We start from the raw sequence: 115,343 nt of genomic DNA, 5'->3' as shown, positions 1-115,343 counted from the left end.
GATTTGGGATAGACATTCCTGCCTGCGACCAGGCCACCGCATATGTTGAATGCGTATGGCACACTCCGCCGATTGAGGGGAAATTTTTATAGAGCAAAGTATGCGTTTTCGTATCCGAAGAAGGCCTCATATTTCCTTCAACCAAAACATTATCGAGGTCAACGATTACAATATCTTCAACCTTTAACCTTCGATAAGGCACACCGCTTGGTTTGATAGCAATGACACCCGCAGAACGGTCCACTCCACTTACATTTCCAAAAGTGACAATAGCCAGCTCTTCCTTTGGAATTTCCATGTTGGCTTCGTAAACCTGTTCCTTCAAATATTTATATAACATTTTATTAAGCTAAATTCTGGATAAACTGACTATTGTCTTATAAATTTCGGTCAATATACTTCCGACACAAATTGTATTTTACTGTGTCACTTATAATATGCTTCGCTCCATCTCAATTCATTTTTCAATTGGCGTAAGGTTGTATTTTTATCAATCACAACCAGCTCCACGCCTGCCATTTCCGCAAACATTTCTATTTGTTCCGTACTCAGATTCTGGCTGAAAACCGTGTGGTGGGCTCCGCCGGCGTAAATCCAGGCTGCACAACCGGTTTTCATGTCCGGTGCAGGTTTCCAGAGCGCGCGGGCTACCGGAAGTTTCGGCAATTCTTCATCGATCGCCACAGCTTCAACCTCATTCACCAGCAAACGAAAACGATTACCAAGGTCGATAAGCGAAACGTTGATTGCCGGACCAGCAGGCGCGTTGAAAACCAGACGTACGGGATCTTCTTTTCCTCCTATTCCCAAAGGATGAATTTCGCATGACGGCTTTCCCTCAGCAATGGTGGGACAAATTTCCAGCATGTGTGATCCCAAAACAAGATTTCTATCCGGGTTAAAATGATAAGTATAATCTTCCATAAAAGAATTTCCGCCGGGCAACCCGCTTCCCATCACTTTAAGTGCACGAACCATTGCAGCAGTTTTCCAGTCGCCCTCACCAGCGTACCCATAACCGGCTGCCATCATACGCTGAGAACCAATTCCCGGCAACTGTTTCATACCATACAAATCCTCGAATGTATTGTTATACCCTTTGAAATTCCCATCTTCCAGAAAATATTTCAATCCCAGTTCTATCCTTGCAGCATCTTGCAATGCTGTGTGTTTTTCATTTCCTTTGTGCAGAGATGAGACCAATTGATATTGATCTTCATATGCAACGATCAGTCTATCAACCTCTTCATCAGAAATATGGTTAATTATTTTCACCAGATCACCGACGGCATAAGTATTAACAGAAAACCCAAATGTCATCTCAGCGGCAACTTTATCCCCATCTGTCACTGCCACCTGTCGCATATTATCCCCAAATCGGGCAAATTTCGCCCCATTTAAATCTTGCCTGGCAGTTGCCACACGTGACCACGATGCAATACCTGCTATGACATCTTTTTGCTGCCAGTGACCAACAATTACCTTCCGGTTAATCCTCATTCTGGTCATGATATAACCGAATTCCCGGTCGCCGTGAGCAGACTGGTTAAGGTTCATAAAATCCATGTCAATATCGCTCCATGGGATATCACGGTTAAACTGGGTATGCAGATGAAGCAGCGGTTTTTGCAGAATCTGTAATCCCCGTATCCACATTTTAGCTGGTGAAAAGGTATGCATCCAGGCAATAATACCAACGCAACTCGCTGAAACATTAGCATCCTGGCAAATACGGTATATTTCGTCCGGAGATTTTACTACGGGTTTAAAAATTACACGAACAGGTATTTCAGAATTTTTATCAAAAAAATCACTTATAATTTTGGAGTGTTCATCAACCTGGCGAAGCGTTTCTTCTCCATATAAATGCTGACTACCGGTAACAAACCATATTTCAAATTGCTTTAAATCCAACATTGAGGCTGATTGTCTAAAAAATATTTTGGATAATAATTATTGTTATTAAACGATCTTTAAATCTTCAAATTTATTCTCTCTGGCACCAAATTCCACGAAACTTCCTGCCCTCAGATAGCGCTGGTACAGTTTTTCGTACAATTGCGCGATTTCTGGACGGGGGTAATATTCAGCGTCAAATCCTGAATTCATTGCTTGCTGGGCCTCTGAAAGTGTCTCATAAATTCCGGAAGCCACAGCAGCAAACATAGCTGCTCCAAGGGCACAGGCTTGTTCAGAAGATGCAACCTTGATGGGCATATTCATGACATCAGCCAGTGTTTGCATCACAAAACCGGATTTTTTCGCCACTCCGCCAATTGCAATAACTTCACGGATCTGCACACCTTCCCTAATAAAACGTTCTGCTATACTTTTAGAACCGTAAGCAGTAGCCTCAACAAGTGCTTTAAAAATTTTCGCAGCGTCACTGGCAAGATTAAGTCCGAAAATTGCTCCTTTCAAAGTATGATTTGCATCAGGAGTACGCCGCCCATTATGCCAGTCTATGGCCACAATATCATTTTCAGTAACTGGTAAAAGTGCAGCCTGTGCCGACAAATGTGGAAGTAGTTTTTCTGAAAGTTCCTTCCCTGCATTTTCTCCCAAAATCTCGGCTACCGGCGTTGTGATCAGCTTGGCAAACCAGGCATAAATATCTCCAAAACCCGATTGCCCTGCCTCCATTCCCAACATTCCGGGCACAATCGAACCATCAACCTGACCGCAGATTCCCTGTATCAATAAATGGCCGATCTCTTCATTTGGTGCAACCAGCATATCACAAGTAGAAGTACCAATCACTTTGCAAAGTGTATAAGGTTCGATCAACGCTCCTACTGCACCCATATGACAATCGAATGCTCCAACGCCGATAATTACATCCGCCGGAATACCCAGTTTTTCGGCCCATTGTGCAGAAATGGTTCCCATCGCTTTGTCAGAAGTTTCTGTCTGTGAGAAAAGGCGGTCACGAATTCCTGTCAAAAGCGGATCAAGTTTGACAAAAAATTCCTCCGAAGGCAATCCGTCAAATTCATGATGCCATAACGCCTTATGCCCTGCCGCACAACGGGATCTGTGTATAGTCAAAGGATTTGTATTTCCTGTCAGTTCTGCCGAAATCCAGTCGCAATGTTCCACCCACGAGAATGCTGCTTCGCGCACCTTTTCATCCACTCGAAGTGTTCTCAGTATTTTGGACCAGAACCATTCAGAAGAATAAATTCCGCCCACATATTTTGTATAGTCGGTATCCCAATGATGCGCCAGATGGTTTATTTCCTCGGCCTCCGCGTTTGCCGTATGATCTTTCCAAAGAATAAACATTCCGTTCGGGTTTTCCGCGAATTCAGGAAGAAGCGCCAGCGGCGTTCCATTTTTATCCACAGCCACAGGTGTTGAACCGGTTGTATCAATAGAGATTCCGGTAATATTTTCGCGGATTTCAGGTCCTGCATTATTCAAAGCACCCGTCACGCAAGATTCCAAGCCTTCCAGATAATCCAGCGGGTGCTGTCTGAAACGGGAAACGGCCGGATCACAATATTTTCCTTCTTTCCACCTTTTGTATTCATGTACAGCAGTGCCAGCTGTTTCTCCTGTATGCGCATTTACGACCAGCGCCCGAACCGAATCGGTACCATAATCAATGCCTATCACGTACTTGTTCTTCATATGCGACACTGCTTAAATACTTAAAAGTTTAGGAAAATAAAAGTTTTGTAAAAACGGACGATAATCTCAGTTCCACGCACCGACAAGAGGTAAATCATTTATTAATTATCATTAATCGGTTTGTAAATGTAATATATTTTATTTATAGTGTATATATGACACAATTAAAAATATTATAATTATTTACTTGTAATCTTGAAATCTAAGAATGACTAAATTTTAACCGGTTTCATGGAATCGGGCATAAAATTCCAGAAAGCATGAAATTTCTCTTTGTATCGGATTGTATCCAGTTTATACAATGTCGCCTTTTTCGTTGTTGAATTATTATTTTTAAAACCCGTATCAATCAATAAACCGGTAGAAAGCAATTTTCGGCTAAAATTTCGCCTGTCGAGCGGTGTGTTGTAAATGGCTTCATACAATTTCTGCAACTGCGGAATTGTGAAAAGTTCAGGTAAAAGCTCGAAACCGATTGGATGCAATGCCGCTTTGTATCGCAGATGTTCAATGGCACGACTGACCATTTCATTATGGTCAAAAATTAAACCGGGGCGCTGGTCAAGGCTTATCCAGGATGCATTGTGATTTTTTACGGCTTCGGAGTCATGTTCTTCAATTTGTATCAAAGCAAAAAAAACAACTGAAACTGTTCGTTCAGCCGGATCGCGGTTTACTTTTCCAAATGTTTCAAGCTGCTCGACATAAATATTTTTCAGCCCCGTTAGGTCATAAATAATTCTCCCCGCCCCTACTTCCAGATCCTCATCTTCTCTCAAAAAACCGCCCATCAGCGACCATTTCCCCATTTCGGGTTCCAGATTTCGCTTCACCAGAAGTAATTTTATATCTTTTCCGTCAAAACCAAAAATGATACAATCAATAGCAAGCAAAATGCGCGAAGTGACGGGATACCTGTACATAAAAATTAAGCGTAATACTTCTTACTGATAGGGTGGGCAAAATACAACTATTCACTTGGTTAGTACTAAATTGTACAAAAATTTTAACATTATTAACTTATTGTTATTAAAAAACGAAAAAACATAGAGATTACTTAATTTTCAAGTGAAGTGCATGAGCAAATTTAGACTGATTTTTGTTAAAAATTTCTTACCTTAATCTTAAAAGGATTGAGGCATTGAAACCTATGAGCCAGTTGTATCTTACCTATTCCGATGAAAATATTCTTGAACTGATTGGTCAGGACGACGAACTTGCGTTTGGCGAGCTTTATGAACGTTATTTCAAGGTTTTGTTTAACTATGTATTTTCCAAGGTAGGAGATCAATTTTCAGCGCAGGAAATCGTTCAGGAACTGTTTGTAAATATCTGGCAGCAGCGTCAGAAAAACCAGATTCAGACTTGCCGGCCATTTTTATTTGCCGTCGCAAAAAAATCTGTGATAAATTTTTACAGAAAAGAATTCACCCGGAAACATCATTACAATCAATGGGAAATCCAGGCTTCAACTATTTCGGAGCTGACGGATCAGACAATACTTACGGCCGACCTGCAAAGCAAATATGAAAGGGCGCTGGAAATGTTGCCTGCAAAATGCCGGGAGGTTTTCATCCGCAGCCGTCAGGGACTTTCCAATCGCGAAATTGCCGCAGAATTGATCATTTCTGAAAAAACAGTAGAACAGCATATTACAAAAGCTCTCCGCATTTTAAGACAACATTTGAAGGAACATCTGGCCTACCTGATTATTTTTTATCAATTATTTTTGTAATCCGGATAAGGGTAATTTCTTTCGGACACGACTTTTATTCCAAATTAACATTTATTCAATTTCCGTTCAGACAGAACGTCCTTCCCATTTATGAAGTTTATTATCCCAGCTTTCCTTTCCGCATTTCTTTTTGTTAATCAGGTTAATGCTCAGAGTCCGGTTCGTTATAGTACGGCACAAGCGCATTCTCATAATGACTACGAACAAAATATTCCGTTCCTACGCGCATATTACCAACAATTCGGCTCAATAGAAGCTGACATTTTCCTGAAAAACGACAGCATTTTTGTAGCGCATGACCAAAAATATATCACATCAAAAAATACATTTCAAGCACTTTACCTGAAACCGATCCTCGATCAGATTGAAAAGAATAAAGGGAGCATATATCCTGATAAAAACCTGGGTTTGCAGTTATTGATCGATTTAAAAACGCCAGGAAAAGAAACCATTCCGGCACTTGTAAAAATATTAAAGCCGTATGAAAATATCTTTTATCCAAAAGGGCCAGTCAAAATTGTACTAAGCGGTGATGTTCCTCCGCCTCAGGAATTTAACCAATATCCGGATTATCTGTTTTTTGATGGAAGGCCGGATATTCAGTATACCAAAGCACAGCTCGAAAAAGTTGGTCTGATCAGTCAGGATTTTACAAAGTATACCAAATGGAACGGAAAAGGAATTTTAGTAAAAAGTGAGAAAAATGCCATTGATGCTGTAATCAAAAAAGTACATGATCAGGGCAAAAAAGTGCGTTTCTGGGCTACTCCTGATAATGTCAATGCCTGGAAAATGCTGATGAATATGGGACTTGATTATTTGAATACTGATAAAGTAGAGGAATTGGGCCCTTATCTGAGAAAACGTGTGGATGCGGAATATACCGCTGAAAAAGTCCAGTCACTTTACAAACCAACTTATCGCAATAATGACAAGGAATCCAAAGTCAAAAATATAATTTTATTAATAGGCGACGGCATGGGACTTGCGCAGATTTATTCTGGTGTTACAGCCAATCGCGGAGAACTTAACCTTACCAGATTTTTAAACATTGGTTTTTCCAAAACCAATGCTGCGGATAGTTATATCACTGATTCCGCTGCCGGCGCAACAGCTATGGCTACTGGTAAAAAAGCCAGAAACAGAGCTATTGGTGTTGATACCAACAATATTCCACTTCCCAACTTACCTGATAAAATCAAACCATTTGGTATCAAAACAGGTCTGATATCAGCAGGAAATATTGTAGATGCTACACCCGCCGCATTTTACGCACACCGGACTGACAGAGCGATGGAAGCTCAGATTGCACATGATTATTTGAAATCTCCCGTTGATATTTTAATCGGTGGCGGCGCTCCGCTTTTTGAAAAAGAAAAGGTCGCAGATTCACTTAAATTACAGGGAATCCAGTTTTCAAATCAGTGGAAAGATTTAAATACACTGAAAACGCCGTTTGTACTTCTGGATGATTCTAAAACAGTATCGATATTGAACGGACGTGGAAATTTCCTGACAGAAGCATTTAAAAGAACGCAGGAATCTCTGGCAAAAAATGAAAAAGGATTTTTCATTATGGCCGAAGGCGCGCAGATTGATTACGGCGGACATGCCAATAAAGTACCTTATGATGTTACTGAAATGCTGGATTTTGATCAGCTGATTGGAGAAGCATTGCGTTTTGCAGATAGTAATGGTGAAACACTTGTTATCGTTACCGCTGATCACGAAACCGGCGGTTTAACTTTACTGGATGGCGATCTGAAAAAAGGATATGTTGATGGTAATTTTAGTACCAATGATCATACTTCGGTAATGGTTCCGGTTTTCGCCTATGGCCCCCACTCTATGGATTTCAGAGGGGTTTATGAGAATACGGAGATTTATGAAAAGATATTGGGGATATTTAAAAAGTATGGGAAGAAGTAGTCAATTTTTTTTTAAAATTATTCAAATTCAGCATATTCCAGTTTTGGCACTTTAACATTTTCTAAAATAATAGTAACTTGAAGTGTTTAAACCATAACATCATGCAACACACATTTAAAATAAACACTGAAAATCTCAATGAAGACTTTATCAAAACGCTCCAAAGTGTCTTTGGTAAACAGGAAATCATAATTTTGGCTAACGATCAAAAATCGCAAAAACCAACAAATCAAAAAGAAATTTACAGAAAGTCTCTTGAAATAAGAGAAAGGTTTAAAAATATGAATGTTGACCCGAATCTGGATCTTTCTTCTTTGGCTGACGATATCAATTTGTGATTTATTTTGATGCCGATGTTCTGATTCACTTTCTGATTCCTTAAGATATATTGAAACATGAACTGGCCAATAATCTGTATCATATAGCTACTGAAAAGAATCAGTTTTTCGTTTCACTTTTATGTCTCCAGGAAACTGCTTTTGTTCTGCATAAGTTAGGGAAAAAGGCAGATGATATAGAAGCAATGCTATATAATTTCTTATCATTTCAGTTTGTACCTTATCAAGTTTCAGATTTGATTCGCGCCATTGATCTGGCAAAATTGATTGGATTCAATAATACGAATGATTGTATTCATCTTTCAATCGCCGAAACTCACTGCACTGAAATTTATACTTTTAATAAGTCAGATTTCAAGCGTCTCCAAAATTTGACCAAGTTGAAAATCACGTTATTATAGTTATCAATAAACAAATGGCCAGCTTTTGCAGGCCGGCTATTTGTTTATTGATAAAACACGTTACTTCAACTTATATACCACCCCATCTTTCATCACAAAAGTCACATTCATCATCACTGCCGGATCTTTTAGCGGATCTGAGTCTACGGCAATGATGTCAGCAAGTTTTCCTGCCTCCACCGAACCGATCTGATCTTTCATACTTAGTATCTCGGAATTCGTGCGTGTAGCAGCAAGCAACGCTTCTGCCATCGGCATTCCTGCTTCTGTCATGTAAACAAATTCTTTGGCGTTTTTTCCATGAACATAAACACCTGCGTCTGTTCCAAAACCTATTTTCACGCCAGCCTTATACGCTTTTGCAAAAGATTCCTGAATCATTTTTCCCGTTTCAAGTGCTTTTGGGACAACAAGCGGATGATAATACCCAGGAATTTTGGCAGAGTCCGAAGCAGTCTTTCCGGCAATAATCGTCGGAACCAGATATGCGCCTTTTTCCTTGAAAAGTTTGATACATTCATCATCCAGGAATGAACCGTGCTCGATCGTTGTAACGCCGGCACGAAGTGCGCGTTTCATACCTTCGGCTCCATGGGCATGCGCTGCCACTTTCAGTCCGTAATCATTCGCAGTTTCAATTAAAGCTTTTAATTCATCAGGTTGAAATTGTGGCCCCTTTCCATTTTTAGCGATACTTAACACACCGCCTGTTGCTGTGATTTTGATCCAGTCAACGCCATCTTTATAACGTTGGCGAATGGCCTGACGTGCTTCATCCGGACTGTTAATAACGCCATCCAGCGCAGCAGGAGGCAATTGTAATTCCGGTTTGATACCATTTGAAGGATCGCCGTGACCACCTGTGGTTGCAATCGTTTTTCCGGATGTCAGTATTCTCGGACCTACAACAACACCTCTGTTGATCGCATTACGCAAAGCAATATTGGCACCGCTTCCACCTAAATCTCTAACGGTTGTAAAACCTGCCATCAAAGTGGTTACTCCATTTTTCTGCGCATCAAATGCAACGTCAGCCATGTTTTGCTGAATTCTTTTTTGAAACTGATCCTTGCTCGTTTCACCTTCCAGATGGACGTGCATATCAATCAGCCCGGGCAAAACAGTTTTACTTTTCAGGTCAATCACTTTATCGGCTGAAAGTGCTGCCGAATATCCATTTTCAACGGAAATAATTTTATTTTTTTCAACAATAACGGTAACAGAAGGTCTCAACGAGCCATTGGTACCATCAAACAAATTGCCGCAATAAATCACAGTGCGCTGGGCAAAAACACTGCTGACCGAAAAAACTGCAAGAAAAGTTAGGTAGATAAATTTCATAATAAGATGTTTTTGAGAAGTAATTGAGGTATTCCATTACTTGTAAATAACTGAAAGTAAGGTTTATAAACATACCGATTGGCAGGCTTTAATCAAAATTTAAAATGACCTCAAAAGTTTTTAAAAATATTTTCAAACCGACTAAGGGTAAGGCTGTTTTCATACGACTTGGTTTTAAATTGATAACTAAAACCCTGTATGAATCAACCTGTACCGTCTGCTTTCCTGTTGGAGAAATACCTTAATGATCAATGCACTGCTCAGGAAAAAGAAGTGGTAGAAAAATGGTATGCGTCAATAAATGGCAAAACGGATTATCTGGATTCGCTGTCTGAAAGTGAACAAATCCGTTTGCAGAAAGAAACCTTTGACTACATCAAAACGCAGATAGAAAAGAAGGAAACCAGGACAAAGACTTTCTCTCCTGCTTTCATCTGGTTAAGCGGAATTGCGGCTTCATTATTGATCGGATTAGGATTTTATTTTCTTAATCAGCGTTCAGAAAATATTTCTCCGATTGCGGCTTCAAATATCCAGAAAGAAGTCATTTCGGATACAATTTATTTTCAGAACAATGAGCCGCGGATGGTTATGCACAAACTTCCGGATGGAAGTTCAGTATGGATGCATGCAGATGCCGCAATTTCCTACCCAAAAAAATTCCAGAATGATAAAAGAACCGTAACGTTTAGCGGTGAAGGTTTTTTTGATATCGCCCATGACAAAACCCGGCCATTCCTGATTCAGAGCGGCGAGGTAAAAATTAAAGTATTAGGTACGCGCTTCAACGTAAAGGCACGCGAAAAACAGAAAATGCTTGAAGTATCGGTTGTTTCCGGTAGCGTTTCAGTAACCGCGCCAGGCGAAAAAAACACACAGGAAGTAATTCTGAAGCCTCAGCAAAAAGCATTTTTCGAGCCAAAGTCAAAACGACTAACATTTTTTGAAATACCAAGTCAGACTAAAAAAGAAATATTTGAACCGGTCACGATTGTATTTGAAGAAACACGGCTCACCTCTGTCATTCAGCAATTGGAGCAGCGTTTTGAGACACACATTCTTCTTGTAAATCCGGCCATGTATAACTGCAAATTAACCGCAGACTTTGAACAACAATCATTACCGGTAATCCTGGAAATGCTTTGTACTTCTCTGGAAGCGAGTTATTCAATGTCGGAGAATACCATTTTGATTGACGGAAATGCTTGTAAATAAAATAAATAACCCGCTTACTTAACCCAAACCACCGACCTCATGAAAAAAGACTTTACTATTCCGCCCTGACTTTGCAAGCATAAAAAAGGCCGGATGTGTACCACCACACCCGGCCCTAAATTGCTTATTTCCCCAATGATTTCTCATATCACGTACCACCGTGAGAAGGGAAATGAAATGTCCAATAGTTCCAACAATCAGACAATCAAAATTATGCAAAAATCAGTACGTAACAAGCCGATCAACTGGCAAAAACTTATGCGCATCGGATTGCTTCAATGGATCATGGCCGCTTTACTTGCCAGCTCCGGCTACGCAAGGGAAAGTTCGGCGCAGTCTATCCTGAGTAAGGATATGACGCTGCGGTTAGACAACGTTACGCTTAAAGAGGCGTTGGGACAAATTCAGAAAAAAACGGACGTAAAATTTGTTTATAGCAGCCGCGTTTCTCTGCAAAGTAAGATCAAACTTAACGTAGAACATCAAAAACTTTCGAATGTTCTGGATCAGCTGCTGACTCCGCGCGGAATAAGCTATAAGGTTATTAATGAGCAAATTGTGTTGGCAAGTACGCAGAACCGGTCTACATTTCAATTACCTGAAATAGAGGCAAAAATACGGAATTTAACTGCACCGGCTGAAATCACAATCAAAGGAAAAGTACTTTCTGCTGATAACAATGAACCCCTTCCGGGCGTTAGTGTCGTGATAAAAGGAACACAGCGTGGTACTTCAACAGATGCAGTTGGCGCGTATGAAATTGCAGTTCCAAACGGTGATGCTTCACTTATTTTCAGTTTTGTGGGTTATCAGAGTCAGGAAGTTGTGGTGGGAAGTAAATCATCCATCAATATTTCTCTTTCTGTTGATACCAAATCCTTGGATGAGCTTGTAGTCATTGGTTACGGTACGGCAAAGAAAAGTGATTTATCAGCGGCAGTATCTTCTGTGCCGGATATGGCTCAGATCAAAAACCGTCCGGTACTGGATGTGGGTAACATGATTCAGGGTAAAGTTCCAGGTGTAACAGCCGTAAGTAATGGCGGTCACCCGGATCAAACGCCAAGCATCACGATTCGCGGTACCGGATCACGCAGTGGGGAAAGCGTTTTGTACGTTGTTGATGGTGTACCAAATGCACCTTACAACCCTTCTGATATTGAATCAATTACCATTCTGAAAGATGCTGCATCAGCGGCTATTTACGGTGCATTTTCCGGTTCTGCCGGTGTTATTCTGATCACGACCAGACAGGCAACTGCTGGTAAACCTAGTATTGAATATTCAGGATTTCGCGGAATTAAACAGGCCTGGAAACTGCCAAATTCTTTAACAGCCGATAAAGAAGCTTACGTTTCAAACCTTGCTTTTACAAACGCCGGTCTGGCGCCACTTGATGGATGGGATGCTACAAAAAATCCTTACGCACAGGTTACACGTACCAACTGGATTGACGAAATTTTCAGAACCGGAATTGTTCAGAGACATAATATCAGCATCAATGCAGGTACCGATAAATTCTCTACGCTTTTCCAGGGTCGTTACGAAAAAAATGAGGGAACACTTTTAAATACTTACAGCCAGAATATTTCTCTTCGTTTCAATTCTGTATATAAATTCACAGATAATCTGAAATTCCGTCAGGAAGTTTTCTGGAATAACAGCGATAGTCGTGGAACTGAAACCAGCAGCGGATATAGCGGAACAATTCTTTCGGCTATGTATATGCCACGTTCTGCAACGGTTTATTATGATGATGGTTCATTTGGTGGCGTAGGTCCGAGAGATTCACAATATCTTGGTATTCATGGAGATGCGATCAATCCGGTTGCTACTTTGTTAAAAAACAAACCTTACAATAAAGGCAACGATCTTCAATCCGTTTCTGAATTTTCTTATTCCAATATCATTCCCGGATTATCATTTCTGACAAGATTTTCATACCGTCAGCATGGTTCTCTTTACAAAAATTTCACTCCGAAAAGAACCGAGCCGGGTAAGCCTAATAACCAAAATACTCTGACTTATTCGACAGATAAGTCCTACAACTGGATATGGGAAAATACTGCTAACTATGCCAGAGTTTTTGGTAAACATAACATCGGAGCAATGCTTTCCACTACCTCTCAGGAAAGCGGAGCAAAAGGTTTCAGTGCTACGGCCAGAGATCTTAGCGATGAGGAAGACTGGGCGCAATTTTTCATTAACGCCAGTACTTTCACTTCCGACAGACCTACGGATTACGACTGGAAAGACCGTAACGTTTCTTATGTTGGACGACTTTCTTACAGCTGGGCTGACCGTTATTTCCTGACAGGAAGTTACCGTTACGATATAGCCGGACGTTTGGCGGAAGGTTACCGTGGAAAAGGTTTTCCTGCTGCAACGGCCGCATGGAAAATAAGCTCGGAACCTTTCTTTAATGTACCTGCTGTTGATCTTTTGAAAATCAGAGCGAGCTGGGGACGTATTGGAAATATCGGATCTGTTGGCCGTTACTATGGCTACTCTACCCTGACTTCGGATTATACATATCAGGTTGGCGATGGCGGAGTTTATTCGAGAGCCCTGTATGTTTCTGCACTAAAAAACCCGAAACTTTCATGGGAAACTTCGCAGCAAACAGATATCGGCATTGACGTTTCTTTGTTGAAACAAAAATTAACACTTTCTGCTGACTATTTTGACAAGTTAACATACAACCTGATCAAACAGCAGGATACCGACTGGACCAACACTTACGGTTATGGTGCTCCTTATATAAACCAGGGAAAGATCAGCAATAAAGGTTTTGAATTTGTTGCTTCATGGAAAGACAAGGCAGGCGAACTTGGATATGAGATCAGCGGTAATGTTGCAACACTAAAAAACAGAGTGAAATATATTGACGAAAATCCAAATTCAGTTTGGGTGCATTCTGATGCATGGAGAGGTACGATTTCGCCATATCGCTCAACTGTGGGACAACCTTATTATTCCTACTGGTTGGTAAAAACAGATGGAATTTTCCAGTCGGATGAAGCGGCGAACAGCTATACCTTAAACGGAACAAAAATTCAGCCAAACGCAAAAGCAGGAGATTTGAAATTTGTTGATTTGAACGGCGACGGAAAAATTGATGACAGCGACAGATCTTACATGGGCAGCGCATTTCCAAAAATCACTTACGGTTTTACAACAAATCTTAACTGGAAATCATTTGACCTGAGCATGTTCTGGCAAGGTGTTGGAGGTGTCAAACTTTTCAACGCCTTCAAAGAATCTACATTGAACGCATCAGAACAAGGTTACAACCGTTGGGATAAAATCCTGGATGCATGGTCGCCCACTAATACGGGTTCAAACATTCCAAAGATCAATGCAAGTGATGCTAATAAAAACTTCCAGACTGCTTCTGACTGGTATCTTGAAAGCGGAAATTATGTTCGTTTGAAAAGTTTGGTTATCGGTTACACCGTACCAAAATTTGTTAAAGGTGCCAATCTTCGTATTTATTTAAGCGGCGACAATTTGCTGACATTCACAAAATATTCAGGTATGGATCCGGAAGTTGGAGGTATCGGTCTGGATGGCGGACAATTCCCGGTTTCCCGTGTGTACTCAGCAGGTTTAAAGCTTAAATTCTAACATTCCGAAAATCATGAAACTATATATAAAACATTCAATTTTATCAGGTATGGCAATTATGCTAAGCCTGACTGCATGTGATGAAAGTTGGGTAGATACCAAGCCAAACGGAGAGTCAACTACTGCTTATTTCTGGGATAGCGAGGACGATGTGATCAAAGGTGTGGCTTCCATGTATGTGGCCATGCGTGATGAAGCTACCTGGGGCCGCGACCTTTTCTGGGTTCAAAATGCGAGTGACGATTTGATCGTTGGAAGATCAAAAGCCGATGGAGAAAACATCAAAAACTTTATTCCATCTGGTAATGAAGGCTATTTGACAGGCGGTTGGAATGATTTGTATTCGATGATGAATAAAGCAAACCAAACGATTGAAGGTGTGCAAAAAGCTACGAATGTAAGTGATGCTATCAGAAACCGTTCTCTTGGTGAAGCCTATTTCATACGTGCTTTTTCTCATTTCTGGCTTGCTTATTTGTGGGGACACAAAGATCAGGGCGTTCCTTACGATGGAATTGAAAATGCAGAATTCGGTTACAGAATTCCGCCTCAGCTTCCTTCTGTAACCGATAACTACGCTCAAATTATCAGCGATTTACAAAAGGCAGCCGATCTTCTTCCTTTGTTCCAGACTTACGGAGCGGCCGATCAGGGAAGAGCACATAAGGCTGCGGCATGGGGTTATATGGTTAAAACATATGCTTACTGGGCGCAATACGACAATACCAAATGGGCAGCAATTCCTGAAATTGCAGATAAAATTAAAAATGAAGGCGGTCGCGCACTTATGACCGGACAAGGCAGCAGTCTTGCCAATTACAAATCGGTTTTTAAGGCAGCCAATAACTGGGGAACGGAATACATCTGGTCTGTAACTTCGGGTGTTCAGGGTGGCTCTGAATTTCCAGGTGTAATTTTGGAAAACAAAGGCTGGGGAATTTATAACGGCTGGGGTTATTTCCAGCCAACTGCTGAGCTCTATGATGAATATGAAGCAAACGACCCGCGCCGTGAAGCAACGATTTTGAAGTTTGGTGACAAATTCACTTTCTTCGGTGTTGAGCGTTCTTATTTTTCAACCAATAGTTTATCAGGCTTCCAGATCAATAAGTATATGGATCCTTACAGCAATGGGACAAACCAGGATCCGGGAACAAATACGCAGATCAACCAGAATGGCGACTACCCTACTACAACGTTGAATTTGCCTTTGATGCGTTATGCAGAAATTTTACTTTTCAAAGCAGAAGCACTCATTCAACAAGGTAAAAACACTGAGGCTGCCGCGCCATTGAACGAAGTGCGTGCCCGTGTGGGACTTGCTCCAATTACTGCCCCGACACTTGCTAACCTGAAACATGAACGCCGCGTAGAATTGGGTTGTGAATGGACGGACCGTCTGGCGGATTTAAAACGTTGGGGTGATTATGATAAAATCAACGCACCGCTTCACGGCCGCATTCATGCAAACAAAACGGACCCTGCTTCCACTTATACAGTTCAGCAGGTTTGGCCGGCAAGAAAATTTACCGCTGCAAAATTAGCATGGCCGATCAGTCCAAATGAAATTGCAAGAAGTAACGGCGCTTACAAACAAACACCCGGCTGGTAATATTTCAGTTTAAAAATAAAAGTATGCAGGGCGCTGGATGTAAATCCGGCGCCCTGTTTTCTTTTGAGACATACAGAAATAACACAACTCATAGATTCAATAAAATTTTTATTTTTAAAACTAATTATAGTCTTAATTGTAATAAAAAACGATTTAGCATGGATTATTATGCCATCGTGACCTCAATCCTGTTTCTTAATAAAATCATAACATTATAAATGCGATAATAACTTTGGTGTAAAATACCTTTGAACTGTAAATGTCAGGGACGTCAGGAAGAATTGAGTTCCAGCTTAACTTTTTCTCCGTTTGACAAGTTCTTAACATTCCAAAAAGAGAACAAAACATAGTGCACAAATTCCTTCCGTCTAATAATTCAACAAGAAAACTAATTAGTTTTATTCAAAGAAAAATTAATACTTTTAGCGACTGTTTTCTTCCGGATTATTCAAGAAAAGAGATTGAGCACGATTACTTTTGTCTAACAGAATATGGATTCTTTATATACCAAACCTGACTCAGCACAAGACAAAAGTGAAAACAGAATTGCTTTTGAAATGCTGTTCAACAGAAATTATTCCAACCTTGTCTACTTTTCCTTTAACATCGTTAAAGATAAAGGCGAGGCAGAAGATATAGCTCAGGACGCATTTGTAACATACTGGAACCGGAAAGAAGAAGTTGCCGAAGATGACAATGCAATCAAAAGTTTTCTTTACACCACCGTTAAAAATGCCAGTCTAAATTTGTTGAGGCATCAAAAAGTTGTCGAAAAATTCACACTGAATCTTCCTGAGCTTGTTGACGATAAAAACATAATCAACTCCATTATTCAGTCTGAGGTATACTCGAAAATTCATCATGCCATTGAATCCCTTCCGCCGGCATGTCAGCAAATTGCAAGAATGAGTTATCTGGATGATAAGAAGAATAATGAAATCGCGGAAGAACTGGGGATATCTGTCAATACTGTAAAGACACAAAAACAACGGGCGATGCAGCTTTTGCGTCCACAATTTACAGCTGAAATTTTTAGTGTTCTCCTGCTGATCTTTTTAAATTAATCCAGTCAAAATTTTCTTCCAACATTTTTTCAACTCCGGAACAACAGATAATCCTGTTACTTTCTGGGAGTTACGAATTAATTTAATCTAAATTTTTCTTCAAATAAAAATATTTTTCAAAAACCTTTCACCCCAAATTTATTTCTGCGTGTCTTACTAATAAAGAACATAAGCCCGGAATGAAAGCACCTTTTGAAATCGCAGATTTAATTTTCAAATATCTTAATGGAAACCTTTCCAAAGAGGAAAATAAGGTATTACAGGATTGGCTAAACGAAGATATCGCGAATCAGATTTTACTTAATGAATTGCAGAATAAAGACAAAATGGAAGAAGGTCTGCAATTTTTTGAATCGATTGATCAAAATGCTGCCTGGGAAAATATCAACCAGCAAATTGACAGTCCAGTCATTCATCGTTCATTCTGGTCGTATAAAAAGTTCTTCAAATATGCGGCGGCTATTTTGATCACCGGTATTGTTGGTTATGCTTTTTTACACAAAAAGGGAAATCAAACTGCGACTATTGCCAAAACCAAAAAACCTCAAATTTTAAAAAATGACGTGCTTCCCGGAGGAAATAAGGCCACGCTCACCTTGGGCGATGGCAGTGTGATCACACTGGAAGACATGGAAAATGGCACTTTCAAGAAGGAGAATGGCGTAAAAATCAGCAAAAAAGAGGGTCAGCTGGTTTACGAAATCCTTCCAACAGAAAATAGCAGCATCGTCACATACAACACAATAAATACCCCGACGGGTGGCCAATACGAGATTTCGCTCCCCGATGGCAGCAAAGTATGGCTCAACTCAAAATCTTCCTTACACTTCCCAACGGCATTTTCGGGCAAAGAGCGGAAGGTTGAATTAACCGGCGAAGGATATTTTGAAGTCAGCAAAAATAAAGAAAAGCCATTCGTAGTAGAAGCCGGAAAAACGCATGTTGAAGTTTTGGGAACGCACTTTAATATCATGGCTTACGACAATGAAGCCGTTTCCAAAACCACATTGCTGGAAGGCTCGGTAAAAGTAGGAAACGGAGAAAATAAAAAACTGCTGAATCCTGGTCAACAGGCGGTGATTGGATCACAGATTCGTGTACGGACGGCTGATACGGACGAAGCAGTAGCGTGGAAAGAAGGTTATTTCCAGTTTGATAACGAAGATCTGACAACCATTATGCGACAGTTGAAAAGATGGTATGACGTGGACGTCGTGAATGAACAACAGATTCCTAACAAACATTTTACCGCGATGATATCACGAAACACCACCTTGTCAAAAGTGTTGAAAATGCTTGAAATGTCGGGAGAATTAAAATTTGAGATAGAAGACAAAAAAGTAACAATAAGGGAAAAATAATCAGAAGATATAGTAATGCTGGAAAACCGATAGCCGGCCAGGGCTACCGGTCAGAAAGGATTATTAAACAAGTGTACAGTGCGAACCATAAACTTTCAAAATCCAAACATCGTAAAACTATGAAATTAAAGCTACTCTTCAAAAGTAGTAGACGTATCGGCCTTATTCCATCCAAAATCCTGTTCATGATGAAATTAAGCGCTTTCCTACTAGCCGTTGCCTGTATGCAGGTGAGTGCGGCCGCCGTTTCTCAAAAAATCTCAGTTTCCGTAGAAAACGCTCCGCTGGAAAATGTGATCAAAATTATCCAGAAAAGAAGTGGTTATCAGTTCATTTTTAATAACGAACTGTTGAAAAAAGCCAAACCTGTTACAATGAATATTTCGGGCGGTTCGCTTGAACAGGTTTTAGAACAATGTTTCAATAATCAGCCGCTGACTTACAGTTTGATGGAGCGGACTATTGTGGTAAAACCAAAAATTCCAGAGGTAAAAACCCAGATCATTCCGGTTCCGGCGCCCCTAATCGACATCAGCGGAAAAGTTTCTGATGAAAAAGGCGGTGGATTGCCCGGCGTTAGTATCATCGTAAAAGGTACACAACGCGGAACGACCACAGACGGTGAAGGACAATTTAAACTGGATCTGACTGAAAGCGATAAGGACGGAGTTCTGATTTTCAGTTTTGTCGGCTACGTCACAAAAGAACTGCCAATTGGAACAAGAACAACTTTCAATATTTCTCTTGATGCCGATACCAAAGCATTGGAAGAACTGGTTGTTGTAGGTTATGGAACGCAGAAAAAAATGAACCTTACTGGCGCCGTTGACCAGGTTACAAGCAAAGTTCTTGAAAACCGTTCACTTCCAAATCTTGCGCAAGGTTTACAAGGTGTTATCCCAAACCTTAACCTGACCATGGGGGACGGAAAACCGACGCAATCGCCTGCTTACAACATTCGTGGAGCAACTTCGATCGGCCAGGGTGGAAATGCGCTGGTTTTGATTGATGGTGTTGAAGGTGATCCAAGCCGTATCAATCCAAATGATGTTGCCAGCGTTTCCGTTTTGAAAGATGCGGCATCAGCTGCGATTTATGGTGCGAGAGGAGCTTTTGGTGTGGTTTTGATTACCACAAAAACGCCGCAGAAAGATAAAACTACGGTTAGCTATTCGCTTAACCATTCCATCAAAAGTCCAATTGCTGTTCCGGATTTCGTGACTGACGGGTACACTTTTGCCAAAATGTTTAACGAAGGATGGAGCGCATGGAATGACTATTCCCAAACCCCTCAGAACGTCAACAAAACAGTTAAATTCTCTCCGGCATATCTGGCAGAATTTGAAAAACGTTCGAAAGATCCGAGTCTTCCAAAAACGGTTGTTGATCCTGTTACCGGTGAATATGTGTACTATGAAAACATGGACTGGTATAAAGAATTATACAAAAAAACGACCACTGCAACAGAACATAACTTATCCGTTTCCGGAGGCAGCGGCAAGGCAGATTTTCTTGTAACAGGTCGTTATTTCGGTCAGGATGGACTTTTTAAGTACAATTCTGATGATTACAAAATCATGAGTTTACGTGTAAAAGGATCTGTTCAGCTTTATCCATGGCTGAACGTAGCCAACAACGCAGATTTTTCTTCCATGAAATATCACAATCCGCTCAACGTAGGTGAAGGTGGTTCGATATGGAGAAATATTTCAGATGAAGGGCACACCATGGCTCCAATGTTTAACCCGGACGGAACGTTAACCTACTCCGCAGCATACACGGTTGGTGATTTTTATTATGGCAAAAACGGAATTAACACCGACAAGCGTGTTTTCAGAAACACGACCAGTTTTTCCTCTCAGTTCTTCCACGACATTTTAAGAATCAAAGGAAATTTCACTTACCAGAATACAGACAATAACGATTATCGTACGCGGGTTCCGGTTCCTTACAGCCGCAAACCGGGCGTGATTGAATATGTGGGAACAAATTATAACGATCTTCAAAACCTGCTTCGCAATACGCAGTATACCGCTACCAACATCTACGGTGAATTTGAACCGAAAGTTGGTGCAAATCATTATTTCAAAGTATTGGCAGGTTTCAACCAGGAGACGTCACTTTACAAAGAACTTCAGGTCGTTCGTAACGGATTGATTTATGAAGGTGCAAATGACATCAATCTTGCGCTTGGACAAACCATTACAACCGGTGGCGGATATGACAAATGGGCTATTGCCGGTGGTTTTTACCGTGTCAATTATTCATTCAAAGAAAGATATCTGGTAGAATTTAACGGTCGTTATGACGGATCTTCTAAATTCCCGACCAACCAGCGTTTTGCATTTTTCCCATCGGTTTCTGCGGGATGGAGAATTTCTAATGAGCCATTCTGGAAAGTGTCTCCAAAGGTAATTTCCGAGTTGAAATTGAGAGGTTCGTACGGTTCGCTTGGTAATGGAAATATCAATTCTTACAGCTTCCAGGAAAAATTCGCGATCAAGCAGTCAGGAAGAATCCTGAATGGCGTTCGTCCGCAGCAAACCGGGCAGCCAACAGTATTGCCAAACGGATTGACATGGGAAACTTCAAGTACCGCTGATTTCGGTGTGGATGTTTCGATGCTTGCCAATCGTTTGACATTAAATGCGGACGCTTATCAAAGAAAAACAACAGGCATGTTTACAACAGGTATGACTTTGCCAGCCGTTTTTGGTACTGATGTTCCAAAAGGAAATTATGCTGATTTGACAACAAAAGGCTGGGAAGCGGCAATCACATGGCGGGATCAGTTTACAGTTGGATCAAAACCCCTAAACTATTCGATCCGCCTTACAGTGGCAGATTACACAGCAAAAATTGATAAGTATAACAACCCTGACAAAAAGCTGTCCGATTATTACGAAGGCCAGAAACTGGGTGAAATCTGGGGATTTGTGAATGATGGTTATTTCAAATCTGCTGATGACGTTACCAATTCTGCCAAACAAATTTTGTACAAAGCATCCACAACGGGAAAATTGCTTCCGGGTGATATCAAGTTTAAAGATCTGAACGGTGACGGCGTGATTGACATTGGCGATAACACAGTTGCCAAACCGGGTGACAGAAAAATCATTGGAAATTCTCTTCCGCGTTACACCTACGGCGTAACACTTGGTGCTGACTGGAACAATTTCTTCATCTCGGCATTTTTCCAGGGCGTTGCAAAGCAAGACTGGTTTCCAGGACCGGAAGCAGCGATTTTCTGGGGACAATATAACCGTCCGTACAATAAAGTACCGGAATGGCAATTGGGCAATATCTGGTCTGAGGAAAATCCGGATGCTTACCTGCCACGCTACCGCGGATATGTTGCACAAGGTTCAGGCGAGCTTTCTCAAAATCAGACAAAATATTTGCAAAATGTGGCTTACGTCCGTCTGAAAAACTTGCAGATCGGATACAATCTTCCGCATACTTTGACAAATAAATTGAAAATGGCAAGTGCACGTGTATACCTGTCGGGCGACAATGTTTTCACTTATTCTCCAATGTATAAGATCACAAAGGATATCGATGTGGAAAATATCGGAAGATCAGATGCTGTTTTGAATCCGACAGACGATCCATCAAAACCTAATAATGGTAACAGTGGTAATGCAAACAATTACCCGATACTAAAAGGCTTCACCATGGGATTGTCGGTGACTTTCTAATCTATGAAATCTTATTTTTTAGAAGAAAAAATAAATCAAATACTCATGAAATTTAAATTTATAGGACTGTTATTTCTGATCGGCCTTTTGGCTGGCGGATGTCAGGAACTTGATCAGGTTCCGCAGTCTACTGCCGATAACAATGCCGTTTTTAACAGCGAAAAAGGACTTGATCTGTATGCAAATTCCTTTTATGATATTCTGCCGACTGGTAATGATATCATCCGTTCCGACGAAATGAGTGATTTTGGAGCGCGTTCCTCTGTCCCTGATTTCTTGCGTGACGGTGCTTTTGGCCCTCGCCAAAGTTCAGGCTGGGATTGGAAACCACTTCGGAATATCAATTATTTCATCGAAAATAATAACCGTGCAACAGTTCCCGCTGATACCCGGAAACATTACACGGCGCTTGCCCGTCTTTTCAGAGCGATATTTTATTTTGAAAAAGTAAAACGCTTTGGCGATGTGCCCTGGATCAATAAAGCTGCAACAGTCGACGATCCAACTCTTTTCAACGGACGTGATCCGCGTACGATGGTAATGGATTCAGTTTTGGCAGATTTAAATTATGCCTGCGAAAATATTCGCACTACTACCGATAATACCAGAAGTTTGATCACCAAGTCAGTTGCTTATGGCTACAAATCAAGAATCTGTCTTTTTGAAGGTACTTTCAGAAAATACCAGACGACTTACAACTTGCAGTCGAGCGTAGAAAAATGGTTAAACGAATCTATTTCCGCTTCTGAAAAAGTGATTAAAGAAGGCGGCTTCTCTTTGAATGAAACCGGTGGAAATGAGAAATCTTATCGTCAGGTTTTCATTAACAATACGCCGGTAACCAATGAAGTGATGCTTTCCTATGTTTGCGATCCTGCGCTGAGTGTGTATAACGATGCCAACTGGTGGTGGACAAGTTCAACTTATGGAGCAAGATTAAGTTTCACACGCACTTTTGTGAATACATACCTGAATATAGACGGAACGCCTTTTACTGACAAAGCTGGTCACGAAACTATGACTTTTGCGCAGGAAGTTAAAGGCCGAGATAAAAGATTGCAGCAAACGATTCGTATGGGAAACTACAAAAGAATTAATGGCGGAAAAGAAGAAGCTGCGCCTCCTGTTTTCTCTTATACTTACACCGGTTACCAGCCAATTAAATGGACTTTGGATGATACATATTATGATGGCGGAACAAGAAATATCAATTCCATTTCCACGATGCGTTATGCTGAAATTTTGCTGAATTATGCGGAAGCAAAAGCGGAATTGAATAAATTGACTGATGCGGATTGGGCATTAACTGTGGGCGCAATTCGTAAAAGAGCAGGTATCACTGGCGGACTTTCTGCTGTACCAGCCGTAGTTGATCCCTACCTGCAAGCGAATTATTTCCCTGGCATTTCGGATCCGGCCATTCTTGAGATCCGTCGCGAAAGAGGAACTGAGTTGTGTCTTGAAGGTTTCCGTTTTTATGATATCGTTCGCTGGAAACGCGGTTCGTTGATGGAGCAAAAATGGAATGGATTTTACGTTCCGGCTTTGAACACGCCGATGGATCTTAATGAAGATGGTGTGATGGATGTGGCTTTTGTAAAAGGAACGCCTGCATCTCCGGTTGCCGGGGTGACTTATATCAATGTGGCTGAAACAATCAGCGCAGGTCCAAATCCACAGCGTCTTTCCAACGATACTTCGGGAGAAATTACCTGGCTGACTACCGTACCACGCAAATGGGAAGAAAAACATTACCTCTACCCTATTCCTGAAACAGACAGATTGTTCAATCCTAAACTGGGACAAAATCCGGGATGGTAATTGGCCGTCGGCTTTCGGCGGTCGGCTATCAGATCCGGGTTGATATAGATTCTATCCCTTTCCTGAACTGACGGCCGATAGCCGAAAGCCGAAGTAAATTTGGCGGTCGGCTGTCAGATTTTGGATTGAGATAGATTCTATCCCTTTCCAGAAACTGACGGCCGATAGCCGAAAGCCGAAGTAAATTTGGCGGTCGGCTATCAGATTTTGGATTGAGATAGATTCTATCCCTTTCCTGAACTGACGGCCGATAGCCGAAAGCCGAAGTAAAAATTAACCTCCATAGAGTAAGGAGCTGGTTGTTTTTTCTCTTTACGCTATGTTTATTTCAACTAAATTCTATTTCCAATTCTTAATTCTTTTCAAATGAAAAAATCACTTGTGATCCTGACAGCCGTTTTGTTGCTGTCGACAGCAGGTTTTGCACAAAAAACTTCCACGATTAATATTGCTTCATATAACCTTCGTTATGACAATAAAGGCGACGGCATTAACGCCTGGCCGAACCGCAAGGAAATGGTAAAAGGATTGGTTCGTTTTCATGAATTTGACATTTTTGGAACGCAGGAAGTACTGATCAATCAGCTTCGCGATGTAGCCGAACTGACCGAATTTGCATTTCTTGGAAAAGGTCGTGATGATGGAAAAGAAGGTGGGGAACATTCTGCTATTTTCTACAAAAAAGACCGTTTCAAAGTTTTAAAAAATGGTGATTTCTGGCTTAGCGAAACACCAGACGTACCTGGAAAAGGCTGGGATGCTACCTGCTGCAACCGGATTTGTTCATGGGCTAAATTCCAGGATTTGAACACGAAAAAAGAATTCTATTTTTTCAACGTTCACTTTGATCATCAGGGCGTAGAGGCGCGCCGCCAGTCAGGCAATTTGATGGTAAAAAAGATGAAGGAAATCGCAGGAAATTCGCCGACTATTCTAACGGGCGACTTCAACTCAACGCCTGAAACTGAACAGATCAAAACGATACAAACGCTTTTGAGCGATTCTCACGAAATAACAGAACAACCAAAATACGGTCCGGAAGGAACATTTAACAGCTTCAAATTTGATGCACCTATGCAGAATCGTATCGATTATATTTTTGTAAGCAAACCAATCAAAGTTTTGAAATACGGTGTTTTGACTGATGCAAAAGACCAACGTTATCCATCTGATCACCAGCCGGTAGTAATTAAAGCGGTTATCAATTAATCAGCTAATTTTTCAAAAGATAAAACTGCTATTGTTTTCCTTTTCAGGAAACGGTAGCAGTTTTTTACTTTATCAACATTACATCTCCTACCTTAACAACTTGTAAATCAGTTAAATTTTCAAAATAATTTATTTTAATTTTCTGTTATCAAAATTCAATAACACCTTCAATTCCTTAATCTTAAATCAACAGGGGTTCATTGATTTTAGCCGAATTTTGCAGCATTCTCATTGACGGGCAGCCATGTTCCCGGGAATACTGAATGGATATGAACGCGAGGTATACTAACTTTTCAGACTCAGATCTTCTTGAAATTATTCGTACGGATGCTGACCGGAAAGCGTTTGAGGAATTTTACACCCGCTACTTTTCGCAGTTGTTCAACTATGTGTATTCAAGGGTTAACGACCGCTTCACGTCTCAGGAAATTGTGCAGGAATTGTTTGTCAGTATCTGGCAAAAACGCTCGGTTTTAGTCATTCAGGATTGCAAATCTTATTTATTTTCTGCGGCAAAAAAACTGATCATTACGCATTACCGGGCCGAAATGTCGCGGCAAAACCGGAATACTATTTGGGAATCAACAAGGGAAAGTTCTGCCGAAACTACCTATCAGGACACGCTCGCCATCGACCTGCAACATCGATATCATGAAGCACTGCATTTGCTTCCTGAAAAATGCCGGCAAGTTTTTACCATGAGCCGTCAGGGACTTTCCAACCGTGATGTTGCGCTTGAACTTAACATTTCAGAAAAAACGGTAGAACAGCATATTACCAAAGCACTGCGGATTTTGAAAGAATATCTGAAAGAGCATTTGGCCTACACACTTATCCTGATCAATTTATTTCAATAATTTTTTCCTGCCACTAAGGGGTACCCATTGTTGACTGCGACTTAAAGATATCAACGTCTTTACGCAATGGATAACAAGCCGGAAATATCACCCCAACTACTTGAAAAATACCTTCAGGGATTATGCTCTGAACATGAAAAACACATTGTTGAAAATTGGTACGCCGGTCTGGAAACGCCAGGCCAGTATCTGGAATCCGTTCCTGATTCTGAAAAAACTGAGCTGCTGGAAAACACGCTTAAAAATATAAATCAGCAGATTGATCGGGAGGAAAACGAGACTGAGATCAGGAAATTTCCGTGGTCAAGGGTTATCGGTATTGCAGCTTCGGTTTTGTTCGTTTTGGGCTTTTTCTATTATCAATTTGCTCCAAAAAAATCCGCTGATTCGATTTCCGCTATTGAAAATTTCGAAGAAAGTAAGGATTTGGTCGAATTCAGAAATTATGAATCCAGGATCGTTCAGCATCAGCTTCCAGACGGAAGTACGGTCTGGATGCATAAAAATGCAACAATTACTTATCCAAAAGTATTTGCTCAAAATAACCGGACGGTTCAATTCAAAGGCGAAGGCTTTTTCAATGTTCAAAAAAACAAGAAAAAACCGTTTTCGATTATCACCGGTGAAATGGTTGTCAAAGTACTGGGTACAAGCTTCAACGTGAAAGCAGTTTCAGAAGGAAAACATTTTGAAATATCCGTAGTTACCGGTCGCGTTGAAGTTTCTGCACCTGATATTGAAGCAAAAACACAGCAGGTTATTTTAAAGCCAAACCAGCAGGCTTTGTTTGAACTCGAATCAAAAAAACTGTCATTTCAGGAAATGGCCGGTTTACAGAAAAAGGAAATTTACCAGCCTGTCAGCATAACGTTTACGGATACACCGTTACGTGATGCGATTCGCCAGCTAGAAAAGAAATTCAATGTTTCTATTAAGCTTTCTGATCCGGGTATAGCAAAGTGCAGGATCAGCGCAGATTTTGAGCAGCAACCTCTTCCGGCCATTATGGATATGCTGTGTAAAACGCTGGAAGCCAATTATATCATCAATGAAAATACCATTACCATTCAGGGAGAACCATGTGAATAACCAATCCTTTCAACTTAACCAAACCGATCAAAAATCATGAACTAACAAATTTTCCGGCACAAAAAAACCGGAAGTGTTCCACCACTCCCGGCCAATGATTTCCTGCCTGCACCGTTCCACCGGCGCAGAACAGATTATTTCTAACAGAGCTTAAACTATTAGACAATCAAAATTATGCAAAAATTGGTACCAAACAAGCCATATAACTGGCGACTTTTTATGCGAATAAGTCTGCTTCAATGGATTCTTATGGCTTTTCTTGCCAGCGTCAGTTACGCAAAAGAAAGCACAGCGCAGTCTATCCTGAACAAGGATATCACCATCCGCTTATCAAATGTGCCGATTCAGTCGGTTTTGGAACAAATTCAGAAAGATATCAAGATCAAATTTGTTTACAGCAGCAAGGTTTCGCTGAGTGAGCATGTAAGCGTTAACGCAAGTAAAGCCAAACTTGATCAGGTACTTAACCAGATTTTTTTACCGCATGGCATTGAATATTCGGTAATGAACCAGCAAATTATTCTTTCCAAAAATCGTGTAAAAAAACAGGAACCTGCATTTTCACCTTTGGAAGAAAAAGTTTTAAACGCGCCGCTTACCAAAGAAATCAGAGTTAAAGGAAAAGTAATTTCCGAGGACGGAAAAGATGTTTTGCCTGGTGTAAGTGTGGTATTAAAAGGCAGCTCAGCCGGAACAACTACGGACAGCGACGGATTTTTTGAGCTTACAGTTCCAAATCTTGAATCAATCCTGGTTTTCAGCTTTGTCGGGTACGTGCCCCAGGAAACAAGAGTTGGCAACCGCACATTTATTGATGTGACTTTAAGCGCGGATACCAAAGCATTAAACGAATTGGTCGTGGTTGGTTATGGTGTTCAGAAAAAAGTAAACCTGACCGGCGCAGTGAGTCAGATCCAGTCAAAAGATCTTGAAAACCGGCCTTTAAATAATATGTCCCAGATTCTTCAGGGCATGATTCCTAACCTGAATGTTACTTTTTCAACCGGTCGTCCAGGACAAGGAGGAAACCTGAATGTTCGTGGTGAAACTTCTATTAATGGCGGCGGTCCGCTGGTTTTAATCGATGGTATTCCGGGAGATATGAACAGGATAAATCCCGGTGATGTGGAATCGGTTTCTGTCTTGAAAGATGCTGCTGCTTCGGCCATTTATGGTGCGCGGGGTGCTTTTGGTGTGATTCTGATAACAACCAAAACCGCAAAAAATGGAAAGACCAGCATTTCTTACAGCAACAATTTCGGCTGGTCAACGCCAACAGTAAGTACGGATTTTCTTACCAATGGTTATGATTATGTCAAAATGAATGACGAAGCTTTCAAAAGAGCTACGGGAAATACTTACACCCGTTATTCTGATGAAGATTATAAGGAACTGGAAGCCCGCCGTTTTGACAAAACCGAAAATCCTGCCCGTCCGTGGATTGTAGTGAAAAACGTGAACGGCAAAGATATTTATAATTACTACGGAAATTATGACTGGTGGAAGACAGTAATTAACACAACGCAACCATCAAAACAACATAATCTGAATCTTTCAGGTGGTACCGAAAAAGTTAATTACTTTATTTCCGGATCTGCCTTTTCAAAGGAAGGTTTGATGAAACTCAATACTGATAAATTCACCTCCTACACTTTTAGGGCGAAGATCAATTCTCAGGTGACTCCCTGGTTAAAAGTCAGCAACAACACCCAGTATTTTGACTCAAAATATAAATATCCAGGCTTGGAAGGTGGTGCTAACGAAAATTTTGTTGGTATTACTGTTCATGCCTTGCCCGCTTATGCTCCCCAAAATCCTGACGGAACAGCTACTTACAATACACTGAAAAATAGCTATTCAATCGGTGATGGATTGTTTGCCAATCTTCTGAAAGGCGTAGCTGGCGGAGAAAAAAAGGCACATGAGTTTACAACAATTAACTCGGTAACCATTGACCTGACAAAAAACTGGAATGTAATTGCTAATCACTCGTATTCCTTTTACATCGCCGACGATTGGTACCGCTCCGCAGTTGCCCAATATTCCATTCAGCCAGGTATCCTTGCACCAGTTCCAAACTTTAATACCGATCAGTTGAAAAAGACATTCTGGTTTGATCCGACCAATGTTGTCAATGTATTTTCTTCTTACAATCACACATTCGGTAAACACTATTTTGGAGCAACGGCTGGTATTAATTACGAAACAAAAAAGCATCAACGGTTATTTGGAGCACGTAAAAACCTGCTTTCAGAAAGTCTTAATGACCTGGATTTAGGAACTGGCGAGCAACTTGCAACGGGTGATTCTTATCAATATGAATTGTTCGGAGCATTTTTCAGGGCTAACTACGATTATCTTGGAAAATATCTTCTGGAAGTTAACGGTCGCTATGACGGAACTTCAAGATTTGGAGCGGGCAAACGTTATGGATTTTTCCCGTCGGTTTCTGCCGGATGGAGAATCAGCGAGGAAAACTTTTTTGAATCAGCGAAAATCGTTGTTAACAATTTGAAAATCAGAGCTTCCTATGGAACATTAGGAAATCAGCTGCCACCAAATACCAATTCGGCAAGTTACTATCCCTATATTTCCATTATGCCAACGGCACAATCGAGCTGGATAAATAATGGACAAAAACTGACTTATGTAAATAGTCCGAATCCAATTTCACCAGACCTGACCTGGGAAAAAGCGACAACTTCAAACATCGGTCTTGATGTTGACCTTTTGAAAAACAGGCTAAATCTGGCATTTGACGGATACATCAGAAAAACAACGGATATGCTTATTCCCGGCCGCGTACTTCCATTAGTTTACGGAGCACCAGTTCCCACGCAAAACGCTGGTGATTTAAAAACAAAAGGTTTCGAACTGGCAATTTCATGGCGTGATCAGTTTAAACTGGCCGGAAAAGCTTTCTCTTACAATGCCACTTTTAACGTTTCAGATTCAAAATCAACAATTACCAAATTTGATAATCCCAACAAATTACTTTCAAGCCATTATGTAGGTGAAGTAATCGGTGATATGTGGGGGTACTCGATTGATGGTTTTTTCAAAAGCAACGAAGAGGCACAGGCTTACAAAGTTGATCAGTCAATCGTGAACAAACAAAGGCTGAGCGCACCGGGTGAATGGAGTAAGTTACAGGCAGGAGATATCCGTTTTGTAGATAAAGACGGCAACGGAAAAATCGATCAGGGTGCTAATACTTTGGACAATCATGGTGATTTGAAGAAAATCGGTAATAACAAAGCGCGTTACCGTTATGGTCTGATTCTTGGCGCTTCCTGGAATGGATTTGATTTCTCGACACTTACGCAGGGAATTCTTCGCAAAAACTGGTATCCGGGCAATAACGCCGATAAATTCTGGGGACCATACTCCCGTCCTTACTATTCATTCATTCCAAAAGATTTTGAAAAGGATGTATGGACACCTGAAAAACCGGATTCGTATTTCCCTGTTTTGAGAGGTTACACTGCGTTGAACGGAGGTGGAGATTTAAATGCTCCTAATGACAAATATGTCCAAAATGCAGGTTATCTGCGCCTGAAAAATGTTGTGATCGGTTATACTTTCCCGTCAACACTTACTCAGAAATTACATATTCCAAAAGCGCGGATTTATGTGAGCGGTGAAAACCTGCTGACTTATACTCCACTAAGATCGAAGTACATAGATCCGGAACAACTTGACGGTGATGCGACAAACGGCAGGACTTATCCCCTATCTAAAACATTTTCTGTCGGCCTCAACCTCAATTTTTAAAACCGGTATTAACAAGTTATAGCAATGAAAAAAATATTTTTAACAATAGCCGTAGTGTTCGGAATGGCTTCCTGTAATCTGGACCAGCTTCCGCAAGATGCCATTTCTCCGGAAACCTTTTTCAATACGGAAAACGACCTGATGCTTTACACTAATTCATTTTACAACGTGCTGCCTTCCGCAGAAGATGTGTACAATGAAGATGTTGATAATGTTGTAAAAAACAGTCTCCGAGATGAGCTTCAGGGAACACGCGTGGTACCAACCAGCGATGGCGGATGGAAGTGGGAGCCGCTTAGAAATATCAATTATTTCCTTGCCAATTCCGACAAATGTGCTGATAAAAAAGCAGTTGCCAAATACAACGGAGTAGCCCGATTCTTCCGCGCTTATTTTTATTTCAATATGGTGAAAAGATTTGGTGATGTTCCATGGTATTCCAAAACCATCGAATCTAATGATCAGGAAATGTTGAACAAAGCACGTGATCCGCGTGCGATGGTAATGGATTCTGTTTTGGCTGATATTGATTATGCCATCGCCAATCTGGATGCGACGCGTCAGGTAAGTCTGATCACAAAATGGACTGCGCTTGCTTTGAAATCCAGAATTGGTTTATATGAAGGGACTTACCGGAAATATCACCCGGAATTCAAACTTTCCGGTTCTGACAAATTTCTTGATGCCAGCATTTCTGCTTCGGAAGACCTGATGAAAAATAGCGGTTATACGATTTATAAAGCAACGCCGTCAACAGCTTATCAAAAGTTCTTTTCTTCCGACAACGCGATTCCTGACGAAGTGATTCTGGCGCGGGATTTCAGTGACGAATTGCAGGTTTATCATAACCTGAATTATTACACCATGACTGCATCTTACGGAAAACCTGGTCTTGAAAAGAAACTGGTTAACAGCTATCTAATGGCCGACGGTTCTCGTTTTACAGATATCAAAGGTTACGAAACGATGCAGTTTTTTGACGAAACGCAAAAACGCGATCCACGTTTATCCCAGACAATCCGGACTCCTGGTTATACCCGCATCGGAGAAACCACGCCGCTTGTTCAGGAATTTGGTGCAACGGTGACAGGTTATCAGCTGATCAAATTCGTATCAGCACCAAAGTGGGATACTTTCAACAAAGATATCACGGACATGCCTATCTTCCGTTATGCCGAAGTTCTCCTGAATTTTGCCGAAGCAAAAGCGGAAAGAGGAACATTGACCCAGGCTGATCTTGACAAATCTACCAAATTGACACGCGATCGTGTCGGTATGCCAAATATTGACATGGCAGACGCCAACAGCAATCCGGATCCGTATCAGGCACAGCAATACTCACAATTAAGCGGAAGTAATGCCGGTGTAATTCTGGAAATCAGACGTGAAAGACGGGTGGAACTTGTAATGGAAAATTTCTTCCGCTGGGATGATATTATCCGCTGGAAAGAAGGTCAGCTTTTGACAAAACAGTATAAGGGAATGTATTTTCCGGGACCGGGAAGTTATGATCTTGACAAAAACGGGAAAGTTGATCTGGTGATTTATGAAGGCGATAAACCAACAGTTCCGGATGCCCAGATATTAAAACTGGGAAGTGAAATTTTACTGGAAAATGGTAATAAAGGAGGCAACATTGTGATCAATGCGCACATTAACAAAAAGTTTAACGAAGCCCGGGATTACCTCTATCCTATTCCTACACAGGAGCTTTTGTTAAATCCAAAACTTGTTCAAAATCCTAGCTGGTAGTAATCCAGTCAGATAATATCAAAAGCAGTTCTCATTAAAATATTGATGGGAGCTGCTTATAAGAAGTAAGTTTCAACATTACTATTCCTAAATCCTTATCATAATGCATTCAGACAGAAGGTCATTTCTTGAAAAAATGTCGCAAATCGGGGCGCTGAGTTTACTTCCTGCTGCCTCCACATTAGCCGCAAATACCGAAGAAAAAAATCATTTTGTAGTCGGTCCTTATCTTCAGAATATTGGTCCGGACGAAGTGACTGTAATGTGGATTACCAGCAAAAACTGTTTTAGCTGGGTTGAATATGGCGAAGGAAATTATGCAATTCATAAAGCTTTTGCCTACAACAACGGTTTAATTGAGGCAAATAACCGGATTCATAAAATTACAATTACCAACCTCAAACCGGGCGTAAGTCATAAATACAAAATTGTTTCGACTGAAATAACCGGTTATAAAAATTCGAAAGTTGAATTTGGAGAAACCATTACAGGCGCTTTGCTTGGATTTAAAACGCCGGCGATTAATGAAGATGAAGTCAAACTGGTTATTTTCAACGACATTCATGACCGTCCGCAAATAATCCCGCAATTGCTTTATCGTCACGGTTATACAGGAAATACCCGCGACTATGACTTCGTCGTTTTCAATGGTGACTGCTTTGACTGGTTAACAGACGAGCAGCAATTGGTAGATCATTTGTTGAAACCAACAACAGATATTTTCTCAAACGAATTTCCTTTTATTCTTACGCAGGGAAATCACGAGTGCCGGGGAAGTTTTTCAAGACACATTCCTGAATATTTTGCCTATCCTGATAATAAATTTTACTACACTTTTACCCGCGGTCCGATCCGATTTGTGATTCTTGATTCAGGTGAAGATAAGGCAGACGACAGTATAGAATATGGCGGACTTGCAGCTTTTGACCAATACCGTGAAGTTCAGGCGAAATGGCTGGAAAAGGAGATCGCCAGTGATGAATTCAAAAAAGCAGATTTCCGGGTTGTGCTGATTCATATTTCCCCGTACCATTCCGGCGACTGGCATGGAACATTACATTGTCAAAAGGTTTTTGGCCCGTTACTCAACAAAGCCAAAATTGATATCCAGATTTCCGGTCACACGCATCGTTATATGACACATGATGCGGACGCCACGCACAATTACCCGATCGTTATCGGAGGCGGGCCGTTGGAAGGAAACCGGACGTTGATCAAGCTGCGCGCTAATAAAAAAGAATTGAACCTGAAAATGGTGCGTGATGATGGAGAAGTTGTTGGAAAATATTCAATTCCAAAAAAGAATAGATAATTATAGAATTTTCATATCCACAATAAGTAGGCTGATCGGTTTAAATTCTTGTGTTAGCAAATATTAAAATACCCAAAATTGCTGACATGGCACTTAGAAGAGATTTTTTAAAGAAAACCATATTAGGCAGTGCGGCTGGGATCATGTTACCAGAAATGTTGTCTGCTGATCCTTTTGAAAAAAATGAAACAGATAAAATTGAGAAAGGATACACATTTTTATTTCAGGGCGATTCCATAACAGATGGCAATCGTACCCGAAATACGGACTGGAACCACGTCATGGGTCATGGATTTGCTTATCTGATTTCAAGCAGATTATGGTTTGAGCATCCTGAAAATGAATTCCATTTTTTCAACCGTGGTATCAGCGGAAATAAAATCACAGATCTCGCCGCACGCTGGCAAACAGATACACTGGATTTAAAACCAAATCTGATTAATATTCTGGTTGGTGTAAATGATACCGAAGCTGCTGTAAAGGGAAATAAAGAAAATACGCCGCAATCATTCGAAACAGACTACCGTTCTGTTTTAGAAAAAACAAAGAAAGATTTGCCGGATGTGCAGTTAGTTCTCGGCGTTCCTTTTCTGTTACCTGTGGGAAGGGTGAAGGAAAAATGGGAAATTTATCAAAATGAATTAGGACCAAGGCAGGAAATCGTAAAACGTCTTTCCAAAGATTTTGATGCGATCTGCATCGATTTCCAGGGAGGTTTTGACGAAGCGCTGAAAAAAGCGCCTGCCGATTACTGGATCTGGGATGGAATTCACCCTATGCCTGCCGGCCATGAATTAATGGCGAGGTTATGGATTAAGGAGGTTCACAAAAAATTGAAGTTTGTAAAATAGTTCTAATTTTAAAAACAGAAAGCCGGACAATTGCCCGGCTTTCTGTTTTTAATATCTAAAAATACAATTATCTGCTAATCCAGCTGAATTCATATTGCAGTTCCGGAATACGTGTACGGTCAGCAATCCGGCGTAAACGCGCCGGCAAAGCCATCAAATAATCGCGTGCTTTTTCAGCACCGGAGTTAAGTTCTCTGATCGTTCCGATTTCCCATTCTACAAGTAGAGATTCGAGAATTTCGATATAATCCATTGTTGTATAAACTCCTAAACGCTGTGCTGCATCTGAGAAATGAGAGAATGTATCACCCATTTTCACACCAGATTCACGAAGGAAGTGAGCAGGCATTACAATTTTTTTCTTCATCATATCCTCCAAAGCTAACATTAACTCAGACGGATCAACAGCCAGAATACGGCTGACAAATGCTTTGTAAGCTTTGGCATGGCGCATCTCATCGGAAGCAATAACACCACATATTTTTGATAAATGCGGATTTCCGAATTGTTTTGCCAATGTAGCAGTTCTCCGGTGAGAAACGTTCGTAGCAAGTTCCTGGAAAGAGGTATAAATAAAGTTACGGTAAGGATCACGATCCGTTCCGATGTCAAAACCATCCGCAATCAGATACTGCGTTGATACTTCCATAGCCCGCATATTCACGCGGCCCGACAAATACAGATATTTATTAAGAAGATCTCCATGACGGTTTTCTTCGGCCGTCCAGGCTCTCACCCATTTCGACCAGCCGGAAGGATTATCAACCTGATCCACACCGATCACGTCCATTAACCAGGATTCGTATGTTGGAAGCGCCTCTTCCGTTATGGTATCACCAATTAAAACTGCTATATAGTCGTATGGCAAATCCCTGCAGCTTTCCTGTAATAATTTCACTTCATTGAAAAAGTTCTCTTTGCTGGAATCCGGCAAAAAATCAGTAGGCTGCCAATTTTGATCGATCGGTTTCAGATATTCTGCCATCAGGGCATCGAGGTCCTTTCCTACATGTTGCATGACTTCAAGTCGTGCTGCTGAAAGTTCGGTTTCCATTGTTGATTCAATTTAACTTACAATATAATTTCACAAAGTACGGGAATTTAATGAAAGTTATACATGACAAATCTCATTTACTGCTTTACAAATTTTCACAATCGGTGTACATTTGGAATATTTTAGTATAAAAAAGGAATGAAAAAAATTATAGACTATATCCTGAGTACCATTTATCTTCTTCATTTCGGGCTTTCATTGCTTGTTTTCCATATAGCACAGGTCGTGGCACTCAACGTTTTCGGAAAAAAAGCACATGAAAAAATAGTCGACTATCTTAATTTTTCTTTGACCTACGGTTTATATCTTACCGGTTCCAGCGTTACTTTTAAAAATTCAGCTGTAATTCCTGATGATCGTCCGATTATTTTTGTAGCAAACCACCAAAGCACCTTTGATATCCCTGCCATCATCTGGTTTTTAAGAAAACGTCATCCGCTTTTTGTTTCAAAAATTGAACTGGCAAAAGGAATTCCAAGTATTTCATACAACCTTAGAAAAAGTGGTGCCGCACTGATTAACCGCAAAGACGGGAAACAGGCGATTGCCGAAATTTCACGACTTGGAAAACTTGTTCATGATACAACCGGAGCAGCAATAATTTTCCCGGAAGGAACCAGAACAGCCAGCGGAATTATGAAACCGTTCGTTCCCGGCGGCGTTGCAATGCTATTGAAACGTTCTCCAAATGCATTAATAGTTCCAGTCGCAGTAGACGGCACCGGCCGTTTCAATCCAAAAGGCATTTTCCCCTTAATATCATTTTCAAAACTTTCCTGGACAGCGTTGCCTGCCATTGAACCGGCAGGGAGAAAAGCGGAGGAGATTTTATTGGAGGCGCAGGAGGCGATTCAGCGGGAGTTGAATTGATCTAAATTTATCATATCAAAATAACAAATTATACCACCCTTTCGGGGTTTGGCAAATCTCCCAAAAGCCAAATACTATAATAATTTCAGCCCTTCGGGCTTTTTGCCTGTTGAAATTTAAATTTCATTAAATCATTTCAATTTTTATAATCCCAAAGGGATAACATTATTATAGAAAATAACTCTGTGTCATTGAACCCGAACCCGGAACGGGTGGCATAATTCTGGCTTACCAAGATATTATAATACAAAAGTGTCAATTAAATCACCTTTCCACGTTAAGAACCCCATCCAAATTCCGACACCATAATAATGTCAGCCCATCGATTTTTTTTCTAGGCTTCACAAATCTATTTTTCAAACAAAAACTCACGATTTCAAAACGCCCCAAATTTCTTTTTCAAAAAAGATTAATCCTTCCGAAAAAATAAATTTTATTCATTCCGCTCATATTTAACGACTTACAAAACAACAAATATTCCTATTTAATCTTTTTATTATCGCTTAACAATCGTTAACAAAGCGGTTTTAAACCTATGTCAATCCTTTTCCTCTAACCCATGAACTTTAAAAAATATAACCATGAAAAAGATACTTTTTGTTGCCGCATTTATCGCATTTGGTTTAACTAACGCATCTGCTCAATACTATGGTCATGACCGCGACCGCGATTATAATCGCGATCATGCTTATCAAAATAATCCTCGTGATAACCGCGGATATATTGTTAACGACATGCAACGAGATGCCCGCCGTCAAATTTCGATTGGTATTGAAAGAGGAACGTTAAATCCCCGTGAAGCATCTGTTTTAATGCACGAATACGAACGAATCGAAGCTCGCGAAAGAAAATTCAGCCACCGTGGCGGACTTAATCCAAGAGAAGAAAGAAACCTTATCCAGGATCTGGAACGATTGATGGCTCAAACCCGAGCCATGAGCAGCAGACGAAACAACGATAACTGGGCAAGAAACCCAAGAGGAAGATATTAAAAAATTAGTTGAAGGTTTAGGTAGTTTTGAAAGCATTTCCCGAATTTGGGAAATGCTTTTTTATGTAAAATCATAACCTAAAAGTACATGACCATTTTTACATGCGACTTTTTAAATCCTTCTTTCTGATAAAAACGATGCGCATTTTCCCTCACATTATTTGAGGTCACTTCAATCTGCTGCGCTTTTTTACTTTTTGCAAAATCAATTAGTGTTTCAACCAAAGCTTTTCCGATTTGTTTAGAACGATGTTGTGGAGACACATACATTTCCTGAATTTCTGCTACAACGCACACATGATGCAACAAAAGCTGGGTGTGACAACTTCCCATACCAACCGCCTCACCATCTAATTCTGCAATAATATATCTGATACGATCCAGCGCAAGATTCGAATGAAAAACATTGTTAAAAGATTCTCGGTCCAGCTCCCTGTCTTCCAGATCACAAATCATGTTGTAGACTGTTTCTTCATCTTTTTCTGTTGCCGGACGGATATTTAAATTTGAAATTGACATATTAAAAGCGCTGTAATTCAGCAGAATTATGTACAAAAACTCCTTTTTGAGGCGACTGAGCAAGTTCTAACATGCCTCTCGCCACTTTGGCTGAATCTATGGCAGCATATTTCCTCAGTGGTCCGATCATGACCGGATCCAGGATTTTTGCCAATACTTCACCAATTTTTTCACCCAGGCGCGTTTCCCCTCCCCGATCCCCAAGAAGTAACGATGGACGTAAAATATGCAGCGTGTCATAATGCAAGTCAGTCAGTTCCTTTTCAATTTCACCTTTCACACGGTTATAAAAAATGAAAGATTTGGAATCGGCGCCCATGGAAGAGACAATCAGATATTTGGAAGCGCCATTTAATTTCCCAAGACGACCAATTTGCAATGGATATTGAAAATCAACTTTTTTGAAAGATTCTTCCGAACCCGCCTTTTTTATCGTAGTACCCAGACAACAAAAAATGTCATCTGCTTTTACGAGATTGGCATCCGGTTTATCGAAGTCGAAGAAGATTTCGTTCAGCTTTTCATGCTGTATGCCGCTGGATCTTCTGGTCAGGATTTTTATTTGGTTATATATAGGTGAAGCAAGTAAATAATTCAAAACCTGCTTCCCAACAAGGCCGGTAGCACCGATTATTAATGCTGTTTTATTAGATGAGTAAGACATGGTATGAGTTTTGGAAATTGCAATTTAAAAAGTATACCATTACGGTGACAACTATCTTTTATAAATTCTGCTTTCCTACCCAATATTTATGTCATTACTCCTTATTTCAGCCTTTATTGGGGCCAGATAATTCTTTTTTTACCAGAGGCATCAAATAATTTTTCACGAAATTCCTTTGTTTCAGCTTCGGTAAATTTGCTCATATCCAGTTTTGTGCCGTCGCAATAATAATTAACGCAGCCAGAACAGGACCAATAACTCACATAATAGTTAAATACAGATTTTCCGTTCCACTCAAAAAGAGTAACCGTGGTGATGTTTTCCTCATGTTTATCTTTTGCCTTTTTAATCAGATCTGTCAGCCACGAAAGTTCAGTTACAGGATTGTTTACGCCACATGCAGCTATGTCAATGGACGTTTTATTTTTCTTGCAGGAAAAAAGGAACAAAAACCCGAATAAAAGTAGTGCAGAGATTTTCATAGCAGACTGGTTTTATTTTTCTGTAAGACTTAAAAAGATCTTAAATGGTTGTAAAACAAGTCTATAAATTAAATTTCAAATTCAATCAACCAGAATTATTATTTGAAATATTCTCAAATTTCAACCATTTCAAATTGTAGAATTAAATAATCAGTCAAAACAATTTCAAGCGCTTATTAACTTCTATTCATCCCAACCTGGCAAAGGAACAATTATTGAAGTATGTTTTGAAAAACCACTTACAATTATGGGCAAAGAACATAAAAATACGAACGTAGAAGGGGGATCACCATCGCGCTCCGGTCCAAAAAATCCGGAGAACGATTCTGTTTTACAGGAAGATGACAGCAAAAGATCTTCAAAAGAAATAAAAAAGGAAGCAATCAATGAATCGGAAAGTGAAAATATGACCAACAAAAAAGGTTATAACGAAACAGATCCGAATGTGCCGGTGAAAACTGTAAAAGATACTTTGTAATACTATTACCAAAAGAAAATGACACCAAAATTTGGTGTCATTTTCTTTTGTATTTTGCTTTAAAATCAGAAATTACTTACCATACAAAGCCTCAATTGCTACGGCTACATAGACAAACGGAGCATTCCAGTTAATCGCGATTTCGTTGGAAGCATATGAGCAATCCGCATCCAGAAAGGATTCATCTGCAAAATTATTAGGGTAACCGGCGCATTTATCCTGTTGTCCCGGATTAGGTCCGCCGGATAAAAGTCCCGGAACCGGCTCCAAAATTCCATCAGCAATAGACGGACGATGATGCGGATGCATCACCTGTTTTGATCCGTAACCTGTTAGAAAAGAATATCCTGTGGCATTTCTACCAAGTATATAATCCAGATTGCCCAAAGCTGCGCCAAGATATTTTTTGTTTTTAGTCAGCTTATATGCCTGAATCAATGCAATTCCCTGATTGGAGGCAACGGCATTACTTCCCCAGGCAAAATCTTTCGCATTTTTGCCCATTACAGTTTGATAAGGCTGCTTTTCCAAATCGATAAGAAGATCATCAGAAAAATCTATAACGCTTTTTTTGATAGAACGCAGATATTGCTGATCGACAGCGCCAAGCTGTTTTTCATTTCTAATCATGGTATAATAAGCCAGCGCTTTTACCTGGCTCCACGAAGGAAGCGGCATAGGTTTATCCGTTCCAAATGAGATATTTTTCAGATAGGATTCATCTTTTGTCAGGATATACATTTCGCTCGCAGCCCAGATCAATTCGTCACTTCCATCCTTGTCTTCATAGGCACCCGTAACAACGTCCGGATCAAATGTTTTATTCATTTCATTCTGGCGATATTCAAGAGAAGGATTTTTAATTGTATACGCCCAGGCTTTCAACGCAGCTGTTTTACAGGAATCAGCAAGTCCGGGCAATTCTTTCTCAAAGCGCTTAAAAACCCTGGCAGATTGCGCCATAACTGCCGCAAAATCCAGCGTGGCAATGGTATTTTTCTGAACCACATATCTCGGGTTTTTACACGCTTCCGGCATGATCATTCCGTCAAATCTTGGATTTGTCAGTTTGTGATACACACCCCCATCACCCGGATCCTGCATGGTTATCATCCAGCGAAGATTCCACAAAACCTCATCCAGCAAATCAGGAACAGCATTATTACTTTCAGGAATATTGGTTTTCAGGTTTTTAAAATAATCAGGAAAGTCTTCGTAAACCGACAATAATGTAGCCATCGTTATTCCTGAATTGACAATGTATTTGTTGTAATCGCCGGCATCATACCAACCTTTGGGCGAACTTATGACGGTACCTTCCGGTCTTCCAGGCGAAACGGCAGATGGATGAATTAATATTTTATCGTCCGGATGGCCTTCGGCGCGGGCCCATTTCCCGGCAAATTTTTCGGGTAATGCCACGGAAGCTCTTTGGTAATAATATCCGCGAATAGCCGCGACCGCTATTTTCTTATGAATTTCAGGCTGGATATCGAAAGCATAGGAAATTCCAGCTTTTGGTACTTCCAAAACATAATTACCGGATTTTTGAAAGGCGGAAAAATCAGCAATTCTCCCGGCTTTACCTGAATATGGACTTTTACGAACTTCTCCAAGTTTCCCGGTAAAAACGACCTTTTTTGATCCGGAATCTTTCAAAACAAAATCGCTATTTTCTTCTCCCAAAACCACTGCAATTTTAGTAGCGCCGGGATAAAAGCCGATTTGATTCAGATGGATATTTTCAGGTGATGATTGTCCCTGTGAGCAATTTGCCAGCAAACAAAGAAGCAGAGAATAATAATATATATTTTTCAAAACTGAATACGGATTTTATTTATTTTCTAAAAATTACAAGCTGGGAAACTAAGAACAGACAGAGAAATTCATACTCGTAAAAGTTAAATATCCACCGATTTAAACAAAAAAACAGGCAACCTGCGATTACCTGTTTTGGATTATCTTTATTAAATCAATTTCTAGGATAATTTCTTAGGTCCTACGGAATCATAGATTACAACTTTTTCCCATAAATGCGCATAGTCCCGACGGAATTCGTCGTGGATCGGATGTGTCTGATAAAGTTCTTCTTCAATAATATTTTTGAAAAAACACATCCACGAAAAAGTATAATCTCTCACAATGACAGAACGACTTGTTGATGCCGGTTTGCCGATATTGACAAACTGTATCTGTGGTACTTTTGCAAGTTTTTTCAATCCTTCCAAAAGTTTAGCCTCATCCTGAGCATTATTTGGATCTTTCAGATAAAAAAGAACGTGATGTATAAAAAGCTCACTGGCTCTTTCCGGCTCCTCCGTAAGTGGCGAAATCGATACCAATGAAGCCAATCCGGCATTTTGTAAAAATTTGCGTCTTGATGAATCTTCCATGATTTGGGTGTAAGTGGATAAATTATTTCAATTATTCTCCCTGATCTTTAAATAACTATCAGGTGTCAGCACAGCCATTTTACTATTTTTGTAATCCTTAACATTCCTGGTGATCAGAACATGTATCTCACTGTAATCAGCAGTTGAAAAATTCTGTAAAGCATCTTCAAAATCTGAAAAGTCAGAATTCAAAGCTTGTAACACAGTATTTTTTCCCATTGTAAGTACATCAGTAATTTGAAATAACAGTTTAAGCTTATCTATTACGTAGCTATGACTGGCCGTTCTCTTCAGCAAATAATAGACATTGCTGTATGTCAGTGGTGTCACAAATCCTTTAATTTCACCAGATTCCAGCAATGAAAATATCTTTACGGCATTATCAGAAAATGGATGACGGTCAAAGAAAAAATCTAAGATTATATCTGTATCAATTAAGACTTTCCTCACTCTACAAATATTTTTCGGATAAACCTTTTACTAATTCTTCTTTGTAATCAAAGTCTGCTGGTGCCTTAAATGATCCACGTAAAGCTTTGACAATAGGCGTTAATTCTATTTGTTTTTCTGGATCTGCAATTACAGCTTTTAAATAGTTTTCTACAAGATCCGACAAACTCCTACCCTCTTGCCTGGCATATCTTTTAGCTTGGTCAATAACTGAATCTTCGATGGTTAATGTCAATTTTGTGTTCATGCTATTGTTATTTATCGTCTAGCAATTTACCGAATTACACGTGCAAAAACAAAAATAAAAACACGTATGTTATCATTGAATTACATAAAAGTCATCGAAACCAACTCATTAACCGTTTTCCAATTCCTCGTTGTAGCAGTAACCTTTAATTTATTTTCAAAGAAATTATTGTTCAGTTTTGTCTTACCATAACCGTTTGGGCAAAAAAGATAAACTGTTTTTCCATCCAGAATCCATTCATCCGGTAGAAATTTTGCGGTTTCTCTTAATTTATCAACAAGATTATTCTCCGGAATTGCATTTAGAAACGTTACATGCAGTTTCGTCAAATCTTCATTTCGCCCGGTTAAAAATGGATTATGCTGCTGGACTTTTTTCAGCTCTTTCTCATCCAAAACAATTACAGGAACTGAGAAAGAAAAGGTTTTTTGAATTTTGTCATGAATTGTTTTTTCAAGATCCTGATCACTTTTCGGTTCTGCATTAAAAACAATATTTCCACTTTGGATATAGGTGCGGACATTTTCAAATGGCAGTTCTTCAAACATTTTTTTGAGATCCGCCATTTTTATTATTTTCTGTCCCGTGACATTTATTCCTCTTAAAATCGCTATATAAGTTTTCATTAATGTTATTTCGGATTATATCACGATCCCATTTACATTCAATAATACAATAGAAAAGTATAATTTATTCAAAAGCTCCTTCTTCACCTGCAACCAAATTAAATACAATTTATGATTACGAAACGAGATATTACCGTAGCAGCCGTGACGATGGGACTTACTATGTCTTTCGTTATTGGCGGATCAAAAATCAAGAATCTTGACTCTTCCATTTTTGACTGGAACGATATACCCGCAAAAGAAACCAAAACCGGTTCTGTACGTACATTTTTTCGCTCTTCAACAGCTACCCTTGACGAACTAGAATGTCATGTAACAACGCTTAACGCGGGTGAATCTTCGCATCCTCCGCACAAACACCCGGAAGAAGAAGTTATCATCATCAAAGAAGGAACGCTCGAAGCTTTGGTAAATGGAAACATGAAATGCGTTGGTCCGGGTTCAGTGGTTTTTCAGGCTTCCAACCAGATGCATTCCATCAAAAATGTTGGAAATAGTCCCGCAACTTATCATGTTTTCAGCTGGCATTCGCCTGGAACGATGAAAAAATAACGGTCGGAATATTAATTAAAATCTGAAACCAAAGTTGAACGCAAACTCACCAATTACCTGCAAATTACCATCAGAATAGAAAAATCCGGAAGATGAGTTTTGTCTGTCGAGATAACGCATGCCTAACCCGCCATTTATACCCAGATTAATCCTGGGCGTAATTTGAAAATTTAAATAGTTGTTTACCACCAGACCCAATCTGAAACTATCACTTTCGCGGGTATAATAGTAGCCGCCACCGCCATTAGGAACATACTCACTATATCTATTTTTAACAAAACCTGCGATAACATTGGGTCCAACAGCATAAGTGACTTTGCGCTGACCAAAAGGATAAATTTTCACCCCGGGCGAAATATAAAAGTTAGTAAAATATTTATTGTTTGACACAAAGTTTGGATCATAAACATTGTAGTCCTGAAAAATAAAAGAAACAGGGAGAATAATACCGACATACTGGCCTTCACCAACTATTCGTTCGTAACTAAATCCCAGTCCGGGCCCGGAATCCAATGCTTTAAAAGGGGAAATTGTTAAAATATTTCTACCATATTCCGTGTTATCAACTCTTTGCCGCACTGAGGGATCTTTTGCAACGGGACGGCCACTTATTACAAAAGTTTCACCATTGCCAAAGACGATGTGGCTGAGCTCAGCTTTACGAATTACAAATTTGGCGCTGTTAGGTTCAGGATTAATTTGGTATCGGACTTCTCTCACGCCCACTTCTGTTACCTTACCTTCAATAATGATTCCGTTTTTCTTAATCAGTTTATCCTGAGCTTGTAAAGAAAAAGCAAATCCCGCCAAAAATAGCAGCATTAAAATGGTTGTTTTCATGATCTTATTTTTAAATGGCTAATATAAATGCAAAGTAATCATAAAACGGTTACATCGAAAGCAAAACGTAATGAACGATAAAAAAGTGATTGCTGTTATCAACTGAACCTAAAAAGGTTTCAATACAATTCCGGCTCTGTTTATACTTAAACCTATACACATGGGCAGCTTAAAACAACCAAATGACATTTCAAGAATTAAACCTCATTGAGCCGATTACGAAGGCTCTGACAGAAGAAGGATACACAACTCCCACGCCAATTCAGGCAAAAGCGATACCTCTTATTTTACAACATAGAGATTTACTGGGTTGCGCACAGACAGGCACAGGAAAAACCGCAGCTTTTGCGATTCCAATGCTTCAGATATTAGAAGAAAAAGCAAAAAGTAAAAACGAAAAAGGGCCGATCCGGGCGCTTATTCTTACGCCAACACGTGAACTTGCGATCCAGATTGGCGAAAGTTTCTCAGCGTATGGCCGTTTTACAAATATTACGCATACCGTTATTTTTGGTGGCGTTGGCCAAAAACCGCAGACTGATGCGCTAAGAAGAGGTGTTGATGTACTAATTGCTACGCCAGGACGTTTACTGGATCTTATCAATCAGGGGTTTGTACATTTAAAACAACTGGAAATATTTGTTTTGGATGAAGCGGACCGTATGCTTGATATGGGTTTTGTGCATGATGTGAAAAAGATTTTACGTCTTTTACCTGCAAAACGCCAGTCGTTATTTTTCTCGGCTACGATGCCTCCGGTTATTATGACTTTGGCAGACACGATTCTTTCAAATCCTGCAAAAGTGGAAGTTACTCCGGTTTCTTCAACAGCCGATACGATTAAGCAATCTGTTTATTTTGTTGATAAATCAGATAAAAATAATCTGCTTTTACATATCCTGAATGATGATACGATTGCAACTGCGCTTGTTTTTACGAGAACAAAACATGGTGCCGATAAAGTTGTGAAGGTATTGCGCAAAGCGGGTGTGACATCTGAAGCTATTCACGGAAACAAATCACAAAATGCCCGTCAGAATGCTTTGAAGAATTTCAAAAGTCAGGCGACACGTGTTTTGGTAGCAACTGATATTGCGGCCCGTGGAATTGATGTAGATGATCTAACACACGTGATCAACTACGAAATCCCGAACATTCCTGAAACTTATGTACACAGAATTGGCCGTACAGGCCGTGCTGGTGCAAAAGGAACGGCATTTTCTTTCTGCGATCTGGATGAAAAAACATATTTGAAAGATATTCACAAACTGATCAATAAAAATATTCCGGTTGTTAAGGATCATCCTTATTCCAACGGAAGATAATTATCGTTGGATTGTCTTATGTACAAAAATACATATACCGATATCAGCCTTTCAGAAATGAATGAACTTCGAAAACAACCTGATTGTGTTGTAGTTGATGTTCGTGAAACCTGGGAATTTGAAGAATTTAATGAAGGTGGAATTAATATTCCCTTAGCCGAAATCCGACAGCAAAGAAATTTGCTGTCGGATTTTCAATACATCATTGTGTTATGCACAAATGGGGTAAGAAGTAAAGTTGCTGCACTGGATTTTTGTCGTGTTCCAGAATGGAATGACAAAAAGATTTTCCATTTGCATGGAGGAATTCTGGAAGCGGAATAAGCTAGCCCCGATTTGCAATCGGGGCTTTTATTGTTTCGCGTTTGCAACGCGAGACAAAAAATCTGCAAGGCAGCAAAAATATCCTAAATTCGTATAATTTAAAATGGGGTCATTTTGATATTGAGACCGTATTAATATTCTTCGTGTTTGTATCGCATATAATTTGGTCTCGCGTTACAAACGCGGGACCATGAAAGCACCGATTGCAAATCGGTGCCAGCGTTACTAAATATTTACACTTCCTTCAAAAACACGCACTGCCGGTCCGATTAAATAAATATCATCGAATTTGGCTTCGTCTTTTTCAAAATAATCAACCTGTAAGGTACCGCCCAACGTTTCCACGGTAACAGGCCCGTTCCATCCTTCACGTATATGCGCGGATAAAACACAAGCTGTTACACCCGTTCCGCATGAGTAAGTTTCATCTTCAACACCACGTTCGTACGTTCTCACACTTAAATGATTTTCACCAAGCAGCTGAACGAAATTAACATTTGTTCCGCCTAAGGGGCCAAATTTCGGACCATAGCGAACATCTTTTCCTATCTCAACAACTTCTGCTTCGTCAATATTATCAACATAAGTCACATAATGCGGTGAACCTGTATTCAGGAAATCATATGCGTCATGTCTTTCAACGCCATTAACGGGTCCCATTTTCAAACGGATAATTTCTTCCGTAGCAACACCTTCATGCAAACCGTCAACAGCAATAAAGGTAGTTTCCTTATCAAAAAGACCAAGATCATGCGCAAAGCGCACCACACAACGGCCGCCATTTCCGCACATACTACCTTCACGACCATCCGCATTGAAATAAACCATACGAAAATCATATCCTTCCGCATTTTCTAAAAGAATAAGTCCGTCCGATCCTATTCCGAAACGACGATGACAAAGTTTTTCAATCAATTCCTGTGAAGAAGGAAAAAATCCAGTGCGATTATCAATCATCACAAAATCATTTCCAGTACCTTGGTATTTAAAAAAAGGAAGTTCCATATTGGCTGTCAGCGATCGGCTTTCGGCAATCGTTTTATGGTTATTCTAAATTTACAACAAAGTGAAGTTGATTCTCAACTTTCAACTAAAACAACAAAACCCTGCAAAGAAAAGATTCTCTTGCAGGGTTTTTAATTTCGTCCGAAGAAATATCTTATGCCTTCGCTACTTTTAGCTCCTTAATACGAGCGGCTTTACCCTGACGGCCACGTAAGAAGAACAAACGAGCGCGACGCACCTTACCACGACGAATCAATTCGATTTTCGCGATAGATGGTGAAAGAATTGGGAAAACGCGTTCTACGGCAATTCCGTTAGATATTTTACGTACAGTGAAAGTTTCACCGCTTGAGCTCAGGTTACGGCGTTGCATAACTGTACCCTGAAACTGCTGGATACGTTCTTTGTTACCTTCTCTGATCTTTACGTGTACGTTGATCGTGTCGCCTGCTTTGAAAACAGGATACTCGGATGTACGATTTTCAATCGTAGCTTCTACGAGTTTAATAAGTTCGCTCATGACGATGCGTTATATATTTGATTAAAATAATTTCAGCTACTTCCAGCGGATGAGGTGACGCCCCTTCATTCAAAACAGCTTTTGCGAAAACGAGTGCAAAGCTAAGATTAATTCTTAATATCTGAAAGAGTTAGCCTAATTTTATCTAGTAAAACGAACATAATTTTACTGGAATAATATTAGTAAACAGTGAATTTTCAGACATCCCAACGTTTTTGACAGTTTAATTGAATTTCCTTTATTGATTATGAAAATATTAAATGTGAACCAGATCCGGGAAATGGATGCTGCGACGATACAAAATGAACCCATTTCTTCCTATAATTTAATGGAAAGAGCTTCCCTGGCTTTTGTCAAATGGTATGAAGAACGGTTTGATACAAAAAAATCAATTTCAGTTTTTTGCGGCAAAGGAAATAATGGCGGAGATGGATTGGCTATTTCGCGTATTCTGACTGGTAAAGGATACCATGTCCGGGTTTTTATTATTGAATATAGTAAAGATGCCTCCAAGGATTTCCAGCAAAATCTCGAAAAAGTTGAAACCCTCATTCAGATAAAATCAATCTTCGAACCGAATGCGATGCCTGATTTTGTGGACGACCATATCATTATTGACGCTCTTTTAGGTTCAGGATTATCGCGCCCGGTCAGTGGGCTATTGGAAGAAATAATAAAAAAAATCAATGAAGCACCCGGAACTATCATTTCCGTTGATATTGCGAGCGGATTATATGTAGATAAATCGAATGAAAAATCCGATACCATTATTAAGCCGGATCATACCGTAACTTTTCAACTTCCTAAACTGGCATTTATGATGCCACAAAATGCCGTATTTACCGGCGACTGGCATGTTGTGGATATTGGATTGGATAAAAAATTCATAGAAGATTCCGCCACACCTTATTATTTCACCGATCAATCAGCCGGCGACAAACTGGTGAAATCCAGAGAAAAATTTTCCCATAAAGGAACATTCGGACATGCTTTTATTTTGGCAGGAAGTTATGGTAAAATAGGTGCTGCCGTGCTTTCTTCCCGTGCTTGCGCGCATTCGGGTGCAGGGTTATTAACGGTGCATGTCCCCGAATGTGGTTATGAAATTATGCAGATATCACTACCAGAAGCCATGATCTCTGTTGACTCAAACCGAAATAACATTACTTCCTTTCCTGATTTGGAATCGTTTTCAGCGATCGGAATCGGACCAGGAATTGGTCAGGAACCTTTGACAGTAAGAGCATTGGATCAGCTTTTGGAACAAATAAAAGTTCCTTTGATCATTGATGCAGATGCATTAAATATTCTTTCCAAACATCCTGACTTACTGGATAAACTTCCAGCAAAAACAATTCTATCTCCGCATCCCAAAGAATTCCAGCGCCTGGCTGGTGAATCTGTCAACGAATTTGACAGACTTGAACTGGCCAGAAATTTTGCTGAAAAGTATAATGTAATAATTTGTCTGAAAGGTGCATATACAGCAGTTATTTTGACAAATGGAGATGTTCATTTCAATTCAACAGGAAATGCAGGAATGGCAACGGGTGGAAGCGGTGATGTTTTAACCGGGATTCTGACGTCATTATTAGCCCAAAAATATACACCAGAAAATGCCGCTATTTTTGGCGTTTACCAACACGGATTGGCGGGAGATAAGGCAGCTGAGAAAAAGACAAAAACTGCGATGATCGCTTCGGATATTATTGAGAATCTGGGCTGGTAAGTTTGTAACTTGAAAAGTCTTTCAGATTTATTCAAAAATCAGTTGATTAATAATGGACAGTTTTAATACCCGTCCGACGGCAGAAAAAGCCGTTGGACGGGTTCGAGCCTCCCGTGGGATGGCTTTTTCCGCCATCCCACGGGTAGCAAAATGCTCTATTATCTAAATAGAAAAACCACCTAACTCATAATCTGATAAACCACAAAAGCTGAAACATAAGCCAGCGCCATCAGATATCCCAATTGAATAAGCGGCCATTTCCAACCATGTGTTTCACGATATACAACAGCAATCGTACTCATACACATCATCGCGAAAACATAAAATATAAGAAGCGAGTAGCAGACGGCAGACGTATACATCGGCCCACCCTGATCATTTTTCTCCTGAACAAGTCTTTCTTTAACCGTCAATACATCTTCTGAATCTCCGCTGATACTATAAATCGTAGCCATGGTTCCAACAAAAACTTCTCTTGCAGCAAAAGATGCTAAAAGTGCAATTCCTATTTTCCAGTCGTAGCCTAATGGTCGGATAGCCGGTTCAATAAATCTTCCAAAATTCCCCGCGTAAGAACTTTCCAAACGAGCCGATGCAACAGCGGCAGCTACCTCCTGCTCAGGTGCATTTGGCATTGCACTTACCACTTTTTGTTCAGCCACTTCCATATGATCACCCGGACCGTATGATGACAAAACCCAGAGAATAATGGAAATCGCAAGAATAACCTTACCGGCTTCCAGCACAAAAGATTTCACGCTGTCGTACATCATAAAACCAACATGACCCCAACGTGGCATTTTAAAAGTTGGCATTTCAAGCATGAAATATCCCGGTTCTGTTCTTTTAATAAATAAAGACATCAACCAGGCCGAAGCCAGCGCTCCTACTAAACCTAAAAAGTATAATCCAAACAAAACCAGTCCCTGCATATTAAAAATGCCCAGAACTTTGGTTGACGGAATGATAAGCGCAATTAGAATACTATAAATGGGAAGTCTGGCCGAGCAGCTCATAATCGGCGTTACCAGAATAGTCAAAAGTCGCTCGTGGCGACTGCTGATACTTCTCGTTGTCATAATGGCGGGAACTGCGCAAGCTACACCGGAGATCAGCGGAACTACACTTCTCCCATTCAATCCAAAACGGCGCATGATTTTATCCATAATCACCATCACCCGGGCCATATATCCCGATTCTTCCAAAACAGAAACGAGTCCAAAAAGAATGGCAATTTGCGGAATAAAGATAATTACACCTCCGATTCCGGCCATGATTCCATCTGTCAGCAAATCATTCAAAACACCTTTTGGAAGAATTTCTTTTGTCCAGGCAATTAGCAGAGCCGTATTTTCATCAAGCCAATCCATCGGATAAGATGCCCAGGCAAAGATGGCCTGAAAAATCACCATTAGAATTACTGCAAATGTGACATAACCTAAAACCGGATGAAGAAGGATTTTATCCAGATTTCTTGTCCAAAGCGGCTGTTCCGTTACCCCTTCTGACTTGACAGATTTATCAACAATAGGCTTGATCGTTTCATATCTGGCAATGGTTTCATCTGCCAGAAAGCCCATTTCATCAAATTCGTATTTTTCAATAAGTGCATCCAGCTTTGCACGTACGGGCTGGGCAAGAAATGAAAAGTTATCATGCTGACAAACATATTGCAGGGCAACATAGTCATTATCAAGCTGATGTAATTCTCTCACTTCTTCAATCAGCGCCGGCTCATTTCCTTTCGGCTCGTAAAAATATTTCAGTTCAGGTTTTTCAGTTCTTTCAATAACCTGACGAACCGCTTGTTGCAAATTTGGAATTCCCTCTCCTGTTCTTGCATTTATTTTGACCACTGGTACTTTTAGCTGCATCGCAAGCCGAACGGCATTGACTGTCAGCCCCATGCTCGCGGCCACATCCAGCATATTTAAAGCCAGCACTGTTGGTATGCCAAGATCATTTATTTCGGTAAAAAGAAGAAGATTTCTTTGAAGATTTGACGCGTCAGCGACCACAACAACAGCCGCAGGATAATCAGGATGTTTGGGATTTGCAAGAATATCCATCACTACGCCTTCATCTGCCGATTTTGGATAAACGCTGTAAGTACCTGGTAAGTCTACAACAGTAACATCCAATTCCTGTTGCCCATTAGATCCCGATAAACGAAAGGTACCTGATTTCTTCTCAACGGTTACACCAGGAAAATTTCCCGTTTTTTGCCGTAAGCCTGTAAGCGCATTAAATAATGTTGATTTTCCCGCATTCGGGTTTCCTACGAGGGCAATTTTTATATTTTCTTGTTTCAATTGAAAAGCAAAATAGAACGAAAAACGAATTACTCAATTTCGATGGTTGACGCCTCGTTCAATCTTAGTGATAACGAATAACAACCACCTACATTTATACAAATCGGATCACCCAAAGGAGCAATCGCATCAAGACGCACCACACAACCTGGCACACATCCCATCTCCAGCAATTTCAAAGACATTACGCGATCTGTGAATGATCTGATAACTGCCTTTTCACCTTTTTGAAGTTGTGAAACCGTACGAACCGACATATTAGCTTATTTAGATTAAATATACGTAAGTGCAAATTAAGCATTCTCCGCCCGGAATTCAAATAGTTAGGCTTATCATTTATTTAAACAATGCTATAAATCATACAAAAACATCCCATTTTTATTATTACGCTCGGGTTTTGTGTCGTACTTTTGTTGCGCGAAAGACGAATGTCCGGAAGCAAGAGTAACGGAAAACGATCACCGCGCCGAAAGCTGATAGCCGACTGCCGATAGCAAAAAGTATTGAACGAGATAAAAACCCTCATTTGGAAAGAAGTGACGCTGGAATGGCGACAAAAATACGCTTTGAGTGGTATGTTACTTTACGTGGTATCCACTGTTTTTGTTTGTTATCTAAGTTTTAATCTCCGTCGCAATCAACTCACTCCTATTGTTTGGAATACGCTTTTCTGGATTATTATACTTTTTACAGCTGTGAATGCGATAGCTAAAAGTTTTTCTCAGGAACGTTACGGACGGTTACTGTACTATTATAATCTGTGCAGTCCGCTGGCGATCATCGTGTCCAAAATTATTTATAATTCTCTGGTCATGCTGGTGCTTGCAGTTATTGGATTCGGGTTTTATGCATTTGTAATGGGAAATCCTGTCGGCGATATCGGACTTTATTTTATATGCATCCTGCTCGCTGCCATTGGATTCGCGTCAGTTCTCACACTTGTTGCGGGGATTGCATCAAAAGCTGAAAACAATGCGACCCTGATGGCGGTATTAAGTTTTCCAATCATTTTACCAATGCTTTTAATGACAATCCGATTGGCAAAAAATGCAATGGATGGCCTGGATTGGAGCGTAAGTATGGATGAGATTACAACATTGCTGTCGATTGACGCAATTGTGATCACTTTGAGCTGTTTACTCTTCCCCTATTTATGGAGAAGTTGAGATAAAAAACATTAACATTAAACAGGCGTTGACTTACGCCAATCAGTAAAAGTAGAATGAGAAAGCTTTGGTGGAAAATTCTTTGTATCGTTGTTTTTTTCTATGTGATCATTATGGGATTCATGGGACCGGTTCCCCGTTTAGCCATTATCAATGAAAGCATAAGAAACACCTATTTTCACGTCGCTATATGGATGGCAATGATTCTGTTGCTGTTTGTAGCCATGATATTTTCAATTAAATATCTTCGTAAAGGAGAAATAAGGAACGATGATATCGCCAGCGAACTTACTAAATCCGGTATTTTTCTAGGTTTCTTGGGTTGTATGACGGGTTCGTTCTGGGCTAATTTTACCTGGGGCGATCCATGGCCGAATGATCCTAAACTGAACGGAGCGGCTGTTGGTATGCTGATTTATCTTGCCTATTTACTTTTAAGAAGTTCTTTCGAAGACGAACAACGCAGAGCACGTATATCTTCTGTTTACAACATTTTCGCATTTTCAGTGTTTGTTCCGATCATTTATATTCTTCCAAGATTAACGGATTCCCTTCACCCGGGAAGTGGCGGTAACAGCACATTTGGTTCTTTTGACGTCGACAACCAAATCAGAGCTGTACTTTATCCTGCCATCATCGCCTACATTCTCATTGGCTTATGGCTTGCTGAACTAAGGATAAGGATGAAAGTGATCAAACGGATTCAGGAAGAAAAATTTATTGACGGAGGTAGCAAACAAGGGTAAATTTTTAAAAAAGTAAACATTTCAAAACAAAAATTCGTTAAGAATTAAGTACCATATGAACACCATGAAACGAGTTTCCATATTCATTTTAACGCTGACTTTGCTTTCGGGAAAACTGTTGGCACAGGCTGCCGAAACGGATGCTGTGCCGATGGCAGACAAGTTGAGGGCAGATGGCAAAATCTGGGTTGTAGTTGCTGTTGTGGCGATTGTTTTCGCAGGCATTGCAATCAATATGCTTAGAATAGATTTCAAGCTTAGAAAAATTGAAAAAGAGTTAAATATCAAGTAATCAGTATGAAAAAGATCCAGATATTCGGTCTTGTAATTATTGCGATCGCTATTGGAATTATCGTTTCAACAGCCGGCGATGCAAGTACCTATGTTGACTTTGGGAAAGCAAAAGAGATGGCTGACAATGGTGATAATGAAAGTATTCACGTTGTAGGTAAATTACAAAAAAACGCAGCCGGACAGATTCTTGATATGCAATATCATCCTGAAATCGATCCAAATTATTTCGAATTCACTTTGGTTGATAATAAAAATGTAGTCCAGAAAGTAGTGTACAGAAGTACAAAACCGCAGGATTTTGACAAATCTGAACAGGTTGTAGTTGTTGGAAAAATGGAGAACGGAACATTTGCAGCAGAAAAAATTCTGATGAAATGTCCTTCGAAATACGAAAACGGCAAAATGGAAACGACTGAGGCAACCGCATCTAAATCATGATTCATACTACCATTGGAGACGCAGGCCACCTGCTGACAATTATTGCATTTGCCTCTGCCTTACTGGCAACATTTGCTTATTTTAAAGCGGCTTTGGCCGGTACGCCACTTAACGAGGTTACCAGCTGGAAGCAATACGCACGGACTGTGTTTATTGTCCACGCCGCTTCGGTTTTGGGAATCGTTTTCTCGTTATACTGGATCATCGGAAATCATTATTTCGAATACCATTACGCCTGGAAAAACTCTTCACTTTCTTTGCCGACAGGTTATACCATATCCAGTTTCTGGCAGGATCAGGAAGGAAGTTTTCTTCTTTGGATTTTCTGGAATGTGATTTTAGGTTCGGTACTTATTTTCTCAAACAGATCATGGGAAGCACCGGTAATGACCATTTTCGCACTGGTTCAGGCTTTTCTTACTTCCATGATCCTGGGTGTTGTTATTCCTGGTCTTGATTTGAAAATCGGTTCAACTCCTTTCCTTTTGATGAAAGAAGTAATGCCGAATCTGCCGATTTACAAGATGGATCCTAACTTCATTGCCAAAGATGGGAATGGATTAAATCCGCTTTTGCAGAATTACTGGATGGTTATTCACCCGCCGACTTTATTCCTTGGTTTTGCTACGACCTTAATTCCGTTCTCTTTTGCCATCGCTGGTTTGTGGACTAAAAAAATCCATGAATGGGTTCGGCCGGCATTGCCATGGGCTCTGTTTTCCGCTATGATTCTTGGAATCGGGATTTTGATGGGTGCTTACTGGGCATATGAAACTTTGAACTTTGGTAGTTACTGGAACTGGGATCCGGTTGAAAACTCATCTATTGTACCCTGGTTAATTCTGATTGCAGCGATTCACACCATGATCATTGCAAGAAGAAATGCAACGGCGCTTAAAACTTCCTTTATATTAACAATTGCAACTTTCATTCTAATCCTTTATTCTACGTTCATGACACGTAGCGGGGTGCTAGGAAATGCATCAGTTCACTCATTTACGGATTTAGGATTGTCAGGTCAGCTACTGATTTACCTTTTGACGTTCATTGTTGTAGCGGTTGGATTATTAATATACCGTTGGAAAATCCTTCCTTCGGACGAAGAAGAAGTATCTACTTATTCCCAAGAATTCTGGATTTTTATCGGAGCAACCTTACTTTGTCTTTCAGGTTTCCAGATTTTGGCTACGACTTCAATTCCTGTTTATAACAAGGTTGCGGAAGCTTTCGGAGGAGTTCTGAACATGGCACTTCCGGCTGATCAGGTTGGTCATTATAACAAATTCCAGCTTTGGTTTTTCTCTCTGATTATCGTTCTGACAGGTATTGGCCAGTTTTTCTGGTGGAAACGTGTGGGCAAGGATAAATTACATGCTTTGTATAATCCGCTGCTAATTGCGCTTCTTATCAGTGCAGCAGTTATTGTTTTCCAGGGTGTTAAGGAAATTCAGTATATCGTTCTTTTAACAACTTCGATTTTTGCAATTGTAGCGAACGGAACAATTTTATTCCAGATCATTAAAGGAAATTATAGCTTATCCGGTGGCGCTGTGACGCACATTGGTGTTGCTTTGATGCTTTTAGGAATCTTGTTTTCATCTGCCTATACCAAAGTTGTTTCAATCAACAATTCGGGTTTGATGATTTCACGCAGTGCAGAATTTACAAATAACGATAACAAGGAGAATAAGGAAAACATAACGCTCTGGTTGAACAAACCTGAAAAAATGGGCGACTATATGCTAACCTGGCGGGATGTTCGCGTTGAACCGCGCCACATTCCTGGTTACATTCCTAAAAGCTGGGTTGACATGATAGAAAATGATTATCACGCCGTTGCTTTGAGAGATATCGTTGTCAATGAGAAAAAATACAATTCAAAAGGTGATACAATAGAAATCTATCCGGAAAATTTCTATTACGAAATTGAATACCGTGAGCCTTCCGGACGCGTATTTAATTTGTTCCCCCGGGCACAGATTAATCCGAGAATGGGATTAGTTTCCTCTCCAGATATTCAGCGTGAAGTGGATAAAGATTTGTATACCTACGTTTCAATGGTAACAAATCCGACAGCAGAACCTGTGTGGAGTCCTACTGAAAACTTCACGATCAGCATGCGTGATACATTTTTTGTAAATGATTACGTAGCAGTGCTTGATAATGTGGTGCGTACCGAAGAAGTAGAAGGCATGAAACTTGGCGAAGGAGATGCCGCCGTGAAAGCCGTTATTCGTGTGCTGGATAAAGATAATGAATATGTAATTACGCCGTCATTTGTAATCCGTGACCGCCTGGTAGCACGTAAACCTGAAGTAAATAAGGATCTTGGATTCCGCGTTCAGTTTCAGGAAATTGATCCCTCGACAGGCAAATTTACTTTTGCAGTCAATACAACACAGCGTGATTTCATTGTTATGAAAGCTACTGAAAAACCATTGATCAATATTCTATGGCTTGGTACTTTTGTCCTGGTTATCGGTTTTGTAATGGCAACGGTTCGCCGCTTCCAGGATTTCATCAAGATGCGTAACAAAGAAAATGTAACTGTCGATAAGAAAAAAAGCAAGGTAAAAGCAGCTACTGTTTAATTTACCTTCGATATAACAAAAATCCGGCTGGAATTAACTTCCAGCCGGATTTTTTTATGTTGAATCATATAAAACCTAATTCTTTTTCAAACCCTTATCTGTCATTTCATCATAAGCTCTATACTTTGATTTATAAAAAAGAACTTCATCTTCATAAACCTTAAAACTCGTTTCAGGACATTCTTTTTTTATTTCTTCTATCTGATGCGCTGCCAGTTTTTCATCGAGCTGCCAAAACAAACTTTGCAAATAAGACTGATAATCCTGGTCCAGCGTTTTTTGCAGACTTTTTAAACCTGTCACGGGGTTTTCCAAACCGGGAATCAGTTTAACCTGATCCAGTTGATTTTCACTAAAACGAAAACGTTGGAATTCCTCTTTTCCATTCCTTAACTTATCCGCTTCACGAAATGTGTCAGTCAATAATTTACACGGTTGGGCATAGGAAATACTGCTTATTAGTAAACCAAAAATGATATAGCGAGCCTTTTTCATTTAAAAGTTATAAAACACTTTGGCAAAGAAAAACGCACCATTATTTCCCATCTGAACAGAATCCCATGCGCCGCCAGATATCGTTTTATTAGGTTTTGACATGGTTGGATAAACATTCAGAATATTACTGCCACCGATTGCAAAAGAAAGATATTCGTCAAATTTATAAGCAATGGAAACATCAGTCTGTATCACAGGTTTGTAAATATCCACATAATCTTTCTCGGTATACACCTTTCCAGTTTTATCAAGCTGACCGAAATAATTATTAATCAGCTCCATTTTCCCAAAATAATTTCCTCTGGCCATGAAGGTTAAATTATCAACCGTATAATCAAGAGTCAAATTAACCTTTGTTGGAGGCGCCGCAGATAATATAAAATATCGCTCTCTTCTGTTCAGATAAGATGCCTGCTTTCCTTCGAGTCTTTCGGTGGTTTTGATCGTATCAATGGCCATTGTATTATAATTCGCTCCAACCGCAATATTCAGTTTCCCGGCTCCAAGTTCAGCTCCATATTTAATTGTCAAATCAGCACCGGCAGTAGAGGTTGAAAGAGAATTGGTGAAAAACCTGGCTTCGTCAATATGTAATTTTTGTAATCCTGGTCCAACCAACCTGTCATTCTGGCTAATCGGACCAGCAAGTATAATCCTGTTTTGTACTTTGATATAATATCCTTCCACTGAAACTGAAAAATTTTTATCCGGTGAGAAAGTAAGTCCGGCACTTGCATTCTGTGTATTTTCAAATTTCAGATCAGGAATACCCAGCGTTTTCAGGACTTCGCTGCCAGTTCTTGCTATAACCTTTTCAGTAGGAATATTAAGTGGTGCAGTGGTTGGATTAACAGTAGCATTACTAAAATACTGCTGCGCAAGTGATGGTGCCCGGAATCCTATTCCATAACTTCCGCATAGCGTAAGTTCATTTGTAATATTAAATCGCAGCCCACCTTTGCCACTCACAGCACTACCCAAATCATTGTAATAATCGTAACGGCCGGCTGCGCTTACTGAAAGACGCTTACTAATTTTGGCTTCAACATCTACATAACCTGCCGCGTTATAGCGTTTTTTGCTAATCTCTTCCGCCGGACTATATCCGCGAAATCCACGCGCTCCGGTTGGTTTTAACGGATCATAAGTACGGTAGGAAAAGTAGTCACCGGAAAATATATTGTACCAATCCATTCTGTATTCAGCACCAAAAGCGAGATTTACACCTTGTAATATATCATCGTAAAATTGCGATAAATTCAAATTAGTTACATTCTGATTCGTTTTAAAACCACCGGCATCCATAGACGTTGGCGTACCCTTACCAAAAGATTCATTGAGCGAATGATTGACCTTGTAATGAAACTTGTTAAAACCGTAAGTATTGCTGACGTCAACATTGAACCCGTTCCATTTTGTACGAACACCAACCGTTGCCGCCCTGTCCTCAATATTTCGGGATATTACGGGATCAAATCCGTTTGGATAAATTTTGTACAAACTGTCTTTCTTTAACAATGTTCGCGAAAAGGCGAAACTTTCTGTTTGCCTGTAATTATATCCTCCAAAACTGTAAATTTCTAAGTTTTCATTAATAGGTAACGACGCATTAAATGTGATCGAACCATTGTAAACTCTCGGGTCACCAAACTGTTTTCTGACGATGGAATCTGGCTGCGTATTGGAACGGTTTGTGTGATTTCTAAAATTATAATCAGCTGTGACATTTATAAATCCTTTACGACCTATCACCGCGCCATAATTTAAATTGGCGTTATAATTCAACCCGTCCACAAAACTTGAATCCCTGTTATATTTTGCCTTCCGGATACCTGCATTTGCATTCGCTGAAAACCCGTTGGTAGTTTCTTTTAAAATAATATTGACAACACCCGCAACTGCATCAGATCCATATTGGGCCGCGGCACCATCTTTCAAAATTTCGATACGATCAATTGCAGCGACTGGAATTGTATTTAAATCAGCACTGGAATTTCCTCTGCCATATGAGCCAGACAAATTGATTAACGCAGATTGATGTCTCCTTTTCCCATTTACAAGCAAAAGCATTTGATCAGGCCCCATGCCATGTATTGATACCTGATCAATATTATCTGTCCCGTCTGCACCAATTTGCCTGTTTGAATTTAAGGAAGTAGACACAAATTGCAAAAGTTGTGTCAGGTCAAATTGTCCGTTAAGAGAAGCTATTTTTTTTACATCAATGATCTCAACCGGGGAAGTCAGATCTTCCGACCTGGTTTTCAAATTTCTGGATCCGACAATTGTTGCTGGCTTGGTTTTGCCAATACTTTTAAGAATAAAGTTTTGTGTTCCTATACCGTGGATTTCTCTTTTAACTTTATCAAAACCTTCAAAATCCACTATAAGTGTCGCATTTCCATAATGGACATACATCTGATAAACACCCTGATCATTCGTAATTCCTTTTGCATTAGTACCCATCTCCTGGATTATAACTCCGGGAATTCCCTTTCCGTTCTCATCCTTAACCAACCCAGCCACTTTATATTTTTGTGCAAATGCATGAGCGGCAACAAGAACTAATAAAAAAGTAAAGTAAAATTTACTCACAATCAATAATAATTAATCTGGTCGATGAAATGATAATTCGTTTTTAAAGCTATATAGAAAAAATCCAAGTCCGGATTTCAACATAAATTTTCCACAAGTTTAAACTTTGATTCAAAATTTCAAGAATAAAATTTTAAAATAATGCTGAAAGAAGTATGTTTTTTAAACAAAACGTCAATTTATTAAAATTAGCATAAACCTTTTGCACTTCGAAAGCAGTCAAAGAAACCTCTAAATGCTATCTTTACAATTAAAAAATATCATTACTCACTCCCTTTTTATTACATGTTAGCCAACTTACTTAAAACTGCACTGGGCAGATTACGCTTTGTAGCATTCCTTGAAGGTACTTCTCTATTAATACTGATGGGTATTGCAATGCCTTTGAAATATCTTGCCGGCTACCCTGAGCCTGTACGCATGGTTGGAATGGCGCATGGTGTCCTTTTTATTCTGTATGTGATTTTGCTTATTCAGGTTGTTTTTGAATACAACTGGGGTTGGAAAAAATTTCTTCTGGCCTTGGTAGCGTCCGTTATTCCTTTTGGAACCTTCTATGCGGATCAAAAAATTTTCAGACATCCTAATTAATTTATTGTTCCACGTAAATTCTTTTATTATTCCATATTCCTACCCATAACTAAAAAGTGCATCCTAAAACCTTAATTAAACTATGGCTATGCATTGCCTTCGCCGGTAATTGTCTGGCCCAAAAACCCAATGAAAAATATCAATATCACATCCATCCGGCATCTGCTCCAATTAAGGTAGATGGCGTTGCAGAAGATCAGGGCTGGGAATCAGCAGAAACTGCAACAGACTTTTTTATGATCACACCCATGGATACCAGTTTTTCCAGGGCAAGGACAGAAGTTAAAATGACGTATGACAATGATCATATGTACATTCTGGTTATTAATTACAAAACGGTGAAAGGTTCTATCATTGTCGAATCTCTTAAACGGGATTTTACTTTTGGTAAAAATGACAATTTTCTCCTTTTCATGGACACCTTCGATGACCGGACCAATGGATTTTCTTTTGGGGCAAATGCCGCAGGAGCACCCTGGGACGGACAAATGGGAGATGGCGGAACGGTGGATTTGAGTTGGGACAATCGATGGGTAAGTCATGTAAAAAATGATGATGACAAATGGGTTTGGGAAGCTGCCATTCCTTTTAAAAGTATCAGGTACAAATCCGGAATTTCACGCTGGGGAATTAATTTCAGTCGCCAGGATCTGACGATTTCGGAAAAATCAGCCTGGGCGCCAGTTCCAAAACAGTTTCCCTCCGCGTCACTTGCATATACCGGGGTACTGGTATGGGATCAGCCGCCTCCAAATCCGGGAGCCAACATTTCAATCATTCCTTTTTCTGCCACTCGCCTAACGCGTGATTTCCAAAACGACAAGCCCAATAAATACAAAACGAGTATTGGTGGTGATGTCAAGATTGGACTTACGCCTTCACTGAATTTGGACCTTACAGTCAATCCGGATTTTTCACAGGTTGATGTCGATGTTCAGCAAACCAATCTAAATCGTTTCGAATTATTTTTCCCTGAGAGAAGACAGTTTTTCCTCGAAAATGCGGATTTATTTGCAAACTTCGGGTACGCTACCATTCGGCCTTTTTTCTCTCGTCGTATCGGTTTGGGTGTTCCAATCCAGTTTGGCGCGAGGATGAGCGGGAAAATAAATAAGAAATGGCGGGTCGGCGTTCTGGATGTTCAAACGGGTTCTCAGGATACCATTCCGAGAAATAATTATGCTGTGGTAGCGCTGCAACGACAGGTTTTCGCAAGATCCAATGTCCGGTTTATTTATATCAATCGTGATGCTGTCAATTATTCTCATGAAAAAAATGCCAATACAAATCGGTACAACCGGAATATTGGTGCTGAGTACAACCTGGCCAGTGTAAATAACTTGTGGACAGGGAAAGTAATGTTTTTGAAATCCTTCACACCCGGAAAATCAGGTGATGATTTTGTTCATGCAGCGGATTTAAAATTCAGTAAAGCGAATTTTTTCTGGCAGTGGCAGCATGAATATGTTGGGAAAAATTACAATGCAGAAGTTGGTTATGTTCCCAATGCAATCCGCAATGGTTATTACAAAATCAGCCCGACGATGGGATATTTGTTTTTCATCAAAAATCCAAAAATTATCAGCCACGGACCAAAGGTTGTGACCAATATTTACTGGGACAAACAAATGTCGCTTAGTGACAGGGAACTTACATTTTCTTATAATGTCAATTTCATTACCAGAGCAACCATGTCGGCCTATGTGACGAACAATTACACACGCTTGTTAAGACCGTACGACCCAACGAATTTAGGGAAAGAGCAGCTTGCAACAGGCACAGAACATAAATGGACATCGGCAGGTTTTGAAATTGTATCTGGTCCGCAAAGCCATTTCACTTACACTTTTGCAGGTATTTTTGGTGGGTATTATGACAATGGTCATCGTACAAATTTACGTACAGAACTCGGGTATAGAATTCAGCCATATGTTGCGATTACCATGGCTGGAAATTATAATGACATCCATTTACCTGCTCCCTGGAACAGGACACAGCTTTGGCTGGTTGGTCCACGTGTAGATGTTACTTTCCGGAACAATTTATTTTTTACAACCTTCATGCAGTACAACAATCAGGCGGATAATATTAACCTGAACGCACGTTTGCAATGGCGTTATAAACCTGCTTCGGATTTGTATATCGTTTATACGGACAATTATTTACCTGAAAATTTCATGGTAAAAAACCGGGCGATTGTTTTGAAGTTTACTTATTGGTGGAACTTGTAAAGATCAGCCGCAAAAAATGGTGTCTAAAAAGTAGTTTTCAATTACTTTTTAGACACCATTTTTTTAATAATCTTTGATATTCTATTTTATTTCTTCCTGCACCTTCCTTACAAAATCCTCTGAAACATCAGCAAAATTTGCAATTTCTGAAATTGAAAATTTCTCAGATTGTAACATTCTGGTAACTACTTTTAAGCTTTTTTTTTCTTCACCTTTTTCAAGTCCTTGCTCCAAGCCTTTTTCAAGTCCCTGCTCCAAACCTATTTCAATCCCTTCTTCCCTAGTCAGCATTTTTATAGTTTCTATAATTCCCATAGTGCTTTCATTTCCGGTTAACTGACTGATTTCATTATCAAATTTACTGTTAATTTCATGATTTTCAATATGGATAAATGTTTTCAAAAAGTATAGAAACCGCTTTACCTTTTCACCGCTATATTTCTTGCTGCCTATCAACGCACGTGCTATGGTTAGCCGGTGTTCTGCCAACTCCCATTCTGGAATTTTGTCTGCAAGAAGTGCTTTCTGTGCAGCTAATACAATGAGTGCAAACGGATTATCCATGACCAGTAACTGCTCTTCCGAATGATCCATGATATGATAATTATTGTATTTGTATACAAGTTCAGTCCCAAGAAATCTATAATGGAAAGTACTTTCTGACAAACTTTTCGCCGCACCCGTAAATACTGCCAGCGCGGTAACCGGCATGTTGTATCGATCATAAATGCGGTAGAAATACTGAAACATTCGTTTTGAAAACTGCTGGTCATTTTGCGCCTGGATTTCAATATGAATCAGAATCCATTCCTCAGCGCCATCAATCCCATAAATTTTTGCAAGCATATCAACAAAACGGCTCCCACCCTGCTTTTCAAGGTCCGGAAAAAGTTCATGGAGTTCTTTGTCCATAAATTCTAATCCCTTTTCTATATCAAAAAGAGAATCTGCGTCATCAAAAAAGAAACGAAGCAAATCAGAAAACGCTTCCTCAAAAGCACTTTTTAAAAGAATATCATTTTTTCGTCTCAATTGATGTATATCTACGTACATTTCTTGGACGCAGAAAAACGTTAAACGTTACAATTATCTCACTAACCATTCTAATTTCAATAAAACACTTCAACCTTATTCCCCTTCAAAGTCTTCAGCTGACTTGCATATTTTTTCTCTACATCCTGTTCGGTGAATGGATTCCCACGTAAGTATACTTTATCAAGCTTTTTAAGTTGTACCACGGTCGACGGGAATTCCGGTAGATTATTTCCTGAAATATCGAGCTCATGCAGACTATCCAACGCCATGATTTCAGGTGGAAAATTGTAAAACCAGTTATAACCCAAATCCAGAATATTCAGATTTTTCAGCTTTGCAGCACTTTGCGGCAACTTACTTAATTTGTTATGATGGGCATACAGCGTATTCAGATTGGCTAGTTTGTCCATTTGCTCGGGAAGTTCTTTGAGCTGATTATTACTTACTGCTAATTGTGTCAGATATTTTAGTTTGGTCAGAGATGCTGGCAAAGTTTCAAGTTGATTATAATACAAATCCAGTACTCCCAGATTTTTCATTTTCTTTATTCCTTTTGGCAAAACCGCCAATTCAGATTTATAAAAATTTAAATCCTGCACAGTTTTCAACTTTCGAAAACTTCGGTTTGACAAATCGGTAAGTTTATTTCCTCCCAGCCAAAGTGATGACAGATTTTTACAGGCTTTGGCAGCAGCAGGAATATTTGTAAATTTATTTGATTTCAGATTCAGCAGTTCCAGCGACTTATTTTTTGTTAATACAAGGCTTCTATTGGTTAGCCGATTTCCGTCCACATGTAATTGTTTGAGACGCGGTAATCTTTTCAAATCAATTTTTAACTCATTCAATTCATTTGCGCTCAGATATAATTCTTCAATATTGGGAAAACGATAAATAACAGTGGGTAAAGTTTTTAATTCCAGCTGGTTAAAAAATATCCTCTTAATTTTAAGACTGTCTTTATAAGCCAGGGCAGTTTCTATATTCACAACAGAACTGTCCGTTTGCCTTACTTGCCGTTTGACAATTTGCTTACCAAATTTCATCAACATAATCGACCGAAATGGCTTTTGCAGCTTTTCCACCGACTTCCATTCTGATACATGTTGCACAAAAGACTTTTTTAGAACCTGATTTAAGGAATCGTTATTATAACCTTTTGCTTCCGTATGGAAAATGATATAGTCAACGCTCCCTTGCTGATTCACCAGTATTTGTGTAATGACCGATATTCCGGGATTCACATCTTTTGGAACTACAATATCTAATGATTTTTGAACCAAATCTATCGCGTCATCGGAGCTCCTTTCTTCATATGTAATCGGCAACATGTCCACATGAAATTTTGCTTTTTGCGCCTCTTCTTGTGTCCAGATATGTACTTGCGCTGTAACTAAATGTGTTAACAGCGTCAAGATGAATAACAATACGATTTTCATATAGCGGCTATAATTAAATTGAATATACAAGTATAACTAAAAACAATTTAATATAACTAATAAATTAGTCGAAAAGATTTTTTTATTAAAAAACCCTGTAAATATGCTTGCGCTTTACAGGGTCTCCATTTATTGATTGAATAAAATTTACTATTTACTCCTTTCAATAGTATACTGCACCAGATTTTCCAAAGCCGTACGGTGAGCAGAATCCGGAAATTCATTCAGCAGAGTCTGGGCTTCTGCTACGTAGCGCTGCATTACCTTCTCCGCATACTTCAATCCGCCGGACTCTTTTACAAAGGAAATAACTTCTAAAACTTTATTTGGTTTATGACTTTCGTTACGAATGATATTGATCATTTTTCTTTTTTCCAGCCAGGGCGCTTTATTAAGTGCATATATTAGCGGCAGCGTCATTTTCTTTTCTTTGATGTCAATTCCAAGCGGCTTGCCGATTTCATCTTCACCATAATCAAAAAGATCGTCTTTAATCTGAAAAGCAATTCCTACCTTTTCACCAAAAGCATGCATTCGTTTTATAACCTCTGCACCAGCACCGACCGAGCAAGCTCCAACTGCGCAGCAAGATGCGATCAGTGAGGCTGTTTTTTGTCTGATAATTTCGTAATAAACTCCTTCGTTAATATCAAGTCGGCGTGCTTTTTCGATTTGAAGTAATTCTCCTTCGCTGATTTCACGCATCGCTGTTGAAACAATTTTCAGCAATTCGAATTCATTATGCTCAACGGATAACAATAAACCGCGGGAAAGCAGATAATCGCCCACCAAAACGGCAATTTTATTTTTCCATAAAGCATTGACTGAAAAGAAACCCCTGCGGTAATTGGAATCGTCCACAACATCGTCATGAACAAGTGTAGCAGTATGTAAAAGTTCGATAAATGAAGCGCCGCGGTAGGTTGATTCTGAAATCGGGCCGCAAACTCCCGCGGACAGAAAAACAAACATAGGCCTGAGCTGTTTTCCTTTACGGCGTACGATGTAATTCATGATCTGGTCGAGCAGCATTACATCACTTTTCATAAACTGGCGAAACTTGTGCTCGAAAGCCTTCATTTCATCCGCAATAGGAGCTTGAATATCCTTTATTGAAAGGGTCATATTAATTATAGGAAGTCTTGACTTACCTCCAATTGTTAAAAGGCTATACAGCGCAGTTTGGTTCAAAAATCAGGGCATTATCCGCTGCTGTACTTTAATCCTCAAATTTGGAATAAAATCTTCTCTTTATACCTATTTTAGAATGAAAATGTTTAAAATTGGAAATATGAAAACGGAAAATCGTTGAATTGAGTAGAACTACGCAGAAAAACCGTTATGTGAACACGGCAGATGTAAGTCGAAAAATAGAAGCAAAAACTAAACAAATCACCAAAATAGCTGAAAGCCGATAGCCGACAGCCGAAAGCAAATATTTATGAAGGCACTCGTGCTTGGAGGTGGATCAATGAAAGGAGCTTTTCAGGTTGGCGCCATTCAATCTGTACTTGAAAATGGTTTTGAACCGGACATGGTGTATGGAATCTCGGTTGGCGCATTGAATACCACTTTTCTTGCCAATGAAACTGGCCGCCAGTTTGAAGAAAACGGTAAACTTAACTGGCCGCTGGCGGGTAGAAAACTGCTCGAATTTTGGGTTAAGAATATAACACAGCCACAAGATATTTCAACGCTTCGTTCGCGCGTTATGTTAGGTATGAATACGCTCATGAGCCGTTTTGATGGTTTGGTTGATCCTGCTCCGCTGCATTTGCTGATCAGGAAAAATGTAAAGGATAAATATTTAAAAACTACTCCGGCGAGAATAAAAGTAGGCGCAGTGAATGTGCAAAGTGGCGAAATCAAATATGTGACTCCACAAGAACCACATTTCCTTGATTATGTTCGCGCCAGTTCCTCTATTCCTATGCTCATGCCGGCGATCGCGATTGGAAAAGAAATGTATCTGGATGGAGGTTTAAGAGAAGTAGCACCAATTCGCCAGGCCATTGCAGACGGAGCAACTGAAATAGTAGTAATCGCCTGTCATTCTCCGCATTTGTACCAGCCGGAAGGTATGAATCCGCGAAATCTGATCACGCTTGTGGAAAGAGTTCGGGATATTACGGTGAACGAATATGCGAACAGCAACATTATATGGGCAGAATCATATGTCGACCGGTCTATTTTACGCGGCGTGCCTATGAAAATGACCGTGATCCGTCCGGCATCTCCACTCGTACTGGATATGCAGCGTTTTACATCCGATGATATTTCAAGATTAATTATTGAAGGTTATCGAATTGGTATTGAAACCCTTAACAAAGTGGCAGAAGTAAAACAATAAAAAAATCTGTTAAAAAAACTCAGCTAATGTTAGCAAAACGTTTGAAAGACCCTTACCCCATTCTGTTGCTGTTACTTTTAACATCTTGTGTCCCTTCACGTCAATTCGCATCTGTTACTGATAACTGCAATTTCAGCAAATCAGGAAGTTTAAGCGCACATCTTAAACCTTCAAACCGGTTTGTCCCGTTGATCATGGCGCACCAGGGCGGAACAGAAGATGGTTATCCCGGAAATTGTATGGCAACTTTTGAAAATACCTATCAGAATGTTCCATGCGTGATGCTGGAATTTGATATCCGTATGACTGCCGACAGTCAGCTGGTTTTGTCACACGATAATGAATTGGAAAAACGCACGAATGGAACGGGATTATTAAATCAACAGCAATGGAAAGATGTAAAGCAGCTTCGTCTAAAAGACGATAAAGGATTGTTGACCAAAAATAAAATACCTTCTTTCAAGGAAGTTCTTGATTGGAGTAAAGAAAAAAATCTGATTCTGATTGTTGATAAAAAACCTGAAACGGATCTTGTAAAAACAGTCCGTATGCTGAAAGAAAATAATGCACTTCAAAAATCGGTCGTGATATGTTATTCTCTTGAAGAAGCGAAAACGGTTTATGCGTTGGAGCCAACGTTGATGATTGCTGTTGGTTTTAACAGCTGGGAACATATTACCAATGTGGAAAAATCGGGATTGCCTTTGGAAAACCTTGTAGCACTTACACCGAAAGAGCTGCAAGCTGAATCATTTTATATGAAGGTCCATTCTATGAAAATCATTACTTCACTTGGAACCAACGGAAATATTGATACCCTTAACACAGAAATTTCCGCTCCGATGTATAACAAGATATGGGAAAGCGGTGCAGATATTATTTGTACCGACCAGCCGATATTTGTGCATTCTTTGTTTCAGAAGTAAGGCTATCAGCAGTCGGCTATCGGCTATCGGCTATCCAATAAGACTAAAAGCGACTTTTTAGCTGATTTCAAGCTTTCGGCAGCTATCTTTTAATACAATTCTTGATAATGTTCATAAAAGAAAACGGCTCAGTCAAAAATTTGACTGAGCCGTTTTCTTTTATATAATTTTTCAGAACAAATCAGACGAGATTAGTTAAAGATATAACGAAGACCGATCTGAGCCTGCCAAACGCTGCTAACAGATAAGTTCGGAGTGAACGAATCTTTAAGCAGTACATTTTGTCCGTCAATAACTTGTGTGGCGATTCTGTAAACCGGCTTACCATCAGCGCCAACGCTTGCAAGTGCAAGAGGGTTGAAAGTTGTAGCCTGGTTTCCAAGTCCCCATTTGTCATGAAGCAAGTTTCCTACGTTAAGGATATCACCACGAAGCTGGATAACATTTCTTTTCTTCTTTTTACCAACCGCAACATAGAATTCCTGAACAACTGTGAAGTCGAAACGAGATAACCATGGGTAAGCACCACCGTTACGTTCTGCATATTTTCCACGACGGCTTTTCAAGTAATCGTTACCATTGATAAATGCGTCGAAAGCTGCTTGCTGCTGCTCAGGAGAATATACCGTTGTAACAACATTAGGAGCAGTTCCATTTGATACCGAAAGAGGCGCAAAAGTCAGTTCCGATGCCGTTTTAGGAACAAATATCAAGTCATTTGAAGTCTGACCATCACCATTCAAATCCTGGTTAAGCGTGTAAGAAATCTTAGCACCGCTTGTAGAAACCGCAGCCAATGTAAACATGGTCGATCCACCAAAAGTACCACCATAATTGATTTTGTAGTTAATCACACCCACAATACGGTGACGCAAATCGTTATCCGAATAAGTCAAAGGCAGATAGTTCTGACCTGTTGAAGTTGGAACGTTTGCCTGTACTGTACTTCCTACGAATGCGATATCTTTTGCTTGTCCGTATGTATAAGAAACAAATCCACCAAAACCTTTTGTAGTTGGCTTTTCTAATTTCACAGTTGCGATGTAAGAATTTCCTTTTTTAGTGTTTTTAAGTACAAAAACGTTTGAAATCTCCGGATGTATAAAACGAGCCACATTCACTGTGTTACTAGCACCGGTTCCTGAACTAGCTACACCTGATGCAGGAAAACGTGGACGAGTATCGTCACCTGTAAACGTACGATCCGGCGCTTTTAAGTTAGCATCGATATATCTCAAACCGTTGATTGTTTTGTTGTAAATAAATTCAACCGTTCCAATTAACCCTAATGGTAATCTTTGATCAACGGCAATGTTTGACTTCCAGATTTGTGGATATTTTAAATTTTGATCCGATGCGTTAACGGCATAAGGTAGCAATTTTCGAATATCAGGATCAATCGTAGATGGCAGGTATCGAGTTGGATCCGTTGTGAAAGCGTAAGCTGTTGTATTAGTCACGTTAATTACACCTGTATTCACACCATTGTTACCCAACTGATTTGAAATCAACACCTCAGGGATACGGGAAACAAAAATACCTGATCCTCCGCGAAGCTGTGTCGTTTTATCGCCTTTTACATCCCAGTTAAAACCGATACGAGGAGAAATAAGTAAACGTGTTTTAGGGAAAGTTCCTGTCGTTACTTTGTAATCGGCGCCGTTTTCATCTTTAAAAGTGAAACCAGCAACAACTTCATTATTGAAATCCTTTGCAGTTGAATTGTCATAAGCAAAAACATCACCACGGATACCAGCAGTAATTTTCAGATTTGGAGTAGCCTGGAATTCATCCTGAACATAAGCACTGTAAAGATTTCTTTTCAATGTTTGAAGAGGTTCAGCACCACCTGGTATACGTGAATAACGCAGGTTATAACGTGCAACGCTTACAGGCGAAACATTTGAGGATGGATTCGCAATAGAAGCCAGAGCAGCAGTTTTGAAATCAGCAATCGAGTTATAAACGTAAACTCCGTTCGAAGATGGGAAGAAAACGTTGTTCGAAGTAAAATGTTCAAAAACCACACCTGCTGTAACAGTATGCTTTCCTGCGTAATAACTGAAATTGTTCGTGATATTGAATGTTGAATAATTCAGTTTGTTATTAGGCGTAAAAGGATCAAATCCAATGGTAGTATAAGTACTTCCGTCTTTCAGGATATCAATGGTTGGGAAAACAGCAGTTTTATACGTTCTGTCCTCAATTTGCTTGTTGTAAGTAACAATAAGATCATTGGCAAATTTACCGTTGAAATTGGAAGTCAACTCAGCTGCAACCGAACGTGTGTTATCAGCGATTAGGTAACCTGTATTTTGTGATGACATAGCCAGGGCACTATTGGTACGGTTACCATTTCCAGCTGTGTTACTACTGTTACTGCTACTGATCAACTGATCTGCTTCTGAATTATGGTGCGAGTAACGTACCGATAATTTATGCTTGTCGTTAATGTTGTAATCAAGACGGATAAGTCCTTTTGTACTTTTGATTTTGTTGTTAAATCCGTCAAGCGCCCCCATGTCGTAGTTGAAGTTTTGTTTCATAAATGAACTCAAATCTTCAAGATCCGAAGCAAGAACACGGGAAACGTTAGTTCCGGTTTGTCCGCGGTTTAGTGACCAAGTCTCAGCAGGTGTGCTGCTTGTAAATCTTTCCGCATTGATAAAGAAGAACAATTTGTTTTTGATCAAGGGACCACCTAAACGGAAACCCCAGGTTTTTTCGCTCAGATTTGGTTTTGGTTTAATATCCTGATCACCGTTACCTTTTTTAGCAACCATATCACTTCCACGGAAAAGGTGATAAGCAGAACCTGATAATTCATTTGTTCCTGAACGCGTAACAGCATTGATACCAGCACCTGTAAAACCTGACTGGCGAACATCAAATGGCGCAACGTTTACCTGAACCTGATCAAGAGCGTCCAAAGAAACTGCACTTGTACCAGTACGTCCACCCGCCTGTGCCGATGAACCTAAACCGAAACCATTGTTAAAAACAGATCCGTCAATCGTAATGTTATTGAAACGGGCATCCTGACCAGCAAATGATTGTCCATTACCATACGGATTGTATTTGGTGATATCACTGATCGAACGACCAATTGTTGGTGTAGAGTTAATTGCGTTACGGTCAAAAGAAGTAGAAGCACCGTTACGGTCAGAACTGAAAATGTCACTGCGACCCGTTGTAATGACAACTTCCTGCAACGCTGTACCTTCATCAGCCAGTTTGAAACTAACATCGGCACTTGTTCCAAGATCTGCGGAAACATTTTCTGTAACCTGATCTTTAAAACCAACGAAAGTGACAGTTACCGTGTAAGGACCGCCTACACGAACACCCGGAAGTGTGTAAAAACCTTTTTCATTTGTAATAGTACCATAACGGCTTCCTGAAGGCGTGTGTACTGCAACAACTGTTGCGCCGGGAAGTTCAGCCCCTTTGCTGTCTGTTACCCTGCCGGTGATGGTTGAGGATGTAACCTGAGCCTGGACTTCTCCGCTCAAAAATGATAATGCAAAAACGAACAGCGCGCAACACGCTGATCTGAAAAGTAGACTTTTCCAGTTCATAAATTTTTGGGGATTTGAGTAATTGAGTTAGTAGGGTCATTCAGTTTATGAATGATAATTTTTCGTAAAATAAAAGTTTTTTTTGCTCTTAAACAATTACCCGTTTCCTACTAAAATACTATACTACACTTTGCAACTCCCTGATTTATTGGAATAATACAGATTTAAAAATCAATAATTCAATATTTACAATTCAATGTTTTATTATTGTTAAATGTGCTTTAAAGCACCAGTTTTGTCGAAAAATTTTATTACCATTTAAGAATATTTTCACCGCTCCCGGATTGCATTTGCTCAGTTATTTTGGGATACGTTGAAATTATTTCAACAAAGGGCAGGTTAACACCATAAGAAAGTCATTAAAACATGTTTTTTATTTAATGAAAAAATTTAAAAATAAAGGGTATTTAAAGGCCTGGAACTTTGAAATTTTACATTCCTCATCATGATTTATATGGCCTGAGGGTGAAAATTATAACCACCAAAAAATACTATAAATCATTATACAACTGCCTTAAATACAGATATTTAAATATAATTGGCTTAAAATCAGCATATTTCAATATTAAGTATTTGTTAATTTTCATTCTTTTTTACTTTTTCTTGTAAAAGAAATCGTTGCGATATTTGTCGAAATTGTTTCAAAAAATAAATAATCACAAAATAAGTACCTAAAGGACACTTTGAGTGGGAATCAGTAACTTTCCCGGACATCCTTGAAAAAGCTTAATATTTTTCAAAATGCAGCTAAACTTTAAAAAAATAGGCGAAACCGGCCGGCCTCTTATTATACTTCACGGTGTATTTGGATTTTTGGATAACTGGCTTACCATTGGAAAGACAATTTCAGAACAAGGTTTTGTGGTATATCTGGTAGATCAAAGGCATCATGGCCGTTCGCCGCATGAAGGCGCACTTGATTTCCCGACACTTGCAGAAGATCTTAAAGAATTCCTGCAACATCAGAATCTTACATCTCCTATTCTTCTTGGACATTCCATGGGTGGAAAAACGGTGATGGAATATGCAGTCCGCTATCCTGATACTTTTGAAAAACTTGTCATTGTAGATATTGGCCCGAAGCAATATCCGATTCACCATACCGCGATTTTGAAAGGCCTTAATGCACTTCCGGTCTCTGAAATTGAAAACCGCCAGCAGGCTGATGACTTTTTGGGCAAGTATGAACCAATTCTGGCGGTTAGACAATTTCTTCTGAAAAATCTTTACAGAAAAGAAGACGGAACTTTCGACTGGCGTTTTAATCTGGCCGTATTGACAAGAGATATGGCAAAAGTCGGGGCGCCGATAACATCGGAAAAACCGGTTGAAACCACTACCCTTTTTATGCGTGGTGAAAAATCAGATTATATTCTGGATGAAGATTGGGATGGAATTCTGAAAATTTTCCCGAATGCAAAACTTGATACCGTTGCAAATGCTGGTCATTGGGTTCAGGCGGAGCAGCCGAAAGTTTTTGTGGAACATTTGCTGGCGTTTTTGAAATCCTGATTATTTAACCTTTAAATATCTAGATTTAAACGAATTACAATTGGAAATAGTCATTTCTTCACTACTAACTGTGATATCATAAATTGAACAAAAAGCAACACCACAGTTTGTAGTTGAGCAGTTGGCAGAATAAGAAACAGCTGCTCTTGGCTTAACTTCAAATCTGGTGTTGTTGATATTGTATATTTGCGGTACACAACAAAAGGTTTTTCCGTTTTCGTCAAGTAAAATTCCATCGAACCGGAAATTCATAAAAATTTTTTCATAACCGACAAAAGGCACCCACACCTTTTCTCCATTCACAAGTTGTTCCACCTCAGCCAAATACCATTTACCAACAAGCGGTTTCATGATTTCGTCCGGCTGGGTATCGATTTTATCTTTCTTACAACCAAGCAGCAAAATGAATAACAGAGGGAAGTAAAAAAATCTTTTCATAAACTCAGTTTTTGATATATTTCTCCCTTACACCGAAACAATAATTCAGTATCATTTCATTTCCTGAATATTCGATACCCCAAACCGCACAATATGCACAACTCACGGCAGCACACTTGCCGTAGACTACTTTTCTTTTAGGTTGAATTGTAAAAGAATTGCCATTGATCGACAGTTCTTTCGGAGTACAACAATTCGCAAAGCCGTCTTTGTCAAACATTACCCCGTCGAAGCGGAAAACAAGGTATTGCGGATCATTTGAATTAACAGGTTGCCAAACCTTTTTTCCATTTACCGATTGTTCGCTTTCAGTTAAAAGCCACTTGCCAACCAACGGTTCTATTATTTCGTCCGGCTGCATATCGATTTTATCTTTCTTACAACCAAACAGCAAAATGAATAACAGAGGAATGTAAAAAAGTCTTTTCATAAACTCAGTTTTTGATATATTTTACACGTCCACCAATACAATATGTTATAATCATTTGATTACCTGAATATTCAATATCCAAAACCGGACAGGCAACACAGTTGACAGCGGCACAATTCAGGCTGTAAGTAACTTCTGACTGAGGTTGTATTTTATAAGATGCACCGTTGATACTTAATTCGTTTGGCCCGCAGCAGCTGGCTTTTCCATCGCCATCCAGAATCACACCATCGGAACGAATAATCAGATAAACCGGAGTTAGTGTATTTACAGTCTGCCATACTTTTTTACCATTAACGGTAACTTCCGTTTCGGTCATAAGCCATTTACCTGCGATAGATGAAACAAGACTTTGAGGTGTTGCACTATCATTTTCCGTACTTTTGCACTCAAGTAAGAAAATCAGTAAGAATGGAATGTATAATAAGCGTTTCATAAAATATCTTTTCATAATAGATTCAGTTTCACCGTGAAAGGTTGGAAGTGAATAAAAATTAAATACATGAACCAATCCCCAATAAATCTGTACCTGATACCAACTGTGTTGGCAGAAGGAACAAATGATCAGGTACTTAGCCCTCAGATTAAAGACGTAATTGTTAACGTTGATGTCTTCTTTGTTGAAAATGTAAGAACAGCAAGACGTTTTATCAGCAGCCTGAAACTTGGCAAAGTCATAGATAATATCACTTTTTTTGAATTAAATAAAGACACACCTCGTTCGGTAACGATGGCTCAGGTTAAGGGGTTGACGCAAAATGCAGGCATACTTTCAGAAGCCGGCTGTCCGGGCGTAGCAGATCCGGGTGCGGTCGCTGTTGACTTTGCGCATCAGATCGGGATTAAAGTGATACCGCTTGTTGGGCCGTCTTCCATTTTACTGGCTTTGATGGCGTCAGGTTTTAGCGGCCAGTCGTTTACTTTTCACGGTTATCTTCCGATTGATAAAATGGAAAGAAGAAAAGCGATTCAGCAACTGGAAAGGGATGTAAAACAAAAAGATCAGACGCAGATTTTCATGGAAACACCGTTCCGTAACAGTTCATTTCTGGAAGCGATTCTGGAAGCAGCCCAGCCTGAAACTTTGCTTTGTGTTGCCGCTAATATTACCTCTCCCCAGGAATTTATAGAAACACATCCTGTAAAATACTGGAAGAAAAATTTCCCGGATGTACAAAAGCAACCTACTATATTTTTGATCGGATAATTTTCATACGGAAACTGTTAAGCGTCAGCAACAAAACCGATTTCACATGCGAATCTGATTTTGACATTCCAACCAACCGCAGCAATTCAGACTCTTGGATAATAGTTGTAGATCAATTTTTATTTAACAAAATGAATGTAGCGATGAAAAAATGGATGTTTTTGGGTGGTTTTGCTTTGATGATGGGCTTGACTGGATGTGATGATTCTGATAATGGAAGCGATTTTGTGCTGGAACAGGTGGTAACTTCTGATTTTGAATTAAATGCTGATGACTGGACTGGCGATCTGTCTGAATATAGCACAGCAACAGATACTTCCTCCATAGAATTCCGATCCGGCCGCACAACTTTACCAAGTCCACTTAATACTAAAACATATGGTTTCATGCTGCAAAGCCATAACCGCAGCGATGATATGTTTATGTTTTTGAAAAAGAAAATTGGTGGCCTGAAATCAAATTTCAAATACAACGTGACTTTTGAAATTGACCTGGCAACAAATTATTCTTCGGGTGGATTAGGTGCAGGCGGATCTCCGGGAAGTTCTGTGTATGTCAAAGCTGGTGCTTCGTCAGTTGAGCCTGCAAAAAAACTTGTAAGCGGTTTTTACACTTTCAATCTTGACAAAGGAAACCAGTCAGAAGACGGAAAAGATTTGGTTAATCTTGGTAATGTTGCCAATGGTTTGGAAACCGACTCTTATGCGATTGTTAAACGTGATAATCTTACAAAACCGGTGACCGTTACTTCCGACGCAAGCGGAGCAATCTGGGTTTGTATAGGAACAGATTCGGGTTTTGAAGGATTGACAAAACTTTATTACGATAAAATTAAGGTATCAATTACCGAAAAGGCAAATTGATTCGTTAGTCATCTGCATATTTTCGACTAGTTTTGTCTACCCAAAGCGATTTAAAATTGATGAAGAAATATTTGACGTGGGCAAAACTAGTCCTTTTATTAAGTTTGTACGGATGCAGCGGTGAGAAACGGAATGATGTTAATCCGGTAAGAACCATGATTTCCGAATTTGAAGATGACACGGAAGACTGGATCGGAGATTACGCATTATATAACCGGAGCGATACTACCAAAATTGCTTTCCTGATGGAGCGGGATTCTTTACCTGCGACCATAGATTCTCTGAAATTCAGTTTGAAAATGCAAGCCACAAATTTGAATGACAGTATGTTTCTTTTCCTGAAAAAGAAAATCATTGGCCTCAATCCTGAAAAAACCTACAATGTTTCGTTTGATATAAATATCGGAACAAACTATCCAGACCTGGCTAATGCCACAGGCAGAAAAATAAGTTTAAAAGCTGGCGCTTCTGCAACCGAGCCTGTTAAAATTCTGAATGGGGGATATTATAATTTATCAATAAAAAAAGGACTCTGGAATGTTGACGGATCCGAAATGGCGATACTTGGTGATGTAACAAATGGTGTTGGAAAAGTGGTTTATCAGCTTGTCAACCGGAATAGTTCTTCTAAAAATATTTCTGTTAAACCTGACGCAAACGGAGCCATCTGGATTTGTGTTGGAGAAGATGTCAGTGAAAGCGTAAAAACGATTTTATATTATGACAATATAAAAGTTACGTTGACCGAGCAGTAATTATTAAATTAGCCTGATAGCACCAAAGCGCATGAAGAAGTTAATATTTTTTGGAAGTTTGATTATGACAGTATTTCTCGTTGCCTGTAAAGGCGGAAATGATACTTTACCTATCAAATTTTTCGAAAGTACTTTTCAACAAAACGCAGAAGACTGGACTGGTGATGTTGCATTATTTAAAAACGGTCAGCAGGATACGATTGCTTTCAATATCAAACAAGGAAAAATTCCGGGAGCAACTGATAGTACTTCAAGAGGTTTAGGAGTTTCTGGAAAAAATATAGGTGACAGTCTTTTTCTCTTTATCAAAAAGAAAATTACTGGCTTGGATCCGGCATTAACATATAAGGTTGCATACGAAATTAATATTGGAACAAATTACCCGGACACGGTTGGATCCGCAGGAAGACGTATTTTTATTAAAGCTGGCGCTTCTCCAAATGAACCTGTCAAAGAGCTGGCCGGCAATTATTACAAGACCAACCTGGGACTTGGCGCCCTTTCCAAAAGTGGATCAGAAATGATGTACCTAGGCACTGCGGGTAACGGCCTGGATTCTGTTGCTTACCGCAGTATAGTCAGGACAAATGCGAATCTTGCCGTTGAGGTCAAACCAAATGCAGACGGAGAAATCTGGCTTTGTGTAGGTGCTGAAACCAGTTACAAAGGATTAATTCAACTTTATTACGACCGCATTTATACGGCCGTAGGCGAAAAGCCGATTGAATAAATTCAGTTTGCGATCAGTTTTTGTAACTTCGCAAATATCCGGGACTGGCTCCTAAACCTTACGATTGAAAAAATGATACAAATAAAATCTTTTGTTTTCAACCCATTTTCTGAAAATACCTACGTGCTGCATGACGAAACCGGCGAGGCCGTTATTGTAGATCCGGGTTGTTACGACAAAGCTGAATTCCAGGAATTGTATGATTATATAGCAACTAATTCGCTGAAACCAGTTCGCATCATCAATACCCACGCGCATATTGACCACGTTTTGGGTGTAGCAGCAATTAAGGCAAAATATCAGATCCCTTTTTCCCTTCATCGCATCGACGAACCTTTGCTGAAAGCGGTGAAAACATACGCGTCAAATTATGGTTTCAATCAATTTGACGAACCGGAAATCGATTCTTACATTGATGAAGGCGATATCATAACTTTTGGAAATTCGTCTTTAAGAATTCTTTTTGTTCCTGGTCACGCGCCGGGTCATGTTGCTTTTGTGAACGATGAACAGCAATTTGTGATTGGCGGAGACGTACTGTTTCGTCAAAGTATTGGCCGTACTGATCTTCCGGGCGGCAGTTTTGAAATTTTAATTGACAGCATCCGAACTAAACTTTTTACGCTTGCGGATGGTTACACTGTCTATGCGGGACATATGCAGCCGACAACGATCGGTTTTGAAAAGAAGAACAACCCCTTTTTGAATTAGAATGATATTATAAATTCAAACGAATACAGATTACTTCTGATTTTATAATTTCCTTTGTCATCCCGCACCTCTAACTTTTGTATTGAAACTTAAAAATGTTTAACAGACATATTCCAAACGTACTAACCTGCCTTAATCTGCTTTGCGGATGTGTGGGCGTGGTAGAGGCGTTTCATAATAATATTGTCATTTCCTGTTGGCTAATCGGCATCGCGCTTATCTTTGATTTTTTTGACGGCTTTGCAGCAAGATTATTAAAAGTGAGTTCTCCAATCGGAAGAGATCTGGATTCCCTGGCTGATATGGTAACTTTTGGATTGTTGCCTTCCATCATTATTTATCAGTTATTGATGCAAAGTATTCCGGATCTTATGGGAATCTGGAAAGCTTATCCGGCTTTTCTAATCGCAATATTTTCCGCAATTCGTCTGGCTAAATTTAATAATGATCCGAGACAAAGTGATTCTTTTATTGGTGTACCTACACCAGCTGCTGCTTTGCTGATTGCATCTTTGCCGCTAATTATTTTTAGTGATGAATCCTGGAAACCATTGATTGTTAATACTACAAATCTTCTGGCATTGACAGTTGTGATGTGTTACCTGCTCGTTTCTGAGATAAAATTGCTTGCATTGAAATTCAGATCTTTTGGCTGGAAGGGAAATGAAGCGCGTTATTCACTGATGATTTTGACTGTTGTTTTACTTTTGCTTTTTAAAGTGCTAGCAGTTCCGATTATTTTTGTTGCTTATCTGGCACTTTCTGTAACCGCTAATTTGGTGGAAAAGAAGGGATAAATTGGTAACAATTACTTTTTGTTGCAAATTTGCAAATTGGAAAGAATCATGGTCTCAGCGGTCATTCATAGCAATGAAAGTAATTAACCGATTCTTCCAGGTCGCATAAAATACCAAATCAAATTCTGCATGACATTTTCGCGTATCACCGGCCTTGGCTATTACGTTCCTGACAATATTATCACCAACAATGATCTTACCCAATGGATGGAAACATCCGACGAATGGATTCAGGAAAGGACCGGAATTAAGGAACGCCGTTATTTCGAATACGGGAAAGATACCAATTACAGCATGGCCGCCGAAGCTTCCAGGCAAGCGTTGGAATGTGCCGGGATTACACCAGATGCTGTGGATGTAATTGTATATGCCACAATCACACCTGATTACTTTTTTCCCGGTTCTGCGTTTTTAATGCAGCGCGAATTGGGGATGGATGGGAAACCGGTTATTGATATCCGTCAGCAATGTTCAGGATTTGTTTATGCACTTTCAATTGCAGACCAGTTTATAAAATCCGGAATGTATAAAACGGCGCTTGTGGTTGGTTCCGAAATTCAGTCCTCCTGGATTGATAAAAGTACGGCTGGCAGAAATACCGCGGTAATTTTTGGGGACGGCGCAGGTGCAGCAGTTTTGCAGGCAACCGAAGACCCGGACCATCGGATTTTGTCAACACATTTACATGCAGACGGTAGGTTCGCCGAAGACCTTTATGTAAAAGAACCAGGCAGCAGCAGACCAGGCAGAACTGCTACGGCTCAAATGATCGAAGAAGGCGGTTTTAATGTTTATATGAACGGGAATACCGTTTTCAAACACGCTATTGTACGTTTTGGTGAAGTTATCAATGAAGCCTTAGAAGCCAACGGATATGCTTCCAGCGATGTAAACGTGCTTGTGCCGCATCAGGCCAACATCAGAATCAGTGATTATGTACGCCAGCAAATGGGTCTATCCGAAGAGCAGGTGATCAATAATATTCAGCGTTTTGGAAATACAACAGCCGCTTCAATTCCGATTGCGATGGCAGAAGCTTGGGAACAAGGCAGGATTAAGGAGGGTGATCTCGTATGTCTGGCTGCGTTTGGAAGTGGGTTTACGTGGGCTTCTGCGTTGATCAGATGGTAAAAAAAATGAGATGTAATTATTAAAAATAAAAAAATAGAAAACTAAATTTGCAAAGGAAAAAAGGCAGGAAACCTGTCTTTTTTATAACTACTCCCCTCATTAATTACTAATACTGACCCGTTGACAGCATCACTAAAGTGCATGCTTCCACTGGTATGATATTTTTAGCGGCTAAGATGTTTTCAAATTCGCGGTTTTCTGTACCAGGGTTAAAAATTACACGTTTTGGTTTTAATGAAATTATATAATCGTAGTAGGAAGGTTGAATACTTGGGTTGATATACAAGGTCACCGTATCGATATCTTCCCAGTTAATGGGTTCGACATGGATTTCCTGATCGGCAATAACTCCCTTTCTCCTGCCAAGAAGAAAAACAGGATGGCCCTTACTTTTAAGTTTTTGGCTGGCCAGAAATGAGTATCTGGAAGGATTAGCGGAAGCACCAACAATAAGCGTACGTTTCATTTCTTTCATTTGAAAAAATTGTTAAACACTTTAATTCAAAACATTCATTCCTGGCATTAAGTTTTCTTAGTCCGCATATTACTTACTGATAAAAAATTATAATTTAATAATCGAAGGTTAAACAATGAATGAGCAAACACCAACTGTGAGCCGGAGTTTTTGGAATGAGAAATGGGCTGTTATTAAGTTCGAAGAAGTTGAAAATGCGCCGCATTATGAGGTTTCCAACTATGGAAGACTGAAAAGTTTTCAAAATAACCCAAAGGACGGAGCCATTATCAAAGGATCTGTGATTCAGGGATATCGTTCTTTAAATATTCGTGTTACAGGCGGGAAAACGATAAATCGCTATGTACATAAACTGGTAGCAGAAAACTTTGTAGAGAAAGCAAGCGATGATCATGGATTCGTGATCCATACAGATTACGAAAAACAGAACAATTATTACGAAAATCTGAGATGGGTTACGAAAACGGAAATGATTGATCACAACCGTGAAAATCCGGCCTTTATCAACCGTGTAATTCCCCGTCGTACCAAGAATTACAAGCTAACGGAGAGCAAAGTGAGAATTATCAAGAAGTTGCTTAAAAACGATAATAACCGATTGAAAATGATTGCAAAGCAATTTGGAATTACGCATACGCAGCTAAACAGGATACGTTCCGGGGAAAACTGGAAACATGTTACAATCGAAGATTAGGACAAAATTGAAAAAGTGGGGATTTTATTTCTTATCCAGAGATGAAACCGTATAACCGCTCCCGTTCATTCCTTCTTCATAGTCTACCAAAACACCAAGAACGTACATTAAATGCCGCTTGTCTATGATCACTTTAACACCGTCAATTTTGTAAATCTGATCAAATTCCGAAGCGGTATCAAAACCCAGTAAGAATGTTCCGCTGCATCCCCCACCACGCAACCCTACTCTCAAACCGTAGGTGTCAGGAATTTTGTTAGCTTCCAGCGTGGTGACAATTTCAAGCTTGGCCTTGTCTGTAATTTGAATTGGGTTTTCCATGAATAACTCAATAATAATTACCTTTCAAAAATGTAGTTGCTCAAAAACAATTTCAGATCTCAAAAGGATCTAATAACTTCGGCAAACCTTTGTATCATCCCGGTAAACGACCGGCACATACTGAGGTTTGCTACAAGTTAACAGCAATTATGTTTTTTGAATTCGCATTTAATTCACTTTCTTCCTTCTAATTTTCAGTTATCTTGTAATTTCGCACCTTGATGCGTTACAAAAATACTATTAAATAAAGCTATGGAGTACTACTCATTCATTACCGTTCTGATACTTGGCGCCATCTTGACTTATGGTATGTATCTGACTATTACCACAGTTGCAGAAAAAGTTTTCGACAAACAAAAAAATGATATACGCAGTAAAAATATTAAAATCACATTACCGCTACGTTTGCAGGCTTATGAACGGATGTGTTTGTTTTTAGAACGAATTACACCAAATAATCTGTTATTAAGACTGGTAGCTTCCGCCGGCAATGCACTGGAATTGCAGCAAATCCTGTTGTATGAAATCCGTGAGGAATACAACCATAATCTAGCTCAGCAAATTTATATCAGTATTGATGCCTGGGGACAGGTTTCCAACGCGATGAACGAAATCGTTTCGTTGATCAATCAGGCGGCTGTTGAAGTAGATGCAGAAGCACCGGCTTCTGAGCTTGCTAAAAAGATTTTTGCACAGGTGATCCAGCAGGAAATTCAACCGACAACACATGCCTTAAAGTTTGTGAAGGAGGAAATCCAGAAATTGTTTTAAAAAATGACCGTCCGCTTAAATCAAAGTTGAAAACTTGATACGGACAATTTCAAAATCAGAAATATTAGAATGTTATACCCCAATACAATAGAACAAAAATTAGGTTTTGACAAACTGCGCGAATTGTTGAAAGAAGCGTGTATAAGTCCATTAGGGCGCGGTTTTGTTGAAAAAATCCGTTTTTCAGATAATTTTGGCATGGTTGAAAAACTGGTAAGCCAAACTGCTGAAATGAAACGGGTAATGGAAATCGGGGAAGATTTCCCTTCTCAAAATTACATTGACGCAACACCTTACCTGAAACGTGCCAGCATTGAAGGCATGTTACTAACGCTGGAAGAATTTTCAGATTTAAAAGCATCACTTCAGACGATCCGTCTTTGTCTGCGCTTTTTTGCCAATCAGGAACCTGAATCATTTCCACTTTTAAGTGAATATGCCAAAACCGTTCGTGTTGATAAGGCGATAACAGATTCGATTGATAAAATCATTGACGATCGAGGACAAATTCGCGATACTGCTTCACCGGAATTGGCCAGAATCAGAAAGAAATTAATCTCGGAGCAAGCTGGAATTCGTAAAAAACTAGATACCATGCTGCGCACCGCCAAAAGCAGCGGCTGGATAAGCGAAGATGTTTCGCTGACCGTCAGAAATGGCAGGGTGGTAATTCCCCTTGCAGCTGAGCATAAAAGAAAGTTGAAAGGATTTATTCATGATGAATCTTCCACCGGACAAACTGTTTTTATAGAACCAACGGATGTTTTTGAGTCTAATAATGAAATCCGTGAACTTGAATATGAAGAGCGCCGGGAAATAAATCGGATACTAATGCATCTGACGGATCAGCTTAGGCCGTTTGTGCCGGATCTTCAAAAGGCATATTCTTTTTTAGGTTTGATGGATTTTCTGCGGGCGAAAGCAAAAATTGCGATTCAGATGAATGCGACGAATCCGACTTTTGTCAACAAACAATTTGTGGATTGGAAAGATGCAAGACATCCGTTATTGCATTTATCATTTCAAAAACAAGGAAAAAAAGTAGTTCCGCTGAATATTCAGTTGCAGGATAAACAGAGAATCCTGATTGTTTCCGGACCAAATGCAGGTGGAAAATCTGTCTCTTTGAAAACGGTTGGATTGATACAATACATGCATCAATGCGGACTTCTGGTGCCCATGGCGGATGGATCTTCCATGGGGTTTTTCCAGAATATTTTTATTGATATTGGTGATGAACAATCGCTGGAAAATGATTTGAGTACGTACAGCTCACATCTTACCAACATGCGTCATTTCCTTACATTAGCCAATAAAAGAACACTTTTCCTGATCGATGAATTTGGAACCGGAACAGAACCAGGACTAGGGGGCGCGATAGCAGAAGCGATTCTGGAAGACCTGACAAAATCAGGAGCTTATGGCGTGATCAATACGCATTATACTAATCTGAAAGTTTTAGCAGACAAAACAGAAGGTCTGGTAAATGGTGCCATGCGTTTCGATGGTGAACATCTGGAACCAATTTATCAACTGGAAATTGGAAGACCCGGCAGTTCATTTGCTTTTGAAATTGCTTCAAAAATCGGTTTACCAAATACGGTTATAAACCGCGCCAAAGAAAAGCTCGGAACGCAGCAGGTCAATTTTGAAAAGTTACTGAAAGAACTGGATATTGAACGTAAAGTTTTTGCAGAGAAAAATATTGAGCTGGGTATCAAAGAAAGAAAAGCCGCTCAGCAGCTTTCCGAATATACCAAGCTGAAATCCAATTTGGAAAACAATGAGAAAAAACTGGTAAATGATGCAAAGCAAAAAGCGAAAAACTTATTGTCGGACGCGAACCAGTTAATTGAAAATACGATTCGTGAAATAAAGGAAAACAAAGCCGAAAAGGAAAAGACAAAAACCGTCCGGACCACTCTTGAAAACTTTGGCAAAAAGAATTTGAAACTGGAAGAAGTTGAAGAACTTCCATCAGAAGACAATGTTTTTGAACCGGAAGATGGTGCGATTACCGTCGGCAGTTATGTACGTGTAATCGGACAAAATGCCACTGGTGAAGTACTTTCGCTAAAAGGCAAAGATGCGGAAATCCGGATTGGCGATCTAAAATCAAATATCAAGTTGAACCGGTTGGAAAAAGTCTCAAACAGAACCTACAAAGAGGCTACCGGAGAAAAGAAATTAAGAACAGTTTCCAAAGGTGTGGATTTGAATGAACGGATGATGAATTTCAGTTTCAATCTGGACATTCGCGGAAAACGAGGAGAAGAAGCACTGGGTGTTCTGGATTCATTCATGGACAACGCCATAATGCTCGGCTACGACGAGCTGCGTGTTGTACATGGTAAAGGAGACGGAATTTTGAGAACACTTGTCAGAAATCATTTACGTGGCTATTCTCATGTTGCAGGAATGCAGGACGAACATGCAGATCGCGGCGGTGCGGGCGTAACAATCGTGAAATTGAAATAATTTTTTTTTCGCACGTAGGGGTCACGCCTTGTGATGACCCGGAACTGACAACCAAACCCTAATCGGGCAACAATATAAAGGGGCTGACCAAAAAGAGTTCTTTGATTTATAAATAAAAGATCTTCATTTTGATTTTTAGCTTCGTTATTTAATTGATTTATAAAAAATGGCCGGAAAGTACTCTTAAGAGCAGCTATCTGGCCATTTTTTCTACTTAGGCTGCTGATTTTTGTCTTTTAAGATGCAGTTTTCTCAGGTTGTGGGCCATAGCAACCAAGGTAAACTCAGTAGTTACCTTTTTAAGACCTCTAAGATGGAAGCGGCGAAAACCCATGTTGGCTTTTATGTCGCCAAAGCAGCTTTCTATTTCAATACTTCTTCGTCTGCGGAGCTCAAAACCTTTCTGTGAGTTAAGGTTGTCCCGTGCCTGTTGCTTGTATTGGTCAAGCTGCTCATTAACTTTGAGTGTACGGTTATGCCCTTGGGTAGATTTACAACAGCGTTCGTAGAATGGGCAACCCGTGCAGTCTGTACATTCGTATTCCTTTATATGTGACTGATAACCTGTTTTTTTATGTGTATGCTTATAGCTGCTTCGAAAAGTAAGCTGCTGCTTATTGGGGCAGGTATAGCTATCTGCAGCGGGATCGTAATAGAAATTCTCTTTTAAAAAAGGGTTATTCTTATAGGATTTCTTTTGCTCATTATGGAACTGGGGGAATTTCAAATAATTGTTTATCCCCTTGTTTTCCAGTAGCTCATAATTCTCTTCGGTACCAAAGATGCTGTCAGCAATGATGTTTTCAGGGGTCACAGACTGCTGAACTGACAGCTGATCCAAGTGGTCTTTGAAGCAGGTGCCGTCATTGGTGTTCTGGTGCAGGCTTACGCCGGTAATAAACTGATCTTCACATCCCGCCAGCACATTATATGCGGGCAGTACCTCAACCTTATTTTTCATCATCATCGCACTGGCGTCCTGATCTGTTACATTATAGCCACTGCGGCTGCCCGCGATAAGAATCTGCTGCTCGTATTTCTCAATCCGATCTGCTGTTTCTACCAGTTGTTTGCCCAGGCTTTGGGCTTTGCGTTTTGTTTTTTTGACGCTGGTATTCTTAATCTTTTCATTGAGCTGGTCAATCTGATTGGCCAGGACCTGCCGGCTAACAGGCTGTGATCCATATTCTTCAAGATCTTTATTTCCGTAGGTAAAATCTTCGGATGCATTCAGCGCATCAATCTCTTTGAGCAGCTGCTGGCATTTCTGTTCTGCTGATGCCTTATACCGGAGGGCATTCTTCTTCCAGACCATCTTGTGCTTATTGGCATCGGCCATAAATGGGCTGCCATCACAGAAATAGTGCTCCATTTTGATATACTTGTGTTCCATCAAAAACACCAGCATGGAGCTGAACAGCACTTCAATCACTTCTTTGGCTTTGCTGCTCCGGAAAGTATTGATGGTCCGAAAATCGGGCCGGCTCATACTGCTCAGCCAGAAGAAATGGATGTCCTGACCCAGGGCACGGGCTATCTTTCTGCCAGTATATATCTTGATGCAATACGCATAAAGTAAGACTTTCAGCAGCATCCGCGGATGGTATGCGCTGGTTCCCCCACCTTCATAAAGGTTCATCAGCTCTGTGATATCCATCCGTTCAACTACTTCATTAACAACCCGTACCAAATGCGTAGGAGGTATCAGTTCTTCAAGAGAAGGTGGTAAAAATAATAGCTGCTGCGGGCAGTATTCTTTAAAGACGATAGATTTTTTTATCTTGCTCATGTATTTCTAATGTGGTAATTAAAAATACAAAAAAGCCCTCTATCTACAAAGTAGATAAAGGGCTTTGGCTTTTTGGTCAGCCCCTTAGAAATCTGGTTAATTAGGGAATCAGGATAATAGATGTTCCCGCCTCCGGGAATTGGGCAACCACAAGGGTTGCCCCAACGAGGCCCAATCCATTCACCCCAATTATAACTGCGGCGATTTCAATATTTCTGTTTGATCAACATAAACCGGTCTTTTATTTCCAATCCAGAAATAAAGAATGATAAACATCGCCAACGCCACCAATGGGAACATAATCATATTTTGTAAAGTAGCTTGTCCGGCAGCCAACTCAGCCGCATCACCGGTAACACCAGCAGCAGCCTGAACCGCCTTTTCATTATCAAGCCATTTTCCGATAACAGGCTGGAAAATTGAAGTTGAGAACATACCCATACCTCCAACAATAGAAAGACCGAATGCACCTGTTGTTGGAAGATATTCAGCAACGAAACCAAGCATAGTTGGCCAGAAATAACATACACCAACAGCAAACAACATTGCTGCAAAGTAAACCAAACCGCCAGTAGCGATACTCATCAAATAAATTCCGACAGCAGCCATAACCGTTGAACCCAAAAGAATAGTAATCGGATTTAAACGGTGAACAATTGGTCCGGCGAAGAAACGGCCAACAGCCATTAAACCAGTAACACAAACCAGGATAATCATTGGACTTGCACCCACTTTTCCAAGGATCGGACCAACCCATTGTTCAGGACCAAATTCAGAAATCGCTGTGAATGCCATCGCAATCATGATAAAGATATAAAGCGGAGAAAGCATGGCTTTGAAGTTACCAGCCGTATTGGCTTCAACCTTGCTGACAGGGAAAGTTTGTCCCCAGAAAAGAACTGCATAAATAACCGCAGGAATGGCGATAACCCACATTTGCGCCTGCCAGTTAAAGCCATAATCCGTCATGAATTTCGAAATCAAACTTCCAACTACAATACCACCAGGAAACCACATGTGAAAACGATTCATCATTTTATTCAGCGTACTTCCTGAATACGTATCAGCGATCATCGGGTTACAGGCAGCTTCTGTACATCCGTTTCCAAAACCAATGAAGAATGTAGAAATCAACAATCCCCAGAAACCTTGCGCGTAAATTGTCAAAACAATCCCCAGTGCGTGACTGATAAATGTTACGTAAATAATTCTTTTAGGGCCAACAACATTATACAAGGCACCAAACACGATCATGGCGATTGGAAAACCAAAAAATGCCATAGAATTTATATATCCTAACTGCTCGCCGGACAGACTAAACTTTTCGCCTAGTTCGGTAAGTATACCTGCACGAATACCAAATGAAAATGCAGTTGTAATAAGTGCAAAACAGCTTGCATTGAAAAGCCGTGAGCTATTTACTGGTTGAGCCATGCGTAGAAAAATTAAATAAGTTAAAGGTTAAAATATATGAGAGTGACTAATTACGAATTCTTAATAATGATATTGTTTAAGTTTTTCACAAAAAAAACAAATACTTATCAATTCTACTACTCTATCTTCACAGAGTGACACATTTTTTATATGTTAAATATATCTTTGTAAGAAGTAAGAGTGATAGATACTACTCTTTATAAGTATAAAATCTTTTTGAAACTTTAAACCCAGAGGAATGTCACGAAAGATAAGGATGGGTATGGTGGGAGGAACACTTGATGCTTTTATCGGAGGAGTTCACCGCCGTGCGGCTATCATGGATGGAGAAATTGAACTGGTTTGCGGCGCTTTCAGCTCGTCTCCCGAAAAATCAAAAGAGACCGGAAAAGCCCTTTATTTGCCCGAGGACCGCGTTTATGCCAACTTTGAGGAAATGATTCTTAAGGAAAAGCAGCTTCCGGAAGGAGAACGGATGGACTTCATTTCTGTTGTTACTCCCAATCACGTACATGCCGCGCCGACGAAACTGGCACTTGAAAATGGTTTCCACGTCGTATGCGATAAGCCAATTACACTTAATGTAAAAGAAGCAGAAGAAATTGTTGAACTGGTTGAAAAAACCGGACTCGTTTTCTGTCTGACACATAATTACACCGGCTATCCGATGGTGAAAGAAGCCAAAGAAATGATTGCTTCCGGCGCAATAGGAAAAGTACGTAAAGTAATTGTTGAATATCCACAAGGCTGGCTTTCAACGATGGTTGAAGTAACGGGCAACAAACAAGCTGCCTGGCGTACAGATCCTAGTAAATCAGGTGCAGGTGGCGGACTTGGTGATATCGGAACGCATGCAGAAAATCTTGCTGAATATATTACCGGATTAAAAATCACCCAGCTTTGTGCAGATCTAACCATTTTTGTTGAAGGTCGTCAATTGGATGATGACGCTAACATTTTATTGCGTTTCAACAACGGAGCGAAGGGCATTCTGCAAGACAGCCAGATTGCAAACGGAGAAGAAAACGATTTGAATATCCGTGTTTACGGAGAAACGGGCGGTTTGCAATGGAGACAAATGGAGCCTAACACGTTAATCCATAAAACGCAGCAAGGCGTTAGACATATTCGTACGGGTGTTGGCAATTTGTCAAAAGCAGCGCAGGTTCATACCAGAATTCCGGCCGGTCATCCTGAAGGATATTTTGAAGCTTTTGCCAATCTATACAGAAATTTCGCTATTCACGTCCGTGCATATCAGGAAGGCAAAAAGGCCGACCCTGTTTATGATTTCCCGACTGCACAAGACGGTTTACGCGGAATGAAGTTTGTTGATACCGTAATTGCTTCGGATAAGTCTGACACAAAATGGACAACTTTTGAGTAGATAATAAACGGATTTGCATTTGAAGATCGGAAACCGTTCCGGTCTTCTTTTTATAATTAGCTTGTCCACAATCAGACATAATTTTCACCTTTCACTTTTTACCAGGTTTATGAATAAAATAAAAGTTGGTGTAGTTGGAACCGGTTTTATTGGTCCTGCCCATATCGAAGCTTTAAGACGCTTGCCAAATGTAGAAGTAGCCGCTCTTTGCGAAGTAACCGCAGAAATTGCACAACAAAAAGCGGACGGATTAGGCATTCCACGCGCTTACACTTTCGATGAATTGTTGAAGCAGGATGATATTTCGGTTATCCATATCTGTACACCTAACTTCCTTCACTACTCACAGTCGAAAGCCGCTTTATTGGCTGGAAAACATGTTATTTGTGAAAAACCACTTGCCAAAGATTTAGTTGAAGCAGAAGAACTGGTTGAACTTGCAGCAAAAACCGGTCTGGTAAATGCTGTTCATTTCAATTTGCGTTATTACCCACTGGCTCGTCAGATGAAGTCAATGCGTGAGCGTGGAGAACTGGGAGAAATTTATTCTTTCATTGGTTCTTATCTTCAAGACTGGCTGTTTTACGAAACAGATTATAACTGGCGTCTTGAACCGGACAAATCAGGAGATTCGCGTGCGATCGCTGATATCGGTTCTCACCTGATGGATATTCTTGAATACATTACAGGCTTGAAAACAGTTGAAGTTCTTGCAGATTTCAACACGATTCACAAGACGCGTAAAAAACCATTGAAGCCGGTAGAAACCTATTCAGGAAAAATGCTTCAGCCGGAAGATTATGCTGATGTGCCTATCACAACAGAAGATCATGCGAACGTATTGCTACGTTTTGATAATGGAAGCAAAGGTGTAATTACTGTTTCCCAGGTTTCAGCCGGTCGTAAAAACCGTATGACTTTGGAAATTTCTGGTTCAAAGAAAACATTCAACTGGACTTCCGAAGCGCCAAATGAAATGTGGATCGGCAACCGTGATAAAAGCAATGAAATATTAATGCGCGATCCGTCACTTGTTAATGATGACGTTCGTTCACTAATCACTTTCCCAGGCGGACACAACGAAGGTTTCCCTGATACATCAAAACAAATGTTCAAGGAAGTTTACGCAGCCATCGCAGAAGGCAAACAACCAGAAAACCCAACTTTCCCAACATTTGCTGACGGATACCGTGAGTTATTGATTTGTGAAAGAATTTTAGAAAGTAATAAGAAGCAGGCTTGGGTGACGGTTTAATTTTGAATGAGTGAATGATAGAATAGAAGAATGATAGAGTGAGTGAATGATAGAATGAGTGAATATTGGGCTCATTAGATCTTTTTAAATTGAATACAATTGTAGAGAGGTATAACAGGTACTATCCATTGTCAGGAGCAATTCAAGCAATTAAGTTTGTTCTGTTCCATTCTATCATTCACTCATGCTATCATTCACGCATTTCTCAATTCACTCATTCTATCATTCAAAATTAAATGACACACACTAAAGAAGAATTTATCAATGCTTTGAAAGACAGAACTAAACAATTTGTTTTACGAAGTATTAAATTGTTTAAAGCTTTGCCTTCCTCGGAAGAAGCCCGAATTATTGGAAAACAATTTTTAAGATCGGCATCTTCGGTAGGAGCCAATTATCGGGCGGTATGTCGGGCCAGAAGTAACAGAGAGTTTTTCGCCAAATTGAGTATAACAGTCGAAGAAGCGGACGAGTCTTTATTTTGGCTTGAAATAATTTCAGAATCAGGAATTTTACCATTTGAAAAAATAAACAGTTTAATGAATGAAGCCGAAGAAATTTTAAAAATTCTATCCAAAGCCAGAAGCAATTCTAGCCATAATTAAAGTGATAGAATGAGTGAATATTTGACTCGTTCGATTTATTAGATGTAAATGACTTGGTTTGGAAAATTTTAAAAAATTACCCCAAACTATATACCGGTTCAAGCCATTAAGTTTGTTCACTCATTCTATCATTCTATCATTCAAAACTAAAGTGAAATGCCAGAAGCCATTCAAGCCATTAAGTTTGTTCACGCCATTCTATCATTCACTCATTCTATCATTCAAAATTAAAAATCATGAAAACTATAAAAGGACCTGGAATCTTTCTTGCTCAATTTTTGGGTGATGAGGCTCCATTTAATACCCTTGACGGAATAACAACTTATATGGCTGATCTTGGCTATAAAGGTGTTCAGTTACCGATCTGGGATCCAAGAGTTATTGATATTAAACTTGCTGCCGAATCTCAGACTTATGCCGATGAACTGAAAGGCAAGCTGAAAGATAAAGGTTTGGAAATCACTGAACTTGCTTCACATATTATCGGTCAGCTGGTTGCTTCGCATCCTGTTTATGACGAAATGTATGACGGGTTTGCAGCCCCGGAAGTTCGCAATAATCCGAAAGCAAGAGCGGAGTGGGCTACGCAGCAATTGAAATATACAGCCGTTGCAAGTAAAAACCTTGGACTAAAAGCAAGTGCAACTTTCTCCGGTGCGTTGGCATGGCCGTTTCTTTATCCATGGCCGCAGCGTCCGGCAGGTTTGGTTGAAACTGCATTTAAAGAATTAGCTGCCCGTTGGAAACCAATTCTGGATGTTTATGACGAAAATGGCGTAGACGTTTGTTACGAACTTCATCCGGGCGAAGATCTTTTTGACGGTTCTACTTTTGAAATGTTTGTTGATTATCTTGACGGACATACAAGAGCGAATATCAACTACGATCCAAGCCATTTCGTTTTACAACAACTGGATTATCTTCAATTCATCGATTTGTACCACGACCGTATCAAAGCATTCCACGTAAAAGATGCCGAGTTTAATCCAACTGGAAAACAAGGGGTCTACAGCGGATTTGCAGGTTGGGCTGATCGCGCAGGACGTTTCCGTTCATTGGGTGATGGCCAGGTTGATTTCAAAGGTATTTTCTCAAAACTTTCTCAGTATGATTATGATAGCTGGGCAGTTTTGGAATGGGAATGCTGTATAAAATCGCCGGTACAAGGTGCAGCAGAAGGTGCGCCTTTTATTGCTAATCAGATTATTGAGGTTACTACCAAAGCTTTCGATGATTTCGCAGGAACTGGTGCCGACGAAGCATTTAACCGCAGAGCCTTGGGACTATAATTAAATAATTGTCTTTATAACAAGTAAAATAAAAACCTATCGTTCTTATGACTGATAGGTTTTTTTATACATTTTGTTGCAAATTTTTTCGAAGGAAATAGTAGAAAACAGAAGTTTATAAGTAAGTAAACCATGACCTTTTACCAAAACCCAATTTAGCCTTATAATGAAGGATCACGTCCGCAAAAAAAAGATGAATTATCTGAACGCATTTTGCATTGCACTCTGCGTTTGTTTTTCTATCACCGTTAATGCCCAATCTGTTACCCCTGAAAAACGTGTTTTAGTATTTTCAAAAACGGCCGGTTTCCGTCACGGATCAATCGGGGCAGGAAAAACCGCTATTACCAAGTTGGGAAAAGAAAATGGTTTCAGTGTTGATACGACAGAAAATGCAGCACTTTTCACCGAAAAAAATCTTCGCAAATACAGCGCCGTTATTTTCCTCAACACGACAGGAAATGTACTAAATGACAATCAGCAGGAAGCCTTTGAACATTATATTCAAGCCGGTGGCGGATATCTTGGTATTCATGCTGCAACAGATACCGAATATGACTGGCAGTGGTATAACAAACTTGCCGGAGCCTATTTCGCAAGCCATCCGGGAAATCCGAATGTGCAAAATGGTGAAGCTTATGTTGTAAACCGTGAACATCCATCAATGGAAGGTTTTCCGGATCGCTGGAAAATCAAGGATGAATTTTACGATTTCAAGACTTTCAATCCACAGGTTACTGTTCTTGTCAAGATTGATGAAAAATCTTATAAAGACGGTAAAATGGGCAATGATCACCCGATGTCGTGGTATCATGAATTTGATGGTGGAAAAGCTTTTTATACCAATTTTGGACATGAAGATGCCACTTTTGAAAATCCGGTCTTTTTGAAACATTTGATGGGCGGTTTGAATTACGTAATGGCTGCCAAGCTTAATTATTCCAAATCCCGTCCGGAAGAAAATCGTTTTACTAAAAAAGTACTGGCCACAAAACTGGACGAACCAACAGAACTTGTAGTGCTGGATGACCAACGTGTTTTGTTTGCTGAAAGAAAAGGAAAACTGAAATTGTACAGTCCAAAAACGGGCAAAGTAAAAGTGGTAGCAGAAGTTCCGGTTTATACCAAACAGGAATATGGATTAATGGGATTGAATATTGATCCGAATTTTAAAACCAACAAACTGGTATATCTGTATTACTCTCCTCCTTCCACGGAAGCGGATACGGCGCAGCATTTGTCTCGTTTTAAATATGATGATATCAAAGATACACTGCTTTTATCAACCGAAGAAAATCTACTAAAAGTACCGGTTAAAAGAACGGATTGCTGCCATACAGGTGGTTCCATTGCCTGGGATGCCAAAGGAAATTTATATTTATCGACGGGTGATGATGTAAATCCATTCCAGTCGGATGGATATGGCCCGATTGACGGTCGCCCGGGACGTGAAGGCTGGGATGGACGTCATTCTTCCTCGAATACCAATTCTTTACGCGGAAAAGTTTTACGTATCAAACCTCGTTACGGAGATCGTCGTGCGAATATGCCTGGCGGTACTAATCTTTATGACATTCCGGAAGGCAATTTATTTCCTGTTGGTACCGAAAAAACTAGACCAGAAATTTATGTAATGGGGACACGTAATCCATACCGAATTTCTGTCGATCAGCACACAGGTTATTTGTATTGGGGAGATGTTGGACCGGATGCGTCCAACGACAATCCAAAACGCGGACCTCGCGGATATGACGAAGTGAACCAGGCCAGAAAAGCAGGATATTTTGGTTATCCCCTATTTATTGGTGATAACAAACCATACATCAGTTTCAATTTTGCGGACAGCACTTCCGGAAAACCATTTGACCCGGCGGCACCAATTAACGATTCTCCACACAATACAGGTATCACAAAATTGCCTCCGGCGCAGCCCGCATTTATCTGGTACCCATATGCAGATTCTCCTGAATTTGGCCCGATTGTAGGTAAAGGTGGTAGAAATGCGATGGCTGGTCCGGTTTATTATGCCAATGATTTTAAAGCAGGAAAAGATAAATTCCCTGATTATTACAACGGAAAGTTCTTCGCTTATGACTGGATCCGCGATTACATCAACATTGTAACGATGAATGAAAAAGGCGATCTGCTCAATATTGAACGCTTTATGCCGAACGGCAAATTCAGTCACCCGATGGATATGCAGTTTGCCAGTGATGGATCTTTGTACACGCTGGAATATGGACCAAACTGGTTTGCTCAGAATGACGAAGCCAGCCTTTCCCACATTACTTTCAACGCTGGAAACCGCGTTCCGGTTGCCGCAGCAAAAGCTGTAAATACAACTGGCGCCGTTCCATTGAAGGTAGCATTTTCATCAAAGGGATCGCTTGATTATGATGGTGATGCGATTAAATATGAATGGTCATTTGGAAAAGGTTTAGGCAAAAGTGCTTTACCAAATCCAACTTTCACTTACACAAAACCGGGTGAATATATTGCGGTTTTAAAAGTAACCGACAGCGCCGGGAACAGTAACACTTCGGAAGTCTCAATAAAGGCTGGAAATGCAATTCCACAAGTTGACGTTGCCATAAAAGGGAACAAAACGTTTTACTGGAATGACAAACCGGTTAACTATGAAGTAGCGGTTTCTGATAAAGAAGATGGAAGCCTTGTGAAGAAAACAATCCCGGAAGACGAAGTAACGCTGACGATTAACTATCTGGAAGGTTTTGACAAAACAGTTTTAGCGCAGGGTCATCAGGCAAATACTGGTTTTGATACTGGAAAACGTCTGATCGAACTGAGTGATTGCAAAGCTTGTCATTCGATTGACAAAAAATCAATCGGACCAGCTTACATTGAAGTTGCCAAAAGATATGAGAATCAGCGTAATTCTTTAAAAACGCTTACTGACAAAGTCATCAAAGGCGGTGGCGGCAACTGGGGAGAACAAGCCATGGCTGCGCATCCCCAGCACAAACCGGAAGAAGTTGAAGAAATGGTGAAATACATTCTTTCACTCAACAAAAAAGAGGTGGTTGACAAAAAACCTTTGAAAAGCTCGTACGTGACACAAGCTAAGAAAAAAGATGGTTCGTACATTTTCACGGCAAGTTATACCGACAAAGGAAACGGAACCATGGGACCTCAGACTGGTTCAAAAACTATTGCTTTACGTCCGGCCAAATTACAAGCCAATACGCTGGATGATGGAAAAGGATTCACAAAGTTTAAATTACCATCAGGTCCGGAAGTGGTTTTAGGCTCTGCAAATGGTAGTTATATTGCCTTTGATGATATTGACCTGACAGATATTTCAACGCTGACAGTTGCGGTAATCAGTAGTGACAAAACAGCCGGAGGAATTCTGGAAGCACATTTGGACACGCCTGCCGGACTTAAAATCGGTGAGGCAAATGTATCGTCATCTGAAACGCTGAATATTCCTGTAAAAGCACCAGTGGATAATAAAAAGCATAAAGTTGTATTTGTCTTCAAAAATCCGTCGGCTAATGGCAAACCACTTTTTGCTATTGATACGATTGATTTTAAGGAAAGTGCGATGTAGATTTTTGTGTTAGGAATATTTAAAAAGAAGAATCCCGGCTGGTATATCAGTCGGGATTCTTCTTTTTATGACAGTTTTGGTATTAATAGTTGTTTCCCATATCGGTATTTTGTAGAATTTTTATATCACCCTTTCAGGGTTAACCCAAACTCATCGAATCTTCATTTCTATAATAATGTCATCCCTTCGGGATTGTGGATCATGAAAATTATTAGAATTAAACTGGGTTGGTAAAACCGCGAATTTAGACTTTTGAAGATTTAAATAATAAAATATTATATCAAATGTTCGGAAGTGACAAATCCCGAAGGGATGGATATTATTATAGAAAATATAATTTAAGACACGAAATAAAACCCTGAAAGGGTGGCATAAGAAATGCGAAAAACCCAAATGAAATCAATAAAGTCAAATCAAAAATTCCTCTTTCGCGAACCCTTCAATCCCTAAACCAAATAACGCGAAATCATACAAAACGGGATCATTTGGGTTTAGCATACGCAACGCAGCCGTCAATTCAACAGCCGTCCGCCAATCTGTGACAGGTCTCTGAATTAATCCTAATTTTCTTGCAATCCGGTCCACATGCACATCACATGGACAAACAAGCTGTGAAGGTTTAATCATATTCCAAATCCCGAAATCAACGCCTTTGTCATCTTTCCTCACCATCCAACGCAAAAACATATTTAATCGCTTACACGACGATTTTCGCACCGGCGTAGCAATGTGTTTACGGGTTCTTAAAGGAAAATTTTCAGAGTCGCTGAACAAATCATGAAAACCGATTAATCCGTTTTCAATAGTTACGTCCGTTTCGGTCATATGATTACTGAAAGCATTTTCCAGCGAATCATATTTGTTATAATAATTTTGAAAAAAGTGGAGAAAGTAAAGCGTATCCGTAGCGTTGAAAGTACGGTGTTTAAAATCAAGAAATCTTTTTAGATCACTGTCCTGATGGTTTTTGATAAAGTCGTAAGGAGCATCGTCCATCAACGAAGACAATTCCAGACATTTATTTATGATTGTTTTCCGTTGTCCCCAGGCCAGAACCGCCGCCCAGAAACCCATGATCTCGATATCCTGTTTTTTAGAAAAACGATGTGGAATACTGATCGGATCAAAAGGAATAAAATCCGGCTGATTATATTGTGCCGCTTTGGCTTCCAACAAATCAGTAATAGACTGGGAAATTGGAATTAATTCAATCTCAGTTTCCAGCATGACCTCTGCCCAACACGTACGCCAAAACCCGTGAAATCCCAGAGAAGAACATCACGATACATGAAAATACAAAAGTAAAAACGGCTATAAATGGATACATGATCGTAAACAGAACACTCCAGATTTTATAGCCAGTCGTGTTTTTTGCAGCTGCTCTTTCTTCTTCTCTTTTAGATCGGAACTGAGGTGAATGCTTCATTATTAATCTTTCAGAATTTTGTATATCTATTTTGAACCGGATACTTATTAAACTAATCCCGGTCCATTTAAATTTCAAAAGCAGATTTAATTATTATCAAGATAGCTGATAACTGCTCTGAATCTCTTGCTGTTAGGCGATACTTTTTCGAAAGCGCGGGATGACAATTTAATCACAATATCATCATTGACACTCGTATCAGGAATTCGTCCTATCACTCTTACAATGATTTTTTCCTGGTTATATTCATTCAAAACTTCGACCAGAGCGCCGATTGGCGCAGTGCGGTGTAAGGCTAAAAACTTGCTTGTACTTTCATCAGTTTCAATTACTTCTGCCAAACCGGACTCAGATTTACGCTTTCCGGTAACAACTTTCGGCGGTGCAACTTCTTCCACCGGTTTCATAATTTTTTCCGCAACGGCTGCTTTCGCACGCACAGAATCTTTTACCACATTGGTTACCACTTTTTTCGGTTCAGGTTCTGGTGCTGGTTGTTTACTTTTTTCAGCTGCTTTTTCACTGACAATTAATTCTTGCCCATCAGTAAGGTTATCATCTTTCAGATTATTCCATTTACGGATATCTGCCATTAAAACACCATATTTCACAGCTACGCGGTATAACGTCTGACCAGCCTCAACCCTGTGAATACCATTCGGTGCAACAGAAACTTTCGCATCTGCCGTAGGAGCCGAGGTCGTTGTCGGAGGAGGAGGCAGTGGAGCGGAGTCTTTTACTGGTGCTTTCGCAACTTCTTTTTTAGGCTCTTCCTTTTTTAATTCCTCTTTTTTCTTTGCTTTTGGAGTATAAGGAACACGAAGTGTTTGTCCAAACTGAACATTGTCACTTATTCCCGGATTTGCTTCCCGAAGTGATTGAATTGTAGTTCCATACTGTCTTACGACAGCAAACATGGTTTGTCCTTGATTAACCTTATGTAAAACATAAATCTTACCGCCTACTTTTTCATACCCGATAGAATCTACAACACTCACTCCATTCGCACGGGCATTTGCCGCTCCTTTTAAAAAACCTGCCAAAATGGCGAGGTAAACTATGTATTTCATTCAGTATGAAAATGTTAAACTCGAAAATTCGTTGTTGTTTTTAAGATATACCAATATTTTATTTCTCATCATCATGGTCGACTGGCCAACGCCATCCCGGCCCTCGGAAAGTCGTTCATGAAAAATGATTTCTTTTTGATCTGTAACGATAAGAAGATATTGTACTACCTTTTCCTGCTCGTAAATATAATAAGAAAACATCATATAGGGCCTTTCATCCAAATAATCAATACAAATGGGTTTGGAAATACCCAGTGTATCCATCAAAAAGGATGACAGCCTGTCAAAATACACATTTCTTTCCTTGTAACGAACAGGTTGTTTTAAAATTATTTCCGTGGATGGCAGATTAATTTCTTCTAAAACCGGACTCAAAAGTTCTGTTCTGGTATCAAAAAAAGATTTCTGAAACTGTTCCCCTTTAAACGTTGCAACTTCCAATAAGTCACCATCTAACGTCCGGACTAAGACATAGTTCGGAAGCGCCCAGAGCAAATTTCCTGAATCCGCAGAGATCGCCAGCAGGTCTGTTGGCTGCGGTATATCAGGATAACGGTAATTGTGTAAAAATAAATGGTCGCCAGAAAATGCAGTCAGGGAAGTCCACCAATCTGCTCCTTCCGGCGTAACTTGCCACCGCAATTCGGGGACGGATAAATCAATGATGGCAAACGATACTTTCTTTTCCGAACTTTCCCGTAATTCGACCGCCCATTCATTTCTGTCAGGATCCGGATGTGGAAGTATGCGCCAGATATTTTGTGAAAACGTATGTGAAAACAGTTTTTGCAAAATTTTAGCTTTATTTTGAAACAAATTTGGAAATGACATCATTCAAACTTTAAATACGTGCAGATACTAGGAATAATACCGGCGCGCTACGCATCAACCCGTTTTCCGGCCAAAGCTCTTGTAGATATAGGCGGAAAATCCATGATACAGCGTGTATATGAACAATCCTCCAAAGCTACGCATCTCAGTCAGATTATTGTAGCAACCGATGATGAAAGAATATTGGATCACGTTCATCAATTTGGCGGAAAGGCCGTAATGACTTCGGAAAATCATCAAAGCGGAACCGACAGGTGTTTTGAAGCATTGCAAAAAACAGGTGGAAATTATGATTACGTAATTAATATTCAGGGCGACGAACCTTTTATTAGCCCTGAACCTATAAACAGTCTGGCAAAAGTGCTCGACGGCACGATTGAACTGGCTACTTTGGTAAAAGTTATTGACAGCCAGGATATCCTTTGCAACGTTAACGTACCGAAAGCCGTATTGAACAAACGGCAGGAAGTTCTTTATTTCAGCAGACAGACAATTCCGTATCTGCGTGGTGTTGAGCCAGAAAACTGGCTTGATTCTCATACGTTTTACAAACACATTGGGATTTATGCTTACCGCGTGGATGTTCTTGAAGCAATTACAAAATTGGAAGTTTCTTCACTGGAAAAGGCTGAGTCGCTGGAACAGTTGCGCTGGCTGGAAAATGGATATTCGATCAAAGCAGTAGTTACTTCGGACGATTCGCATGGCGTGGATACACCGGATGATCTGGACCGCGTAACAAGGAAATTTTTATCCTGAAAATTAAAATTATAAAGTAGTAAATTACAAAATCAAATTTGACTTTGAAGTGGCTGGAAACCCTTAAATTATGTTAAAAACACAATTTTTTAATACCATACCTCTTACTGGCACGTTGTTTTTCTTTGTTTTAAACAGTACTAATTGAAATAATACATATGCAAAATAAAATTCTTTGGGCAGATGATGAAATAGATCTTCTTAAACCTCATATAATGTTTTTGACCAATAAGGGGTACGATGTAACACCGGTAAACAGTGGTGCAGATGCCTTGGACCGAATTGAAAATGATCGATATGATATTGTCTTTTTAGACGAAATGATGCCGGGGATGACCGGGCTTGAAACCCTCGCACAAATAAAACAGTTGCAGCCAACACTTCCGGTTGTGATGATCACCAAAAGTGAGGAAGAGCACATTATGGAAGATGCCATCGGTTCAAAAATCGATGACTATCTGATTAAGCCGCTTAACCCTAACCAAATTTTACTTTCTGTTAAAAAAATACTTGATAACAAAAGACTTGTTACTGAAAAAACCACGCTGAGTTATCAGCAGGAATTCAGAAACCTGGCCATGCAGTATCAGGACAGAATCGGTCATGAGGAATGGGCTGATATATATAAAAAATTGATTTACTGGGAATTGGAACTTGAAAATTCCGACGATCAGGGTATGTCAGAGGTTTTCAGCATGCAGAAAAGTGATGCAAATGCAAACTTCTGTAAATTTATTGAGCAGGAATACGAAGGCTGGCTAAATGATCCAAAAGCTGACCGCCCGGTACTTTCTCATCAATTGATGAAACAGAAAGTATTTCCATATCTGAAAAAATCAACTGAACCGGTTTTCTTTTTATTGATTGATAATTTCCGTTATGATCAGTGGAAAGTGATCCAGCCGATCATTCAGGAATATTTTAATATTGAAGAAGAAAGCTCTTATTATTCTATTCTTCCAACCACAACAGGATATGCCCGGAATGCCATTTTCTCTGGTATGATGCCAAGTGAAATGGAAAGAAAACATCCGCAATGGTGGGTTAGTGATGAAAATACGCCGGATGGTGAAGAAGGTTTGAACAACCACGAATTTGACTTCCTTCAAAAACAACTGGAAACAAATCATTTCAATATCAAGTCGTCTTATAATAAAATCCTGAATACAAACCAGGGAAAATCGTTAATCGACAATTTCAACAATTTGTTAAACAACCAGTTAAATGTAGTTGTTTATAATTTTGTTGATATGCTTTCTCATGCCCGTACGGATGTACAAATGATTAAGGAATTGGCGCCTGATGAATCAGCTTACAGATCTATTACAAAATCATGGTTGCTCCATTCTCCGCTTTTAGAATTTATAAAAAAAGTGGCCGAGAAAAAATGCCGTTTGATTTTAACGACCGATCATGGTATGATCCGTGTTCAGAAACCGGTTAAAATTATTGGTTATCGCGAAACGAATACGAACTTGCGATACAAACATGGAAAAAATCTTGGATTTGATGACAACCATTTAATGGTTTGCCGCAAACCTGAGCGCATTTTCCTGCCGAAACCACATGTTTCAACATCCTACGTATTTACAAAAGAAGATTATTTCTTCGCATATCCGAACAATTACAATCAGTACGTGAATCTTTACCGGGATACTTTCCAGCATGGAGGAGTTTCTTTGGAGGAAGTTATTATTCCATTCATCGATTTAACTGCCAAGTAATTTCGGATTATGTAAAAAATGAGGGCTGAGAAATTAATTTCTCAGCCCTCATTTTTTATAACTAAATATTTTATCCTTCTGTCACACTACCATTTTCACATTTAATGGTTCTTGCAGGGAATTTTTTTAGGAATTCGTAATTGTGGGTTGCCATCAAAATGGCTGTTCCCGCATTATTGATTGTTTTGAAAACCTGCATAATCTGGTCCCCTACTTCCGGATCCAGATTTCCTGTTGGTTCATCTGCAATCAGGATTCTCGGTTCATTCAGCATAGCACGGGCAATTACGACACGCTGCTGCTCGCCGCCTGAAAGCTGATGTGGCATTTTTTTCTGAGAAGTTCCCAAGCCAACCTGCATCAAAACTTCTGCGATGCGTTTTGAAATTTTTGATTGCTGCTCCCAACCCGTTGCTCGAAGTACAAACGAAAGATTATCCTCCACAGAACGATCAGAAAGCAATTGAAAATCCTGGAATACAATGCCAATTTTACGCCTTAGAAAAGGAATATCGGCTCTTTTGATATTATGCAATTCATAACCAACTACTTTGGCAGAACCTGTATGCAGCCACAAATCGCCATAAAGCGTTTTCATGAGCGAACTTTTTCCGCTTCCGGTACGTCCGATCAGATATACAAACTCTCCATTTTTTATCTCAAAATGGACATCATTCAAAACAGGCCGGTCGCCCTGATAAATATCAGCTCGTTCCAGTACTACAATAGGCTCTGTGGTATCAGTCATAATGGATGAATGGAGACAATCATATGTGGGAAAAGGTCAAATATTTAGAAATCTAAATATCTGACCTTTTAAAATTAGTTCTTATTAAGCGTTTCCTTTGTTGTAATCAGCAAGGAATTTTTCAAGCCCGATATCCGTAAGCGGATGTTTCATCAATGCTTCCATCGCGCTCAAAGGTCCTGTCATAACATCTGCTCCAACTTCTGCACACTGAATAATGTGCATCGGGTGACGAACTGATGCTGCTAAAACCTGAGTTTCGTATCCATAATTACGATAGATTGTGATGATCTGTTCGATCAAACCAATTCCATCCGTAGAAATATCGTCAAGACGGCCAATAAACGGAGAAACATAAGTTGCACCTGCTTTTGCAGCGATCAACGCCTGTCCGGCCGAGAAAATAAGTGTACAGTTGGTACGGATACCTTTGCTAGAAAAATATTTCAAAGCCTTTACACCTTCTTTGATCATTGGAATCTTTACAACAATTTTATCATCAATCTCGATCAATTCTTCACCTTCACGAATCATACCCTCCAAATCAACAGAAATCACTTCCGCACTTACATCTCCGTCAACAATATCACAGATCGCCTTGTAGTGTCTCATGATATTATCCTTACCTGTAATTCCTTCTTTTGCCATAAGTGACGGATTTGTTGTAACACCATCAAGTACGCCTAAGGCCTGAGCTTCTTTAATTTCTTTTAGATTGGCAGTATCAATAAAAAATTTCATATCAAAAATTGAATAGTTTAATTGTCCTACAAAAGTAGGAAACCATTACTAAAAGCAAAAAAAAGTTGTGGAAGTGATTGGAAAGGGCATAAAAAAAGGCAAACCGAGAATCTCACCGCATCAACCACCTACCCTTGCTTCCGTCAGGACCTGGGGGATTCGGAAGGAGCTGGTAGTTCCGATTTGCCGTTGCAAAGATAAAGACATTTTATTGACAAAAAGAAAACATTCATTTAACGTTTCCTCTTACTTTTGTGCGAACCAACTATAAATGAGTGATTATGTACCGAATATTTTTTTTATTTTTTTTAGTTTTCCTTAATTCCTGCTCCAATTCTTCTGATGCTTTCCTCCAAAAAGGCAAACAATTGATGAAAGAAGGCAAAAACAAAGAAGCCATCGAATACCTCAATAAAGCCATAGAAAAAAATACTTCCAACGCTGAAGCTTTAAATACCCGCGGCGTGGCTTATTATGAAATGAAAGAATATCCAAGCGCCCTGATGGATTTTAATCAGGCCATAAAAATACAGCCCGCATCTTATCGTCCTTATTTCAATCGCGCGCTTTTATACACAAGTGACAATCATCTTGACTCAGCATTGACAGATTATAACAAGGCGGCCACTTTGGCTCCTGATACTTCGGATGTTTTTTTAAACAGAGGCCAGTTGTACGTGATTCTTGACAAACTGGAACCTGCCATTAAAGATTTTGAAAAAGCAACAGAACTTGACCAGGAAAATAAAATGGCCTGGTACAATTTGGGGAATACCTATTATCGCCAGAATGATTTCAAAAAAGCCACGCTCGCCTTTCGTCAAACTGTAAAACTGGATTCACAATATGGAAAAGCGTTTTACGGACTAGGTTTGGCAGAATGGTACGACGGCGAAAAAGACCTGGGATGCAGCAGCCTGAAACAGGCACAGAATTTGGGATATGAAGATGCAACAGCTGCGATCAGTCAGTTTTGTAAATGACAAAAATCTTATTGCTTAAAAAAGTAATAAAAACGTTATTTAATCTTTATATAAAGCAGTAAAACCCACTAACTATATCATCATGAAATTTTTCAAAATAATATTCGGATCGCTTTTTATGCTTTTCGCATATTTCCAGTTTAACGACCCGGATGCTACAATCTGGATCTTTACATACAGTGCCGCAGCCTTGGCCTGCTACATGAGTTTTAACAACCTCTGGCCTTCCTGGGTATATTACGGACTGGCAGCGGGATATCTGATAGCTTCAATTTTCCAGTGGCCTCCTCATTTCGAAGGAATTTTCTGGGGCGAAGCAAAAATGAGAAGTATCAATATTGAAGAAGCGCGCGAATCGCTTGGATTGTTAATTTGCTGCCTTGCGATGGTCGTGTTAGGAAAATGGGGCATTCCAAAAATTGAAGACTAATCCCATATCCATTCAACTTCTTTGAGATCCAGTTCTTTAATTTCAGGCTGATTCTCAAATTTGACACATAATTTTCCAAAATCAGTTATGCCTGTTACCGTGCCGGACAAAACCTCGTTCTGGTATCGAAACAGGCATAACTGTTTATAACCAAATAAATTATCAAGATACGCCTGCCGGATTTCCTGATTATTTTTTATTGATTTCAGTTTTAAATACCATGCGTCGAGGTGATGAATTAATTGATAAAACTCATCAGGCAGAAAAAAGTCCTGTCCGCTTTCCTTAGCCAGCGAAGTCGCCCGGGGATTTGAAAATTCGGTTTGATTAATATTGATACCCATTCCCACAACTGAACTTGCCAGGCGGGATCCCTGAATATTATTTTCAATCAATGTCCCGCATATTTTTTTATCACCCAGATATATGTCGTTTGGCCACTTTATCTTAACTTTATCAGAATAGTTGCTAAGATATGACGATATGCCCAGAGCCATGGCCTGACTTATCAGAAATTGTTCCTGAATTGGTAAAAAAGTCGGGGTTAGGATGACAGACATGGTAAGGTTCATCCGAGGCTGGGTTACCCAGGTTGTACCTCTTTGTCCACGGCCTTTTGTCTGGTCGTCAGTAATGACAACAGCTCCCTCCATACTTACACCGCTACGTACTAATTCAGCCGCTATGTCGTTTGTTGAATGACAACTTGGCAGATAAATAACTTTTTTACCTATAATTAAGGTATCGTATATAGAGTTGTACAATTTTTTTACTTTACTTTAGGGTTTATAGAAATGGGAATCAACTACGCATGAAACAACGCAAAAATAAAGAACTATCATCAAAAGATTTATCCGAGCTTATAGCTAAAGGAATGTCAGAAAAGAAAGGTGAGGATATAACAATCCTTGATCTTAGAAAAGTAAAAAATTCAATAACAGATTTTTTTGTAATTTGCTCGGGTAATTCCGATACTCAAATAGATGCTTTGGCCAATTCGGTGGAAGACGAAGTTTACAAAATATCAAAAACCGACCCCTGGCAAAAAGAAGGAAAAGCCAATGGAGAGTGGATATTAATTGACTATGTGGATGTAGTGGCTCACATTTTTAATAAAGAACGTCGTAAACACTATGATTTGGAAGAGCTTTGGGGTGATGCGGTTGTAACGCACTTTGAAGATTCCGTCCTGTAAATATCGTAGCGGATGAACATTCATCAGATGCGAAATGTTGTTTATTAAATTTCCTCTTAATTATTATAAAGAATGTCTGATAACGATAACAAAAGAGGTCCACTAAATCCTAAAAGTCCGCAGAAAGGGTATCAGGGATGGATCATAGCTGCTTTGATTGCTACTATTTTGGGGATAACTTACCTTAACAGAACATCAACAATTCGTGAAACGACTCAGAAACGTTTTGAGAAAATGGTTGCTGACAAGGAGGTTCAACGCGTCACAATAGTAAATGACAAGTCAGTTGAAGTAACATTGAAGCCAGAAGCGCTGAAGCTTGATAAATATAAAGTGCTTACTACTGAAAATGGTGGTAATTATTTCGGAGGAGAACCAGTTTCTCATTATCAGTTTCAGGTAACGTCGGCGGAAACATTTAAAAAAGATCTCGACAAGATTCAGGAAAAAGTACCTGATGATGATAAGATTGAGCTTGTTGTAGACACACGTAATGACTGGACCAGTTTCCTTGGAACCTGGGGCTTTTTCATTATCATGATTCTGGTAATGTATTTCATCCTTGGCAGAATGTCAGGTGGTGTTGGTCCTGGTGGTCAGATATTTAATATCGGCCGTTCCCGTGCAACACTTTTTGACGCTGAAAACAAAGTTAAAATTACTTTTAACGATGTTGCCGGTCTGGATGAAGCGAAAGAAGAGATCAAGGAAATAGTTGAATACCTTCAGTTTCCTGATAAATTCAAAAAACTCGGTGCGAAAATTCCAAAAGGTGCACTTCTTGTAGGCCCTCCGGGTACTGGTAAAACTTTGCTTGCAAAAGCAGTTGCCGGTGAAGCTGGTGTTCCTTTCTTCTCTTTGTCAGGTTCTGACTTTGTTGAAATGTTTGTTGGTGTAGGTGCGGCTCGTGTTCGTGACCTTTTCAAACAAGCAAAAGAAAAAGCGCCTTGCATTATCTTTATAGATGAGATTGATGCGGTTGGTCGTTCCCGTGGGCGTGGTGCAATGCCAGGTTCTAATGACGAACGTGAAAACACATTGAACTCACTGCTTGTCGAAATGGATGGTTTTGCTACCGATTCAGGAATTATTATCGTAGCTGCAACGAACCGTCCAGACGTTTTGGATCCGGCTTTACTTCGTCCGGGACGTTTTGACAGACAAATTTCAATTGATAAACCAGACGTTATCGGCCGTGAAGCGATTTTCAAAGTGCATTTAAAACCTTTGAAACTTTCGGTTGATGTTGATATTCAAAAACTGGCAGCGCAGACTCCTGGTTTTGCAGGTGCTGAAATTGCCAACGTTTGTAACGAAGCCGCACTTATTGCTGCCCGCCGTGACAGAGAAGAAGTAACAATGCAGGATTTCCAGGATGCAATGGATCGTGTAATTGGTGGTTTGGAAAAGAAAAACAAATTGATCTCTCCCGAAGAGAAACAAATTGTTGCTTACCATGAAGCTGGTCACGCAGTAGCAGGCTGGTTCCTTGAACACGCTGACCCATTGGTTAAGGTATCGATTGTACCTCGTGGTGTTGCTGCATTAGGTTACGCACAGTATTTGCCGAGAGAACAGTATTTGTATCGTACAGAGCAGTTGTTTGACGAAATGTGTATGACATTAGGCGGACGTGCTGCGGAAGATGTTATTTTTGGTAAGATTTCAACCGGTGCATTGAGTGACCTTGAACGTGTAACGAAAGTTGCATACAGCATGGTTACGATGTACGGGATGAACGATCGTATCGGTAATGTATCTTATTACGATTCGAAACAAAGCGATTACGCTTTTACAAAACCTTATTCTGAATCAACGTCACAGGCAATTGATGAAGAAGTTCGCAAGTTGATTGAACAAGCTTATCAGTTTGTTAAAAATATGTTGAGCGAAAGACGTGACGCGTTGGAAGTGATTGCTCAGGAATTGTTGGAAAAAGAAATCTTGTTCCAAAGTGATCTTGAAAAACTGATCGGCAAACGTCCTTACGAAAAGGAGACCAGCTATCAGGCTTATATCAACCGTCGCTCGAATGAAGAAGCTGCGATTCATGAAGAAGCAGTAAAACAAACGCTTGAAAAAGACAAAGGCGAAATGGTTGCAGAAGATAAAGATTCTTCGGCTGTATAAATTTCGAACAGATAAATAGTAAAAACCGGGCAGCAAAACTGTCCGGTTTTTATTTTTAGAGTACATTTGCCCAATCTAATATCAATCCTAAAAACGAGCACCTTTTATGTCATTCGAAATATTTAAAGAGCAATATGGTGAGCTGACCGAATATGTAATTCAGGAAACTGCTACCAATAATCGCTGTACAATCCTTCCTGAACTGGGTGGAATTGCCAGACAGTTATCATTGAGAAAAGACAATACCTTATTTTCTTTGCTGAAAACGCCGGGAACTCCGAGTGAACTAATAGAAGACACAAAAAGTGCGGGAGAATTGCTTTTCCCTTTTGCCAGCCGTATTCCGGACGGGAAATATCACTTTCTTGGAAAAGATTACCAGCTTGCTCAAAATGACAATGAAAATGCCATTCATGGGTTAGTTCGTAAACATGCTTTCAAACTCGAAGAACAAGTTGTCGAATCTGATCATGCTTATATCAAATTGTCTTATAATCTGAGAGAAAAAGAAGGTTATCCTTTTTCGGTTGATTTTTCAGTGAAGTATATATTGAACGCCTCAGGTGTATTTTCACTAACCTATGAAGCAAAAAATGTAGGTTCTGAGCCTTGTCCGGTTATGTTTGGCTGGCACCCCTATTTCGTGTTGGGACATGAAGATGTGGATGCATGGAAAATAAATATTCCCTCGGATACCATTGTGGTTTTTGATAATCGTATGAGTCCTATCGATACTGCTCCATTCCTAATTGAAGAAGGTGCTATGCCTCTCTTTAAAAAAGCGCTGGACAATGCTTTTATTGTCAATAGTAAAGAAAATAAAGCCGTAACTGAATTGATTTCTGAAAGACAACATGTGACTTTGCAGATCGAACAGGAAGTTGGTGAAGGGAAATTTAATTATCTGGTAGTATACACACCGCCCGCACGGGATTGCATAGCGATCGAGCCATTAACGGCTAATGTCAATTCATTTAATAATGGAGAAGGATTAAATATTCTTGCGCCGGGAAATACGATTACAGGAACAATTAATTTGAAGTTGGTTTAGGAAGTCTTCGATACCAACGTGCTTTCGGAATAATTAATCTCCATTCCAAAAGATAGGCTAAGTGGCTGAACAAAATTGCAAGTTTGTCGCTTAGCCTGTCTCTATATATCATGTTGAAGTAAAAGATCTGCCAGGATTTAGTGACTGGTTTTTCCCTTTTGTTCTCCCAATGCGTCAAAACCTTTTCTAAAAATTTTTGAGAAGGATACTTTTTTTCAAGATTTTCACCACAGAACCTCAGAAAATTTTCTCCGCTCAGGAAATAAATAAGTCCAAGTGATTCCAGCAGCAATTTATAAAAGCCCTTTTGTTTCGTTTTCAGGATGACGTAATTCCAATCCAGTTGCTGACCATACTTTCTTAGTAACCTTACCAGATCTGCGACAAATTTCAATTTATCCCACTGTTCAACGCCAGCATGATGTATAATCATCATCAAGAGCTGATTTTCTATGCGTGGCACAGATAAAGAGCTGCCCGCAATTTCGAATGAAATTCGCTGTTCGGAAAGTTCTTCCCAGCTGAAAGAATAGTGATATCTTGGATAAGTGGTATTCCATTGCACTTCCAGAGACTGCAACATATTAGTTGTTACGGGAGTCAAAGGTAACTGATAATCTGTGTTAAAATATAATTTGGCGACTTTGTCGTTTTCCAATAAATATTTCCGGTAGTTATCGGGCTCAAATCCGTATTTGGCCATTACAGCCAGTCCTTCATGTATTTGTTCTTTCTTTAAGAAAAAATCAATATCACCAAATTCACGCAGTCCGGGATTTTCATAAAGCATCCAGGCCCACAAGGCACCTTTCATTAAAAAAGCCTCCACACCTTCAGTTGATAACGCTGCGTTTAACTCATTCGATTTTTTAAGAAAAATCATATTAAAAACAGCCTGGCTTGTGCCTTGTTCTTTTAACTTTTCAAGAACTCCCGTAGAAATTTGTTTATTGTCAGTTGAGCTCAAATGATCGTACAACAAACAAGTCACCTGATGCCAGTGAGACAGTTCAACAAGTTTTCCCCAATCAACTGATTCACCGGATTTGCCAGAACCTGTTGTTTCAACCTCACCTTTCAGGCTGGCCTTAATCAAAAATAAAAGTTGAGACGAAACTTGATCAAGAGATATCATGAGGTACCGCTGTATTTAAGGAAATACTTTCCTGCACCCACTTTTCCAATAATTCAAACCCATCCGGACGTCTCTTACGCCATATTTTAGCAAATTTGGCACAATTAAAACTTTGAATAAAATGCTGCTTTATCGATTCACCAGTTAATAAACTGAATGGCAGAGGAAAGTTTTTCAGCATCTCCATAGGAATAGCAAAAGTGCTTAATTCCTCTAGTGCTACCCGGTTTTTTGCTTTATGTATAAAATAGATTGCACCTAACTGAACAGGATTTAAATCAAAAACACCATCAGGTTTATATGAAAACTTATTAATTCCCTCACTAACCGGCTGTAAATCTGATTGATTGTAATCCAATCCATTGACGGTTTTCTCCCAGATTTTTAGTTGCGGATAGGCCGGAATTATATAAGGTTTTCCACTGGCATCAAATGTTATGGCCGTGAGATCATCACTCAATAGAGGACAGCCGGCTTTAATAAATGCTGCTGCCGTGGTTGACTTACCTGCACCCGGGCTTCCCATAAAACACCAGGCCTCATCTCCAACTTTGACAGAACTTGCATGCAATAAGAAATATCCCTTTTGAAATAAAATCAATCCAAGTGCTTCACTAACAGTAAATAAGCTGATTAGATTTTTGTCATCTGTCCAAGGAGAAACCACAAGTTCTTTACCTCCAATAGCTTCAAAAGTTGCTACTTCTTCCCAATGGAGAACCAGATTATCTTTATTTTTTCCGAAGAGTGCACGAATACCCCTTCTGTATATAGAGGTCTTCTTTAATTTAGGAAAGGTTATTGCTCCGTATTTTATATGTAAATCCCAGGAACTTAAAGGCTCCGCAATGCTTAGTTCAGGTAATTCAATTTCCGAGAATATGGTTAATCCGTAGGCTTTATAAAAAAACATGTGTGTGATTGTAAATTATTCCCAAACCCATAAACGTTGATAGGAGACGGAATTTGACCAGTCTCCAATAATTATTTCGTCCCCTTTTTGTATCCATGCATGTGCTTCAAATGGTTTGGCATGGTTAACTTCAACACCAATTTCAAGACTTAAAGACGGGACTTTTCTCAATAAATATTTAGCTGCCAAGGCCCTCGGTAAACAAAGCAATTCCAACGGAATAATATTGGCAGCGGTATTGACAGCCCATACGACCTCTGAAATTTCCTTTGAATTCAGATCCGGTTTAGCATCTGACTTTGACATCCAATGGAATACTTTTCGAAAAGTAGAGAATGGCAAAATAGCCAGACCTATTTTTATTAAAATCAGGGTACATCCTGCCTGCACCAATTTAATTTTAGCGCTGCCTGAAATATCAACCCATTTTAATACATAGTCTGACATATTCTTCAACTTCATTTATTCAGTTATCTCAACCAGCTTTTCAGAAATAAGATCTTCCAGAAGTAATTCAATATCTCCCCGACAAGTTTCTGCGTCAATATCATATTCATCAGTTACCGCCTCGCAAAGTGCTTCCAAGGTTTTTGGTTCTCCTTCAAGATTATTCCAAACCAACGCTCCCACTTCATCCAACCCGTAGTAAGCTCCTTTGTTATGATTAAGAATCACGATTTCTTCTCCAACATGTGATGCAATTTGTTGGGATGTCAGTTTGTATTTCATATGGATAGTGTATTTTGGCAGGGAAATTTTTGTTGCCATCAAGCTGCAAAGTTAGAAAATAATAATTATTCGATCTCAAATTTTATTCCCTGAGCCAAAGGAAGCGTCGTACTGTAATTTATTGTTGACGTTTGCCGTCTCATATATGCTTTCCAGGCATCTGATCCGGATTCACGGCCACCGCCCGTTTCCTTTTCTCCGCCAAAGGCTCCACCGATCTCCGCTCCGGAAGTACCGATGTTAACATTGGCGATTCCACAATCTGAACCCGACTGAGATAAAAATTGCTCAGACTCACGAATGTTCAATGTAAAAATAGATGACGAAAGTCCCTGTGGAACGGAATTCTGCAAGTCTATCGCTTCATCAAGACTATCATATTTTATTAGATACAAAATAGGCGCAAAAGTCTCGGTCTGGACGATAGAAAAATCATTTTCAACTTCTGCAACACATGGTGCGACGTAACATCCTGAATCATATTTCTCTCCTTTCAGAACTTTGGGATCAATAATAAAATGACCGCCTTCTTTTCGGATTTTTTCAATTGCATCTTCATAATGATCAACTGCGACTTTATCAATTAACGGGCCTACATGATTATTTTCATCCAAAGGATTTCCAATTCGAAGTTGTGCATACGCTTTAATCAACCGTTTTTTGACTTCTTCATAAATGGAGGCCTGGATAATTAATCTTCTTGTAGATGTGCAACGCTGCCCTGCCGTACCGACCGCGCCAAAAACAATTCCGGGAATCGCAACATTTAAATCTGCGGAAGGAGTGACAATGATCGCATTATTTCCTCCAAGTTCAAGCAAACTTTTCCCCAGTCTTCTTGCCACTGCTTCACCAACGGCTTTCCCCATTCTTGTACTTCCTGTTGCAGAAACCAAGGCAATTCTGCTATCATCCGCAAGAAATTCTCCTACTGCTCTTCCGCCTGTAACGATACAAGAAATACCCTCTGGAAGCTGATTATTTTTCAGAACGACCTGAATAATATTCTGGCAAGCCAGCGCCGTGAGCGGTGTTTTTTCAGAAGGTTTCCAAATACAAACATCACCACAAACCCAGGCCAGCATCGCGTTCCAGGACCAAACTGCTACAGGAAAATTAAATGCTGAAATAATCCCCACAATTCCTAAAGGTTGCCATTGCTCATACATCCGGTGCTGTGATCTTTCACTGTGCATGCTCAAACCGTATAACTGGCGGGAAAGTCCAACTGCAAAGTCACAGATATCAATCATTTCCTGCACCTCTCCCAGTCCTTCCTGCAAGCTTTTGCCCATTTCATAACTCACAAGTTTTCCCAGTTCCTGTTTATTCGTCCTTAACTGCTCGCCAATCTGTCGAACAATTTCTCCTCTTTTGGGAGCAGGTACTAATCTCCAAATTTTAAAAGCCTGACTTGCAGATTCTACAACTTCCTCAAAATCCTCCGGACTTGTAGAATGAACTTTGGCAATAAGCTTTCCATCTACCGGAGAATAAGATTCCAGAATTTCTCCACTTCCATTCCAGGATTTCAGGCCAGTGCTTACGCCAGAATTATTTGGATTTATATTTAATTTATAAAGGATCTGTTGTATATCAATCATGGTATTATTCAATCAATGTAAAGTGAACCTAAGTTCGAGAATCATTTTTACGGCTGCATTAATAAAACAAATTGCCATTAGTCGTCTTCATAAAAGCATCGAGCAAAATATCTTCCTGTTTGACAAAACCGCTATTTGGCAAACTTCCGTCAGCTACCATTTCAACGACCGAGGCAATGGAAGCAGCAGTGGTCCAGGAAATTGCACGCCAATGCTGTCCGTCAATTTCGATTGGATGATAAGCACGGTAAAATTCTTCACGTTCCAGAAATTCGCCTTTCCAGCCTTCCACAACGGCATAAACATAAACAACATCCTGTTGAACCGGCGGTTTGGCTTCTGTCAAAATTTGTTCAACCAGTTCACGTTTTTCTTTTAAAATCAATTCATAAAGCAAAAACCGCATCAGACTGCAATGTCCGGGATAGCGTATGGTTTTGTAATTTAATGTATCCAGTTTTCCTTCAAACGTTTCGCACATCGTCCCCAAACCGCCCGAAGTACTAAACGCTTCAAATTCCTGCCCTTCAATATTGATCATTTCAATACCTTCCAGGGACGGCACCATTTTCCTGATACCATTATGAATTACTTCGGCATCATTAATATATTCGTTCACAACACCAGCCGGCGACCAGGTAAAAGAATAACCCATCAATCCATTTGGATAACGGGGAAGTGCCCCAACCCGCAATTCTATATCGCGAATTTTGGTAAAACGTTTCGCCAGATCCATTCCCACAATTCCGATAAAAC

Annotated in this window: 102 protein-coding genes (2 of these 102 cut by a window edge); 57 read left to right on the top strand and 45 right to left on the bottom strand. The window is 39.8% G+C overall.

The features are described from left to right. The 4 genes from IEE83_RS05075 to IEE83_RS05060 all read right to left on the bottom strand — a co-directional run. Positions 1–340 carry the beginning of an L-ribulose-5-phosphate 4-epimerase gene (locus IEE83_RS05075; protein WP_194119531.1) on the bottom strand. Its footprint begins 365 nt before the window's first position, so only the first 340 of its 705 coding nucleotides appear in the window; it begins with the start codon at positions 338–340; its stop codon lies beyond the left edge, outside the window. Between the two features lie 86 nt (positions 341–426). Further along, complete coding sequence (gene araA / locus IEE83_RS05070) at positions 427–1,917, bottom strand: L-arabinose isomerase (protein WP_194119530.1); 1,491 nt, start codon at positions 1,915–1,917, stop codon at positions 427–429. Positions 1,918–1,962: 45 nt separating this feature from the next. Continuing rightward, on the bottom strand, positions 1,963–3,633 hold the full coding sequence (locus tag IEE83_RS05065; RefSeq protein ID WP_194119529.1) for a ribulokinase: 1,671 nt from the start codon (positions 3,631–3,633) through the stop codon (positions 1,963–1,965). Between the two features lie 212 nt (positions 3,634–3,845). Further along, positions 3,846–4,556, bottom strand: a complete 711-nt coding sequence (locus IEE83_RS05060) for an NUDIX hydrolase (protein WP_194119528.1) — start codon at positions 4,554–4,556, stop codon at positions 3,846–3,848. Between the two features lie 227 nt (positions 4,557–4,783). On the opposite strand from IEE83_RS05060, the gene IEE83_RS05055 reads away from it, so the two are divergent. From IEE83_RS05055 to IEE83_RS33520, 4 genes are all read left to right on the top strand, one after another. Then, on the top strand, positions 4,784–5,368 hold the full coding sequence (locus IEE83_RS05055; protein WP_194119527.1) for an RNA polymerase sigma factor: 585 nt from the start codon (positions 4,784–4,786) through the stop codon (positions 5,366–5,368). 90 nt (positions 5,369–5,458) lie between these two features. Then, the gene (locus IEE83_RS05050; RefSeq protein WP_194119526.1) at positions 5,459–7,297 is read left to right on the top strand and encodes an alkaline phosphatase; all 1,839 of its coding nucleotides are present in this window, start codon (positions 5,459–5,461) and stop codon (positions 7,295–7,297) included. Positions 7,298–7,398: 101 nt separating this feature from the next. Continuing rightward, on the top strand, positions 7,399–7,635 hold the full coding sequence (locus IEE83_RS05045; protein WP_194119525.1) for a hypothetical protein: 237 nt from the start codon (positions 7,399–7,401) through the stop codon (positions 7,633–7,635). Positions 7,636–7,685: 50 nt separating this feature from the next. Beyond that, entirely contained in the window at positions 7,686–8,036 is a 351-nt protein-coding gene (locus IEE83_RS33520) for a type II toxin-antitoxin system VapC family toxin (RefSeq protein WP_194119524.1), read from the top strand. A 60-nt stretch (positions 8,037–8,096) separates the two neighbouring features. Here IEE83_RS33520 and IEE83_RS05035 read toward each other — a convergent pair whose 3' ends face one another. Next, positions 8,097–9,377, bottom strand: a complete 1,281-nt coding sequence (locus IEE83_RS05035; RefSeq protein WP_194119523.1) for a metal-dependent hydrolase family protein — start codon at positions 9,375–9,377, stop codon at positions 8,097–8,099. Between the two features lie 198 nt (positions 9,378–9,575). Here IEE83_RS05035 and IEE83_RS05030 point away from each other — a divergent pair, with 198 nt between their 5' ends. The 14 genes from IEE83_RS05030 (at position 9,576) to IEE83_RS04965 (ending at position 34,619) form a co-directional block, all read left to right on the top strand. Next, positions 9,576–10,592: a FecR family protein gene (locus IEE83_RS05030; protein ID WP_194119522.1), complete on the top strand. Its 1,017-nt coding sequence runs from the start codon at positions 9,576–9,578 to the stop codon at positions 10,590–10,592. Between the two features lie 213 nt (positions 10,593–10,805). Continuing rightward, positions 10,806–14,219 (top strand): SusC/RagA family TonB-linked outer membrane protein, encoded by a 3,414-nt coding sequence (locus IEE83_RS05025; protein WP_228101681.1) that lies wholly within the window; start codon positions 10,806–10,808, stop codon positions 14,217–14,219. Positions 14,220–14,232: 13 nt separating this feature from the next. After that, positions 14,233–15,831: a RagB/SusD family nutrient uptake outer membrane protein gene (locus IEE83_RS05020; RefSeq protein WP_194119521.1), complete on the top strand. Its 1,599-nt coding sequence runs from the start codon at positions 14,233–14,235 to the stop codon at positions 15,829–15,831. Between the two features lie 491 nt (positions 15,832–16,322). Continuing rightward, entirely contained in the window at positions 16,323–16,895 is a 573-nt protein-coding gene (locus tag IEE83_RS05015) for an RNA polymerase sigma-70 factor (RefSeq protein WP_194119520.1), read from the top strand. Between the two features lie 179 nt (positions 16,896–17,074). Then, positions 17,075–18,256, top strand: coding sequence for a FecR family protein (locus IEE83_RS05010; RefSeq protein ID WP_194119519.1), 1,182 nt, complete (start codon positions 17,075–17,077; stop codon positions 18,254–18,256). A 119-nt stretch (positions 18,257–18,375) separates the two neighbouring features. After that, positions 18,376–21,954, top strand: coding sequence for a TonB-dependent receptor (locus IEE83_RS05005; protein ID WP_228101680.1), 3,579 nt, complete (start codon positions 18,376–18,378; stop codon positions 21,952–21,954). Between the two features lie 45 nt (positions 21,955–21,999). Next, positions 22,000–23,775 (top strand): RagB/SusD family nutrient uptake outer membrane protein, encoded by a 1,776-nt coding sequence (locus IEE83_RS05000; RefSeq protein ID WP_194119518.1) that lies wholly within the window; start codon positions 22,000–22,002, stop codon positions 23,773–23,775. A gap of 366 nt (positions 23,776–24,141) precedes the next feature. Then, positions 24,142–24,984 (top strand): endonuclease/exonuclease/phosphatase family protein, encoded by an 843-nt coding sequence (locus tag IEE83_RS04995; protein ID WP_194119517.1) that lies wholly within the window; start codon positions 24,142–24,144, stop codon positions 24,982–24,984. A 269-nt stretch (positions 24,985–25,253) separates the two neighbouring features. Next, positions 25,254–25,841 (top strand): RNA polymerase sigma-70 factor, encoded by a 588-nt coding sequence (locus tag IEE83_RS04990; RefSeq protein WP_194119516.1) that lies wholly within the window; start codon positions 25,254–25,256, stop codon positions 25,839–25,841. A gap of 66 nt (positions 25,842–25,907) precedes the next feature. Continuing rightward, complete coding sequence (locus tag IEE83_RS04985) at positions 25,908–26,930, top strand: FecR family protein (protein WP_194119515.1); 1,023 nt, start codon at positions 25,908–25,910, stop codon at positions 26,928–26,930. 174 nt (positions 26,931–27,104) lie between these two features. Beyond that, positions 27,105–30,704: a TonB-dependent receptor gene (locus IEE83_RS04980; protein WP_194119514.1), complete on the top strand. Its 3,600-nt coding sequence runs from the start codon at positions 27,105–27,107 to the stop codon at positions 30,702–30,704. Between the two features lie 24 nt (positions 30,705–30,728). Continuing rightward, positions 30,729–32,456, top strand: coding sequence for a RagB/SusD family nutrient uptake outer membrane protein (locus tag IEE83_RS04975; RefSeq protein WP_194119513.1), 1,728 nt, complete (start codon positions 30,729–30,731; stop codon positions 32,454–32,456). 103 nt (positions 32,457–32,559) lie between these two features. After that, entirely contained in the window at positions 32,560–33,768 is a 1,209-nt protein-coding gene (locus IEE83_RS04970) for a purple acid phosphatase family protein (RefSeq protein ID WP_228101679.1), read from the top strand. Positions 33,769–33,854: 86 nt separating this feature from the next. Further along, positions 33,855–34,619: an SGNH/GDSL hydrolase family protein gene (locus IEE83_RS04965; protein WP_194119512.1), complete on the top strand. Its 765-nt coding sequence runs from the start codon at positions 33,855–33,857 to the stop codon at positions 34,617–34,619. 67 nt (positions 34,620–34,686) lie between these two features. On the opposite strand, the gene IEE83_RS04960 is transcribed toward IEE83_RS04965, so the two are convergent. Then, complete coding sequence (locus IEE83_RS04960) at positions 34,687–35,673, bottom strand: acyl-ACP desaturase (protein WP_194119511.1); 987 nt, start codon at positions 35,671–35,673, stop codon at positions 34,687–34,689. Between the two features lie 138 nt (positions 35,674–35,811). On the opposite strand from IEE83_RS04960, the gene IEE83_RS04955 reads away from it, so the two are divergent. After that, entirely contained in the window at positions 35,812–36,543 is a 732-nt protein-coding gene (locus tag IEE83_RS04955) for a lysophospholipid acyltransferase family protein (protein WP_194119510.1), read from the top strand. 581 nt (positions 36,544–37,124) lie between these two features. Beyond that, positions 37,125–37,535, top strand: coding sequence for a hypothetical protein (locus IEE83_RS04950; RefSeq protein ID WP_194119509.1), 411 nt, complete (start codon positions 37,125–37,127; stop codon positions 37,533–37,535). A 77-nt stretch (positions 37,536–37,612) separates the two neighbouring features. Here IEE83_RS04950 and IEE83_RS04945 read toward each other — a convergent pair whose 3' ends face one another. The 3 genes from IEE83_RS04945 to IEE83_RS04935 form a co-directional block, all read right to left on the bottom strand. After that, positions 37,613–38,053, bottom strand: a complete 441-nt coding sequence (locus IEE83_RS04945) for a GNAT family N-acetyltransferase (protein ID WP_194119508.1) — start codon at positions 38,051–38,053, stop codon at positions 37,613–37,615. Between the two features lies 1 nt (position 38,054). Then, on the bottom strand, positions 38,055–38,717 hold the full coding sequence (locus IEE83_RS04940) for an NAD-dependent epimerase/dehydratase family protein (protein WP_194119507.1): 663 nt from the start codon (positions 38,715–38,717) through the stop codon (positions 38,055–38,057). A gap of 113 nt (positions 38,718–38,830) precedes the next feature. Further along, a complete protein-coding gene (locus IEE83_RS04935) occupies positions 38,831–39,199 on the bottom strand; it encodes a hypothetical protein (RefSeq protein WP_194119506.1) in 369 nt (122 codons plus the stop codon). Between the two features lie 247 nt (positions 39,200–39,446). On the opposite strand from IEE83_RS04935, the gene IEE83_RS04930 reads away from it, so the two are divergent. Further along, positions 39,447–39,677, top strand: coding sequence for a hypothetical protein (locus IEE83_RS04930; protein ID WP_194119505.1), 231 nt, complete (start codon positions 39,447–39,449; stop codon positions 39,675–39,677). Between the two features lie 72 nt (positions 39,678–39,749). Here IEE83_RS04930 and IEE83_RS04925 read toward each other — a convergent pair whose 3' ends face one another. From IEE83_RS04925 to IEE83_RS04905, 5 genes are all read right to left on the bottom strand, one after another. Then, positions 39,750–41,495: a glycoside hydrolase family 9 protein gene (locus IEE83_RS04925; protein WP_228101678.1), complete on the bottom strand. Its 1,746-nt coding sequence runs from the start codon at positions 41,493–41,495 to the stop codon at positions 39,750–39,752. A gap of 161 nt (positions 41,496–41,656) precedes the next feature. Next, positions 41,657–42,070, bottom strand: coding sequence for a Dabb family protein (locus IEE83_RS04920; RefSeq protein WP_194119504.1), 414 nt, complete (start codon positions 42,068–42,070; stop codon positions 41,657–41,659). Positions 42,071–42,097: 27 nt separating this feature from the next. Beyond that, positions 42,098–42,520, bottom strand: a complete 423-nt coding sequence (locus IEE83_RS04915) for a type II toxin-antitoxin system VapC family toxin (RefSeq protein WP_194119503.1) — start codon at positions 42,518–42,520, stop codon at positions 42,098–42,100. 1 nt (position 42,521) lies between these two features. Further along, positions 42,522–42,767, bottom strand: a complete 246-nt coding sequence (locus IEE83_RS04910; protein ID WP_194119502.1) for a DUF6364 family protein — start codon at positions 42,765–42,767, stop codon at positions 42,522–42,524. Between the two features lie 80 nt (positions 42,768–42,847). Next, a complete protein-coding gene (locus IEE83_RS04905) occupies positions 42,848–43,393 on the bottom strand; it encodes a DUF1697 domain-containing protein (protein WP_194119501.1) in 546 nt (181 codons plus the stop codon). Positions 43,394–43,504: 111 nt separating this feature from the next. Here IEE83_RS04905 and IEE83_RS04900 point away from each other — a divergent pair, with 111 nt between their 5' ends. Continuing rightward, entirely contained in the window at positions 43,505–43,945 is a 441-nt protein-coding gene (locus IEE83_RS04900; RefSeq protein WP_194119500.1) for a cupin domain-containing protein, read from the top strand. A 15-nt stretch (positions 43,946–43,960) separates the two neighbouring features. Here IEE83_RS04900 and IEE83_RS04895 read toward each other — a convergent pair whose 3' ends face one another. Then, the gene (locus tag IEE83_RS04895; protein ID WP_194119499.1) at positions 43,961–44,785 is read right to left on the bottom strand and encodes a hypothetical protein; all 825 of its coding nucleotides are present in this window, start codon (positions 44,783–44,785) and stop codon (positions 43,961–43,963) included. Between the two features lie 182 nt (positions 44,786–44,967). Between IEE83_RS04895 and IEE83_RS04890 the strand changes: the two genes are divergently transcribed. After that, positions 44,968–46,110, top strand: coding sequence for a DEAD/DEAH box helicase (locus IEE83_RS04890; RefSeq protein ID WP_194119498.1), 1,143 nt, complete (start codon positions 44,968–44,970; stop codon positions 46,108–46,110). A gap of 18 nt (positions 46,111–46,128) precedes the next feature. Next, positions 46,129–46,434, top strand: coding sequence for a rhodanese-like domain-containing protein (locus IEE83_RS04885; protein ID WP_194119497.1), 306 nt, complete (start codon positions 46,129–46,131; stop codon positions 46,432–46,434). Between the two features lie 225 nt (positions 46,435–46,659). On the opposite strand, the gene dapF is transcribed toward IEE83_RS04885, so the two are convergent. Both dapF and rplS read right to left on the bottom strand, forming a co-directional pair. After that, positions 46,660–47,439 (bottom strand): diaminopimelate epimerase, encoded by a 780-nt coding sequence (gene dapF, locus IEE83_RS04880; protein ID WP_194119496.1) that lies wholly within the window; start codon positions 47,437–47,439, stop codon positions 46,660–46,662. A 154-nt stretch (positions 47,440–47,593) separates the two neighbouring features. Further along, positions 47,594–47,959, bottom strand: a complete 366-nt coding sequence (gene rplS, locus IEE83_RS04875) for a 50S ribosomal protein L19 (RefSeq protein WP_090335074.1) — start codon at positions 47,957–47,959, stop codon at positions 47,594–47,596. Positions 47,960–48,206: 247 nt separating this feature from the next. Here rplS and IEE83_RS04870 point away from each other — a divergent pair, with 247 nt between their 5' ends. Next, on the top strand, positions 48,207–49,688 hold the full coding sequence (locus IEE83_RS04870) for an NAD(P)H-hydrate dehydratase (protein WP_194119495.1): 1,482 nt from the start codon (positions 48,207–48,209) through the stop codon (positions 49,686–49,688). 179 nt (positions 49,689–49,867) lie between these two features. Here IEE83_RS04870 and feoB read toward each other — a convergent pair whose 3' ends face one another. Both feoB and IEE83_RS04860 read right to left on the bottom strand, forming a co-directional pair. After that, on the bottom strand, positions 49,868–52,000 hold the full coding sequence (gene feoB, locus IEE83_RS04865) for a ferrous iron transport protein B (RefSeq protein WP_194119494.1): 2,133 nt from the start codon (positions 51,998–52,000) through the stop codon (positions 49,868–49,870). A 29-nt stretch (positions 52,001–52,029) separates the two neighbouring features. Beyond that, a complete protein-coding gene (locus IEE83_RS04860) occupies positions 52,030–52,257 on the bottom strand; it encodes a FeoA family protein (RefSeq protein WP_194119493.1) in 228 nt (75 codons plus the stop codon). Positions 52,258–52,503: 246 nt separating this feature from the next. Between IEE83_RS04860 and IEE83_RS04855 the strand changes: the two genes are divergently transcribed. The 5 genes from IEE83_RS04855 (at position 52,504) to ccsA (IEE83_RS04835) (ending at position 57,235) form a co-directional block, all read left to right on the top strand. After that, entirely contained in the window at positions 52,504–53,166 is a 663-nt protein-coding gene (locus tag IEE83_RS04855) for a heme exporter protein CcmB (RefSeq protein WP_194119492.1), read from the top strand. 56 nt (positions 53,167–53,222) lie between these two features. Then, positions 53,223–53,912: a cytochrome c biogenesis protein CcsA gene (gene ccsA, locus IEE83_RS04850; RefSeq protein ID WP_194119491.1), complete on the top strand. Its 690-nt coding sequence runs from the start codon at positions 53,223–53,225 to the stop codon at positions 53,910–53,912. 64 nt (positions 53,913–53,976) lie between these two features. Beyond that, positions 53,977–54,204, top strand: coding sequence for a CcmD family protein (locus tag IEE83_RS04845; protein WP_194119490.1), 228 nt, complete (start codon positions 53,977–53,979; stop codon positions 54,202–54,204). Between the two features lie 5 nt (positions 54,205–54,209). Further along, positions 54,210–54,644, top strand: coding sequence for a cytochrome c maturation protein CcmE domain-containing protein (locus tag IEE83_RS04840; RefSeq protein ID WP_194119489.1), 435 nt, complete (start codon positions 54,210–54,212; stop codon positions 54,642–54,644). Beyond that, positions 54,641–57,235 (top strand): cytochrome c biogenesis protein CcsA, encoded by a 2,595-nt coding sequence (gene ccsA / locus IEE83_RS04835; protein ID WP_194119488.1) that lies wholly within the window; start codon positions 54,641–54,643, stop codon positions 57,233–57,235. Before IEE83_RS04840 ends, ccsA (IEE83_RS04835) begins: the two co-directional genes overlap by 4 nt. A 75-nt stretch (positions 57,236–57,310) precedes the next feature. Here the strand turns inward: ccsA (IEE83_RS04835) and IEE83_RS04830 are convergent, their stop codons facing one another. After that, the gene (locus IEE83_RS04830) at positions 57,311–57,730 is read right to left on the bottom strand and encodes a hypothetical protein (protein WP_194119487.1); all 420 of its coding nucleotides are present in this window, start codon (positions 57,728–57,730) and stop codon (positions 57,311–57,313) included. Continuing rightward, entirely contained in the window at positions 57,731–60,325 is a 2,595-nt protein-coding gene (locus IEE83_RS04825) for a TonB-dependent receptor (protein ID WP_194119486.1), read from the bottom strand. It lies immediately after the preceding gene. Positions 60,326–60,610: 285 nt separating this feature from the next. On the opposite strand from IEE83_RS04825, the gene IEE83_RS04820 reads away from it, so the two are divergent. Both IEE83_RS04820 and IEE83_RS04815 read left to right on the top strand, forming a co-directional pair. Next, complete coding sequence (locus IEE83_RS04820; RefSeq protein WP_194119485.1) at positions 60,611–60,916, top strand: DUF3817 domain-containing protein; 306 nt, start codon at positions 60,611–60,613, stop codon at positions 60,914–60,916. Positions 60,917–60,972: 56 nt separating this feature from the next. After that, a complete protein-coding gene (locus IEE83_RS04815) occupies positions 60,973–63,147 on the top strand; it encodes a DUF5916 domain-containing protein (protein WP_310588474.1) in 2,175 nt (724 codons plus the stop codon). A gap of 81 nt (positions 63,148–63,228) precedes the next feature. Here IEE83_RS04815 and IEE83_RS04810 read toward each other — a convergent pair whose 3' ends face one another. The 3 genes from IEE83_RS04810 to IEE83_RS04800 form a co-directional block, all read right to left on the bottom strand. Beyond that, positions 63,229–64,200 carry an RpnC/YadD family protein gene (locus IEE83_RS04810; protein WP_228101677.1) on the bottom strand — a complete coding sequence of 324 codons (972 nt, stop codon included), beginning with the start codon at positions 64,198–64,200 and terminating at the stop codon, positions 63,229–63,231. Positions 64,201–64,256: 56 nt separating this feature from the next. Beyond that, positions 64,257–65,621 (bottom strand): leucine-rich repeat domain-containing protein, encoded by a 1,365-nt coding sequence (locus IEE83_RS04805; protein ID WP_194119484.1) that lies wholly within the window; start codon positions 65,619–65,621, stop codon positions 64,257–64,259. Positions 65,622–65,771: 150 nt separating this feature from the next. After that, positions 65,772–66,746, bottom strand: a complete 975-nt coding sequence (locus IEE83_RS04800) for a polyprenyl synthetase family protein (protein WP_194119483.1) — start codon at positions 66,744–66,746, stop codon at positions 65,772–65,774. Between the two features lie 316 nt (positions 66,747–67,062). Here IEE83_RS04800 and IEE83_RS04795 point away from each other — a divergent pair, with 316 nt between their 5' ends. After that, positions 67,063–67,971: a patatin-like phospholipase family protein gene (locus IEE83_RS04795; protein ID WP_194119482.1), complete on the top strand. Its 909-nt coding sequence runs from the start codon at positions 67,063–67,065 to the stop codon at positions 67,969–67,971. 26 nt (positions 67,972–67,997) lie between these two features. Continuing rightward, the gene (locus IEE83_RS04790) at positions 67,998–68,897 is read left to right on the top strand and encodes a glycerophosphodiester phosphodiesterase family protein (protein WP_194119481.1); all 900 of its coding nucleotides are present in this window, start codon (positions 67,998–68,000) and stop codon (positions 68,895–68,897) included. Between the two features lie 191 nt (positions 68,898–69,088). On the opposite strand, the gene IEE83_RS04785 is transcribed toward IEE83_RS04790, so the two are convergent. Next, positions 69,089–72,475 (bottom strand): TonB-dependent receptor, encoded by a 3,387-nt coding sequence (locus IEE83_RS04785; RefSeq protein WP_194119480.1) that lies wholly within the window; start codon positions 72,473–72,475, stop codon positions 69,089–69,091. Positions 72,476–73,216: 741 nt separating this feature from the next. Between IEE83_RS04785 and IEE83_RS04780 the strand changes: the two genes are divergently transcribed. After that, positions 73,217–73,987: an alpha/beta fold hydrolase gene (locus IEE83_RS04780; RefSeq protein ID WP_194119479.1), complete on the top strand. Its 771-nt coding sequence runs from the start codon at positions 73,217–73,219 to the stop codon at positions 73,985–73,987. Here the strand turns inward: IEE83_RS04780 and IEE83_RS04775 are convergent, their stop codons facing one another. The 3 genes from IEE83_RS04775 to IEE83_RS04765 form a co-directional block, all read right to left on the bottom strand. Next, positions 73,988–74,338, bottom strand: a complete 351-nt coding sequence (locus tag IEE83_RS04775) for a hypothetical protein (protein ID WP_228101676.1) — start codon at positions 74,336–74,338, stop codon at positions 73,988–73,990. A 91-nt stretch (positions 74,339–74,429) separates the two neighbouring features. Beyond that, a complete protein-coding gene (locus tag IEE83_RS04770) occupies positions 74,430–74,855 on the bottom strand; it encodes a hypothetical protein (protein ID WP_194119477.1) in 426 nt (141 codons plus the stop codon). Between the two features lie 4 nt (positions 74,856–74,859). Then, positions 74,860–75,291 (bottom strand): hypothetical protein, encoded by a 432-nt coding sequence (locus IEE83_RS04765; protein ID WP_194119476.1) that lies wholly within the window; start codon positions 75,289–75,291, stop codon positions 74,860–74,862. 66 nt (positions 75,292–75,357) lie between these two features. Here IEE83_RS04765 and IEE83_RS04760 point away from each other — a divergent pair, with 66 nt between their 5' ends. From IEE83_RS04760 to IEE83_RS04730, 7 genes are all read left to right on the top strand, one after another. Beyond that, positions 75,358–76,062: an SAM-dependent methyltransferase gene (locus IEE83_RS04760; RefSeq protein ID WP_194119475.1), complete on the top strand. Its 705-nt coding sequence runs from the start codon at positions 75,358–75,360 to the stop codon at positions 76,060–76,062. Positions 76,063–76,205: 143 nt separating this feature from the next. After that, entirely contained in the window at positions 76,206–76,925 is a 720-nt protein-coding gene (locus IEE83_RS04755) for a hypothetical protein (RefSeq protein WP_194119474.1), read from the top strand. A gap of 59 nt (positions 76,926–76,984) precedes the next feature. Continuing rightward, a complete protein-coding gene (locus IEE83_RS04750; RefSeq protein ID WP_194119473.1) occupies positions 76,985–77,680 on the top strand; it encodes a hypothetical protein in 696 nt (231 codons plus the stop codon). A gap of 31 nt (positions 77,681–77,711) precedes the next feature. After that, a complete protein-coding gene (locus tag IEE83_RS04745; protein WP_194119472.1) occupies positions 77,712–78,410 on the top strand; it encodes a hypothetical protein in 699 nt (232 codons plus the stop codon). 72 nt (positions 78,411–78,482) lie between these two features. Beyond that, positions 78,483–79,121, top strand: a complete 639-nt coding sequence (locus tag IEE83_RS04740) for an MBL fold metallo-hydrolase (protein WP_194119471.1) — start codon at positions 78,483–78,485, stop codon at positions 79,119–79,121. Positions 79,122–79,216: 95 nt separating this feature from the next. Next, on the top strand, positions 79,217–79,918 hold the full coding sequence (gene pssA / locus IEE83_RS04735; RefSeq protein ID WP_194119470.1) for a CDP-diacylglycerol--serine O-phosphatidyltransferase: 702 nt from the start codon (positions 79,217–79,219) through the stop codon (positions 79,916–79,918). A gap of 129 nt (positions 79,919–80,047) precedes the next feature. After that, on the top strand, positions 80,048–81,049 hold the full coding sequence (locus IEE83_RS04730; RefSeq protein WP_194119469.1) for a 3-oxoacyl-ACP synthase III family protein: 1,002 nt from the start codon (positions 80,048–80,050) through the stop codon (positions 81,047–81,049). A 106-nt stretch (positions 81,050–81,155) separates the two neighbouring features. Here IEE83_RS04730 and IEE83_RS04725 read toward each other — a convergent pair whose 3' ends face one another. Next, the gene (locus IEE83_RS04725) at positions 81,156–81,515 is read right to left on the bottom strand and encodes a CoA-binding protein (RefSeq protein ID WP_194119468.1); all 360 of its coding nucleotides are present in this window, start codon (positions 81,513–81,515) and stop codon (positions 81,156–81,158) included. Between the two features lie 124 nt (positions 81,516–81,639). Between IEE83_RS04725 and IEE83_RS04720 the strand changes: the two genes are divergently transcribed. Next, positions 81,640–82,218, top strand: a complete 579-nt coding sequence (locus IEE83_RS04720) for an NUMOD4 domain-containing protein (protein WP_194119467.1) — start codon at positions 81,640–81,642, stop codon at positions 82,216–82,218. Between the two features lie 24 nt (positions 82,219–82,242). On the opposite strand, the gene IEE83_RS04715 is transcribed toward IEE83_RS04720, so the two are convergent. Continuing rightward, the gene (locus tag IEE83_RS04715) at positions 82,243–82,539 is read right to left on the bottom strand and encodes a HesB/IscA family protein (RefSeq protein WP_137340653.1); all 297 of its coding nucleotides are present in this window, start codon (positions 82,537–82,539) and stop codon (positions 82,243–82,245) included. A 252-nt stretch (positions 82,540–82,791) separates the two neighbouring features. On the opposite strand from IEE83_RS04715, the gene IEE83_RS04710 reads away from it, so the two are divergent. Both IEE83_RS04710 and IEE83_RS04705 read left to right on the top strand, forming a co-directional pair. After that, positions 82,792–83,310, top strand: coding sequence for a DUF7935 family protein (locus IEE83_RS04710; protein ID WP_194119466.1), 519 nt, complete (start codon positions 82,792–82,794; stop codon positions 83,308–83,310). 69 nt (positions 83,311–83,379) lie between these two features. Then, positions 83,380–85,788: an endonuclease MutS2 gene (locus tag IEE83_RS04705; RefSeq protein ID WP_194119465.1), complete on the top strand. Its 2,409-nt coding sequence runs from the start codon at positions 83,380–83,382 to the stop codon at positions 85,786–85,788. Positions 85,789–86,002: 214 nt separating this feature from the next. Here IEE83_RS04705 and IEE83_RS04700 read toward each other — a convergent pair whose 3' ends face one another. Together IEE83_RS04700 and IEE83_RS04695 are read right to left on the bottom strand one after the other, a co-directional pair. Beyond that, positions 86,003–87,577: an IS1182 family transposase gene (locus IEE83_RS04700; protein WP_194119464.1), complete on the bottom strand. Its 1,575-nt coding sequence runs from the start codon at positions 87,575–87,577 to the stop codon at positions 86,003–86,005. A 189-nt stretch (positions 87,578–87,766) separates the two neighbouring features. Further along, positions 87,767–89,011 carry an MFS transporter gene (locus IEE83_RS04695; protein ID WP_194119463.1) on the bottom strand — a complete coding sequence of 415 codons (1,245 nt, stop codon included), beginning with the start codon at positions 89,009–89,011 and terminating at the stop codon, positions 87,767–87,769. Between the two features lie 256 nt (positions 89,012–89,267). Between IEE83_RS04695 and IEE83_RS04690 the strand changes: the two genes are divergently transcribed. The 5 genes from IEE83_RS04690 to IEE83_RS04670 all read left to right on the top strand — a co-directional run bounded on the left by IEE83_RS04690 (position 89,268) and on the right by IEE83_RS04670 (position 97,118). Continuing rightward, positions 89,268–90,398, top strand: a complete 1,131-nt coding sequence (locus IEE83_RS04690; RefSeq protein ID WP_194123295.1) for a Gfo/Idh/MocA family protein — start codon at positions 89,268–89,270, stop codon at positions 90,396–90,398. Positions 90,399–90,507: 109 nt separating this feature from the next. Next, positions 90,508–91,653 (top strand): Gfo/Idh/MocA family protein, encoded by a 1,146-nt coding sequence (locus IEE83_RS04685; RefSeq protein ID WP_194119462.1) that lies wholly within the window; start codon positions 90,508–90,510, stop codon positions 91,651–91,653. A 236-nt stretch (positions 91,654–91,889) separates the two neighbouring features. After that, positions 91,890–92,258, top strand: a complete 369-nt coding sequence (locus IEE83_RS04680) for a four helix bundle protein (RefSeq protein ID WP_194119461.1) — start codon at positions 91,890–91,892, stop codon at positions 92,256–92,258. 236 nt (positions 92,259–92,494) lie between these two features. Further along, a complete protein-coding gene (locus tag IEE83_RS04675; protein ID WP_194119460.1) occupies positions 92,495–93,547 on the top strand; it encodes a sugar phosphate isomerase/epimerase family protein in 1,053 nt (350 codons plus the stop codon). A 193-nt stretch (positions 93,548–93,740) separates the two neighbouring features. Beyond that, on the top strand, positions 93,741–97,118 hold the full coding sequence (locus IEE83_RS04670; protein WP_379992875.1) for a ThuA domain-containing protein: 3,378 nt from the start codon (positions 93,741–93,743) through the stop codon (positions 97,116–97,118). Positions 97,119–97,526: 408 nt separating this feature from the next. Here the strand turns inward: IEE83_RS04670 and IEE83_RS04665 are convergent, their stop codons facing one another. From IEE83_RS04665 to IEE83_RS04650, 4 genes are all read right to left on the bottom strand, one after another. Further along, entirely contained in the window at positions 97,527–98,345 is an 819-nt protein-coding gene (locus tag IEE83_RS04665; protein ID WP_194119458.1) for a TIGR02757 family protein, read from the bottom strand. After that, complete coding sequence (locus IEE83_RS04660; RefSeq protein ID WP_194119457.1) at positions 98,332–98,544, bottom strand: hypothetical protein; 213 nt, start codon at positions 98,542–98,544, stop codon at positions 98,332–98,334. Before IEE83_RS04660 ends, IEE83_RS04665 begins: the two co-directional genes overlap by 14 nt. Before the next feature lie 86 nt (positions 98,545–98,630). Continuing rightward, positions 98,631–99,614, bottom strand: coding sequence for a LysM peptidoglycan-binding domain-containing protein (locus IEE83_RS04655; protein ID WP_194119456.1), 984 nt, complete (start codon positions 99,612–99,614; stop codon positions 98,631–98,633). Beyond that, positions 99,615–100,406, bottom strand: a complete 792-nt coding sequence (locus IEE83_RS04650) for a DUF4905 domain-containing protein (RefSeq protein WP_194119455.1) — start codon at positions 100,404–100,406, stop codon at positions 99,615–99,617. Positions 100,407–100,463: 57 nt separating this feature from the next. Between IEE83_RS04650 and kdsB the strand changes: the two genes are divergently transcribed. Continuing rightward, the gene (kdsB, locus tag IEE83_RS04645) at positions 100,464–101,204 is read left to right on the top strand and encodes a 3-deoxy-manno-octulosonate cytidylyltransferase (RefSeq protein ID WP_194119454.1); all 741 of its coding nucleotides are present in this window, start codon (positions 100,464–100,466) and stop codon (positions 101,202–101,204) included. A 158-nt stretch (positions 101,205–101,362) separates the two neighbouring features. Beyond that, the gene (gene porX, locus IEE83_RS04640) at positions 101,363–102,928 is read left to right on the top strand and encodes a T9SS response regulator signal transducer PorX (protein WP_194119453.1); all 1,566 of its coding nucleotides are present in this window, start codon (positions 101,363–101,365) and stop codon (positions 102,926–102,928) included. Positions 102,929–102,998: 70 nt separating this feature from the next. On the opposite strand, the gene IEE83_RS04635 is transcribed toward porX, so the two are convergent. Both IEE83_RS04635 and fsa read right to left on the bottom strand, forming a co-directional pair. Then, positions 102,999–103,676: a cell division ATP-binding protein FtsE gene (locus tag IEE83_RS04635; protein WP_194119452.1), complete on the bottom strand. Its 678-nt coding sequence runs from the start codon at positions 103,674–103,676 to the stop codon at positions 102,999–103,001. Between the two features lie 84 nt (positions 103,677–103,760). Beyond that, positions 103,761–104,417, bottom strand: a complete 657-nt coding sequence (gene fsa / locus IEE83_RS04630) for a fructose-6-phosphate aldolase (protein WP_194119451.1) — start codon at positions 104,415–104,417, stop codon at positions 103,761–103,763. A 281-nt stretch (positions 104,418–104,698) separates the two neighbouring features. Between fsa and IEE83_RS04625 the strand changes: the two genes are divergently transcribed. Together IEE83_RS04625 and IEE83_RS04620 are read left to right on the top strand one after the other, a co-directional pair. Continuing rightward, positions 104,699–105,400 carry a tetratricopeptide repeat protein gene (locus IEE83_RS04625; protein WP_194119450.1) on the top strand — a complete coding sequence of 234 codons (702 nt, stop codon included), beginning with the start codon at positions 104,699–104,701 and terminating at the stop codon, positions 105,398–105,400. Between the two features lie 82 nt (positions 105,401–105,482). Further along, positions 105,483–105,830 (top strand): transmembrane 220 family protein, encoded by a 348-nt coding sequence (locus tag IEE83_RS04620; RefSeq protein WP_194119449.1) that lies wholly within the window; start codon positions 105,483–105,485, stop codon positions 105,828–105,830. Here the strand turns inward: IEE83_RS04620 and IEE83_RS04615 are convergent. Then, positions 105,827–106,594, bottom strand: a complete 768-nt coding sequence (locus IEE83_RS04615) for a biotin--[acetyl-CoA-carboxylase] ligase (protein WP_194119448.1) — start codon at positions 106,592–106,594, stop codon at positions 105,827–105,829. The two genes, IEE83_RS04620 and IEE83_RS04615, sit on opposite strands and share 4 nt — an antisense overlap. Positions 106,595–106,641: 47 nt before the next feature. On the opposite strand from IEE83_RS04615, the gene rsfS reads away from it, so the two are divergent. From rsfS to IEE83_RS04600, 3 genes are all read left to right on the top strand, one after another. Further along, the gene (gene rsfS / locus IEE83_RS04610) at positions 106,642–107,025 is read left to right on the top strand and encodes a ribosome silencing factor (RefSeq protein ID WP_090335123.1); all 384 of its coding nucleotides are present in this window, start codon (positions 106,642–106,644) and stop codon (positions 107,023–107,025) included. Positions 107,026–107,097: 72 nt separating this feature from the next. Then, positions 107,098–109,155: an ATP-dependent zinc metalloprotease FtsH gene (gene ftsH / locus IEE83_RS04605; RefSeq protein ID WP_194119447.1), complete on the top strand. Its 2,058-nt coding sequence runs from the start codon at positions 107,098–107,100 to the stop codon at positions 109,153–109,155. A gap of 106 nt (positions 109,156–109,261) precedes the next feature. Further along, positions 109,262–110,206, top strand: a complete 945-nt coding sequence (locus IEE83_RS04600) for an aldose 1-epimerase (RefSeq protein WP_194119446.1) — start codon at positions 109,262–109,264, stop codon at positions 110,204–110,206. On the opposite strand, the gene IEE83_RS04595 is transcribed toward IEE83_RS04600, so the two are convergent. The 6 genes from IEE83_RS04595 to IEE83_RS04570 form a co-directional block, all read right to left on the bottom strand. Further along, positions 110,187–111,341, bottom strand: a complete 1,155-nt coding sequence (locus IEE83_RS04595) for a nucleotidyltransferase domain-containing protein (protein ID WP_194119445.1) — start codon at positions 111,339–111,341, stop codon at positions 110,187–110,189. The two genes, IEE83_RS04600 and IEE83_RS04595, sit on opposite strands and share 20 nt — an antisense overlap. Then, positions 111,328–112,254, bottom strand: coding sequence for a serine kinase (locus IEE83_RS04590; protein WP_194119444.1), 927 nt, complete (start codon positions 112,252–112,254; stop codon positions 111,328–111,330). Before IEE83_RS04590 ends, IEE83_RS04595 begins: the two co-directional genes overlap by 14 nt. A gap of 15 nt (positions 112,255–112,269) precedes the next feature. Beyond that, entirely contained in the window at positions 112,270–112,701 is a 432-nt protein-coding gene (locus tag IEE83_RS04585; protein ID WP_194119443.1) for a lasso peptide biosynthesis B2 protein, read from the bottom strand. 15 nt (positions 112,702–112,716) lie between these two features. Beyond that, complete coding sequence (locus IEE83_RS04580) at positions 112,717–112,983, bottom strand: PqqD family protein (RefSeq protein WP_194119442.1); 267 nt, start codon at positions 112,981–112,983, stop codon at positions 112,717–112,719. Positions 112,984–113,048: 65 nt separating this feature from the next. Further along, entirely contained in the window at positions 113,049–114,587 is a 1,539-nt protein-coding gene (amaB, locus tag IEE83_RS04575; protein WP_194119441.1) for an L-piperidine-6-carboxylate dehydrogenase, read from the bottom strand. A gap of 58 nt (positions 114,588–114,645) precedes the next feature. Next, on the bottom strand, positions 114,646–115,343 hold the 3' portion of the coding sequence (locus IEE83_RS04570; protein ID WP_194119440.1) for a saccharopine dehydrogenase family protein. The gene runs 355 nt beyond the window's last position; only the last 698 of its 1,053 coding nucleotides appear in the window; its start codon lies off the right edge, out of view; it ends in the stop codon at positions 114,646–114,648.

Source organism: Dyadobacter subterraneus, assembly GCF_015221875.1.
In the GTDB taxonomy this organism is placed as follows: domain Bacteria; phylum Bacteroidota; class Bacteroidia; order Cytophagales; family Spirosomataceae; genus Dyadobacter; species Dyadobacter subterraneus.
This window is presented reverse-complemented; position numbering and strand designations above follow the sequence as displayed.

Bases quoted from the DNA above. Each gene is read 5' to 3' on its own strand.
- IEE83_RS04995 (WP_194119517.1), top strand. From the start codon at position 24,142: ATGAAAAAATCACTTGTGATCCTGACAGCCGTTTTGTTGCTGTCGACA.
- IEE83_RS05045 (WP_194119525.1), top strand. From the start codon at position 7,399: ATGCAACACACATTTAAAATAAACACTGAAAATCTCAATGAAGACTTT.
- IEE83_RS04670 (WP_379992875.1), top strand. From the start codon at position 93,741: ATGAATTATCTGAACGCATTTTGCATTGCACTCTGCGTTTGTTTTTCT.
- IEE83_RS04775 (WP_228101676.1), bottom strand. From the start codon at position 74,338: ATGAAACCGCTTGTTGGTAAATGGTATTTGGCTGAGGTGGAACAACTT.
- IEE83_RS04715 (WP_137340653.1), bottom strand. From the start codon at position 82,539: ATGGAAAACCCAATTCAAATTACAGACAAGGCCAAGCTTGAAATTGTC.
- IEE83_RS04885 (WP_194119497.1), top strand. From the start codon at position 46,129: ATGTACAAAAATACATATACCGATATCAGCCTTTCAGAAATGAATGAA.
- IEE83_RS04800 (WP_194119483.1), bottom strand. From the start codon at position 66,746: ATGACCCTTTCAATAAAGGATATTCAAGCTCCTATTGCGGATGAAATG.
- IEE83_RS04955 (WP_194119510.1), top strand. From the start codon at position 35,812: ATGAAAAAAATTATAGACTATATCCTGAGTACCATTTATCTTCTTCAT.
- IEE83_RS05005 (WP_228101680.1), top strand. From the start codon at position 18,376: ATGAAATTAAAGCTACTCTTCAAAAGTAGTAGACGTATCGGCCTTATT.
- IEE83_RS04830 (WP_194119487.1), bottom strand. From the start codon at position 57,730: ATGAAAAAGGCTCGCTATATCATTTTTGGTTTACTAATAAGCAGTATT.
- IEE83_RS04740 (WP_194119471.1), top strand. From the start codon at position 78,483: ATGATACAAATAAAATCTTTTGTTTTCAACCCATTTTCTGAAAATACC.
- IEE83_RS04965 (WP_194119512.1), top strand. From the start codon at position 33,855: ATGGCACTTAGAAGAGATTTTTTAAAGAAAACCATATTAGGCAGTGCG.
- IEE83_RS04635 (WP_194119452.1), bottom strand. From the start codon at position 103,676: ATGACTGATACCACAGAGCCTATTGTAGTACTGGAACGAGCTGATATT.
- IEE83_RS04585 (WP_194119443.1), bottom strand. From the start codon at position 112,701: ATGTCAGACTATGTATTAAAATGGGTTGATATTTCAGGCAGCGCTAAA.
- IEE83_RS04870 (WP_194119495.1), top strand. From the start codon at position 48,207: ATGAAAATATTAAATGTGAACCAGATCCGGGAAATGGATGCTGCGACG.
- IEE83_RS04930 (WP_194119505.1), top strand. From the start codon at position 39,447: ATGGGCAAAGAACATAAAAATACGAACGTAGAAGGGGGATCACCATCG.
- IEE83_RS04840 (WP_194119489.1), top strand. From the start codon at position 54,210: ATGAAAAAGATCCAGATATTCGGTCTTGTAATTATTGCGATCGCTATT.
- IEE83_RS04975 (WP_194119513.1), top strand. From the start codon at position 30,729: ATGAAAAAAATATTTTTAACAATAGCCGTAGTGTTCGGAATGGCTTCC.
- porX (WP_194119453.1), top strand. From the start codon at position 101,363: ATGCAAAATAAAATTCTTTGGGCAGATGATGAAATAGATCTTCTTAAA.
- IEE83_RS04655 (WP_194119456.1), bottom strand. From the start codon at position 99,614: ATGAAATACATAGTTTACCTCGCCATTTTGGCAGGTTTTTTAAAAGGA.
- IEE83_RS04600 (WP_194119446.1), top strand. From the start codon at position 109,262: ATGTCATTCGAAATATTTAAAGAGCAATATGGTGAGCTGACCGAATAT.
- ccsA (WP_194119488.1), top strand. From the start codon at position 54,641: ATGATTCATACTACCATTGGAGACGCAGGCCACCTGCTGACAATTATT.
- IEE83_RS04625 (WP_194119450.1), top strand. From the start codon at position 104,699: ATGTACCGAATATTTTTTTTATTTTTTTTAGTTTTCCTTAATTCCTGC.
- IEE83_RS04725 (WP_194119468.1), bottom strand. From the start codon at position 81,515: ATGAAACGTACGCTTATTGTTGGTGCTTCCGCTAATCCTTCCAGATAC.
- IEE83_RS04660 (WP_194119457.1), bottom strand. From the start codon at position 98,544: ATGAAGCATTCACCTCAGTTCCGATCTAAAAGAGAAGAAGAAAGAGCA.
- IEE83_RS04940 (WP_194119507.1), bottom strand. From the start codon at position 38,717: ATGTCTTACTCATCTAATAAAACAGCATTAATAATCGGTGCTACCGGC.
- IEE83_RS04920 (WP_194119504.1), bottom strand. From the start codon at position 42,070: ATGGAAGATTCATCAAGACGCAAATTTTTACAAAATGCCGGATTGGCT.
- IEE83_RS04620 (WP_194119449.1), top strand. From the start codon at position 105,483: ATGAAATTTTTCAAAATAATATTCGGATCGCTTTTTATGCTTTTCGCA.
- IEE83_RS05055 (WP_194119527.1), top strand. From the start codon at position 4,784: ATGAGCCAGTTGTATCTTACCTATTCCGATGAAAATATTCTTGAACTG.
- IEE83_RS04695 (WP_194119463.1), bottom strand. From the start codon at position 89,011: ATGGCTCAACCAGTAAATAGCTCACGGCTTTTCAATGCAAGCTGTTTT.
- IEE83_RS04705 (WP_194119465.1), top strand. From the start codon at position 83,380: ATGTTATACCCCAATACAATAGAACAAAAATTAGGTTTTGACAAACTG.
- IEE83_RS04675 (WP_194119460.1), top strand. From the start codon at position 92,495: ATGAAAACTATAAAAGGACCTGGAATCTTTCTTGCTCAATTTTTGGGT.
- IEE83_RS04960 (WP_194119511.1), bottom strand. From the start codon at position 35,673: ATGGAAACCGAACTTTCAGCAGCACGACTTGAAGTCATGCAACATGTA.
- ccsA (WP_194119491.1), top strand. From the start codon at position 53,223: ATGAGAAAGCTTTGGTGGAAAATTCTTTGTATCGTTGTTTTTTTCTAT.
- fsa (WP_194119451.1), bottom strand. From the start codon at position 104,417: ATGAAATTTTTTATTGATACTGCCAATCTAAAAGAAATTAAAGAAGCT.
- IEE83_RS04845 (WP_194119490.1), top strand. From the start codon at position 53,977: ATGAAACGAGTTTCCATATTCATTTTAACGCTGACTTTGCTTTCGGGA.
- IEE83_RS04985 (WP_194119515.1), top strand. From the start codon at position 25,908: ATGGATAACAAGCCGGAAATATCACCCCAACTACTTGAAAAATACCTT.
- IEE83_RS04900 (WP_194119500.1), top strand. From the start codon at position 43,505: ATGATTACGAAACGAGATATTACCGTAGCAGCCGTGACGATGGGACTT.
- amaB (WP_194119441.1), bottom strand. From the start codon at position 114,587: ATGATTGATATACAACAGATCCTTTATAAATTAAATATAAATCCAAAT.
- IEE83_RS04590 (WP_194119444.1), bottom strand. From the start codon at position 112,254: ATGTTTTTTTATAAAGCCTACGGATTAACCATATTCTCGGAAATTGAA.
- dapF (WP_194119496.1), bottom strand. From the start codon at position 47,439: ATGGAACTTCCTTTTTTTAAATACCAAGGTACTGGAAATGATTTTGTG.
- IEE83_RS04580 (WP_194119442.1), bottom strand. From the start codon at position 112,983: ATGAAATACAAACTGACATCCCAACAAATTGCATCACATGTTGGAGAA.
- IEE83_RS05020 (WP_194119521.1), top strand. From the start codon at position 14,233: ATGAAACTATATATAAAACATTCAATTTTATCAGGTATGGCAATTATG.
- IEE83_RS04810 (WP_228101677.1), bottom strand. From the start codon at position 64,200: ATGTACGTAGATATACATCAATTGAGACGAAAAAATGATATTCTTTTA.
- IEE83_RS05000 (WP_194119518.1), top strand. From the start codon at position 22,000: ATGAAATTTAAATTTATAGGACTGTTATTTCTGATCGGCCTTTTGGCT.
- IEE83_RS04680 (WP_194119461.1), top strand. From the start codon at position 91,890: ATGACACACACTAAAGAAGAATTTATCAATGCTTTGAAAGACAGAACT.
- IEE83_RS04700 (WP_194119464.1), bottom strand. From the start codon at position 87,577: ATGAGCAAGATAAAAAAATCTATCGTCTTTAAAGAATACTGCCCGCAG.
- IEE83_RS04990 (WP_194119516.1), top strand. From the start codon at position 25,254: ATGAACGCGAGGTATACTAACTTTTCAGACTCAGATCTTCTTGAAATT.
- IEE83_RS04980 (WP_194119514.1), top strand. From the start codon at position 27,105: ATGCAAAAATTGGTACCAAACAAGCCATATAACTGGCGACTTTTTATG.
- ftsH (WP_194119447.1), top strand. From the start codon at position 107,098: ATGTCTGATAACGATAACAAAAGAGGTCCACTAAATCCTAAAAGTCCG.
- IEE83_RS04970 (WP_228101679.1), top strand. From the start codon at position 32,560: ATGCATTCAGACAGAAGGTCATTTCTTGAAAAAATGTCGCAAATCGGG.
- IEE83_RS04720 (WP_194119467.1), top strand. From the start codon at position 81,640: ATGAATGAGCAAACACCAACTGTGAGCCGGAGTTTTTGGAATGAGAAA.
- IEE83_RS04690 (WP_194123295.1), top strand. From the start codon at position 89,268: ATGGGTATGGTGGGAGGAACACTTGATGCTTTTATCGGAGGAGTTCAC.
- IEE83_RS04805 (WP_194119484.1), bottom strand. From the start codon at position 65,621: ATGAAAATCGTATTGTTATTCATCTTGACGCTGTTAACACATTTAGTT.
- IEE83_RS04710 (WP_194119466.1), top strand. From the start codon at position 82,792: ATGGAGTACTACTCATTCATTACCGTTCTGATACTTGGCGCCATCTTG.
- IEE83_RS04935 (WP_194119506.1), bottom strand. From the start codon at position 39,199: ATGAAAATCTCTGCACTACTTTTATTCGGGTTTTTGTTCCTTTTTTCC.
- IEE83_RS04665 (WP_194119458.1), bottom strand. From the start codon at position 98,345: ATGCTGGAAACTGAGATTGAATTAATTCCAATTTCCCAGTCTATTACT.
- IEE83_RS04945 (WP_194119508.1), bottom strand. From the start codon at position 38,053: ATGTCAATTTCAAATTTAAATATCCGTCCGGCAACAGAAAAAGATGAA.
- IEE83_RS04785 (WP_194119480.1), bottom strand. From the start codon at position 72,475: ATGAACTGGAAAAGTCTACTTTTCAGATCAGCGTGTTGCGCGCTGTTC.
- IEE83_RS05010 (WP_194119519.1), top strand. From the start codon at position 17,075: ATGAAAGCACCTTTTGAAATCGCAGATTTAATTTTCAAATATCTTAAT.
- IEE83_RS04820 (WP_194119485.1), top strand. From the start codon at position 60,611: ATGTTAGCCAACTTACTTAAAACTGCACTGGGCAGATTACGCTTTGTA.
- pssA (WP_194119470.1), top strand. From the start codon at position 79,217: ATGTTTAACAGACATATTCCAAACGTACTAACCTGCCTTAATCTGCTT.
- IEE83_RS05065 (WP_194119529.1), bottom strand. From the start codon at position 3,633: ATGAAGAACAAGTACGTGATAGGCATTGATTATGGTACCGATTCGGTT.
- IEE83_RS04770 (WP_194119477.1), bottom strand. From the start codon at position 74,855: ATGAAAAGACTTTTTTACATTCCTCTGTTATTCATTTTGCTGTTTGGT.
- IEE83_RS04780 (WP_194119479.1), top strand. From the start codon at position 73,217: ATGCAGCTAAACTTTAAAAAAATAGGCGAAACCGGCCGGCCTCTTATT.
- IEE83_RS04860 (WP_194119493.1), bottom strand. From the start codon at position 52,257: ATGTCGGTTCGTACGGTTTCACAACTTCAAAAAGGTGAAAAGGCAGTT.
- IEE83_RS04890 (WP_194119498.1), top strand. From the start codon at position 44,968: ATGACATTTCAAGAATTAAACCTCATTGAGCCGATTACGAAGGCTCTG.
- IEE83_RS05030 (WP_194119522.1), top strand. From the start codon at position 9,576: ATGAATCAACCTGTACCGTCTGCTTTCCTGTTGGAGAAATACCTTAAT.
- IEE83_RS04795 (WP_194119482.1), top strand. From the start codon at position 67,063: ATGAAGGCACTCGTGCTTGGAGGTGGATCAATGAAAGGAGCTTTTCAG.
- IEE83_RS04910 (WP_194119502.1), bottom strand. From the start codon at position 42,767: ATGAACACAAAATTGACATTAACCATCGAAGATTCAGTTATTGACCAA.
- rsfS (WP_090335123.1), top strand. From the start codon at position 106,642: ATGAAACAACGCAAAAATAAAGAACTATCATCAAAAGATTTATCCGAG.
- IEE83_RS04950 (WP_194119509.1), top strand. From the start codon at position 37,125: ATGAAAAAGATACTTTTTGTTGCCGCATTTATCGCATTTGGTTTAACT.
- IEE83_RS04905 (WP_194119501.1), bottom strand. From the start codon at position 43,393: ATGAAAACTTATATAGCGATTTTAAGAGGAATAAATGTCACGGGACAG.
- IEE83_RS04765 (WP_194119476.1), bottom strand. From the start codon at position 75,291: ATGAAACGCTTATTATACATTCCATTCTTACTGATTTTCTTACTTGAG.
- IEE83_RS04595 (WP_194119445.1), bottom strand. From the start codon at position 111,341: ATGATATCTCTTGATCAAGTTTCGTCTCAACTTTTATTTTTGATTAAG.
- rplS (WP_090335074.1), bottom strand. From the start codon at position 47,959: ATGAGCGAACTTATTAAACTCGTAGAAGCTACGATTGAAAATCGTACA.
- IEE83_RS04755 (WP_194119474.1), top strand. From the start codon at position 76,206: ATGAAAAAATGGATGTTTTTGGGTGGTTTTGCTTTGATGATGGGCTTG.
- IEE83_RS04750 (WP_194119473.1), top strand. From the start codon at position 76,985: ATGAAGAAATATTTGACGTGGGCAAAACTAGTCCTTTTATTAAGTTTG.
- IEE83_RS04790 (WP_194119481.1), top strand. From the start codon at position 67,998: ATGTTAGCAAAACGTTTGAAAGACCCTTACCCCATTCTGTTGCTGTTA.
- IEE83_RS04730 (WP_194119469.1), top strand. From the start codon at position 80,048: ATGACATTTTCGCGTATCACCGGCCTTGGCTATTACGTTCCTGACAAT.
- araA (WP_194119530.1), bottom strand. From the start codon at position 1,917: ATGTTGGATTTAAAGCAATTTGAAATATGGTTTGTTACCGGTAGTCAG.
- IEE83_RS04760 (WP_194119475.1), top strand. From the start codon at position 75,358: ATGAACCAATCCCCAATAAATCTGTACCTGATACCAACTGTGTTGGCA.
- IEE83_RS04745 (WP_194119472.1), top strand. From the start codon at position 77,712: ATGAAGAAGTTAATATTTTTTGGAAGTTTGATTATGACAGTATTTCTC.
- IEE83_RS05060 (WP_194119528.1), bottom strand. From the start codon at position 4,556: ATGTACAGGTATCCCGTCACTTCGCGCATTTTGCTTGCTATTGATTGT.
- IEE83_RS04895 (WP_194119499.1), bottom strand. From the start codon at position 44,785: ATGAAAACAACCATTTTAATGCTGCTATTTTTGGCGGGATTTGCTTTT.
- IEE83_RS05050 (WP_194119526.1), top strand. From the start codon at position 5,459: ATGAAGTTTATTATCCCAGCTTTCCTTTCCGCATTTCTTTTTGTTAAT.
- IEE83_RS04685 (WP_194119462.1), top strand. From the start codon at position 90,508: ATGAATAAAATAAAAGTTGGTGTAGTTGGAACCGGTTTTATTGGTCCT.
- IEE83_RS05035 (WP_194119523.1), bottom strand. From the start codon at position 9,377: ATGAAATTTATCTACCTAACTTTTCTTGCAGTTTTTTCGGTCAGCAGT.
- IEE83_RS05025 (WP_228101681.1), top strand. From the start codon at position 10,806: ATGCAAAAATCAGTACGTAACAAGCCGATCAACTGGCAAAAACTTATG.
- IEE83_RS05015 (WP_194119520.1), top strand. From the start codon at position 16,323: ATGGATTCTTTATATACCAAACCTGACTCAGCACAAGACAAAAGTGAA.